The organism is Streptomyces cynarae (genome assembly GCF_025642135.1).
Taxonomy (GTDB): domain Bacteria; phylum Actinomycetota; class Actinomycetes; order Streptomycetales; family Streptomycetaceae; genus Streptomyces; species Streptomyces cynarae.
Genome location: NZ_CP106793.1, coordinates 1,362,769 through 1,477,007, shown reverse-complemented (window position 1 = coordinate 1,477,007; position 114,239 = coordinate 1,362,769). Strand labels below are relative to the sequence as shown.

Below are 114,239 nucleotides of genomic sequence, written 5' to 3'. Positions count from 1 at the left end.
CCGTCGAAGCCCGCGATCACCGTGCCGACCAGCCGGCCGTCCTCCTCCGCGAGGATCAGGGCCTCCGGGTCGCGATCGACGAGCCGCTGCACCCCGTCCCGGTCGTCGCTGATGCTCGTGCCCTCCGCGGCCACCTTCCAGAAGGCCAGCACGGCGTCCAGGTCCTCGAGCCCGGCGGCCCGTATCCGAAGATCACTCATGCGGTGATCCGATCATGCCGCCGACCAGCAGATCCGGGAATTCCGGCATGTGGACGGAAGGGGACAAGGGACAGCGGGCGCGGGCCGCCCCCGAACGGCTACGCGTCGCGCAGGGCCTCGATGACCGGCGCGAACGCCTCCATCGACGGCTCCAGGACGGTCAGGTACGTGAAGCCGTACCGTTCGCGCTGCGCCCGCACCTGCTCGACGATCTGCTCCAGTGTGCCGATCAGGAAGATGGGCAGTGCCAAGGCCTGTTCCGACGTCAGGTTCGGCAGGTGCTCCAGCAGGGGGCGCACGGCGGCCTCGCGGTCCTCGGTGACGACGACCCTCTGGATGAGCACGTTCAGCTCGGCGGGCTCGTCGCGGTCCGCCGCGAGCTTGCGGTACAGGCCCACACGCTCGTCGAGCTGCTCGGCCGTGATCGGCTCCAGCTGTCCCGTCGTGCTCCCCGGCACCGAGCGCGCCCCCGTGAAGGCGGCGATGTCGGCGTGTTCGGCGGTGAGCTTCAGCATCCGGTCGCCGTTGGCACCGATCAGCAGCGGCACCCGCGGTCGCTGTACGGGCCGCGGCCGGTGGTCCTCGGCACCCAGCAGCCGGTCCAACTCCTCCACCGTGCGTCGCAGATGGTCCACGCGCTCACGCGGCGAGCCGTACGGCAGTCCCGCCTGCTCGTGCTCCGCCCGGACGTAGCCGGTGCCGAGCCCCAACTCCAGCCGGCCACCGGTCAGCGCGTCCGTCGTCGCCACCTCGCGGGCCAGCAGCGCCGGGTTCCAGAAGCCGGCGTTGAGCACGAACGTGCCCACCCGGGGACGCTCGGTCGCCTCCGCCGCCGCGACCAGCGCCGGGAACGGAGCCGGCCAGCCGAGGTGGTCCGGGACGAGGATGACGTCGTAGCCGATTTCCTCCGCCCGCCGGCACTTGGCGCGCCACTCCGCGGCCGGTGCGGGTTCGAGCATGTTGACGCCGAAACGGAACGGACGCGGCATGAACTCTCCTCGTGTCGAGGCGACTTGAGTACCCACGCGATTCCATCACTCGTGCGCGATCGCCGCCAGCACATTCATGCGCGACGCACGCAACGCCGGCAGCAGCGCCGCCACCACGCCCACGACCGCCGAACCCACCATGACGGCGACGATGGTGCCCCACGGGATCGCCAGCGCCTTCATGCCCTGCAGCGCCAGGACCCGCTGTGTGCACAGACCCCACACGATCCCCAGTGCCAGCCCGAGGACGGCGCCGAACACCGCGATCACCACCGACTCCAGCCGGATCATGCGCCGCAACTGCCTCCGGGCCAGTCCGATCGCGCGCAGCAGGCCGATCTCCCGGGTGCGCTCGACGACGGACAGGGCCAGGGTGTTGACGACGCCGAGCACCGCGATGACGATCGCGAGGCCCAGCAGCGCGTAGACCAGATAGAGCAGCACCGCGATCTGGTTGTGCACCAGCTTCTTGTAGTCGGCCTGGTCGCGAGCCTGGACCTGCGGGTAGGGGGCGAGGGCCTTCTCCAGCCGGGCGCGCAACCGGTCCTTGGAGGTGCCGGGTGCCGCGTTCACGAAGAGCGCCGTGTCCTGCCCCTGCGGCACGTACCTCTGGAGCGTCCCCATGCCGAAGAACAGCCCGCCCCGCGTACTGAAGTTGTTCGAACCGGCCTGGTTGGTGAGCGCGCCCACCCTCAGATCGGTGCGGCGCTCGTCCGGGAACCGGACCGGGAGCGTGGAGCCGAGGCGGACGCCGTGGTCCTTGGCGAACGCCGCGTCCATGGCGAGCGCGCCGTCCGCGAGCGCGGTGGCCGAGCCGCCCCGGACGTAGGCGAGGTGGGCGACCTCGTCGAGCCGCGGGTCGAAGGCCGTGGCCGAGGTCTCGATCCGGGTGCCGTCCGGCAGCACGATCGCCACGGGCGTGTACCGCTGCCGTACGACGAGCCCGACACCCTCCGTGGCACGGACCCGGTCGGTGATCTCCTGTGGGAAGGGCTCAGGGGTTCCCGATCTGCTCTGCACGACGAAGTCCGCGCCCAGCGTCTTGTCGATCTGCTGGTCGAACGACTTGGACATGGACGTGCTCGCCACCGACATCCCGGCCACCAGCGCGAGCCCGACCATCAGCGCGGAGGCGGTGGCCCCGGTGCGGCGCGGATTGCGCAGGGCGTTGCGCTGGCTCATCCGGCCGATCGAGCCGAACAGGGCGGGGAACGCGGCCCCCAGCACCCGGATCAGCGGACGCACCAGCAGCGGGCCCGCGATCACGGTCGCGACGAGCGTGAGCACCACACCGATGCCGAGCAGCGTGGTGGCGGGCGCGGTCCTGGTCGCCCGGGCGCAGCCCGCCAGAGCGGCCAGGCCGAGTGCGCCGACGACGGCCCCCGCCACCGCGCGCAGCGTCAACGGCCGGCCCGCACCGGCGACCTCGGCGTCCACGAGAGCCGCCATGGGGGAGACGCGGGCCGCGCGCCGGGCCGGCAGGTAGGCGGCGACGAAGGTGACGCCGACCCCGACCGCGTAGGCGGCGACCGGAGTGACCCAGCCGATCACCATCTCGGTGGACCTGATGTTCATGCCGAACACGCTCATCAGCCGGATCAGCCCGGCCGCGAGCCCGATCCCCGCGGCCAGCCCCAGCGTCGAGCCGACCAGGCCCAGCAGCAGCGCCTCGGTCAGCACGGACCGGCGCACCTGCCGCCGCTCGGCGCCCAGGGCGCGCAGCAGCCCCAGCTCGCGGGTGCGCTGGGCGATCAGCATCGAGAACGTGTTGACGATGAGGAAGACGCCCACGAGCACGGCGATCCCGGCGAACCCCACCATCACGTACTTGATCACGTCGAGGAAGGCGCCGAGCCGGTCCGTGTCGGACTTGGCCTGTTCGGCCGCGGTCCTCAGGTCGTACGAGGTCGAGCCGATCGCGTCGGCGATCCGCTGCCTCAGCCGTGCGTCGCTCACACCCGGTGCCGCGTCGACGGAGATGCTCGTGGCCACGTCCGGGCGGCCCAGCAGCCTGGTCTGCGCCGTCGGGGTGTCCAGGAAGACCAGGGCCGCGCCCGGGTTGGTGGTGGTGAAGGTGGCGATCCCGGCCACACGCACCTTGAACGAGCCGGGACGGGCGACCACCGTCAGCGTGTCGCCGATCCGCACGTGCTTGTGCCGGGCGGTGTCCGCGTCCAGCAGCGCCTCGCCGGGCCCCCGCGGGGCGTGCCCGGACGTGAGCCGGACGGGGCTGTGTGCGGTGACGGACCAGTTCCTGGCGATGGTGGGCGCGCCGGTGGTCGGACCCACCGGATCGTTCCTGCGGTCGACGACCGTGATGTCCTGGACGGCGACGTCGGCATGCGCGGCGGCGACGCCGTCCACCCGGGCCACCCGGGCGGCCAGCGAGGCCGGAAGGGTCGGCGTCGCCCCGGACGGGATCCGGGACGGCAGGTCCTGGCGGGGGCTCACGGTCACGTCGGCCGCAGTGGAGGCGAAGAGCCGGTCGAAGGTCCGGGAGACCGTGTCCGAGAAGATCAGGCTGCCCGCGACGAACGCCACCGACAGGAGCACGGCCAGCGCGGAGAGCGCGAGCCGTCCCTTGTGCGCGAGGAAGCTGCGCAGCGTCGCCTTCAGCATGGTCGCACCGGTCCGACGTCCTCAGTTCTCGCGGCCGGACGCACCGTCGAAGACCGCCCTGACCGTGTCGAAACGCTTCATGCGCTCGAGCACGGCCTCGGCCGTCGGCCGCTCCATCTCGTCCACGATCCGCCCGTCCGCCAGGAACAGCACCAGATCGGAGTGGGCCGCCGCGCCCGGATCGTGGGTGACCATGACGACGGTCTGCCCCAGTTCGTCCACGGCCCTGCGCAGGAACCCCAGCACCTCGAGCCCCGACCGGGAGTCCAGGTTGCCCGTCGGCTCGTCCGCGAAGATCAGCTCTGGCCGGGAGGCGAGCGCCCGGGCGCAGGCGACGCGCTGCTGCTGCCCGCCGGACAGCTGGGAGGGCCGGTGCCCGAGCCGGTCCCGCAGTCCCAGCGTGTCGATCACCTGGTCGAGCCACTCCGGGTCGGGCTTCCTGCCCGCGATGTCCATGGGCAGCGTGATGTTCTCGGCGGCGTTCAGCGTCGGGATCAGATTGAACGACTGGAACATGAAACCGATCCGGTCCCGGCGCAGCCGGGTCAGCTCCCGGTCCTTCAGGCCCGTGATCTCGGTGTCGCCGAGCCACACCTGGCCCGCCGACACGGTGTCGAGGCCCGCCAGGCAGTGCATCAGCGTGGACTTCCCGGAGCCGGAGGGGCCCATCACCGCGGTGAAGCGGCCGCGCGCGATGTCCACGTCGACCGAGTCCAGGGCGAGCACCGCCGTCTCGCCCGAGCCGTACGCCTTGGTCAGACCCCGGGCGCGGGCGGCGGTCCCGTCCGCCTCCGCGTGGCCCGGGACGTGCTCCGCTGCAGCAGTGGACAAGACGGCCTCCCTCGTCGTGGACGTCCCGACGTTCTGGTCTTCCCCGACGTACTGGTCTTCCCCGTCCCGGCCGAGCGTAATGTGATGCACCGCACACCGGGTATCCCCCAGGCCGGGCCGGTCGCCCGGGTCGCCCTCTTGCCGGTGCTAGCGACCCGGCGCTAGCGTCGAGGTATGGCGAAGACCCAGCTGAACGTGAGGGTGGACGAGGACACCGCCCGAGCCGCCCGCGAACGTGCCCTGGAGCGCGGTATGAGCGTCAACCGGTACATCGAAGAGCTGGTGCGACAGGACACCGGGGAGGCCGGCCACACGTTCGTCGAGGCCGCCGCCGACTTCATGAAGCAGTACGAGTCCGTCTTCGCCGAGGAGTTCGGCTCCGGCGGCGAGGGCTCGACCCGGCACCCCGGCGAAGGTCGACGCTGACCGTTGAGCAACCTCAGAATCGACCTCGCCTGGCTGCTGATGGTCGCCGAACAGAAGACGCCCGGAGATCCCCAGGTCACGGACTGGGGCGCGCTCGTCGCCGCGGTCAGCCGACACGACGCGGAGATATTCGGCGTCGCCGTCTACGACACTCCGCACGCCCGCGCGGCCGCCCTGCTCCAGCTGCTGCTGCACGTTCCGGCGCTGGAACGCTCCAACGCGCTGTTCGCGTCCGCGGTCGCCTACGCCTATCTCGTCGCCAGCGGCGTCAAGGTCGTCACCTCACCGGAACAGGTGCGGGACCTCGCCCGGCTGGTCAAGAGCGGGGACGCCTCCGTGCACGACATCGCGCAGGAGCTGCGCCAGTGGAGCCTGTGAGGGCTACTCCGGGAGGCCGGGCCGCCAGGCGGTGCCCAGCACGCAGTAGGAGGTGGGCAGCGGCGGCCCCTTCTCCGGCATCAGCAGCCGCCGGTACGGGCCCAGTTCGAAACCGGCGGCGCGCAGGGCCGCCACCGGGTCCCGGGAGAGGTGGCAGCCGCCGCTGAGCGGTGGCCACACCGTGCGGTCCAGGGCACGCTGCGCGTACCGCATCACGGGTCCGCCGCCCGCGCCGTGCTCGTAGAACCGCAGGGTGCCGCCGGGCCGCAGCACCCTGCGCACCTCGCCGAGGGCCCGTGACACGTCCCGCACGCTGCACAGCACCAACGACAGGACCGCCGCGTCGAAGGCCTCGCTCTTGACCGGCAGCGCCTCCGCCGCGCCCGGCACCACGTCCACCGGGACGTCGGCTCGCAGGGCCGCCTCGACCGCCTTGTGCCGCAGCAGCCGCTCGGGTTCGATCGCGACGACCTCGGAGACGGTGCCCGGGTAGTGGGCGAAGTTCAGGCCGTTGCCGGCGCCGATCTCGATGACCCGGCCGGAGAGCCCGGCGAGCAACCGGTCCCGTACGGCCCCCATACCGAGGCGCGTCTCGGCGGCGACGCTGAGCCGGGCGTAGGAGCGGGCGAAGATCGGATGGTGCACGGAGTCCCGCGGCACCGCGCGGGAGCGGACGGACCGCAGCGGCATGGAGCACCTCCCGGACAGGACGGGCGTCAACCGCATTCTGCCCCGCGCACGTCCCGCGCATCCGCGCCGCACGGAGCCGCGTTCATGCCGGCCGGTCACGCACCGACGCCGACGCGAGTGCCTCCTCGCCACGCGGACCCCAGCCGGCCCGCCGGCCTCTACGGCTCGAACCTCGACGCGAAGTCCCCGGCGTCCCACGTCCCGCCCAGTCCTGGCGCCAGCCAGCCGGCGGCATCGGCCCGGAAGGCGGCGGGTGCGCGGGACCCGGCCCCCGCGGGCAGCGCGCCGAGCAGCGGGGCTCCGGTCACCACCGGAAGGTCCGCCAGGTTGCAGCGGGAGGCGAGGTCCGGGGACTTCGGCCAGCTGCCGACGACCACGCCCGCCGGCTCCAGCTGCCGGCGCCGCAGTTCACGTACCGTCAGCTCAGTCGCGTTCAGCGTGCCGAGGCCCGCCGACGCCACCACCAGCACCGGCGCCGCCAGCATTCCTGCCGCGTCCGCCAGGGTGCCGCCCTCGTCGTCGAACCGTACGAGCAGCCCGCCGGCCCCCTCGATAAGGACCAGGTCGTGCTCGGCGGCCAGTTTGGCGGCGGCCTCCGCCACCTCGTGCGGCCGCACGGGCGCCATCCCGGCCCGCCGGGCGGCCGTCGCGGGCGCCAACGGCTCGGGATAGCGGGCGAGTTCACGCGTCGTCACGGCCCCTGCGAGCCGGGCCACCTCGTCGGCGTCCCCGCGCTCGTCCGGCCGTACCCCCGTCTGCGCGGGCTTGAGCACCGCCACGGACCGCCCGGCGGCGACGGCCACCGCGGCGACGGCGGCCGTCGTGACCGTCTTGCCGATCTCCGTGCCGGTCCCCGTGATCACCAGTACCGTCATGTCACCCTTCCCGTGCCGCCGCGCACACCGCGCGCGCGATCCGTGCCACGTCCGCGTCCCCGGTCACATACGGCGGCATCGTGTAGACGAGGTCCCGGAACGGCCGCAGCCACACGCCCTCGCGCACCGCGGCCCGGGTCGCCGCCGCCATGTCCACCTCGTGGTCGAGCTGCACGACCCCGATGGCGCCGAGCACCCGCACATCCCGCACCCCCGGCAGGTCCGCCGCCCCGGCAAGTCCCTCCCTGAGGCCCGTCTCGATCCGCTTGACCTCCGACCGCCAGTCCTGGCCGAGCAGCAGGTCCACCGACGCGCACGCCACGGCGGCCGCCAGCGGATTGCCCATGAACGTGGGCCCGTGCGCGAGCACCGGCACCTCGCCCCGCGAGATCCCGTCGGCCACCCGAGCCGTGCACAGCGTCGCCGCCATCGTCAGGTAACCACCGGTCAGCGCCTTGCCCACGCACATCACGTCCGGCGTCACCGCCGCGTGCTCCGCCGCGAACAGCGCGCCCGTACGCCCGAACCCGGTGGCGATCTCGTCGAACACCAGCAGCACGTCGTGCGCGTCGCACACCTGCCGCAGCACCCGCAGATAGGCGGGGGAGTGGAACCGCATCCCGCCCGCTCCCTGCACCACCGGCTCCACGATCACCGCGGCCAGCTCGTCCGCGTGCCGTTCCACCAGGGCGCGCAGATGCTCCGCGTACGCCTCCTCGTACTCCGCCGGCGGCGCGTCGGCGAACACCTGCCGGGGCAGCACGCCCTGCCACAGCTCGTGCATCCCGCCCTCGGGGTCGCACACGGACATCGGCTGCCAGGTGTCGCCGTGGTAGCCGCCGCGCCAGGTCATCAGGCGCCGCTTGTCCGGGCGGCCGAGCGAGCGCCAGTACTGCAGGCACATCTTGACCGCGACCTCGACCGACACCGACCCGGAGTCCGCGAGGAACACATGCTCCAGACCCTCGGGCGCGATGTCGACCAGGAGCTTCGACAGCCGGACGGCGGGCTCGTGGGTGAGCCCGCCGAACATCACATGGCTCATCCGCGTCAGCTGCTCGCGCGCGGCCTCGTTGAGCACCGGGTGGTTGTAGCCGTGGATCGCCGACCACCAGGACGACATCCCGTCGACCAGCTCTCCCGAGCCGTCGGCGAGCCGCAGCCGCACCCCGCTCGCCGACTCCACGACGAGCGGCTCCTGCCGTCCCGGCATGGGACCGTACGGATGCCAGACGTGCTGCCGGTCCAGCGCCAGCAGCACGTCCACGGGCAGGTCAGGCATTGGGCGCGAGATCCGTTCCGGCACCGCGACGGCGAACGGCGACCAGGTCCGTGCGGGGCTCGTCGGCGGACGGCACCGCGGCGGAACCGCACACACCGCCACCCTCGTGGGAGCCGCATCCCGCGCTCTCGTGGGAGCCGCACCCGGCGCCGTCGTGGGAGCCGCACCCGGCGCTCTCCTGCGAGCCGCACCCGCCCGTCGCGGCGCGGTGCCCGGGCAGGGTCACCTGGTCCGTGCCCTCCACCTCGAACCCGGCGTCCGCGATCATCTCCAGGTCCGCCTTGCCCGCCTGGCCCTCGCTGGTGAGGTAGTCGCCCAGGAAGATGGAGTTGGCCAGATGCAGGGCGAGCGGCTGCAGCGTGCGGAGGTGGACCTCGCGGCCGCCCGCGATGCGCACCTCGACGTCCGGGCACACGAACCGCACCATCGCCAGGATCCGCAGACACCGCTGCGGCGTCAGGTTCCACTCCTTAGCGAGCGGAGTGCCCTCGAACGGGATCAGGAAGTTCACCGGAACGGAGTCCGGATCCAGCGCACGCAGCGCGAAGACCACGTCGACCAGGTCCTCGTCGCTCTCGCCCATGCCCGCGATGAGACCGGAGCAGGCCGACAGGCCGGCGGCGTGCGCCTTCTGCACCGTGTCCACCCGGTCGGCGTAGGTGTGCGTGGTCGTGATGTCCCCGTACGTCCCCTCCGAGGTGTTCAGGTTGTGGTTGTAGGCGTCGGCGCCCGCAGCGCGCAGCCGTTCGGCCTGACCGTCGGACAGCAGTCCGAGGCAGGCGCACACCTCGACGCCCTCGTTCTGCTCCTTGATCGTCTTGATGGTGTCGGAGACCCGCTCCACGTCCCGGTCGGTGGGCCCGCGACCGCTGGCGACGAGGCACACCCGCTTGGCGCCGCCCGCGACACCGGCCGCGGCGGCCTGGGAGGCCTCGTCCGGCTTCAGCCAGGTGTACTTGAGGATGTCCGCCTTCGAGCCGAGCCGCTGGGAGCAGTAGGAGCAGTCCTCGGGGCACAGGCCGGACTTGAGGTTGACGAGATAGTTGAGTTTCACCCGTCGGCCGAACCAGTGGCGGCGCACCTTGCCGGCCGCGGCCACCACATCGAGCACGTCGTCGTCGGAAGTGGCGAGAACGGCGAGAGCCTCCTCGCGGGTCGGCGTCTCGCGCCGCAACCCCTTGTCCACCAGCGTGTTCAGCAGGTCCATGAGAGCCGATCCTGTCCTACGGGACCGCCCCGGGCCAAGGAGAGTTTGCACAACAGAGACGGTTCGACGTGTGGGTATTGCCACATCCTGGGCGGCCGGTCGTCCCGTTAGGGTCTGTGCACTGCCTACAAAACCGCGGAGGAGCCATGGCGTTCGGCTGGATCGACGAGCAGGCACAGGCACGCCGCCGGGCCGGACTGGTCCGCACCCTGCGCCCCCGCGCCGCCGACTCCCCGCTCCTGGACCTCGCGAGCAACGACTACCTGGGCCTCGCCCGTCACCCGGAGGTCATCAAGGGCGCCACGGAGGCGGCCCGGCGGTGGGGCGGCGGTTCGACCGGCTCGCGGCTCGTCACCGGCACCACCGAGCTGCACGGCGAGCTGGAACGCGAACTGGCCGCTTTCTGCGGCTTCGAGGCGGCCCTCGTCTTCTCCTCCGGGTACGCGGCCAACCTCGCGGCCGTCACCGCGCTCGCCCCGCACGGCTCCCTGCTCGTCTCGGACGCGGGCAACCACGCCTCGCTCATCGACGGCTGCCGGCTGGCGCGCGGCACCACCCAGGTCGTCGCGCACGCCGACCACGAGGCCGTGCGCAAGGCGCTCGGCACCCATGAAGGGCCCGCGGTCGCGGTGTCCGACACGGTCTTCTCGGTGGACGGCGACGCGGCTCCGCTGGCCGAACTGGCGTCCGCCTGCCGCGCTCACGGCGCCGGGCTGGTCGTCGACGACGCGCACGGACTCGGCGTCCTGGGGTCCGGCGGCCGGGGCGCCCCGTACGCGGCCGGGCTCGCGGGCGCGCCGGACGTGGTGGCGACGGTGACGCTGTCGAAGTCGCTGGGCAGCCAGGGCGGCGCCGTACTCGGACCGGCGCATGTGATCGACCATCTGGTCAACGCGGCCCGGACGTTCATCTTCGACACCGGGCTCGCCCCGGCCGCGGTGGGCGCGGCACTCGCGGCGCTGCGTCTGCTGCGCCGCGAGCCGGAGCGCGCCGAGCGGGCCCGCACGGTGGCGGCGGACCTGCACGCCCGTCTCACGGCCGAGGGCCATGAGACGGTGCGTCCGGACGCCGCCGTGGTCTCCGTGCGGGCACCCTCCCCGGAGCAGGCCGTACGGTGGGCGGCCGACTGCCGGGCGGCCGGGGTCGTCGTCGGCTGCTTCCGCCCGCCGTCCGTGCCGGACGGCATCTCACGGCTGCGGCTGACCGCCCGTGCGGATCTCACCGACGGGCAGGTCGAGCACGCCGTACGGGCGATCGGCGAGACGCGACCGTGAGTCGGCGAGACGGCCGTGCATCGCGCGGCACGGGGACCTGACCCGTACGCCGTCGTACGGAGGCGGTCCCGCGGAAGTGCCCTTGGCGGGGTGACCCGGAATGTGGCTCGAAATCGGCTCACTCACCGCCGATTTCCGCCGATGGACGTGGTCAGTTCAGCCCTTTCAGGAACTCCTTCCACGCTTCGGGACTGAACGTCAGGGCCGGTCCGGTCACCTTCTTGGAGTCGCGTACGGCCACCCGTCCGGCCCAGGGACCGGGGCCCGGACGGGCGGTCTCGACGCAGTTGTTCATTCCCGTACTACGGCTGCTGCGCAACCACCGCACACCGTCGAGACAGGTGCTGGAAGGGATGTGGGGGGCTGACATGGTGCCTCCTTACGCGTCGCCGGCCAACGCGGCGATGTAATCCAACGATTCCTCGGGCGAAAGGGCGTGGATCTGAAGGGACGTGAAGGCCTCGCTGTAGGCCTGGAGGTCTTCTTTCCGCTCGAGATAGAGGCTACTCGTCAAGTGGTCGAGAACGACCACATCCAGATCGGATCTGCTCGGAAATGAGAAGATAACGAAAGGCCCGGTGATGCCGATGTGAGCCCCGGCGGTGAACGGCAGGACCTGAAGCCGTACTTGGGGCAGCCGGGCCGCCTCCAGCAGGCGCCTCAGCTGCCGCGCCATGACCCCCGGCCCGCCGATCTCCCGCCGCAGCACCGCCTCGTCCAGGACTGCGCTCAGTTCCAGCGGCGGATCCGCGCGCAGCACGTCCTGGCGGGCCAGCCGCACCTCCACCAGGGCGTCCAGCTTGGCGTCCTCCAGGGTGCCGACGGCGGCCCGCGTCACGGCCCGGGCGTACTCGGGCGTCTGCAGCAGGCCCGGCACCACGGACGTCTCCAGGGTGCGCATGCCGCTCGCCTGGGACTCCAGGCTGATGAAATCCCGGTAGGTCGGCGGCAGCACCCCGCGGTACGCGTGCCACCAGTTCTGCCGGCCGCCGCCGTCCTCCGAGCCCGCCAGCACCAGCAGCAGGTCCCGCAGCTCGGGATCCTGGACGTCGTACGCGTCCAGCAGCAGGCGTACGTCCGCCGGCTTGACCCCGCTGGACCCCGTCTCGATCCGGCTCACCTTCGACTGGTGCCAGCCGACGAGGCCGGCCGCCTCCCCGCTCGTGAGCCCCGCCCGGGCGCGCAGGGCGCGTAATTCGGCGCCGAGCTTGCGGCGGCGCACCGCTGGTCCGTACTGCATGGCCGACTCCTTCCGCACGGCGCGCGGTCTCACGGCGAGACGGTAGAGGATGAGTCCGGGGGCACCCCAAACTCGCTCGGTCGTCGCAGAGTTCACCGCTTCGAGCGACAGATATATGCATATCTCGGGGGATCGGGCCCGACAGGGACCAGGTGGTGGCAGGCTGGCGCGCAGCACCAAGTCCGGGACCGTTACTCGTACCAACCGCTCCGTGTCGGACTCCGGTCCCGTAGGAAAGGGACGACGTCGCCATGGCAGACCATCAGGAAGCATCCGTCACTCTGCCGAGCGATCCCGCCTCGGTCTCCGCCGCCCGAAAATACGTCTCGAGCGTCCTCGTCGAATGGGGGATGCCCGGCGACGCGGAAGTCGCCGACACCGTCCGCCTGATCGTCTCCGAACTCGCCACCAACGCCGTGCAGCACACCCTCGGGCAGTCGCCCACGTTCACGGTCGACATCGCGCTCGACCGGGACGAGTTACTGCGCATCGGGGTCACCGACAGCCACCCGCGCTTCCCCAAGCGCCTGCCGGCGGCCGTGCAGCAGGACAACGGGCGGGGCATGGTGATCATCCGGTGTCTGGCCGCAGAGTGCGGCGGGAAGCTGAGCGTGCGGCCCACGCGCGAGGGCGGCAAGACGGTCGCGATCGAACTGCCGTGGACGAAGCCGATGCAGCCGGTCGCGGCATCACCGGGACCGGGAGAAGCGTGAACGGTGCTCGCGCCGGGCCGCCGCGGTGCGTACCGCAGCGCAGGCCCCGGCGGTCACCGGTGCCCCTCGGGTGGCTCTCGCTTCTCCGGCGCTCCGGAAGTCCGCCGCTTTGCGACGATCGCCCGCCGCACCACCCAGGGCAGGACGCGCCACAGTGCCACGCACACCAGCAGCGTGCCGGCGCCTGCCGCGATCCCGGCCACGCGGCCGAGGGACACGTCCACCACGAGCAGGACCGATCCGGTGAACGCGAGCATCAGCACGCCCATCCCGATCGTGGCCAGACGGGAGGAGACCTTCACGATGGCGGGCTTGGCGTTCTGCTGGAACAGCGACCGGTGCAGTGCGGCGGGCGCCGTGAAGAGGGCCGCGGCCAGCATGGCGAGCAGGAGCGTCGTCACATAGGTGGCGCGCTGGACCGTGTCCAGGGTCGGGAAGCGCTGCGTGAAGGCCAGCGTCAGCAGGAACGCGAACAGGATCTGCACCCCTGTCTGGGTGACACGCAGCTCCTGCAGCAACTCGGCGAAGTTGCGGTCGGCACGCTCCAGGGGGGTCTCGCGTCGTGCCTGCTCGGGGGGTCGATCGGCCATGGTCAACGAGTATCCGCTTCCCACCGCCTCACGCCCGCCCCGGTGCGTCCGTCCTCACACGCCCGTGGGAGGACGCAGGCTCCCGACGGTCCCTCCTGGGGGTGACGGGCGCCGGCGTCCACGACACGTTCGCGCGCCACGCCTGCGGGGGCTCCATCGCCCTTGCGCCCCGTGTGCCATCTGTGCCCCGCGCGCCCTCTGCGTCAGGTGGGGTTGAGGGACCCGGTGGGCTTGACGGGCCTGAGCCGCCTCGGGGGGTGACGGCGGACAACCACCGTCACCCCGCCGTACGGCCTCAGCGGACGCGGCCGTACCAGACGCTCTTCGTCCAGATCTTCTCCAGCCTGACGACCGCCCCGCTCTTCGGGGAGTGCCAGATCTTGCCCTTCCCGGCGTAGATGCCGACGTGGTAGACGTTCCGGCCCGAGTGGAAGAACACCAGGTCCCCGGCCTGCCGCTGGGAGGCGGAGATGTGCCGCGTCTTGTTGTACTGCGCCGCCGCCGTCCGGGGCAGGGTCTTGCCCGCCTTCTTGAACGAGTACAGCGTCAGCCCGGAGCAGTCGAAGCGTCGCGGTCCCGCGGCGCCGTACTGGTAGGGGGATCCCTTCTTGGACGCCGCGACCTGCAGTGCCTTCGTCGCCGGGGTCACGGCGGACGCGTCGGAGGCGATGCCGGGCACCGCGATGCTGCCGCCGACGGCGGCGATGGTGAGGGCGGAGGCCGTTCCGGCCCGGCCCAGCAGCGACGGGACTCGATTGAGCGCAGTCATGCGCAACCCTTCGTCAGCCGCCTGTGAAGGATGACCTGTCGGATTCGGGCTGGCGAAGTAGCCCGGCCGCTGACGCGGCTTCACCCCAAGGACCGCCCGGATCTCTCCGGTGGCCCGCCTTGCTGGGTCCTCCACTCCTGCCGATCCACTCCTGTCGACCGGTCATCCGGGCGGCGGCAGGACTCGGCGTCCGCCCGGACCGCCCCGCCGCGGTGGCGGGGGCTTGTCGTCAGGAAGGGATCTTCACCTAAAGGCGTCGGAAAATCACAACGGAATCGGGGGTTTGTGGCAATACTCACCACTCGCCCGTTCGGGTGGACAACCTTTTGTTCGAGGGGGGTTGGGAGGGCGGGCGAGGCCCGGACCTGCGCCGGAGCAGATTGTTCCGTCCTGGCGCCACGCACGTTGTGCGACTGCTCCGGGCCTCCCGGAGGACAGAGAACTACCCGGGCGGCGGTACCCCGTTCGGCCCGCACGGCCAACCGCCCGCCGTACGCGGAGCGCTTACTCTCCGTCAGCCCGGGTCCGGCGGCACCGTGACGCGGGCCGCGCGGCGCTCGCCGTCGAGGACGCGGAGGGCCCGGGCGAGGGTGGGCCCGTGCAGCTCGTTCTCGCCGCGCTGGTGCATCAGCGTCAGGGCCTCGCGCAGCGCCGTCGCCTTGGTCACCAGGGCCTGGGCGGCGCGCAGACCACGGTAGGTGTCCCCGGAGTGTGCCGGGTTGATACGGCCGAGCAGGTCGACCACGTCGAGATAACGGTCGATCAACTCCGCTTCGGCCCGGGTCAGTGCGGGCAGCGGGGGCAGTTCCGGTGGCAGCATCCGCGGCTCACCTCGCGCCGGGTGTGGTGCGCGAGGCCCTGCGGCTCGGGATGACGCGGTCGATCAGGCCGTACTCCACCGCCGCCGGCGCGTCGAAGATGGTGTCCCGCTCGATGTCGGCGGCGATCCGCTCCGGACTCTGCCCGGTGTGCCGGACGAGCATCTCCTCCAGGCGGCCGCGGATCCGCATCAGCTCGTCGGCCTGGATGAACAGGTCAGTGGCCTGCCCCTGAACGGGCTCCGGCAGGGACGGCTGGTGGATGACCATACGGGCGCCGGGCAGTGCGAACCGCTTGCCGGGTGTGCCGCCGGCGAGCAGGACGGCCGCGGCGGACGCCGCCTGTCCGAGGCAGATCGTCTCCACGTCGCAGCCGACGTACTGCATCGTGTCGTAGATGGCGGCCATCGCGCTGAAGGAGCCGCCGGGGGAGTTGATGTACAGCGAGATGTCCCGGTCGGGGTCCAGGTACTCCAGGTGCATGAACTGCGCCATCACGTCGTTGGCCGACGTGTCGTCGACCGGTGTTCCGAGGAACACGATCCGCTCCTCGAGAAGCTTCGCGTACGGATCCAGGGTCCGGTGGCCGTAGCCGGTGCGTTCGGTGAACTCGGGCAGGACATGGCGGGCGGACGGTCGGTTCATGACATGCGCCTCCTCGGGCTGGCTCCGTAAAAAATGTACAGGACGTACGTTCTCCTTGGTGGGGAGCATGCTGTCAGCGAAAACGGCTGCGCGTCGCACGGAGTCCGCCCAAGGCCTCGCTTCCATCCCGGGAGGCGGGTGGAGCCCTCGGTCTAAGCTGGACGTCATGGCCTACGAGATTCCGGTGACGCAAGCCAGGGCTGAGCTCGCCGATCTGATCAACCGCGTGGTGTACGGCGGCGAGCGCGTCGTCGTGACGCGGCACGGAAAGCCTCTCGTCGCCCTGGTCTCCGCCGCCGACCTCGAGCGGCTCGCCGAGCTGGACGCCGCGGAGGAGCAGGTGATCAGCTCGGTCTCCAGCGTCCGCGAGGCCGGCTCCGCCCCCCGCGAACGCCACCGCTTCGGCATCGCTGCGGAACACCGGCGGCCGGGCGCTTCCTGACGGGGGCCGGCGGCCGGACGCCCCACGGGGGCCGGCGGCCGGACGCCCCACGGGGGCCGGCGGCCGGGCGCCTCCTGGCGGCGGGCGAAGGCACCTGTAGCACGGTCAAGCGGCGATGGACGGCGTGTCGCCGGAGTCGAACCCGGGCTCGGCGAGCGCTGCCGCGGATCGGCGCTTCGACGAGCGGCCCACCGGACTCGCGCCCGTCGCCGCCCCCGGCTCAGTGGCCGCAGGTTCCCGGTTAACGTGCTCGAAACCCGGTGCAATTAGCCTGCCCCTCCACGCCACCAGGGACTTTGGCCCGTGGCTGCGGCAACCGGGCCCCGCACGGTCCGGAGCGAGGACTGTGAGGTGGGACGTGCAACTGACCCCGCACGAGCAAGAGAGGCTGCTGATCCATGTGGCGGCCGACGTCGCCGAGAAGCGCCGGGCCCGGGGGCTGAAGCTCAACCACCCCGAGGCGGTCGCGCTCATCACGTCGCACATCCTCGAGGGCGCACGGGACGGACGTACCGTCGCCGAGCTCATGGCCTCCGGGCGCAAGCTGCTCACCCGGGACGACGTCATGGAGGGCGTCCCCGAGATGATCCACGACGTCCAGGTCGAGGCGACCTTCCCGGACGGCACCAAGCTCGTCACCGTCCACGACCCGATCGTCTGACAGGGGGAGGCCGCATGATTCCCGGAGAGATCCTGTTCGACGACGGACCGATCGTCTACAACGAGGGCCGCGAGGTCACCCGGCTCACCGTCCTCAACGCCGCCGACCGGCCCGTCCAGGTCGGCTCCCACTACCACTTCGCCGAGGCAAACCCCGGTCTGGACTTCGACCGGGCAGCCGCGCGCGGCAAGCGGCTGAACATCGCCGCCGGGACCGCCGTGCGCTTCGAGCCCGGCATCCCCGTGGACGTCGAACTCGTCCCGCTCGCCGGAGCCCGTGTCGTGCCCGGACTGCGCGGGGAGACCGGAGGTGCCCTCGATGCCTGAGATCTCGCGCGCCGCGTACGCCGACCTGTTCGGCCCGACCACCGGGGACCGCATCCGGCTCGCCGACACCGACCTCCTGATCGAGATCGAGGAGGATCGTTCCGGCGGTCCAGGGCTCGCCGGTGACGAGGCCGTGTTCGGCGGTGGCAAGGTCATCCGGGAATCCATGGGCCAGTCCCGCGCCACCCGCGCGGACGGCACTCCCGACACCGTCATCACCGGCGTCGTCATCATCGACCACTGGGGCATCGTCAAGGCGGACGTCGGCATCCGCGACGGCCGCATCACGGCCATCGGCAAGGCCGGCAACCCGGACACCATGGACGGGGTCCACCCCGACCTGGTGCTCGGCCCGGAGACGGAGATCATCGCCGGCAACGGCCGCATCCTCACCGCCGGCGCCATCGACGCGCACGTCCACTTCATCTGCCCCCAGATCGCCGACGAGGCCCTCGCCGCCGGTATCACCACGCTGGTCGGCGGCGGCACGGGACCCGCGGAGGGCTCCAAGGCGACCACCGTGACGCCCGGCCCCTGGCACCTCGCCCGGATGCTGGAGGCGATGGAGGGCCACCCGCTCAACATCGGCCTCCTCGGCAAGGGCAACACCGTCTCGCACGACGCGATGCTCTCCCAGATCCGCGGCGGCGCCCTCGGCCTGAAACTGCACGAGGACTGGGGCTCCACGCCCGCCGTCATCGACGCCGCCCTGACCGTCGCGGACCGCACCGGCATCCAGGTCGCCATCCACACGGACACGCTCAACGAGGCCGGGTTCGTCGGTGACACCCTCGCCGCGATCAACGGCCGCGGCATTCACGCCTACCACACCGAAGGCGCGGGCGGCGGGCACGCTCCGGACATCATGACCGTGGTGTCGGAGCCACACGTGCTGCCCAGCTCCACCAACCCCACCCGGCCGTTCACCGTCAACACCGCCGAGGAACACCTCGACATGCTGATGGTCTGCCACCACCTGAACCCCGCCGTCCCGGAGGACCTGGCCTTCGCGGAGTCACGGATCCGGCCGTCCACGATCGGGGCGGAGGACATCCTCCACGACCTGGGCGCCATCTCGATCATCTCGTCCGACTCCCAGGCCATGGGGCGCGTCGGCGAGGTCGTCCTGCGGACCTGGCAGACCGCCCATGTGATGAAGCGGCGGCGGGGCGCGCTGCCGGGCGACGGCCGCGCGGACAACCACCGGGTACGTCGCTATGTCGCCAAGTACACGATCAACCCGGCTCTCGCCCAGGGCCTCGCCCGCGAGATCGGTTCCGTCGAGACCGGCAAGCTCGCCGACCTCGTGCTGTGGGAGCCCGCGTTCTTCGGCGTCAAGCCACAGCTCGTGATCAAGGGCGGGCAGATCGCGTATGCCCAGATGGGCGACGCCAACGCGTCCATCCCGACCCCGCAGCCGATCCTGCCGCGCCCGATGTACGGGGCGATCGGGCGCGCGCCCGCGTCCAACTCGTTCAACTTCGTGGCGCCGCTCGCCATCGAGGACGGACTGCCGGAGCGGCTGGCACTGGGGAAGAGGTTCGTGGCCATCGAGTCGACGCGCGGCGTCACCAAGGCGGACATGCGCGAGAACGACGCGCGGCCGCGGGTCGAGGTCGACCCGGACAGCTTCGCCGTCCACATCGACGGCGAGCTGGTCGAGGCGACGCCCGCCGCCGAACTGCCCATGGCCCAGCGCTACTTCCTCTTCTGATGTCCCGGGCAGCGCTTCTCGTCCTGGCCGACGGCCGCTTCCCCGCCGGAGGGCACGCCCACTCCGGCGGGGCCGAGGCGGCCGTCCGCGCGGGACGGATCACCGGGGCCGCGAGCCTGGAGGACTTCTGCCGCGGGCGGCTGCACACGGCCGGGCTGGTGGCCGCTTCGCTGGCCGCGGCGGCCGCGCTCGGTGTCGACCCGGCCGCGCTGGACGCCGCGGCGGACGCCCGTACGCCGTCGGCCGCGCTGCGTGTCGCCGCGCGCAGACTGGGGCGGCAGCTGATGCGGGCCGCTCGGGCCGCGTGGCCTTCCGGGGAACTGGACGCGGTGGCGCGGGAGTTTCCCAAGGGGGCGCATCAGCCGGTCGTGCTGGGTGTCGCGGCTCGTGCGGCGGGGTTGGGGGCAGAGGACGCCGCGTACTGCTCCGCGTACGAGAGTGTGAGCGGGCCCGCCACGGCCGTGGTGCGGTTGCTGAGCCTGGATCCGTTCGACGCCACGGCGGTGCTCGCTCGGTTGGCGCCGGAGCTGGATCTCGTGGCGGGCCAGGCGAGCGGTGCCGCACGTCGCGTCGTCGACGAAGGGGTCGATGCGTTGCCTGCCGCGTCCGCGCCGCTGCTGGAGATCGGTGCCGAGGCGCATGCCGCTTGGCCTGTACGTCTGTTCGCGTCCTAGGAGGTTCGTCGCCCCCGCCGCCCTTGCCCGTTCCCACCCCCAGGGGCGCCGCCCCTCCGACCCCGCCAGGGGGCTCCGCCCCTTGACCCCCACCGGCCTGAACGGCCTCGTCCTCGAACGCCGGCTGATGGATGCTCCGCCCGGCTGAAAAGGGCACCGCGTATTGAGACATGTGGAGCCGCTTCCATGCACCTTGACCACACCCACCCCGGCCCCTCCGCCCTCAGCGCCGACGCGCACCGCCCCGACGGATCCCGCCGTGCCCTGCGTGTCGGGCTCGGCGGGCCCGTCGGGTCGGGGAAGACCGCCACCGTCGCCGCGCTCTGCCGGGCCCTGCGGGACGAGTTGTCGCTCGCCGTCGTGACCAACGACATCTATACCCGGGAGGACGCCGAGTTCCTGCTGCGGGAGGCCGTGCTGCCGCCCGAGCGGATCACCGCCGTCGAGACCGGCGCCTGTCCGCACACCGCCATCCGGGACGACATCTCCGCCAACCTCGAAGCCGTCGAGGACCTGGAGGACGCCGTCGGGCCGCTCGACCTCGTCCTCGTCGAGTCCGGCGGCGACAACCTCACCGCCACCTTCTCCAAGGGCCTCGTCGACGCGCAGATCTTCGTCATCGACGTCGCCGGCGGGGACGACATCCCGCGCAAGGGCGGTCCCGGTGTCACCACCGCCGATCTGCTCGTCGTCAACAAGACCGACCTGGCGCCGTACGTCGGTTCCGACCTCGCCCGGATGGCCGCCGACGCCAAGGCACAGCGGGGCGAGCTGCCCGTCGTCCTCCAGTCGTTGCGCAGTGAGGCCGGTGTCGGCGCCGTCGCCGACTGGGTGCGGCAGCGGCTCGTCGCATGGGCGGCGTGACCTGGGGGTACGGGCCACCGCGCGGATCGTGGCCCGGGACGACGGCCGGGGCGGTACGGCCCTGCCGGTGCTGGCCGGCGAGGGGCCACTCGCGCTGCGCCGGACGCGGGCGCGGGGCGATGAGGCGCGCGTGATGCTCGTCGGCGCGATGAGCGGGCCGCTCGGCGGGGACCACCTCACCGTCGAGGCCGAGGTGGGAGGCGGCGCCCTGCTGCACGTCGGATCGGCCGCCGCGACCATCGCGCTGCCCGGTCAGGCGAAGGGCGAGGCCCGCTACGACGTCCGGCTCGACGTGGCGGAAGGCGGTGAACTGCGCTGGCTGCCCGAACAGTTGATTTCGGCCAACGGAAGCGAGCTGTACGTCACCACGCGGATCGACCTCGCGCCGGGCGCCCGTCTCGTCTTCCGGGAGGAGCAGGTCCTCGGGCGCGCCGGTGAGGAGCCAGGGCGGCTGACCAGCCGTCTCACCGTACGGCTCGACGGACGGCCGCTGCTCGACCAGGAGGTGGCCTGCGGGCCGGGCGCCCCCGGCGGCTGGGACGGGCCCGCCGTGCTGGCGGGACATCGGGCGCTCGGGCAGCTGGTCCTCGTACGGCCCGAGTTCGAGCGAACGCCGGCGACGGCACGGCCGCTCGGGGAGTGTGCCGCGCTCACCCCGCTGGCTGGGCCGGGTGTGCTCGTCACCGCGGTCGCCCCCGACGCGCTGCGGCTGCGGCGGACGCTGGACGAGGCGTTGGGCGCACTTGGCTGAAACCCGACTCTCCGCTCAACGGACAGCGCTGTACCGGTTATCGGATTGGTAAAGAAAGTCAAATACCCCCTGTTCTCAGGGAGCGCACAGCCGAAAGGATCCCCCGTACCCATCGCAACGATGTACGGGGAGGTCCCACTTGAGGGGAATCAGACCGACGAGGCGAGCGGCCGCGCTCGGCTCAGCGGGGGCGCTCGTCACGGCGACGCTGATAGCCGGCGCCGTGGCGGCACCGTCGGCCACCGCCGACTCGCGCCACGGCCAGGACCGGGAGGCCCGGGGCGCCGCGATCGCCGCCGCACGGGCCGCCAAGGACGGGATCGACTGGCAGGACTGCCCGGCCGACTGGGGGCTGGAGAAGCCCATCCAGTGCGGCTGGGTGATCGTCCCGCTCGACTACGCCCACCCGGACGGCAAGCAGATCAAGCTCGCCGTCGACCGCATCGGGAACACGGGCACCAAGCAGGAGCGCCAGGGCGCCCTCGTCTACAACCCGGGCGGACCCGGCGGTTCCGGGCTGCGCTTCCCGCGCCGGGTCACCACCAAGAACCCCGTCTGGGCCAACGTGGCGAAGGCGTACGACTTCGTCGGCTTCGACCCGCGCGGCGTCGGCCACTCCGCGCCCATCTCCTGCGAGGACCCGCAGGAGTTCGTGAAGGCGCCCAAGGCGGACCCGGTTCCCGACTCCGAGGCGGACAAGCTCGCTCAGCGCAAGCTGGCGCGGGAGTACGCGGAGGGCTGCCTGGAGCGCACCGGCCGCGCGATGCTCCAGCAGATGACCACGCCCAACACCGCGCGCGACCTGGACGTCATCCGTGCCGCGCTGGGCGAGAAGAAGCTCAACTACCTGGGCGTGTCGTACGGCACCTACCTGGGCGCCGTCTACGGCACGCTCTTCCCGGGCCACCTCCGTCGCATGATCGTCGACAGCGTGGTCAACCCGTCGCGCGAGAAGATCTGGTACCAGGCCAACCTCGACCAGGACGTCGCCTTCGAGGGCCGCTGGAAGGACTGGGAGGACTGGGTCGCCGCGAACGACGCCTCCTTCCACCTGGGCACGACCCGCGCGGCGGTGCAGGAGAAGTGGCTGAAGCTGCGCGCCACGGCGAAGGAGAGCCCGATCGGCGGTGTCGTGGGCCCGGCCGAGCTGATCTCGTTCTTCCAGAGCGCCCCGTACTACGACTCCTCGTGGGTGCCGGTCGCCACCGTCTTCAGCAAGTACGTCGCCGGAGACACCAAGGCGCTCGTCGACGCGGCGGCGCCGGACCTGTCGGACACGGCGGGCAACATCGCCTCCGAGAACGGCAACGCCGTCTACACGGCCGTCGAGTGCACCGACGCCAAGTGGCCGAAGAGCTGGCGGAAGTGGGACCGGGACAACACCCGGCTCAACAAGGACTACCCGTTCATGACCTGGGCCAACGCATGGATGAACCTGCCGTGCGCCACCTGGCCCGTCAAGCAGCAGAACCCGGTCGACGTGGGGACCGGCAAGGGCCTGCCGACCGTCCTGATCGTGCAGTCCACGCGTGACGCCGCGACGCCCTTCGACGGCGCGGTCGAGCTCCACAAGCGCTTCAAGGGCTCCCGCCTGATCATCGAGAAGGACGCGGGCTCGCACGGAGTGACCGGTCTCGTCAACCCGTGCATCAACAACCGGGTCGACACCTACCTGCTCACCGGCAGGACGGACGGCGCCGACGTGACGTGCGCCCCGCACGCCACGCCGAAGCCGTAGTACGCGGCCCTCGCCACACGCACGCGCGAAGGGGCGGCCGATCCCGGCCGCCCCTTCGTCGTCCGCCGACGCGCCCTCAACTCAGCGGCAGCCGGGGAAGCTTGCGGGCCCTCTCAGCGTTCTTCGTCGCCTCCTCCGCCTTGGCGACCGCCGCGTACTGGTCGACGTACTCCTGCTCGGACAGGGAGAGGATGGCGTACATGATCTCGTCGGTGATGGCTCGCAGGACGGCCTTCTCGTTCTCCATGCCGGCGTAGCGGGAGAAGTCCAGGGGCTTGCCGAAGCGGATCACCACGGGGTGGATGCTCGGGATGACCTGGCCCGGGGGCTGTGCCTCGAAGGTGCCGATCATCGCGCAGGGGACGACAGGCACCTTCGCCCTGAGGGCCATCACCGCGACGCCCACCTTGCCCTTGTAGAGGCGGCCGTCGTGGGAGCGGGTGCCCTCCGGGTAGATGCCCAGCAGCTCGCCCTTGTCGAGGACGCCGAGGCCCTCGCGGATCGCGGCCTGCCCGGCCTCCTTGCCGGAGCGGTCCACCGGGATCTGACCGGCGCTGCGGAAGAACGCGGCGGTGAGTCGGCCCTTGATGCCGGGGCCGGTGAAGTACTCGGCCTTGGCGAGGAAGGTGATGCGCCGTTTGAGGATGGCGGGCATCAGGAAGTGGTCGGAGAAGGAGAGATGGTTGCCGGCGATGATGGCCGGCCCCTCAGCCGGAACGTGTTCGAGGCCCTCGATTCGCGGCCGGAAGACCAGTCTCAGCAGCGGTCCGAGAAAGACGTATTTGAGCAGGTAATAGAACACGGCTGGCCCCTCACTCTGCCAGGTCGGCTGCAAACCGGCGCTTTTCCCAGGTCGAGGCCAGCATCCCGAGGGTTGGCCCAGGTGCGACTGTAGTCATCTGTAACCGCCTTTGGCCGGACTCATGCCGCCCCTTTGCCGACTTTGCTGACACGTGGTCAGTTCCGTGATGCCGACGTGCGTCATGCGGGCATGGGCGCACAGTCGCACCTGGCTGGTTCCGCTGCTGGATCGTCCGGCATCAGCTTCTCACGGCCGTCCTCGTCCGAGTCGTCTCATGTTCGAACAACGCCGTTCGCCGTACGCGCACCGCCCTCGCCGACGGCCTCCCGCCCGCGCCCGCCGCCGGCCGTCGGCCGCCCCCGCTGGGTCGCGCGAGACCGTCGTGCCGAAGTTCGTGCGGACCCGGGCTCACCGCTTGCTGTCACCAGTCGCGAGCAGGTCGGTGACCTTCGAACGGCGCCGCAGGCAGGGGTATGCCCGCCGCTCCGCGCAGCGCAGTGCGTCACCCCTGTCGGCGCGATGCGGTCCGCGCGTGCGAGTGCGTCACCCCTGTCGGCGCGATGCGGTCCGCGCGTGCCCGGACCGACGTCCACAGCCTCCGTCGGATTGCATGACGGATCCTTGACCGCTGCTGCGCTCTCCACGATGCTGTGTTGCGAAATACGAGATGCGTGTCGTAATAGGCAACGTCTCGATCTTCTGTCAGTCGAGGAGTGGCCATGGCTCACCAGGTCCGTGCTGTCGTCGCCCGGGGCAAGGGCGCCCCCGTCAGCCTGGAAACGATCGTCGTGCCCGACCCCGGTCCGGGCGAGGCGCTGGTCAAGATAGAGGCCTGCGGCGTCTGCCACACGGATCTGCACTACCGCGAGGGCGGCATCAGTGCCGACTTCCCCTTCCTGCTGGGGCATGAGGCCGCGGGCGTGGTGGAAGCGGTGGGCGAGGGCGTCACGGACGTGGCGCCCGGTGACTTCGTCATCCTCAACTGGCGTGCGGTGTGCGGCCAGTGCCGCGCCTGTCTGCGCGGCCGGCCGTGGTACTGCTTCAACACGCACAACGCGAAGCAGAAGATGACCCTGACCGACGGCACGGAGCTGTCGCCCGCGCTGGGCATCGGTGCCTTTGCCGAGAAGACGCTGGTGGCGGCCGGGCAGTGCACCAAGGTGGACCCGGCGGCGTCGGCCGCCGCCGCCGGACTGCTGGGGTGCGGAGTGATGGCGGGCATCGGCGCGGCGATCAACACCGGGAACGTGGGACGCGGTGACAGCGTGGCCGTGATCGGCTGCGGCGGTGTCGGGGACGCGGCGGTCGTCGGATCGAACCTGGCGGGTGCGGCGAAGATCATCGCGGTGGACATCGACGACCGCAAGCTGGCCACCGCCAAGAAGCTGGGCGCGACCCACACGGTCAACTCGAGCCAGACCGATCCGGTGGCGGCGATCCGGGACCTGACCGGCGGGTTCGGCGCCGATGTCGTCATCGAGGCGGTGGGCCGTCCGGAGACCTACCGGCAGGCCTTCTACGCCCGCGATCTGGCCGGCACGGTCGTCCTTGTCGGCGTACCGACCCCGGAGATGCAGCTGGAGCTGCCGCTGCTGGACGTCTTCGGCCGGGGAGGTGCACTGAAGTCGTCCTGGTACGGCGACTGCCTGCCCTCCCGTGACTTCCCCATGCTCATCGACCTGTATCTGCAGGGTCGCCTGGACCTGGACGCCTTCGTCACCGAGACCATCGCACTGGACGAGGTCGAGAAGGCCTTCGAGCGCATGCACCACGGGGACGTGCTGCGCTCGGTGGTGGTGCTGTGATGGGCGCGCGCATCGAGCGGCTCGTCACCTCCGGGCAGTTCACACTCGACGGCGGCACCTGGGACGTCGACAACAACGTGTGGATCGTCGGCGACGACCAGGAGGTGATCGTCATCGACGCCGCTCACGACGCCGACGCCATCGCCGCCGCCGTCGGCGACCGGCGCCTGACGGCGATCGTGTGCACCCACGCCCACAACGACCACATCGACGCAGCCCCCGCCCTCGCCGACCGCGCCGGTGCGCCGGTCCTCCTGCACCCCGACGATCTGCCGCTGTGGAAACAGACCCATCCGGACCGGGCACCCGACGCGGAACTGACCGACCGGCAGACCCTGGCGGTCGCGGGTGCCGAGCTGACCGTGCTCCACACGCCCGGCCACGCCCCGGGCGCCGTCTGCCTGTACACCCCGGCTCTCGGCGCCCTCTTCAGCGGCGACACGCTCTTCGCCGGCGGTCCGGGGGCGACGGGGCGGTCGTACAGCGACTTCCCCACCATCATCGACTCGATCGGACGACGCCTCCTCGCGCTGCCCGGCGACACCGTCGTGCACACCGGTCACGGGGAGACGACCACCATCGGCGCCGAAGCGCCGCACCTTCAGGAGTGGATCGACCGCGGCTTCTGACCGCCGCCCCACGGCCTCGCCCCGGTGACGTCCGACGACGTCGCCGGCGGCGAGGCCGTCGCTGCCCTGCGCCACGCCTGTCGCGCCTGCTCACCTCCGCTTTCGGGGCCGCTTCGGCGTGCGCGGAGAACCGCCCGCGAACCCGGCTCGATGCGGGCCTTGGACGCCTTGACAACGGTTCAGGGCGGCCCGCAGACTGACGTTGCGCTAATCGCAATCCGTTTCGCTATACGCACCGAGGTGTCATGATGATTCCCGCGTGCCGTCTCGCGGATCTGCCGCGAGGCGAGGCCCACCGGCTCGACATCGACCCGCCGGTCTCGGTGTTCCACACCGATGACGGCGAGCTCTTCGCCATCGACGACACCTGCACCCACCAGGACGCCTCGCTCGCCGACGGCTGGCTGGAGGGCTGCGAGGTGGAATGCCCGCTGCACGCCTCCAAGTTCGACCTGAGGACCGGAGCGGTGGACGCCCCGCCGGCCAAGCTGCCGGTGCGGACCCACGAGGTCCTGGTCGAGGACGGCATGATCTACGTCCGGCTGTCGACCGAGGCCCCCAACCTGCCGCCCTGCATCGCCTCCCGCCTGGCCGGAGGCCCCGCGTGAGGACCGTCGCCGTGGTGGGCGCCTCGCTGGCCGGTCTGTCGGCCGCGCGCTCGCTGCGGAAACGGGGGTACGACGGTCGGCTGGTCGTCATCGGCGACGAGCCCCACCGCCCGTACGACAGGCCGCCGCTGTCCAAGGAGTTCCTCGCCGGCACCCTCGGCGAAGCGGATCTCGCGCTGGAGAGGGACGACGAGGACCTGCAGGCGGAATGGGTGCTCGGCACCCGCGCCACCGGGCTCGACCGCACCGAGCGGGCGATCCGGCTCGCCGACGGCCGGGAGATGCGTGCCGACGGTGTGGTCATCGCGACCGGTGCGGCCGCGCGCACGCTGCCCGGCACCGAGGGCCTCGCCGGCGTCCACGTGCTCCGTACCCTGGACGACGCCCGCGCCCTGCGCGACGACCTGGCCCGCGGCGGACGGCTGGTGGTGATCGGCGGCGGATTCATCGGCGCCGAGGTCGCCTCCACCGCCTACGCCCTCGGCCTCGACGTCACGGTCGTCGAGGCCGCGCCGACGCCGCTGGCGGGACCGCTCGGCGAGGTCATGGGCGGCATCGTCTCCGCCCTCCACACCGACCACGGCGTACGGCTCCTGTGCGGGGTGGGGGTCAAAGGGCTGAGCGGGGGCGAGCGGAGCGAGACGGGGGTCCCTCCGGACGGAGTCCGGGGGAGGGTGGACGCCGTGCTGCTCGAGGACGGCCGCAGCATCCCCGCCGACACCGTCGTCGTGGGTGTGGGCGCGCGTCCTTGCGTCGAGTGGCTCGAGGGCTCCGGCGTCGCGCTCGACAACGGCGTGAAGTGCGGGGCCGACGGCCGCACCAGCCTCGCCGGAGTCGTCGCCGTCGGCGACTGCGCCAACTGGTACGACCCGCACGCCGGAATCCACCGGCGAGTGGAGCACTGGACGGGCGCACTGGAGCGGCCCGACGCGGCGGTGGCCACGCTGCTCGCGTACGGCGCGACGCAGCCGGGCGTGCCGCGGCCGCCGTACTTCTGGTCCGACCAGTACGGCGTGAAGATCCAGTTCGTCGGCCATGCCGCCGGTGCCGACAGTGTGACGGTCGAGGAAGGCGCCCCCGACGAGCGGAGTTTCCTGGCCGTCTACCGCAGGGCCGGTACGCCGGTCGCCGTGCTCGGGATGAACCAGCCGAGGCTGTTCACCCGTTGGCGCAAGCAGTTCACCGCGGCCAGGCCTTGACACCGCTGATGCGGCCTCTCATGCTGCGTTGCATATGACACGCAGCGTTGCTTCATACACAACGCCGTCCGAAGTCGCTCTTCCCGGCGCGTGCCCGACCCTTCCACGACGTTTCCCGAGGAGTGCAGCGTGACCTCGACAAGCCTGCCGGACAGCCTGATCGCCACCCTCCCCGGCTCCTCCTACACGGACCCCGGCATCTTCGCCCAGGAACAGGAGCGCATCTTCGAGACGATGTGGTTCTGCGTCGCCCGGGCGTCCGAGCTGCCCAAGCCCGGCGCCTTCCGCACCGTCGACGTGGGCCGCGAGAGCATCCTCGTCACCCGGGCCCGGGACAACTCCATACGCGCCTACTTCAACGTCTGCCGGCACCGCGGCGCCAAGCTCTGCACGGAGGAGACCGGCGAGGTCAAGCGCGCCTTCCAGTGCCCGTACCACGCGTGGACCTACGACCTGAACGGCAAGCTCGTCGCGGCGCCCAACCTCACGAAGATGCCCGACGTCGGCCGCACCGAGTACGGCCTGGTGAGCGTGGCCGTCCGCGAATGGCTCGGCTACGTCTGGGTGTGCCTCGCGGAGAACCCGCCCTCCTTCGAGGAGGACGTCATCGGCGAGGTGATCACCCGCCTCGGCGACATCGCGTCGATCGAGCGCTACGACATCGACAACCTGGCGGTGGGCAAGCGGATCGTCTACGACGTCAAGGCGAACTGGAAGCTCATCATCGAGAACTTCATGGAGTGCTACCACTGCGCCACGATCCACCCCGAACTGACCGAGGTGCTCCCCGAGTTCGCGGACGGTTACGCGGCTCAGTACTACGTCGGGCACGGCGCCGAGTTCGGCGAGGAGATCCAGGGCTTCACGGTCGACGGCTCCGAGGGCCTGGACCGTATCCCCGGGGTCTCCGAGGAGCAGGACCGCCGCTACTACGCGATCACCGTCAAGCCGCAGGTCTTCATCAACCTGGTGCCCGACCATGTGATCTTCCACCGCATGTACCCGGTGGCGGTCGACCGCACGATCGTCGAGTGCGACTGGCTCTACCTGCCGGGCGTGGTGGAGAGCGGCAAGGACGTCAGCCGGTCCGTGGAGCTCTTCGATCGCGTCAACCGCCAGGACTTCGACGCCTGTGAGCGCACGCAGCCCGGTATGAGCTCCCGGCTGTACGCCAAGGGCGGCGTGCTCGTGCCGAGTGAGCACCACATCGGCGCCTTCCATGACTGGGTGCACGAGCGCCTCGGCACCCGGCAGCCGGAGTAGTCCCGGCGAGGCGGGGGGCCCGCGGCCGGCGCGCCCGCGCCGGCACGCTCAGCCGAGGTAACCCATGCGGTGGCTGATCTCCTCCGCGCCCTTGAGGAGCACCGGAGCGAGTTCTTGCATGCGCTCCTCGGTGAACCGGTACGAGGGCCCGGAGGCGCTGATCGACGCGATGACCTGGCCTTCGCGGTCGCGGATCGGCGCCGCCATCGCGTGCAGTCCGATCTCCAGCTCCTCCAACGTCCAGGCGTAGCCGCGCTCGCGGGCCTCCGCGAGGTGCTTCTCCAGCTTCGTCTTCGCGGTGATCGTGTGGGGGGTCACCTTCTTCAGTCCGGCCTCCGCCAGCAGTGCGGCGCGCTCCTTGGCGGGCAGGTGGGCCAGCAGGATCTTGCCGCTCGAGGTGGCGTGCAGCGGGGTCAGCTCCCCGACCCAGTTGTGCGCGGCGACGGCTGCGGGACCGCGCACCTGGTACAGGTTGATCGCGTAGTGCTCCTGCATGACGGCGATGTTGACCGTCTCGCCGATCTCCTCCGCGAGGCGCTCGCACACCGGACGGCCCTGCTGGGTGAGGTCGAGGCGCCCCGTGACCGCGCCCGCCAGGCGTACGATGCCGAAGCCGAGCCGATACTTGCCGCGCTCGCCCGACTGCTCCACCAGACCGCGCGCCTCGAGGGCGCCGAGCAGCCGGAACGCGGTGGACTTGTGGACATCGATCTCGGCGGCCACCTCGCTGACGCCCGCCTCGCCGCGTTGGGCCAGGATCTCGAGCACACTGATGGCGCGGTCGACGGACTGCACCCCGCCGGCCTGTGAACCGTTCGTTTCGGTATCCGGACTGAAGTTGCTCATGGTGAAACTATACGCGCAGTAAACAACGACCATGCAAGTAACCCCCGCGAAACGAAGACCTTGCAAGTTGCGCGTTCCGCAACCTAGTGCGTATAGCGATACCCGTACTAGCATGCCCCGCGTATCGACGGCGCGAGCGAGCGAGACGAGGCACCATGGCTCCCCTGCATTACGACTTCGTCATCGTCGGCGGTGGATCAGCCGGCAGCGCACTGGCGAACCGGCTCTCGGCCGACCCCGGAAACCGGGTGCTCGTGCTGGAGGCGGGCCGCTCCGACTACCCCTGGGACGTGTTCATCCACATGCCCGCGGCGCTGACCTACCCGATAGGCAGCCGCTTCTACGACTGGAAGTACGAGTCCGAGCCCGAACCCCACATGGGCGGCCGGCGCATCTACCACGCCCGCGGCAAGGTGCTGGGCGGCTCCAGCAGCATCAACGGCATGATCTTCCAGCGCGGCAACCCGATGGACTACGAGCGCTGGGCCGCCGACCCCGGCATGGAGACCTGGGACTACGCGCACTGCCTGCCGTACTTCCGGCGGATGGAGAACTGTCTCGCGGCCGACCCCGACGACGAGTTCCGCGGCCACGACGGCCCCCTCGTCCTCGAACGCGGACCGGCGACCAACCCGCTGTTCACCGCCTTCCTCAAGGCCACCCAGGAGGCGGGCTACGCCCCCACGGACGACGTCAACGGCTATCGGCAGGAGGGTTTCGCCAAGTTCGACCGCAATGTCCACCGCGGGCGTCGGCTGTCGGCCTCCAAGGCGTACCTCAAGCCCGCGATGAAGCGGCCGAACCTCACGGTGAGGACCCGCGCCTTCGTCACCCGTGTCCTCTTCGAGGGCGAGCGCGCCGTCGGCGTCGAGTACCGGCACGGCCGCGGCGCGCCCCAGCAGGTCAGGGCCGGTGAGGTCATCCTGTGCGGCGGCGCCATCAACTCCCCGCAGCTGCTCCAGCTCTCCGGCGTCGGCAACGCCGCCGAGCTGTCCGCCCTCGGCATCGACGTCGTCCACGACCTGCCGGGTGTCGGCGAGAACATGCAGGACCACCTGGAGGTGTACGTCCAGTACGCCTGCAAGCAGCCCGTCTCCATGCAGCCGTACATGGCGAAGTGGCGCGCCCCCTTCATCGGGCTGCAGTGGCTGTTCCGCAAGGGCCCGGCGGCCACCAACCACTTCGAGGCCGGCGGTTTCGCCCGCAGCAACGAGGACGTCGAGTACCCCAACCTGATGTTCCACTTCCTGCCCGTCGCGGTCCGCTACGACGGCTCCTCACCGGCCGGCGGCCACGGCTACCAGGTGCACGTCGGGCCCATGTACTCCGACGCCATCGGCTCCGTGAAGATCAAGAGCAAGGACCCGCGCGAGCACCCCGCCCTGCGCTTCAACTACCTGTCCACCGAGCAGGACCGCCGCGAGTGGGTCGAGGCCATCCGCGTCGCCCGCCAGATCCTCAACCAGTCCGCACTCGCCCCCTACAACGGCGGCGAGATCTCGCCCGGACCCTCCGTCGAGACCGACGAGGAGATCCTCGCCTGGGTCGCCAAGGAGGGCGAGACCGCCCTGCACCCCTCGTGCACCTGCAAGATGGGCACCGACGACATGTCCGTCGTCGACCCGCTGAGCATGAAGGTGCACGGCCTGGAGGGGCTGCGCGTGGTGGACGCCTCGGTGATGCCGTACGTCACCAACGGCAACATCTACGCCCCGGTGATGATGATCGCCGAGAAGGCGGCCGACCTCATCCTCGGCAGGGAGCCGCTGACGCCCTCCAAGGCCGCCTACTACCGGCACCGCGACGCCCAGAAGCAGGCCGGGTAGGCCTTGGGCGCCGAGGCCCTGCGGGCGCTGCTCGACCGCGTCCGCTACGAGGTGCTGCCGGCGAAGGCGACCGAGGAGAAGGTCCTCGCCCATGTCCCGCGCGACGTCGTGGTCACGGTTACGGCGTCGCCGGTCAAGGGCCTGGAGCCGACCCTCGCCCTCACCGAGCGGCTCACCGCGCACGGCTTCCGCGTCGTCCCGCACGTGCCCGCACGGCTGCTGCGGGACGACACGCACCTGAAGGACGTCGTCGAGCGGCTGCGTGCGGCGGGTGTCGACGACGTGTTCGTGCCGGCGGGGGACGCCGATCCGCCGGCCGGGCCGTACGACGGGGCCCTGCCGGTGCTGCGCAGGCTGGGCGAGCTGGGCAGACCCTTCGCGCACATGGGGATCACCGGCTATCCGGAGAGCCATCCGCTCATCGACGACGACATCACCATCCAGGCGATGTGGGACAAGCGCGCGCACGCCACGTACATCGTCAGCAACCTGTGCTTCGACCCGCGCCTGCTCGGCGACTGGATCGCCCGGATAAGACGCCGGGACGTCACGCTGCCCGTGTACGTGGGGGTCGCCGGGCCGGTGCAGCGGGCGAAGCTGCTGTCCATGGCGACGAAGATCGGGGTGGGGGAGTCGACGCGCTTCCTGAGCCGGCACCCGTCGTGGTTCCTGCGGTTCGCGACGCCGGGCGGGTACGCGCCGGAGAGACTGCTCACGCGCGCGGCGGAGACGCTCACGGAGCCCTCGGCGGGCGTGGCGGGCCTGCACCTGTTCACCTTCAACCAGATCGCGGAGACCGAGCGCTGGCGCCGCGCACTGCTCGAAAGGCTCGGCTGAGCCCGGACAGCCGTATACATCGGACAGCCGAATACACCGGACAGCCGAATACACCGGACAGCCGTGCACAACAGCCGTGTACGAACATCGGGCGGGGCCGGAACCCCGGTGGTTCCGGCCCCGCCCGATCGGCAGGGGTGCCTCAGCGGAAGACCACGGTGCGGCTGCCGTCCACCATCACGCGGCTCTCGGTGTGCCACTTCACCGCGCGGGCCAGGACCTGGGCCTCCACGTCGCGGCCGACCGTGACGAGTTCGTCGGGGTCGAGGGAGTGGTCCACCCGGACCACGTCCTGCTCGATGATCTGGCCCTCGTCCAGGTCCGGCGTCACATAGTGGGCCGTCGCGCCGACCAGCTTCACGCCGCGCTCGTACGCCTGCTGGTAGGGCTTCGCGCCCTTGAAGCTCGGCAGGAAGGAGTGGTGGATGTTGATGGCACGGCCCTCCAGCTCCTTGCACAGGTCGTCGGAGAGCACCTGCATGTAGCGGGCCAGGACCACGAGGTCGACGTCCAGCTCCCGCACCAGCTCCAGCAGGCGCGCCTCGGCCTCGGGCTTGGTCTCCTTGGTCACCGGGACGTGGTGGAAGGGGATGCCGTAGGTCTCCGCCAGGGCCTCGAAGTCCCGGTGGTTGGAGACGATGGCCGGGATCTCGATGTTGAGGGCGCCGGTGCGGCGGCGGAAGAGCAGGTCGTTGAGGCAGTGACCGAACTTCGAGACCATGATCAGCGTCCGCGTCGGCGTCGCGGCGTCCTGGAGGCTCCAGGAGATGCCGTGGGCCTCGGCGACGGGGCCGAAGCGGTAACGCAGATGTTCCAGGGTGATGTCCGGATCGGACACATTGAAGTGGACCCTCATGAAGAAACGGTCCTGAAGGCGGTCGTCGAACTGCTGGCTCTGGAGGATGTTGCCCGAGTTCCTGACCAGGAAGCCACTCACGGCATGGACCAGTCCGGCCCTGTCCGGGCAGGAGAAGGTGAGGACGTACTCGTCGCCGGGTTGCGGTCGAGGGGACATGCGCAGGCCTCCGTCTGATGCGTAATGCACAACGCGATGAGCAATACGCAACATAGTTGGGGCGAAGGCGGTCGGCGGTCAAGACGGGGGACGTTCCGCTCTTGTGAAAACGACGGGACCTCTTGACGTACGTCGGCCCTTCGGTCAGGGTTCCCCCACAAGCAATTCGATGCGCGATGCGCAACGAAACGGTCGAAGGGCTCCGCGCGTGGCAGACCTGTATGTGGACGGAGAATGGCGCGAGGCGGTGGCCGGAGGTCACCGGGAGATCCGCTGTCCCGCCGACGGCACGCCGGTCGCGACCGTGTCCGAGGGGACACGCGCCGACACCGAGGCCGCGATCGCCGCGGCCCGGCGCGCCTTCGACGAAGGCCCTGGCCGCGCACCCCCGAGCGCGAGCGCGGCGCCCTGCTGCTGCGCACCGCCGACATCCTCGAGCGCGACGCCAAGGAGTTCGCCCGTGCCGAGTCGCTCGACACCGGCAAGCGCCTGGTCGAGAGCGAGTACGACATCGCCGACGTCGTCTCCTGCTTCCGCTACTACGGCGGCATCGCCGGCACCAGCGCCGGCCGGGTGGTCGACACCGGCCGCGACGACGCCCTCAGCCGGGTCACCTACGAACCCGTCGGCGTCTGCGGACTGATCACCCCCTGGAACTACCCGCTGCTCCAGGCGTCCTGGAAGGTCGCCCCGGCACTCCTCGCGGGCAACACCATCGTGCTCAAGCCCAGCGAGCTCACGCCCTCCACCTCGATCCTGCTGATGAAGGCGCTCGAGGAGGCCGGGCTCCCGGCCGGCGCGGCCAACCTCGTCCTGGGTGCCGGAGCGGAGGCCGGGGCGCCCCTGTCGGAGCACCCGGACGTCGACATGGTGTCCTTCACCGGGGGCCTTGAGACCGGGCGCCGCATCATGGCCACCGCCGCCGCGACGGTGAAGAAGGTCGCCCTGGAACTCGGTGGCAAGAACCCCAACGTGGTCTTCGCCGACGCCGACTTCGACACGGCGGTCGACTTCGCGCTCACCGCCGTCTTCCTGCACTCCGGCCAGGTCTGCTCGGCCGGCGCCCGCCTGATCGTCGAGGACTCCCTGCACGACGCCTTCGTCGACGAGATCGTGCGCCGCGCCCGGCTCATCCGGCTCGGCGGCCCGTTCGACCCAGAGGCCGAGACCGGGGCGCTGATCTCGGCACAGCACCTGGAGAAGGTCGAGGCGTATGTCGCCGCAGGGCTCGCCGAGGGTGCCGTACTGCGCTGCGGCGGCGAGCGCCCCGACGACCCCGCGCTGGCGGGCGGCTTCTACTATCCGCCCACCGTCCTCGACGAGTGCCGGCAGGACATGCGCGTCGTGCACGAGGAGTCCTTCGGCCCCGTGCTCACCGTCGAGCGCTTCCGTGACGAGGACGACGCCGTCCGCATCGCCAACGACACGGAGTACGGACTCGCGGGCGCCGTCTGGACGCAGGACGCGGGCAAGGCCCAGCGGGTCGCTCGCCGGCTGCGCCACGGCACGGTCTGGATCAACGACTACCACCCCTATGTGCCGCAAGCGGAATGGGGTGGCTTCGGGCACTCGGGCGTCGGCCGGGAGCTGGGACCGACCGGACTCGACGAATACCGAGAGCCAAAGCACGTCTGGCAGAACATCCAACCCCGGCCGCAGCACTGGTTCCGCGGCTGAACGCCGAAAAGAGGTCGATCGTGACCCCCACACAGACCGAGGTGTCGCAGCGGCGCGGCACGTCCCAGGACCCCCAGGACCGGACCCCGGTCATCTCCGTGCGCCGGCTGTGGAAGGTGTTCGGGCCGAAGGCCGACCAGGTGCCGGACTCCGAGGAACTGTGCGGGCTGACCCGCCGCGAGCTCATGGACCGCACCGGGTGCACCGCCGCCGTCCGCGACGTGAACTTCGACGTGTCACCCGGCGAGGTCTTCGTCGTCATGGGCCTGTCCGGCTCCGGAAAGTCCACCCTGGTGCGATGTCTGACCCGGCTGATCGAACCCACCGCCGGGGAGGTGGTCTTCGAGGGCGAGGACATCCGCGGCGCCGACGCCAAGCGGCTGCGGGACATGCGGCGCAGCAAGTTCTCCATGGTCTTCCAGCACTTCGGCCTGCTGCCGCACCGCAGGGTCGTCGACAACGTGGCGTTCGGCCTGGAGATCCGGGGCATGGGCAAGGCCGAGCGGACCAGGCGCGCTCTGGAGGTCGTGGAGCTGGTGGGCCTGGCCGGATACGAGAACTCCTATCCAGACCAGCTCTCCGGCGGCATGCAGCAGCGCGTAGGCCTCGCCCGTGCCCTCGCGGGCGACCCCGACGTCCTCTTCTTCGACGAGCCGTTCTCCGCCCTCGACCCGCTGATCCGCCGCGACATGCAGAGCGAGGTCATCCGCCTGCACCACGAGGTCGGCAAGACCATGGTGTTCATCACCCACGACCTCTCCGAGGCCCTGAAGCTGGGCGACCGCATCCTGATCATGCGCGACGGCAAGATGGTCCAGTGCGGCACCGGCGACGAACTCGTCGGCGCCCCCGCCGACGACTACGTACGGGACTTCGTCAAGGACGTGCCGCGCGGCGACGTCCTCACCCTGCGCTGGATCATGCGCCCCGCTCAGCCCGACGACGCACTAGACGGCCCCGAGCTGGGCCCGGACGTCGTGGTGCGCGAAGCAACCCGGGCGGTGCTGGCGGCCGAGAAGCCGGTCAAGGTGGTCGAGGGCGGCAAGCTGCTCGGCATCGTCGGCGACGAGGAGATCCTCTCCGTCGTCGCCGGGCAGGAAGGCGGTGTGTGATGGCCGTCGCCGCCGACGCGGCCGCGCCGGTCGCGACCGTACGCAGAAGGGTCAGCCGTCCCACGGTGGTGGCGGGGATCCTGATCGTCTGGGTGGTGCTGTTCGCCGTGCTGCGCGGCCGGCAGACGCTGTCCCTCGCCGCGGCCGATCTCACCGCTCTGCACCGCTGGTTGAACGACGTCAACGACAGCATCGGGGCCAACCGCAACTCCAACCCGCTCTTCCTGTACTTCTTCAACGAGATCCGCCTGGTCATCGACAACCTGGTGACCTTCGTCCAGTCCCTGATCTCGCAGCCGACCGGCGGCCGCCCGGTCCCGCAGATCGGCTGGCTCGGCGTCGTCGGCCTCACCGGCTACGTCTCCTGGGCCGTGGGCAACTGGCGGGTCGCCCTGCTGGCCGTGGCCGGTTTCACGTTCTTCGGGCTGCAGGGGCTGTGGCAGGAGAGCATGGACACGCTGGCGCTGACCCTGTCGGCGGTCGTCGTGGCGCTGGTCATCGGCATCCCCCTCGGCGTGTGGGCCGGTCTCTCCGACCGGTTCAACCGGATCATGACGCCCTTCCTGGACTTCATGCAGACGATGCCGACCTTCGTCTACCTCGCCCCGCTGACCCTGATCTTCCTCATCGGCGGGGCGTCCGCCGTGATCACCACGGTGATCTACGCGGCACCGCCCGCCATCCGCATCACCGCGCACGCCATCCGCTCCGTGCCCGAGACCACCGTCGAGGCGGCGGACTCGCTCGGCACGACGCGGTCGCAGCAACTGCTCAAAGTGCTGCTGCCGATGTCCAAGCGCACCGTGGTCATGGGCGTCAACCAGACGATCATGGCCGCTCTGGCCATGGTGACCATCGCCGCCCTGATCGACGCGCCCGGGCTCGGCAAGACGGTCGTCCAGGCCCTGCAGTCGCTCGACGTCGGGACCGCCTTCAACGCCGGCCTCGCCATCGTCGTCATGGCCATCGTCCTCGACCGGGTCACCACGGCCGCTGCCGCACGCACCGAGGCGGCCCGCCGCACGGGCGGCCGGTTCCTCAAGTGGCGCCGGCCGCTGCTGGTGGCCGGCGGGATCACGGCCGCGGTCCTGGTCTATCTGTCCCACACCTACGTCTGGGCGGCCGAGTTCCCCGGCAACGGCAGCACCGGCAGTCACATCGCGAGCGCGGCCGACACCACGACCACCTGGCTGCAGGACCATCTCTCGGGCCTGACCAACGCACTTCGGGACATCATCACCAATGGCCTGCTCAATCCCTTCCAGACGCTGCTCACCGACTCCCCGTGGTGGCTCGTCGGCGTCACCCTGGTCGCGCTCGGCGCGGTGCTCGGCGGCTGGCGCGCCGGGGTGACGGCCGCCGTGTGCGTCGGGCTGCTCGTCGGCACGGGCCTGTGGTCGGACAGCATGACGACCCTCGCCTCGACCGCCGTGGCCACGGTGCTGGTCATGCTGCTCGGTGTCGTCTTCGGCGTGTGGATGGGACGCAGCCTGCTCGTGGACCGGCTGGTGCGGCCCACCCTGGACGCCGCACAGGTGATGCCGCCGTTCGTCTATCTCGTGCCGTTCCTGGCCCTCTTCGGTGCCACCCGCTTCACCGCGATCGTCGCGGCCGTCGTGTACGCGGCGCCCGTCGCCATCAAGATCATCGCGGACGGTGTGCGGAACGTGTCCGAGTCCACGGTGGAGGCGGCCACCTCGGCCGGGTGCAACACCTGGCAGATCATCACCAAGGTTCAGCTGCCGATGGCACGCAGCGCCCTGACTCTCGCGACCAACCAGGGGCTGATCTACGTGCTGTCGATGGTTGTGGTGGGCGGCCTGGTAGGGGCCGGCGCCCTCGGCTACGACGTCGTGGCCGGATTCTCGCAGGGAGAGCTGTACGGCAAGGGGCTGGCGGCGGGGCTCGCCATCGTACTGCTCGGAGTCATGTTCGACCGGATCACTCAGGCTGCGGCACGACGCACCAGGGCATAAGGAGCACGACACCATGGCAAGACACTGGCGAGCCGGCGCGGCCGGCCTGGCCGTCCTCGGCCTCACCCTCACGGCGTGCGCAGGGGCGAAGGTCGGCGACAGCTCCTCCGCGGGCTCGAAGTCCTCCGGCGGCAAGTGCGGCACGTTCAACCTGGCCGTCAACCCGTGGGTGGGCTACGAGGCGGACGCGGCGGTCGTCGCGTACGTCGCTCAGCACGACCTCGGCTGTACGGTCAACAAGAAGGACCTGAAGGAGGAGATCGCCTGGCAGGGCTTCGGGACCGGCGAGGTCGACGCCGTCCTGGAGAACTGGGGCCACGACGATCTGAAGAAGAAGTACATCACCGAGCAGAAGACCGCCGTCGAGGCCGGGCAGACGGGCAACAAGGGCATCATCGGCTGGTTCGTGCCGCCGTGGCTGGCCAAGGCCCACCCGGACATCACCGACTGGAAGAACCTCGACAAGTACGCCGACAAGTTCAAGACCTCCGAGTCGGGCGGCAAGGGACAGCTGCTCGACGGCGACCCGTCCTACGTCACCAACGACGCGGCGCTGGTGAAGAACCTCAAGCTGAACTTCAAGGTGGTGTACGCGGGCAGTGAGACCGCGCTCATCCAGGCGTTCCGGACCGCCGAGAAGAACAAGCAGTGGATGATCGGCTACTTCTACGAGCCGCAGTGGTTCATGTCCGAGGTGCCGCTGGTCAAGGTCAACCTGCCGGCGTACAAGACGGGCTGTGACGCCGACGCGGCGAAGGTGGCGTGCGACTACCCGGTCTACAACCTGGACAAGATCGTCAGCGCGAGCTTCGCGAAGTCCGCCGGCCCCGCGTACAACCTGGTGAAGAACTTCAACTGGACGAACGACGACCAGAACACCGTGGCCAAGTACATCGCGGTGGACAAGATGTCGGACGACGCGGCGGCCAAGAAGTGGGTCGACGCCAACCGCGACAAGGTCGAGGCCTGGCTGAAGTAGCCGAGCCCGGACGAGCAGGTCGAACACGCCCGGCGGGCGGTGCGTTCAGGTGCGCACCGCCCGCCGGGCGTTGCCGTGTTTCGGGCTGTTTTCCGACGTCACGCACCCCTTGACACCCCTCCTCGACGGCAGGCACATTGAGTTGCGCAGCCTGAATCGAGTTGCGCAGACAGCAACTGAACCGGTTTCAAGTTCGGAGGTTGGGCGATGGCGGGACCCCGAGTGGTCATCATCGGAGCGGGCGTCGTGGGAGCGGCCCTCGCCGACGAGATCTCCGCACGCGGCTGGACCGAGGTGACCGTGGTCGACCAGGGCCCCCTCCCGGCCACCGGGGGATCCTCCTCGCACGCCCCGGGCCTCGTCTTCCAGACGAACCCCTCCAAGACCATGACGGAGCTGGCCCGCTACACGGTCGAGAAGTTCTGCTCCCTGGACGTCGACGGCAAGCCCTGCTTCCTCCAGGTCGGCGGCCTGGAAGTGGCGACGACGCCCGAGCGCCTCGCCGAACTCCACCGCCGCCACGGCTGGATCACCTCCTGGGGAATCGAGGCGCGCCTGCTGACCGCCGACGAGTGCGTGGAGCAGCACCCGCTGGTCGACCGCGACAAGATCCTCGGAGGGCTCCTGGTCCCCACCGACGGCCTCGCCAAGGCCGTCCTCGCCGTCGAGGCGCAGATCCGCCGGGCCACCGGGCGCGGCGTCCGCTTCCTCGCCCGACACGAAGTCCTCGACGTGCGGCAGAGCGAGGGCCGGGTGACCGGCGTGCTGACCGACCAGGGTGAGATCCCCGCCGACGTCGTCGTGTGCTGCGCCGGCATCTGGGGCCCGAAGATCGCCCGCATGGTCGGGATGAACCTGCCGCTCACCCCGCTCGCCCACCAGCTCGCCTGGACCGGCCCGATTCCCGCCCTCGCCGGCCAGACCGAGGAAGCGGTCCGCCCGATCCTGCGCCACCAGGACGCCGACCTCTACTACCGCGACCGATTCGACGGCATCGGCATCGGTTACTACGGCCACCGCCCCATGCCCGTCTCCGCCGACGACATCCTCTCCGTGGACGAGGCCGAGGAGATGCCCTCGGTCCTGAAGTTCACCGAGGAGGACTTCGAGGACGCCTGGACCGAGACCCGGTCCCTGCTCCCCGCGACCCGCGAGGCCAAGGTCGAGGAGGGCATCAACGGCCTGTTCTCCTTCACCACCGACGGCTACCCGCTCCTCGGCGAGTCCCAGGACGTCAAGGGCTTCTGGGTGGCCGAGGCCGTGTGGGTCACCCACTCCGCGGGCGTCGGGCGGGCCGTCGCCGAGTGGCTGGTCGACGGTTACTGCTCCTCCTTCGACCTGCACGAGTGCGACGTCAACCGCTTCGAGCCGCACCAGCTCTCCCCGGAGTACGTCCTGGCCCGGGACTGCCGGAACTTCGTCGAGGTCTACGACATCCTCCACCCCCTCCAGCCCTCGGGTGAGCCGCGCCCGATCCGCACCAGCCCCTTCTACGCCCGCCAGCAGGAACACGGCGCGTTCTTCCTGGAGGCGAACGGCTGGGAGCGCCCCCAGTGGTACGAGTCCAACGCGCATCTGGTCGAAGGCCGCTCCATCCCGACGCCCAACGACTGGGCCGCGCAGTACTGGTCGCCCATCGTCGGCGCCGAGGCCCAGGTCACCCGGGAGACGGTCGCCCTGTACGACATGACGGCCCTCAAGCGCCTGGAGGTGAGCGGCCCGGGCGCCGCCGACTTCCTGGAGGGCCTCGTCACCGGCAAGGTCGCCAAGTCCGTCGGCTCGGTGACGTACACCCTGCTGTTGGACCACGACGGCGGCATCCGCAGCGACATCACCGTCGCCCGCCTGGCCCGCGACCTCTTCCAGGTCGGCGCCAACGGCAACCTGGACCTCGACTGGTTCACCCGCCATCTCCCCGCCGACGGCACGGTCCAGGTCCGCGACATCACCGCCGGCACCTGCTGCATCGGCCTGTGGGGCCCGCTGGCGCGCAAGGTGCTCCAGCCCCTCACCGACGAGGACTTCTCGGGCGACGGCCTGAAGTACTTCCGCGCCAAGCGCGCCCACATCGGCTCCGTCCCCGTCACCGCGATGCGCCTGAGTTACGTCGGCGAGCTGGGCTGGGAGCTGTACACCACCGCCGACCTGGGCCAGAAGCTGTGGGACACCCTGTGGGCGGCGGCGGAACCCCTGGGCGGCATCGTCGCCGGCCGCGGCGCCTTCAACAGCCTGCGCCTGGAGAAGGGCTACCGCTCCTTCGGCACCGACATGACCTACGAGCACGATCCCTACGAGGCCGGCGTCGGCTTCGCCGTCAAGCTCGACAAGGGCGACTTCATCGGCAAGGCCGCGCTGGAGCGCCGCAAGGCGGACGTACGGCGGAAGCTGACCTGTCTCACCATCGACGACCCGCACTCGGTCGTCATGGGCAAGGAGCCGGTGTACGACGGCGACCACGCCGTCGGCTACGTCACCAGCGCGGCCTACGGCTACACGATCGGCAAGGGCATCGCCTACGCCTGGCTGCCTGCCGAGCTCGCCACCCCCGGCACCACGGTCCACATCGGCTACTTCGACCAGCGCGTCGAGGCGGTCGTCGCCGAGGAGCCCCTGTTCGACCCGACCATGTCCCGACTTCGTGGCTGACCGTGGGGAAGAGGTATCGCCGGTGACCGCACAACTGCTCGACGGCAAGGCGACCGCAGCCGCCATCCGTCGCGAACTCGCCGAACGAGTGGCCAAGTCGACCGCCGCGACCGGCCGCCCGCCCGGTCTCGGCACCGTCCTGGTCGGCGACGACCCGGGCAGCCACGCCTATGTCGCCGGGAAGCACCGCGACTGCGCGCAGATCGGAGTCGCCTCCCTCCGCCGCGAGCTGCCTGCCGACGCGACCCAGCAGCAGGTCGAGGACGTCATCGACGAACTCAACGCCGACCCCGCCTGCACCGGCTACATCGTCCAACTCCCGCTCCCGCGCCACCTGGACTCGGGCGCCGTACTGGAGCGCATGGACCCCGCCAAGGACGCCGACGGACTGCACCCCGTCAACCTCGGCCGGCTCGTCCTCGGCGTCGACGCCCCTCTGCCCTGCACCCCGCGCGGCATCGTCGAGCTGCTCCGCCGGTACGAGGTCCCGCTCGCCGGAGCGCGCGTGTGCGTGATCGGCCGGGGCATCACGGTCGGACGGCCGATCGGGCTCCTGCTCACCCGAAGGTCCGAGAACGCCACCGTGACCCTGTGCCACACCGGAACCAAGGGCCTGGCCTGGCACGTGCGCGAGGCGGACATCGTCGTCGCCGCGGCCGGCTCGCCCGGACTGATCACCAAGGACATGCTGCGCCCCGGCGCGGCCGTCCTGGACGTCGGCATCACCCGCACCGAGCACGGGCTCGTCGGCGACGTCCACCCGGAGGCCGCCCAGGTCGCCGGATGGCTCGCGCCGATGCCCGGGGGAGTGGGCCCCATGACCCGGGCGATGCTGCTCGCCAACGTCGTCGAGGCCGCCGAGAGGAACGCGAACACCGTATGAACGCGCTGAACACCCCCCTGGCGGAGCTGGACCCCGAGGTCCACGCCGCCCTCGCCGCCGAGCTGCACCGGCAGCAGTCCACCCTCGAGATGATCGCCTCCGAGAACTTCGCGCCTTCCGCCGTCATGGAGGCCCAGGGCTCGGTCGCGACCAACAAGTACGCGGAGGGCTACCCCGGCCGCCGCTACTACGGCGGCTGCGAACACGTCGACGTCACCGAACGCCTGGCCATCGAGCGCGTCAAGTCCCTGTTCGGCGCGGGCTTCGCCAACGTCCAGCCCCACTCGGGCGCACAGGCGAACACGGCGGTCTTCTTCGCCCTGCTCCAGCCGGGCGACACCATCCTCGGTCTCGACCTCGCACACGGCGGTCACCTCACCCACGGCATGCGCATCAACTACAGCGGCAAGATGCTCAATGTCGTGCCGTACCACGTCTCCGAGGCGGACAACCTCGTCGACATGGACGAGGTGGAGCGGCTCGCCAAGGAACACCGACCCAAGATGATCATCGCGGGCTGGTCGGCGTACCCCAGGCAGCTGGACTTCACGGCCTTCCGCCGCATCGCCGACGAGGTCGGTGCCCTCCTCATGGTCGACATGGCGCACTTCGCGGGCCTGGTCGCCGCCGGACTGCACCCCAGCCCCGTCCCGCACGCGCACGTGGTCACCACCACCACGCACAAGACGCTCGGCGGTCCCCGCGGCGGAGTGATCCTGACCAACGACGCCGACCTCGCCAAGAAGATCAACTCGGCGGTGTTCCCCGGCATGCAGGGCGGCCCCCTGGAGCACGTCATCGCCGCGAAGGCGGTCTCCTTCAAGGTCGCCGCCTCGCCCGAGTTCGCCGAGCGCCAGGCCCGCACACTGGCCGGCGCCCGCATCCTCGCCGAGCGCCTCACCCGGCCCGACGCGGCCGCCGCCGGAGTGAAGGTGCTGACGGGCGGCACGGACGTCCACCTCGTCCTCGTCGACCTGCGTGAGTCCGAACTCGACGGCAGGCGCGCCGAGGACCTGCTGCACGAGATCGGCATCACCGTCAACCGCAACGCCGTCCCCTTCGACCCGCGCCCGCCCATGGTCACCTCCGGCCTGCGCATCGGCACTCCGGCGCTCGCCACCCGCGGCTTCACCGAGGAGGACTTCACGGAGGTCGCCGACGTCATCGCGCTCGCCCTCCAGTCCGAGCCGGACGTGGCCGCGCTGCGCGCCCGCACAGCGGCCCTGGCCGCCAAACACCCGCTCTACCCGCACCTTTCCGGTCCTTCAGGAGACGTCCGATGAGCCCCCGCACCCCCGGCGCCGACCTCCCCGACCACCCCGACTGGCTGTGGCGCACCCCCGAGCCCAGGCGGTCGTACGACGTGGTGATCGTGGGCGGCGGCGGACACGGTCTGGCCACCGCCCACTACCTGGCGAAGAACCACGGCATCACCAACGTCGCGGTCCTGGAGAAGGGCTGGCTCGCGGGCGGCAACATGGCCCGCAACACCACGATCATCCGCTCCAACTACCTGTGGGACGAGAGCGCCGGCATCTACGAGCACGCCCTCAAACTCTGGGAAGGACTGGAGGAGGAGCTCGACTACCCGATCCTCTTCTCCCAGCGCGGCGTGCTGAACCTCGCGCACAGCCTGCAGGACGTCCGCGACAGCGTGCGCCGCGTCGAGGCCAACCGGCTCAACGGCGTCGACGCCGAGTGGCTCGACGCGCAGGCGGTGAAAGAGGTCTGCCCGATCGTCAACACCTCACCCGACGTGCGCTACCCCGTCCTCGGCGGCACCTACCAGCCGCGCGCCGGCATCGCCAAGCACGACTACGTGGCCTGGGGCTTCGCCCGTTCCGCGGACGCGGCCGGCATCGACATCATCCAGAACTGCGAGGTCACCGGCCTCGACGTGGTCGGCGGCCGGGTGGTCGGCGTGCAGACCACGCTCGGCCCGATCGCGGCGGGCAAGGTGGCCCTGTGCTCCGCCGGTCACACCTCGGTCCTCGCCGCCATGGCCGGCATCGAACTCCCGCTCCAGAGCCACCCGTTGCAGGCCCTGGTCTCCGAACTCCTGGAACCGGTCCACCCCACGGTGGTCATGTCCAACGCCGTCCACGTGTACGTCAGCCAGGCCCACAAGGGCGAGCTGGTGATGGGCGCCGGCATCGACGCGTACAACTCCTACACCCAGCGCGGCGCGTTCCACATCATCGAGGAGCAGATGTCCGCCGCCCTGGAACTCTTCCCGGTCTTCGCCCGGGCCCACGTGCTGCGCACCTGGGGCGGCATCGTCGACGTCAGCCCGGACGCCTCGCCCATCGTCGGCCTCACCCCGGTCGACAACCTCTACCTCAACTGCGGCTGGGGAACGGGCGGCTTCAAGGCCACCCCGGGCGTCGGCTGGGTCTACGCCCACACCATCGCCCACGACACGCCCCACCCCCTGAACGCCCCCTTCTCGCTCGACCGTTTCACCACCGGCGCGCTCGTCGACGAGCACGGCGCGGCCGCGGTGGCCCACTAGGGAGCCGAACCATGCTGCTCATTTCCTGCCCGTGGTGCGGGCCCCGCGACGAGGCCGAGTTCCACTACGGTGGCCAGGCCCATGTGCCCTACCCCGAGGACCCCGCGGCCCTCACCGACGAGGAGTGGGCGCGCTACCTGTTCTTCCGCGCCAACCCGAAGGGCCCGTTCGCCGAACGGTGGAGCCATGCGGCGGGGTGCCGCAGGTGGTTCAACGCGGTACGGGACACGGCGACGAACGAGATCCTGGCCGTTTACAAGGTGGGCGAGTCGCGTCCGGCAACTCCTGAGCCAAGGCGGGCCGTTTCAGTGGCTGCGGTCACTTCTGAGTCACGTCCGGCATCACCAGCCCGTCCGGGAGAACTTGAGGACGAGCCCGAAGGGCGATCCGGGGGGCCGGGTGCGGATCCCCTGCCACGCGGCGGCAGCCGCACATCGGATACAGCGGGAAGGGGCGGGGCGGGGGAGAACAACCAGCCGTTCCGCCTCCCTACCCGCGGCCGGATCCACCGCGACGAGCCCCTCACCTTCACCTTCGACGGCACCGAATACCAGGGCCACCGCGGCGACACCCTCGCCTCCGCCCTCCTCGCCAACGGCGTGATCGCGGCAGCGACCAGCATCAAACTCGGCCGCCCCCGCGGCATCTTCTCGGCCGGCGTCGAAGAACCCAACGCGGTCGTCCAGATCGAGGCCCCCTTCCCCGAGCCCATGCTTCCCGCCACGACCGTCGAGCTCTACGACGGCCTCGTCGCGAGCAGCCTCCCCGGCCAGGGCCGCCTCGCCACCGAACCCGACCCGGCCCGCTACGACGCCGTACACGCCCACTGCGACCTGCTGGTCGTCGGCGCGGGCCCCGCCGGCCTCGCCGCCGCCGCTGTGGCGGCGAACAGCGGCGCCCGCGTCATCCTCGCCGACGACCAGCCCGAACTCGGCGGCAGCCTGCTCGGCACCGGTGAACACCTCGACTGGGTGCGGGCGACGCGCACTCGACTCGAGGCCGCTCCCGAGGTGCGCGTCCTGCGCCGCACCACCGTCTTCGGCCACTACGACGACAACCACCTCCTCGCCGTCGAGCGCCGCACGAACCACCTCGGCGCCGAGGCCCCGGACCACGTCTCCCGCGAGCGCGTCTGGCGCATCCGCGCCCGCCGGGTGGTGCTCGCGACCGGCGCCCACGAGCGTTCGCTGGCGTTCGGCGACAACGACCGCCCCGGCGTGATGCTGGCCGCCTCGGCCCGGACGTACCTCCACAAGTACGCTGTTCTGCCCGGCCGTCACGCGGTCGTGTTCACCACCAACGACAGCGCCTACGCCGCCGCGCTCGACCTGGCGGCGGCCGGAGTGGGCATCGCGGCGATCGTCGACACCCGGCCCGAGCCGGGGGAATGGGCCGAGCGTGCCCGCTCCGCCGGGATCGAGGTGCTGGCCGGACACGCCGTCACGGGCACGGAGGGCGGGGCCCGCCTCACCGCCGTGACGGTCGCCCCGTACGGGGAGTCCGCCGGACAAAGGGAGTTCGCCGTCGACCTGCTCCTGGTCTCCGGCGGCTGGAACCCGGTCGCGCACCTGTTCAGCCAGGCGGGCGGCAAGCTCCGCCACGACGAGGCACTCGGCACGTTCGTCCCCGACAGCTGCCGTCAGGCGGTGGAGGTCGCGGGCAGCGCGAACGGGGCCTTCGACCTCGCCACGGCACTCGCGCAGGGCGCGGCGGCCGGCACCCGCGCGGTCGAGGCGGAGGGCTACCCCGCCGAGGCGCCGGCCCTCCCGGCCGTGGCCGCCCAGCCGCACACCCCGCCCATGCAGGTCTTCACCATCCCCACCTCCACCGGCGCCCCCCGTTTCGTCGACCTCCAACGCGACGTGACCGTCGATGACCTGGCGCGCGCCACGGGTGCGGGCCTGCGCTCGGTGGAGCACACCAAGCGCTACACCACGGCCGGCACCGGGGGCGACCAGGGCAGGACGGCCGGGGTCCTGGCGAGCGGCGTCGTCGCCGAACTCCTCGGTGTGGACATCTCGGCGCTCGGCCTGCCCACGTTCCGGCCGCCGTTCACCCCCGTCTCCTTCGCCACCCTCGCCGGCCGCGACCGCGGTCCGCTGCACGACCCGATCCGCACCACCGCCCTGCACGCCTGGCATGTGGAGCACGGCGCGCTCTTCGAGAACGTCGGCCAGTGGAAGCGGCCCTGGTACTACCCGCAGGACGGCGAGGACATGGAGACCGCCGTACTGCGCGAGTGCCGCGCCGCCCGCGAGGGCGTCGCCTTCATGGACGCCTCCACCCTCGGCAAGATCGACGTACAGGGCCCGGACGCCGCGCTCTTCCTCGACCGGCTCTACACCAACATGATGAGCACGCTGAAGGTCGGCATGATCCGCTACGGCGTGATGTGCCGCCTGGACGGCATGGTCTTCGACGACGGCACGGTCATCCGGCTCGCGCAGGACCGCTTCCTGGTCACCACGACCACCGGCAACGCGGCCGCCGTCCTGGACTGGATGGAGGAGTGGCTCCAGACCGAGTGGCCCGAACTGCGCGTCCACTGCACCTCGGTCACCGAGCAGTGGGCGACCGTGGCCCTCGTCGGCCCCCGCTCCCGTGAGGTCCTGGGTTCGCTCGCGCCCCGACTGGCGGTGGGCAACGACGACTTCCCGTTCATGGCGTGGCGTGGGACGACCGTCGCCGGCATCGACGCCCGCGTGTGCCGGATCAGCTTCTCCGGCGAACTCGCCTACGAGATCAACGTGTCGCCCTGGGACGCCCTCGCCCTGTGGGAGGCGCTGTACGAGGCCGGCGCCGCGTACGGCATCACCCCGTACGGCACCGAGACCATGCACGTTCTGCGCGCCGAGAAGGGCTACCCGATCATCGGCCAGGACACCGACGGGACGGTCACCCCGCAGGACCTCGGCATGAGCTGGGCTGTGTCGAAGAAGAAGCCGGACTTCATCGGCAAGCGCTCCTACGCTCGCGCCGACACCGTCCGCCCCGACCGCAAGCACCTCGTCGGCCTCCTCCCCGAGGATCCGGCCGCCTTCCTCCCCGAGGGCACCCACCTGGTCGCCGACAGCGAACTGCCCGCCCCGCCCGTCCCGATGCTCGGTCACGTCACCTCCAGCTACCGCAGCGCGGCGCTCGGGCGGACCTTCGCACTCGCCCTGATCAAGGGCGGCCGCGACCGCATCGGGGAACGCCTCTACGCGCCGGTCGGCGACCGACTGGTCCCGGTGACCGTCGCCAACCCCGTCCTCTACGACCCCGAGGGAGCCCGCCGCGATGGCTGACACCGCCCTGACCGCACGGCAGCGCAGCCCCTGGCGCACGCCGCCGACCGCCTGGCCGCCGCGACGCGCTCCTCCGGGGGCGCGGTCCGCCTGGCCGAACTCCCCTTCCTGGCCCAGGTGAACGTCCGCCTCGACGCCAAGAGCCCGGCGGCGGACGCCGTGGGTCTCGCCCTGGGGTTCCAGCTGCCCCTGGAGCCGAACACCGTGGTACGGGCCGGCGACCTGACCGCGGTGTGGCTCGGTCCCGACGAATGGCTGCTGGTGGCCCCGCCCGGAACGCAGCGGGAGCTGGAGGGCCGGATCCGTGCGGCGGCCGGGGACGAACCCGTCTCCGTCGCCGACGTCTCCGCCCAGCGCACCACCCTCCTGATCGCCGGACCCCGCGCCCGCGACCTGCTGTCCCACGGCTGCGCGCTGGACCTGCACCCGCGCGCCTTCGGCCCCGGTCGCTGTGCCCAGACGACGCTGGCGCGCACGCAGGTCGTCCTGGTCGCCCGCGACGAAGCCAGGGCCGGCTTCTGGGTACTGGTGCGCTCCTCCTTCGCCGGCTACCTGACGGACTGGCTGCTGGACGCGGCCGTGGAATACGGCTGAGCGGCGCGGCAGGGCCGTGAGGGTGACCTGGCGGTGCCAGGCCGTCAGGAGCGGGCGGCCCGGCACCGCCGCGGCATGCGTTCGCACCGGCACCCGCTCCACCCAGGCCTGTAACCGACAACCTCCCGCACGGCGCGCCAGTGACATGCTCGGCACGCCTCTCCCACCCCACGGAGTACGGCGTGGCAATCAGCGTCTTCGACCTGTTCTCCATCGGCATCGGCCCGTCCAGCTCGCACACCGTCGGCCCGATGCGCGCGGCCGGGATGTTCGCCGCCCGGCTGAAGAAGGACGGCCTGCTCGCCCAGACCGCCGCGGTGCGGGCGGAGCTGTTCGGCTCGCTCGGTGCCACCGGGCACGGCCACGGCACTCCCAAGGCCGTGCTGCTCGGCCTGGAGGGCAACGAGCCGCACACGGTCGACGTCGCCCAGGCCGAACTGGACGTCGAGCGGATCCGCGCCACCGGGCGCATTCGCCTCCTCGGTGCCGAGATCGGCGCCGCCCACGAGATCGACTTCGACGTCTCGAACCAACTGGTCCTGCACCGTCGGCGCGCGCTGCCGTACCACGCCAACGGCATGATCCTCTTCGCCTACGACGCCGACGGACTGCCGCTGCTGGAGAAGACGTACTACTCGGTCGGCGGTGGCTTCGTGGTCGACGAGGACGCCGTCGGGGCGGACCGGATCAAGCTCGACGAGACGGCGCTGCCCCACCCGTTCCGCACGGGGGACGAGCTGCTGCGGCTCTCCCGGGAGACCGGCCTGTCGATCTCCGCGCTGATGCTGGAGAACGAGAAGGCCTGGCGCACTGAGGAGGAGATCCGTGCGGGTCTGCTGGACATCTGGCGCGTCATGGAGGGCTGTGTCTCCCGCGGCCTGTCCCGCGAGGGCATCCTCCCCGGTGGCCTCAAGGTCCGCCGGCGGGCCGCGGCGGCGGCCCGGGCGCTGCGCAGCGAGGGCGACCCCGCGGCCCGCGCGATGGAGTGGGTGACCCTGTACGCCATGGCGGTGAACGAGGAGAACGCCGCAGGCGGCCGGGTCGTCACCGCCCCGACCAACGGCGCGGCGGGCATCATCCCCGCCGTGCTGCACTACTACCTCACCTTCGTGCCGGGCGCCGACGAGGACGGGATCGTCCGCTTCCTGCTCGCGGCGGGCGCCATCGGCCTGCTCTTCAAGGAGAACGCGTCGATCTCCGGCGCCGAGGTCGGCTGCCAGGGCGAGGTCGGCTCGGCCTGCTCGATGGCCGCCGGCGGCCTCGCCGAGGTACTGGGCGGCAGCCCGGAGCAGGTGGAGAACGCCGCCGAGATCGGCATGGAGCACAACCTCGGCCTGACCTGCGACCCGGTCGGCGGCCTGGTCCAGATCCCCTGCATCGAGCGCAACGGCATGGCGGCGGTCAAGGCCGTGACAGCCGCCCGGATGGCCCTGCGCGGCGACGGCCGGCACCACGTCTCCCTCGACAAGGTCATCAAGACGATGAAGGAGACCGGAGCCGACATGAAGGTCAAGTACAAGGAGACCGCCCGTGGCGGCCTCGCGGTCAACGTCATCGAGTGCTGAGGAAGCGGTCGGAGCGGGAAAGGGGCCGCAGCCAGGGTCACACCCCGGGAACGGCCCTCACAGATAGTCGTCGTCTCCCTGGTCGAAGAGCTCCGGGTAGGTGGACTCGTCGTCCGCCCGACGGCCGCTCTGCTGCTCGAGCCGGTGCTGACGCTCCTGGCGTGCCTGTTCCTGGGCGCCGAGGGTTTCCTCGGTCATGTCCCTGAGGTGGCCGGAGCCGTCCGCGTACCGGCCATGCTCTCGGTCGGTCATATCGGCTCACTCCCGTCATATCGGTGAATGCCATTTTATGTCTCTTCCTCCATGCGGATCGACTCCTTGAGCTCCCTCAGGGCACGGCTGTCCCTGTCCTCGTTCATGTCCAGCAGGGCGCGTGCGATGGCGTCGAGCTTGCGCTGGATGGCGTGCTCCGCCCGCATCTCCGAGTTCTTGAGCAGGGCGAGGAGCAGAAGGGTGACCGCGGTCATCGACTCCCCGGCGAGCAGGAGCAGCTCCAGGGGCAGGTGTGCGGCGTGCGCGGCGACGAAGAAGCCGACGAAGGCCAGGCAGATCAGGAAGAAGAGCGGGGAGCTCGTCAAGTTGGAGGCTCTCTCCGCCAGTTCCTCGAACATCCCGCGCTTGGGGCCGCCGCGGTGGGCGGGACTCTTGAAGGTCATGGTGGAAGGCTTACCCTGCTGCTGTTCCGGAGGCGGTGCGCGTACCGCCGACGGGTGGTGGCACCCCGGGGCGTGCACCCGGGCGGGTGAACCGCAACACCTCGAACTGCACCCCACCGCGCGGTGGAGCTCAGTCCGCGGGACGCGCGCCCGAGGGCTCCTTGACCGCGGCGACCGCGGCCGCCAGCATCTCGCGCAGGGGGCCGGGCGGGGCGTCGCCGTTGACGGCCGCCACCAGGTCCTCGGCGACGTTGTGCAGCTTCGTGTTGGTCTTCTGGGAGACGGTGACCAGGACGTCCCAGGCGTCCTGCGGGGTCAGCGCGAAGGACGCCATCAGCACCCCCCGGGCCAGGTCGATCACCGGCCGCGTCTGCATGGCCCGCCTGAGCTGCACCAGCTCGATGTGCAGGTCCCGCTCGCTCGCCGGGTCCAGGTCCCGGTCGGGGGCCAGGTCCGGGGCGATGTGCGGGTTCCGGTCGGTGTCCTCGGGTCGCTCCTCCCGCCGCGGAGGACCGTGCAGCTGCGGGATCCGCCCGCCCTGGCCGTCTCCCGCGGCCGTACCGGCGGTGGAGGAGCTGTCGAACAGGGCCCGGGTGCCGGTCAGCGACAGGAGCCTGTCCACGGAGGGGCCGGTCGGGCCGAGCGTGAGCGTCTTGGCGTCCGCCAGGGCCTGGCGGCGGGCGCTCAGCAGCACGTTGAGGCCGGAGCAGTCGCAGAAGTCCACACCACCGAGATCCACGTCGACACCTCTCACCGAGCGCCGCACGGCCTCCCGCAGGGCGTCCTGCAGAGCCTGCTCGGTGTCGATGTCCAGCTCACCGGACACCACCACGGCCACCCGGTCCCCGTCCTGCTGGGTCTCGACCCGCAGGCAGGGAGGCAGGAGGTGCTGCGGCGGGTGTGCCCAGGTCACCCGGACGCCGCCGTCCGGGCTGGCGGGCTCGGGAAGTACGCACTCGTCCATGGCAGCCTCCCGAGCTCGCCCAAACCGCGTCCCCCGACCCAGGGGGTGCCCGGCGCGAACTGCCGGGCACCCCCTAGCCAGGCTCTGCCCGCCCCAGGTCATGTGTCAAGAGATACACGAATTCGAATTCACCTTTTTGTATTCGTGAATCGCGGGGCCTACTCTCTATGCATGGGTGGACCGCGGGAGCCGCATACTGGATGGACGTTCCTGACCAACCACGCGCGCGTGCTGGCGGCCATCGCCGACGACCAGAGTGTCCGCATCCGTGACATCGCGGCCCACTGCCGACTGACGGAGCGCGCCGTTCAGAAGATCATCGCCGATCTCGAGCAGGACGGCTATCTCACGCACACCCGTGAGGGGCGCAGCAACACGTACCGCATCCAGCCGGGCACGCCGCTGCGCCACCCCGCGGAGGCCAGCCTGACCGTCGCCGAGCTGCTCGCCCTCCTCGTCCGGCAGGACGCCGAACACGGCAGGCAGCGCCAGCAGCAGTAACGCCCCTCACCGTGGGTACTCGCAGGTACCGGTCACCGGTCACCGAGAGGAGCCCGACGTGAGCACCGAAGCAGGTAGGAAGATCGTGGTCACGGGTGCCACCGGCAATGTGGGCACCAGCCTCGTGCGGCTGCTCGCCGAGGATCCGGCCGTCGCGAGCGTACGGGGCATGGCGCGCCGCATCCCCGACCTCGGCCCGGACCGCGTGGAGTGGTCGAAGGTCGACCTCGCGGCGAAGGACGTCGACCTCGTACGGGAGTTCCGGGGCGCCGACGCGGTGGTGCACCTGGCGTGGGCGTTCCAGCCCACGCACGATCCGGTCGCGACCTGGCGGACCAACGTGCTCGGCAGCATCCGGGTCTTCGAGGCCGTCGCCGCTACCGCCACGGTGCCCACACTGGTGCACGCCTCCTCCGTGGGGGCCTACTCTCCGGGGCCCAAGAACCGCTCCGTGGACGAGTCGTGGCCCACGCACGGCTGGCCCGACGCCGCCTACACCCGGGAGAAGGCCTATCTGGAGAGGTATCTCGACACCTTCGAGTTCCGGCACCCCGGGATCCGCGTCGTACGGATGCGGCCCGCGTTCCTGTTCAAACGCGAATCGGCGAGCGAACAGCGCCGCATCTTCGGCGGGAAGTTCCTGCCCGGACCGCTGGCCCGCCCGGAACTGCTGCCCTTCCTGCCGGACATCCAGGGCCTCCGCGTGCAGGCCCTGCACACCGACGACGCGGCCCGCGCCTACCAGCTCGCCGTCCACACCCAGGTCCGGGGCGCCTTCAACCTGGCCGCGGATCCGCCCCTCGACGCGGAGATCCTGGGCGAGCTGCTCGGATCCCGCCCCGTCCGGCTGCCGCGCACGGCCGCACGGTCCGCGATCGCCGCGGCCTGGGGGCTGCGGCTGCTGCCCGCCTCGCCCCACCTGTTCGACGCCGTCCTGAGGCTGCCGCTCATGGACTGCAGCCGCGCGCGCACCGTTCTCGGCTGGCAGCCGCGGCGGACGGCGACCGAGGTGCTGGAGGAGTTCCTGCACGGGCTGCACGAGGGCGCCGGCGCTCCGACGGCACCGATGCAGGGCCGCAAGGTCGGCTGACACCCCCGGTGGGCCACCAGGGCTCACAGATCGCCCATGTGCGCTCGTTTGGGCGGCACGGATCGCGAAACTCCCTTGCATAGTCCAACGGTGCAGGAAAGGCGGTCTCGATCCATGGCCCTGACATCCCGCAACGACACGATCCCGGCCCTCGGCCGGGCGGGAACGGCGCTCGACGTGGCCGGGCTGGAGGCGGCGCTGCACAGCGCCGTGGACGGGGAGATCCGGTTCGACGCGGGCACCAGGGGCGCGTACTCGACCGACGGCTCCAACTACCGCCAGGTCCCCATCGGCGTCGTCGTCCCGCGCGGCGTGGAGGCGGGCGCCCGGGCGGTCGAGGTGTGCGCGCGGTTCGGCGCGCCCGTCCTGTCCCGGGGCGGCGGCACCAGCCTGGCCGGCCAGACGACCAACACGGCCGTCGTCATCGACTGGACCAAGTACTGCGACGCCCTGGTGTCGGTCGACCCCGACGCCCGCACCTGCGTCGTGGAGCCCGGACTGGTCCTTGACGAGCTCAACCGCAAACTCGCCGACCACCGCCTCCAGTTCGGGCCCAAACCGTCCACGCACAGCCACTGCGCGCTCGGCGGCATGATCGGCAACAACTCGTGCGGGGCGTCGGCGCAGGCGTACGGCAAGACCGTGGACAACGTGCGCCGCCTGGAAGTCCTCACGTACGACGGAACCCGCATGTGGGTGGGGCCGACCTCCAAGGCCGAGCGGGCGCAGATCGCCGCCGAGGGCGGACGCCGAGCCGAGATCTACGACGGCCTCGACCGCATCGTCACCGAATACCTCGCGGACATCCGCCAGGGCTACCCCAAGATCCCGCGCCGTGTCTCCGGATACAACCTGGACTCCCTACTCCCGGAGAACGGCTTCGACGTCGCCAAGGCCCTGGTCGGCAGCGAGGGAACCCTGGTGACCGTACTGCGCGCCGAACTCGACCTGGTCCCCGTGCCCCGCTACCAGTCGCTGCTCGTCCTCGGGTACGAGGACATCTGCGCCGCCGCCGACGACGTACCCCACCTCCTCGAGCACTGCTCACCCAGCCAGCTCGAGGCCCTGGACGGGCGGATGGCACAGCTGATGCGCGAGGAGCACGCCTACCTGGAGTCCCTCAACTCCCTCCCGGAGGGCGACAGCTGGCTGCTGCTGCAGTTCAGCGGCGACAGCCAGGAGGAGGTCGACGAGAAGGCGCACGCGCTGCTGCGTGCGGTCGGCCGGAGCGAGAAGGAGTCCACCGTCGCGTTCTCCGACGACCCCGAGCGCGAGCAGCGGATGCTCAAGGCCCGGGAGGCCGGACTCGGGGTCACCGCGCGGCCCCCGGACGACCGCGAGACCTGGGAGGGCTGGGAGGACTCCGCCGTCCCGCCCGACCGCCTCGGCGACTACCTGCGCGACCTCAAGGGGCTGTTCGAGGAGTTCGACTACGACCACCCCTCGCTGTACGGGCACTTCGGGCAGGGCTGTGTGCACACCCGCATCCCGTTCGGGCTGAAGACCGCCGAGGGCGTGGCCGACTTCCGCCGCTTCCTGGAGCGCGCCGCCGACCTCGTGGCCTCCTACGGCGGCTCCCTGTCGGGCGAGCACGGGGACGGCCAGTCCCGTGGCGAGCTGCTCACCCGCATGTTCGGCGAGCGGCTCGTGGCCGCGTTCGGGGAACTCAAGGCGCTCTTCGACCCCCACAACCGGATGAACCCCGGCAAGGTCGTCGACCCCAACCCCGTCGACAGCCGGCTGCGGCTCGGCTCCGCCTGGCGGCCCGCCACCCTGGACACCCACTTCGGCTACCCGGAGGACGAACACTCCTTCACCCGCGCCGTGCTGCGCTGCGTCGGCATCGGCAACTGCCGCAGCCACCACGGCGGGGTGATGTGCCCGTCCTACCGGGCCACCCAGGAGGAGGAGCACTCCACGCGAGGCCGGGCGCGGCTGCTGTTCGAGATGCTCGACGGCCACGCGGACTCCGCCGTGACCGACGGCTGGCGCTCCACCGAGGTCCGCGACGCCCTGGACCTGTGCCTGGCGTGCAAGGGCTGCAAGTCCGACTGCCCCACCGGCGTCGACATGGCCACCTACAAGGCCGAGTTCCTCGCCCACCACTACGCGGGCAGGCCGCGCCCGGCCGCCCACTACTCCATGGGCTGGCTGCCGGTGTGGGCCCGGCTCTCCCGCCTCGCCCCGCCGGTCGTCAACAGCCTGCTGCACGCGCCCGGACTGGCCGCCGCCGGCAAACGACTGGCCGGCATCGACGGCGCGCGCCAGGCCCCCGTGTTCGCGGAGGAGTCCTTCCTGCAGTGGTGGCGGGCGCGCGGCAGCGAGGAACCGGAGCCCGGCGACGAGCGGGCGGTGGTGCTGTGGCCCGACACCTTCAGCACCTACTTCCACCCCTCGATCGCGAAGTCCGCGGTGCGGGTCCTCGAGGACGCCGGCTTCCGGGTCGCCGTACCCACCAGGCCCGTCTGCTGCGGACTGACCTGGATCTCCACCGGTCAGCTCGCGGTGGCGAAGAAGGTCCTGCGGCACTCGCTCGACGTCCTGCGCCCGTGGATCGAGGCCGGCACCCCCGTCATCGGCCTCGAACCGTCCTGCACCGCCGTGTTCCGGGCCGACGCGCCCGAACTCATGCCCGCCGACCAGGACGTGCAGCGCCTGGCCGGACAGTTCCGCACCTTCGCCGAGCACCTCGTCCACCACGCCCCGGACGACTGGCGGCCGCCCACCCTGGCCCGGCAGGCGACCGTGCAGACCCACTGCCACCAGCACGCGATCATGAAGTTCGACGCCGACCAGGAGCTGATGCGGCGCGCCCACGTCGACGCCGAGGTCCTCGACGAGGGCTGCTGCGGGCTCGCCGGCAACTTCGGGTTCGAGCGGGGCCACCACGAGGTCTCCATGACCGTCGCGGAACAGGGCGTCCTGCCCTCCGTGCGCGGGGCGGCCCCGTCCGCTCTGGTCCTCGCGGACGGCTTCAGCTGCCGCACCCAGATCGAGCAGGGCGGCACGGGCCGCCGGGCCCTGCACCTGGCCGAGGCGCTGGCGCTGGGCCTGGACGGACCCCTGCCCGCGGAGCTGCCCGAGCGTCTGGCGCAGCGCCCCGCGCCGCCCTCACGCGTCGGCGCCTGGGCGACCACGGCCGTCGCCGGCGCCCTGGCGGCGGCCCCCGCGGCGGCCCTCGCCCGCCGGCTGATGCGGCGCACCTGACCGCGGCCATGGCGGTCCAGGTGGCGGTGTGCGGGCCCGCGCAGTGCGGGGAGAGCGAGCGGGCCCTCGCGTACGAGGTGGGCCGACTGCTGGCGGAGCGCGGGGCCGTGGTGATCTGCGGCGGGCACGGTGGGGTGATGGCCGCGGTCGCGGCGGGCGCCCGGTCGCGCGACGGCGTCGTCGTCGGGGTGCTGCCCGGGGCCGACCGTAGCGGCGCCGGCCCGGATCTGAGCGTCGCGATCGCCACCGGCCTCGGGCAGGCACGCAACAGCGTCATCGTGCACAGCGGGGACGCCGTCATCGTGATCGGCGGCTCCTGGGGCACGCTCTCGGAACTGGCCCTGGCGATGCGCCGCGGCGGCGTGCCCGTGGTCCAGCTGGGTGACGGTTGGCGCCTCGTGGACGCCGACGGGCGGGAGGTGCGGGGCATACGGTACGCGCGGACGCCGGCGGAGGCGCTGGAGGTGACGGGCCTCTGGCCCTGACCGGCACGGCCGCCCGTACCCTTCCCGTCCCCGGAGGCTGCGCCCCCGGACCCCCGCTGTCGGCCTTGCGGCCTCGTCCTGAAAAGCCGGACGGGCTGGAATTCAGCCCCTCCGGCGTTTGAGGAGCGGGGGTCCGCGGGCGGAGCCCCCGGCGGGGTCGAAGGGGCGGAGCCCCTGGGGACGGGAAGGATAGCGGCGGCGGGGGCGAATCAACCCCAGTGCGGCACGGTGCTCAAGCCGCCAGCACCTTCTCCAGCGCCCCGAGCGCCGAGCGCAGCTCCTCCTCCGTGATCGTCAGCGGCGGCGCCAGGCGGATCGTCGAGCCGTGGGTGTCCTTGACCAGGATCCCCTCCGCCATCAGGCGTTCGCTGATCTCGCGTCCCGTGCCGATCACCGGGTCGACGTCCACGCCCGCCCACAGCCCGCGCGAGCGGAAGCCCACGACGCCCTTGCCGACGAGCGCGGTGAGGCCGTCCCGCAGCACCACACCCAACTCGGCGGCCCGCAGCTGGAAGTCACCCGTCTTCAGCAGGCCGACGACCGCCGAACCGACCGCCGCGGCCAGCGGGTTCCCGCCGAACGTCGATCCGTGCTCACCGGGCCGCAGCACCCCGAGCACCTCCCGGCGCGCCACCACCGCCGACACCGGCACGATCCCGCCGCCGAGCGCCTTGCCGAGCAGCAGCACGTCCGGCAGGACGCCCTCATGCTCCACGGCCAGCGTGCGACCGGTACGCCCGAGACCCGACTGGATCTCGTCCGCGATGAACAGGCACCCCGCACGGCGGGTCAGCTCACGGACCCCGGTGAGGTAGCCCTCGTCGGGGATGACGACACCCGCCTCGCCCTGGATCGGCTCGATCAGCACGGCCGCCGTCGTCTCGTCGACGGCCGCCTGAAGCGCCGCCAGGTCGTTGTACGGGACGATCCGGAAACCCGGCGTGAACGGCCCGAATCCCGCCCGCGCCGTCTCGTCCGTGGAGAAGCTGACGATCGTCGTCGTACGGCCGTGGAAGTTCCCGGCCGCGACCACGATCGTCGCCCGGCCGGCCGGCACGCCCTTGACCTCGTACGCCCATTTCCGGGCCACCTTCACCGCACTCTCCACCGCCTCCGCGCCCGTGTTCATCGGCAGCACCATGTCCAGGCCCGTCAGCTCCGCCAGCGACTCCGCGAACTCGGCCAGCTGGTCGTTGTGGAAGGCCCGCGAGGTGAGCGTGAGCCGGTCCAGCTGACGGTGCGCCGCCTCGATCAGCACCGGGTTGCGGTGACCGAAGTTGAGGGCGGAGTACCCGGCGAGCATGTCGAGGTAGCGGCGCCCCTCCACGTCCTCCACCCAGGTGCCCTCGGCACGGGAGACGACCACGGGCAGCGGGTGGTAGTTGTGCGCGAGGACGGGCTCCTCGGCCTGGATCAGCTCGGCTGACGAACGCGTACGGGCGGGTGCGGTCATGAAAGGATCTCCCGGATCTCCTGGGTGCAGCACTTGATGCCCCCGCCGGCCTTGTGGAACTCGGACAGGTCGACGGGGACGGGGTCGTAACCCTGGTCGGCGAGGCGTGAGGCCAGCGCCTCGGCCTTCGGCGCGATGAAGACGTGGCGTCCGTCGGAGACGGAGTTCAGGCCGAACGCCATCGCGTCCTCGTGCGTCGCGAGCACCGCGTCAGGGAACAGCCGCGCCAGCACCTCCCGACTGCCCGGCGAGAACGCCTCCGGGTAGTACACGACGTTGTCGTCGTCGAGGACGAACAGCGCGGTGTCCAGGTGGTAGAAGTACGGGTTCACCAACGTAAGGCTGATCACCGGGTGGCCGAAGAACTCCTGTGCCTCGCGGTGCGCCTCCCGGGTCGTACGGAACCCGGTGCCGGCCAGCAGGTACCGGCCCGTCCACACCAGGTCGCCCTCGCCCTCGCAGACGGACTCGGGGCGTTGGACGTCGTAACCGGCCGCCTTGAACCACGTCTCGTAGTGGAGGGACTCGGGGCGCCGCTCGGGCGCGTGGAAGAGGGAGCCGAAGACCCGGCCGTCGACGACGACCGCCGAGTTCGCGGCGAACACCATGTCCGGCAGCCCGGGGACCGGGTCCACGGCGTCGACGGCGTGGCCGTGGGCGCGGTAGGCGCGGATCAGCCCCTGCCACTGCTCATGGGCCAGATCCACGTCGACCGCGGTGTCGGGATGCATCCAGGGGTTGATCGCGTACTGCACGGCGAAGTGTCTGGGTTCGCAGACGAGGAAGCGCCGTCGGCGCGGCACACGGCTGTCAGGCACAGAGGGGTCCCTCCGTTTCCTGGAGTGTCGACTGAGGGTTGACACCAAGGTAGGAAGCGGGAGATACGGACGACAAGCAACGAGAGCTGCGTGTTCGCGCAGCAATGCTGCGTCTTCGGGTCGCTCAGCGCACGTCTGCTGCGTCGTCCGCGGCGATGTCGGGCGCGGCCTGGGTCGCGCCCGCCTCAGGGCTGTCCGGGAGCAGGTGGGACAGCACCATGACGCTGATCGTCTTACGGATGAACGGCTCCGCACGGATGCGCTCCAGCACCTCCTCGAAGTGCTCGACGTCCCTCGCCCGCACGTGCAGCAGCGCGTCCGCGCCGCCGGTCACCGTCATCGCCGCCGTGATCTCCGGATGGTTGCGCACCACCTCCGCCAGGCGCCGGGGCGGCGCCGCCCCCTCGCAGTAGACCTCGACGTACGCCTCCGTGCGCCATCCCAGCGCCGACGGCTTCACCGTGGCCGTGAACCCGGTGATCACACCCGTCTCGCGCAGCCGGTCCACCCGGCGCTTGACCGCCGTGGACGACAGGCCGATGGCGGCGCCGATCTCGGCGAAACTTGTCCTGGCGTTCGCCATCAGAGCGGTGATGATCTTCCGGTCGAGTTCGTCGAACGATGCCGGCCTGCTGTTCACCTGGAAACCTCCGAGGAAACCCCCGTTCTCAAGCGGGGAAGAAGTGGGCTTGTGCTGGAGTGAGCAGCCACCGCCGCAGAGGCGCGGATTTCACAATTGGACGTGCTAGTTTGTGAAGCATGATCACGCACGTGAAGCGGGCGTTCAAGTACCGCTTCCACCCGACCGACGCGCAGGCCGCCGAGCTGTCGCGGACGTTCGGGTGTGTGCGCAAGGTCTACAACATGGCGCTCCAGGCGCGCACGGAGGCGTGGACGCTGCGGGGAGAGCGGATCAACTACAACGCGACGTCGGCGATGCTGACGGCGTGGAAGAAGACCGAGGAACTCGCCTATCTGGGCGACGTCTCCTCCGTTCCTCTCCAGCAGGCCTTGCGGCACTTGCAGGCGGCCTTCACGGCGTTCTTCGGCCGGCAGGCCAAATATCCGCGGTTCAAGTCGAAGAAAAAGTCCCGCAGATCCGCCGAGTACACGACCAGCGCGTTCCGGTTCCGCGATGGCAAGCTGACCCTGGCGAAGATGAGCGAGCCGCTCGACATCGTCTGGTCCCGTCCACTGCCCGAGGGGACACAGCCGTCCACGGTGACCGTCTCTCAGGATCCGGCCGGGCGTTGGTACGTGTCCCTCCTCGTCGAAGACCCCAACGTCAAGCCGCTCCCCGCCAATGACACGGCCGTCGGTGTGGACGCGGGGCTCAACAACCTGCTGACCCTCTCCACCGGGGAGAAGATCACCAACCCCCGGCACGAGCGGCGAGACCGCACCCGATTGGCCAGGGCCCAGCGGGAGCTGTCCCGAAAGGCCGAGGGGTCGGCGAACCGGGAGAAGGCCCGCCGGAAGGCCGCCCGCATCCACGCGCGCATCGCCGACCGGCGGCGCGACCACCTGCACAAACTCACCACTCGACTCGTTCGTGAAAACCAAACGATCGTGATCGAGGACCTCACCGTTCGCAACCTGCTGAAGAACGGCCGTCTCGCCCGCGCCATCTCCGACGCGGCGTGGAGCGAGTTCCGCAGCATGCTGGAGTACAAAGCCCAGTGGTACGGCCGCGAGGTGATCGCGGTCGACCGCTGGTTCCCCTCCTCCAAGCTGTGCTCGGGCTGCGGGGGGCGCAATGCCGCTACACGTCCGCACCTGGACGTGTGACTGCGGCGTCACCCATGACCGCGACGGGAACGCGGCGAAGAACCTTTTGGCCGCCGGGCTGGCGGTGTCGGCCTGTGGAGCCGGTGTAAGACCTCAACGGAGCACTCCGGGCGGGCAGTCGGCGACGAAGCAGGAAACCCCGCGGCGCGAGCCGTAGGAGTCCTCCTCCTTCAGCAGGGGGAAGAAGCCAAGCGGGCACTGTAACCAGACCCGGACCACCGCCGTGTCCGGCGCCGCGCCGCCACCGCGTCCAGCGCGAACGTCCACGCTCCGCACATGCCCACGGCTGCGGATTGCTCCTAGACTCCACCTTCATGCTGCGCGCCCTCGCCGTCGACGACGAACGCCCCTCGCTCGAGGAACTGCTCTACCTGCTCCGCGCGGACCCCAGGATCGGCAGCGTGGAGGGCGCGGGCGACGCCACCGGGGCACTGCGCCGCATCAACCGCGCCCTGGAGTCCGGGCCCGACGGCCCCGACGCGATCGACGTCGTCTTCCTCGACATCCACATGCCCGGCCTCGACGGCCTGGAGATGGCCCGGCTGCTCACCGGGTTCGCGAAGCCCCCGCTGGTCGTGTTCGTGACCGCCCACGAAGGCTTCGCCGTGCAGGCGTTCGACCTCAAGGCCGTCGACTACGTCCTCAAGCCGGTACGCCGTGAGCGGCTCGCGGAGGCGGTGCGCCGCGCCGAACAGCTCAGGGAGACCACGCCGCTGATCCCGGTGCACGAGCCGGATCCCGACCACGTCCTGGTGGAACTCGGCGGCGTGACACGGTTCGTGCCCGTGGAGGACATCACCCATGTCGAGGCGCAGGGCGACTACGCCCGCCTGCACACCGCCCAGGGCAGCCATCTCGTGCGGATCCCGCTGTCCACCCTGGAGGAACGGTGGCGCTCGCGCGGTTTCGTCCGCATCCACCGCCGCCACCTCGTCGCCCTGCGGCACATCGAGGAACTCCGTCTGGACGCCGGCACCGTGAGCGTCCTCGTCGACTCCGTCGAACTCCAGGTCAGCCGCCGGCACGCCCGCGAACTGCGGGAGATGCTGATACGCCGGACCGCGGGCTAGGGGGGCGACGTGCCGCAGGACCCCACCGAACGCCGCGTCGTCGTCACCGGGCCGCCCCGGAGCGGACGCCGCCGCGCCCTGGGCTACTACCGCCCGCGCACCGAGATCGACGAGCAGACCACCCTCGGCCACACCTACGTCCGCTCACTGATGCGCAGCCAACTCCGCGCCGCCCTGGCCGTGTTCACGGTGCTGGTGCTCCTGATCGGGCCCCTTCCCCTGTTCTTCGCCGCCACCCGCACGGGCGGTCTGGAATGGGCGGTGCTCGGGTTCGGCCTCTACCCGCCGCTGATCCTGCTCGCCCGCTGGTACGTACGCCGTGCCGAACGCAACGAGAAGGACTTCGTCCGGCTCGTCGAGGACCGCTGAGGCCGGGGCAGTGAACCAGAACTACGCCGTCCCCGCGGTCGCCCTCGTCGTCCTCGCGACCGTCCTCGTCGGCGCCTTCGGCCTGCGCGTCTCCCGCACCACCTCGGACTTCTACGTCGCCTCCCGCGCCGTCGGCCCCCGCCTGAACGCGGCCGCGATCAGCGGCGAGTACCTGTCCGCGGCCTCCTTCCTCGGCATCGCAGGACTCGTCCTCGTCCAGGGCCCGGACATGCTCTGGTACCCGGTCGGCTACACCGCCGGCTACCTCGTCCTGCTGCTGTTCGTCGCCGCGCCGCTGCGCCGCTCCGGCGCCTACACCCTGCCCGACTTCGCCGAGGCCCGGCTCGCCTCCCAGCCGGTGCGGCGGCTCGCCGGGGCGTTCGTCGTCGGTGTCGGCTGGCTGTACCTGCTGCCCCAGCTCCAGGGCGCCGGACTCACCCTGTCCGTGCTGACCCGGGCTCCCCAGCAGCTCGGCGGGATCATCGTCGCCGTCGTGGTGGTGGCGACCGTCGCCGCTGGCGGCATGCGCAGCATCACCTTCGTCCAGGCTTTCCAGTACTGGCTGAAACTCACCGCCCTGCTCGTCCCCGCCCTGTTCCTGGTGCTGGCCTGGCAGGGCGACGGCGCACCCCGCGGGGCGTTCGCCGAACCGGCGACCTTCCGCGAGCACCGCGTCGTACGGATCGACGACACCCTCGATCTGACGCTGTCCCGCCCGCTCGCCGTCACCGCCTCGGGCACCGTCGACGGCCGCCGGTACGACGGACGGCGCGCGGACCTCGCTGCCGGCACCCACCGCATCGAGCGCGGCACCCGGTTGACCTTCACCCCGGGCGACCCCGTCCCCGTCGCCGAGCACGGCAGCAACGGCGGCATGTCGACCTCGCTCGTCTCCGGCCGCGCGGAACGCCCGCTGTACGCCACGTACGGGCTGATCCTCGCCACCTTCCTCGGCACCATGGGCCTGCCCCACGTCGTCGTCCGCTTCTACACCAGCCCGCACGGGGTCGCCGCCCGTCGCACCACCGTCGCCGTACTCGCCCTGATCGGTGCCTTCTACCTCCTGCCGCCCGTCTACGGCGCCCTCGGCCGGCTCTACGCCCCCGAACTCACCCTCACCGGCGACGCCGACGCCGCCGTCCTCCTACTGCCCGACCGGATGATCGGCGGACTCGGCGGGGACCTGCTGGGCGCACTGCTCGCGGGCGGAGCCTTCGCCGCGTTCCTGTCCACCGCCTCCGGGCTGACCATGGCGGTGGCCGGTGTGCTCGCCCAGGACGTCCTGCCGACGCGGGGCGTACGGCACTTCCGGCTCGGCACGCTGCTGGCGATGGCGGTGCCGCTGGCGGCGAGCGTGCTGGTCGGCGGACTCCCGGTGGCCGACGCGGTGGGCCTCGCCTTCGCGGTGTCCGCATCGTCGTTCTGCCCGCTGCTCGTGCTCGGCATCTGGTGGCGCCGGCTCACCCCGCCGGGCGCCGCGGCCGGGATGCTGGCGGGTGGCGGTGCGGCGTTCCTCGCGGTGACGGCGACGATGGCGGGCTATCCCGGCAGCGGAACCCTGCACGCCCTGCTCGCCTGGCCCGCGCTGTGGTCGGTGCCGCTCGGGTTCCTGACCATGGTGCTGGTGTCCCTGGCCACGCCCGGACGGGTGCCGGCCGGGACGGCGGCGATCCTGGCCCGGTTCCACCTGCCCGAGGAGCTGCGGGCGGAGGTGACGGCGTGAGCGGCTTCCTCGCCGGGCTGTGCGTGGCCGTCCTGCCCCTGCTGGCCGCCGGGTTCTGGCTCGGCCGGCGCACCGCCCGCCCCGAGCGCCTCGGCGGGCTCGGCACGCCCGTCGAGCACGCCACCTTCCAGACCCTGCACACCGCCTCCCTGGCCGCGCCCCCGCTGCGCGCCGGGCTCACCGAGGAGACCGCCCGCAAGGCCGCACGACGGCTGCGTTCCCTCCTCGGCACCGACGCGCTCTGCCTCACCGACCGGGAGACCGTGCTGGCCTGGGACGGCGCGGGGGAGCACCACCGCGAGGAGGTGTTTCAGCGGCTCGCGGGCCCCTTGGAGACCGGCCGCGGCGAGGCCTTCCGGCTGACCTGCGACGCGCCCGACTGCCCGCTGCGCTGGGCCGTGGTCGCACCGCTCACCGTCGACGACCGCGTCCACGGCGCGCTGGTCGCCTGCGCCCCCCGCGAGTCCGCGGTCCTCGTCCGCGCCGCGGGGGAGGTGGCCCGCTGGGTCTCCGTACAACTGGAGCTCGCGGATCTCGACCGGTCCCGTACGAGGCTCATCGAGGCCGAGATCAAGGCGCTGCGCGCCCAGATCTCGCCGCACTTCATCTTCAACTCGCTCGCCGTCATCGCCTCGTTCGTGCGCACCGACCCCGAGCGCGCCCGCGAACTCCTGCTGGAGTTCGCGGACTTCACCCGCTACTCGTTCCGCCGGCACGGCGACTTCACCACGCTCGCCGACGAACTCCATGCCATCGACCACTACTTGGCGCTGGTCAGGGCCCGCTTCGGCGACCGGCTCACCGTCACCCTGCAGATCGCGCCGGAGGTACTGCCGGTCGCCCTGCCCTTCCTCTGCCTCCAGCCGCTCGTCGAGAACGCCGTCAAGCACGGCCTGGAGGGCACCACCGACCAACGGCACATCGGCATCACCGCGCAGGACGCGGGCGCCGAGGCCCTGGTCGTCATCGAGGACGACGGCGCGGGAATGGACCCCGAGCTACTGCGCCGCATCCTCGCCGGGGAGATCAGCCCGTCCGGCGGCATCGGACTGTCCAACGTCGACGACCGGCTGCGCCAGGTCTACGGCGACGACCACGGGCTCGTCATCGAGACCGCACCGGGAGCGGGCATGAAGATCACGATCCGGTTGCCGAAGTACCAGCCGGGGGTGCATTCGGCCGGGCGGCTGCCGCGCCCGTGAGATCCTGAGTCAGGGGTTGCGGGTGGTGACGACCATGCCGAGTGTGATCAGGCCGAGGACGACCCAGCCGAACCACAGCCAGCCGCTGCTGCCGAGCGCCACCGTGTAGGCCGTCACCACGACGAGCGCACCGACGGTGAGCACCCCCATCGCCTTCGTGGAACCGGGCATGGCAACACCCTCCTCATGGTTCGTCCTTACCCATGGTGCCCCCGTTCTGCTTGCGCACGGTGCAGACGACCAGATGAGTTCCGGACAACCAGGCGCTCGTGCCCGTCCAGGACGCGGCTTCGTAGCGGGACGGGTCGAAGCCGTAGTCCTTCGGCGGCACGTCCCTCGCGCACGCGGCGTCGGACAGACTCTTGGCCTCGGCCAGGGTGGTGTCCGGGCCGAGCCGGGTGAAGCCGAGCACCTGCTGGTCGTGTGTGCCCGTGCAGGAGACCAGGCGGGCGACCCGCAGGGAGGGCGCGTCCAGACAGTCCCGTTTCTGCATGTCGGCGGTGTCAACGAACGGCATCCCCGGCTTGCGGTGGCCCCCGAGCGGCCCGTACACCGGCCCGTGCGCGCCCAGCACCAGACACGCGGTGCGCCGACCGGCCGCCTCGAACCCGGCCCGGGTCGGGACGATGGCGTAACCGCGCACGTCGGCGAGCTTCTCACGGACCTCCTGTGTGCGCTGCTCGCACGCGTCGGGCCCCTGCTGACGGGCCTCGTCCGCGGACGGGCTGGTGGCGAGCGCCATGACCTGCCCGTCCGGCGTCCTCTCGGAGCAGGTCGGGTCCACGGTCAGCCGCGGAGGGCCGCCCTGGAAAGGGCTCCCGGGCCAGTCGGCGACCACACAGTCACCGTCCTTCAGGGGCCGCGCGAGGCCGACGGCGTCCCCGTACGGCTTGGCCGCCCCACCGCCCGACGGGTGCACAACGGCGTACCAGACCCCGCCCAGGGCGAGCACCAGGCTCAGGGCGCAGGCGAGGAGGGCACGCAGGAGGTGCGCGCGTTCGCGGTGGTGTGCCTGCCCCTTCGGCGGGGAGGGCACGGCCGGGGGCGCCGTCAGGCCGCCTGTCGTCGGGTTGTGCGAGGTCTCGGTCGGCGCGTGCGGACGCGCCCACCGCGTCCGCGAGCCCGGGACCGGGACCGGGCGGCTCGGAGCCGCGATCGCCGTCAGTGCGGCTGCCGTGTCCGCCGCCGTGATCCGCAGGGCCGGGTCCTTGACCAGTACGGCGGACAGCAGCGGCCCCAGAGCCCCGGCCCGCACCGGAGGCCGGGGCTCTTCCAGGACCACCGCGGTGATCTCGGCGAGCTGGCTGTCCCGCTCGAAGGGCCCGCACCCCTCGACCGTGAAGTACAGGGTGCAGCCCAGCGAGAACAGGTCGGCCGCCGCGGTGGGCGGCCCGCCGGTCGCACGCTCGGGCGCCAGATAGCCGGGCGTTCCGACCAGCGCGGACGTCAGTGTGTACCGGGGCTCGCCCGCGTCCGGCTGCACCGAGATGCCGTAGTCGGTGAGCAGGACCCGGGCGTACGGGGCCCCGCCGCGGTCGGGCGCCAGCAGGATGTTCGCCGGCTTCACGTCCCGGTGCATGACGCCCCGCTCGTGCCCGGCGGTCAGGGCGTCCAGCACGGCGAGGCCGATGCGGGCGCACTCCACGGGGGCCAGAGGGCCACGACGGTGGACCAGTTCCCGCAGGTCGAGCGCGCCCGGGACGTATTCCATGACGATCCACGGCAGGCCCTCGTGCTCCAGTACGTCGTGCACGGTCACCACGTGCGGATGCCCGCGCAGCCCGGCCGCGTGCCGGGCCTCGGCCCGGGCACGGGCGACCCGGGCGGCCCGCTCCTCGATCGCCTCCACCGGGTTGCGGAACACGACCTCCTTGAGCGCGACCTCGCAGTCCAGCCGCTGGTCATGGGCGCGCCACACATGGCCCATGGCACCGCTGCCCAACCGGTTCAGCAGGAGGTAACGACCGGCGATGGTCCGGCCCACTCCCGACTGCGGTGTTCCTGATGGCATCGCGTCGCTCCCCGGTGTGATGCGGCGGTCTGGTGCGGGACGTCCGTGGGCCGACCGGTCACGGGCTGGGCGTGACCTCTCGCGCGCTGGTGGCCGGTGCGCCGGTGGCGGGCTTGCTCGTGGCCGGTCTCCCGGTCGGCGGCGCGGCGGTCGACGGCCTGCCGGTCTCGGGCGCCGAGGTGACGGGCCTCGATGGCTTGGACGGGGAGGGCTTGGACGGGTCGGGTGGCTCGGACGGGTCGAGCGACTTCGAGGGGCCGGGCGACTTCGAGGGGCCGGGCGACTTGGACGAGCCGGGCGACTTGGACGAGCCGGACGTCTTGGAGGGGCCGGGCGCCGACGTCGCGGGCGCGCTGCTCGAGCCCGGTTTGCCGGTGGTCGGTGAACCGGTCGCCCCGGGCGCCGTACCGGACGGAGCCGCGCTGCCCGACGTGGGCGGCTGGGTGGTCCTGGACGGTGAGGAGCCGCCCGAGGTGCTCGCGCCGCTCCCCGACGGCGAGGAGGAGCCCCCCGACGCCGGGGGCGAGGACGAGCCGCCCGACCCCGGCGGGGAGGAGACCTTCCCGCTGTCGGCCGGCGTCGAGGGAGAGGTGCCGCCGCCCTTCCCCGGTGCCGTCGTCCCGCCCGACGACGGGGGAGTGGACGTTGCCCTCGTGCCGCCCCCGGGTCCGTCCGTGGTGGCGGCGGCCACCGACAGAGTGACGTACTGCCCGAACGCCAGCTCGGTGCCCGGCGCGGGATCCGATCCCGTGACCAGGGCCTCGTCGGGCGGCACCCCCTTCCCGGCGTAGGCGACCGCGAGTCCCAGGTCCGTCAGCCGCCGGCCGGCCTCGGCGAACGGCATCCCCGTCACCCGGGGCACCCGGTGCCGCACCCGGGCGTCGAAGGGGGAGTCGTGACCACCCGCCGTCCCGACGGGGCGGTTGATCCCGCGGCCCGGGTCGTCGACGTCGACGAGCACCAGCCGGGTCAGCGGCTGCGGCGCGGGCCTGACCGCCACCACCGAGGAACGGTCATAACCGGCCCATTTCCTGTTGCCGTCCTCGAACGTGACCGAAATCCGTGTGGTGTCGCCCTGGAACGGGCGCAGCGGGTTTCCACAGGAGCATTTCACCGTGGGCTGCCCCTCGTCGTTCACTAATACGGCGATTCCGGCCTGGAGCAGCGAGTTGAAAGGGGTGGCCCTGCCCTTCTTGTAGTCGTGGTTCTGGACGAGAGTGTCGTGACGCAGCAGGACCGGTGTGAGCCGGTCGAGATAGCCGGGGATCTGTGCCTGGGTAATTCCGAGGACCTGCGCCCAGACCTTCGCCTTGCGGTCGTTCCCGGGATCGGTGAGGAATTCCTTCAGCCGCTCGACGTCACAGATCGTGGGCTGCCGGGAACCGCCGTAGAGCCCGGGCGTGTTCCCGGCCTGCAGGCCTCCGGGCAGCTCCCGGATGCGGACCGTGGTGTCGTGCCCGAGACCGCTGCGCTCGTCGAAGAAGGGATTCAGCGACGGAATCCCGGCGGCGACGGCCTTCACCACGAACGTCTGTGCGCTTTTTCCGCAGCCGACGACGACCAGTACTGCGGCCAGCAGAACGCCGATCCTGCGGGCCAGGGATTTCCCCACCCTGTGCAGAGACGCACGCATTGTCATCACCGCTCCCCCCTGCGGTCCCCCCGCGCCCTGCAGAGCGGCGGCAGGGCGTCACCGCACCAGGCTACCGAATGGAGCGGTACTTCAGGCAGCCTGAAAAGAAAGGGAATTCAGCGGTGTGACGGAACTCAGCGGCCGCGTGCGTTGAGTGAGGCGAGATAGGCGTTGTACGCCTCGAGTTCCTTGTCGCCGTCGCGGTCCGCGGCCCGGTCCGTCCGCTTGGCCTGCCGCTGCTCCGACCTGTACCACTGGAACAGCAGCGCGAGCAGCACCAGCACGGACGGGACCTCGCTGAACGCCCAGGCGATGCCGCCCGCCGACGTCTGGTCCGCCAGGGCGTCGATGCCGAGCGAGGCGGGCGGGTTCCGGTAGGCGTCGACCATCGGTGTGGACGCCATCATCAGGGCGATACCGAAGAACGCGTGGAACGGCATGCCCGCGAACAGCTCCAGCATCCGCATCAGATGCCCGGGCCGGTGCGGGCCCGGGTCGATGCCCATGATGGGCCAGAAGAACACCAGGCCGACGGCGAGGAAGTGCACCATCATCGCGATGTGCCCGGCCTTGGACTCCATCAGGAAGTCGAAGAGCGGGGTGAAGTACAGCCCGTACAGGCTCGCGATGAACAGCGGGATGGTGAACGCCGGGTGCGTGATGATCCGCAGGTAGCGGCTGTGCAGCAGCATCAGCAGCAGCTCACGAGGCCCCTTGCGGCCGCGGCCCGCGGTCGGCAGGGCGCGCAGTGCCAGGGTGATCGGCGCACCGAGCAGGATCAGGATCGGCGCCAGCATGCTGATCAGCATGTGCTGCACCATGTGCACGCTGAACATGACCATGCCGTAGTCGTTCAGCCTGGTGCACATGGTGAGCAGCACGATCAGTACTCCGACGACGTACGCGAGGGTCCGGCCGGCCGGCCACTTGTCCCCGCGGCGCACGAGCCGGACGACGCCCCACCCGTACAGCCCGAGCCCGACCAGGCAGGCGACGAGGAAGAACGGGTCCGTCGACCAGACGAGCCCCCGCCCCAGCGTGAACGGCGGCAGATCCATGGTCATGCCGTGCCCGCTGTGATCCATCCGCCGGCTCCTGTTTCGTGGGGGTTGTGCGCTGTCTGTCCACAGCTGTCTGTCCGCACCCAGAGTAGAACCGCCCCCGGCCGCGGCTGCGACCGGGGGCGGCTGAAGCCTGCCGATGCGTTACAGAACACACTCCGCCTCGGCGTAGCGCTCCATCGGCACCGTCTTGAGCGTCTCCACCGCCTCTGCCAGCGACACCATCACGATCTTCGTGCCGTGCAGCGCGGTCATCATGCCGAACTCGCCCCGGTGCACGGCCTCGACCGCATGCCACCCGAACCGCGTCGCCAGCACCCGGTCGTACGCCGTGGGCGTACCACCACGCTGCACATGGCCGAGGATCACCGGACGGGCCTCCTTGCCGAGCCGCTCCTCCAGCTCCAGCGAGAGCTGCCGGGCGATCCCGGCGAACCGCTCGTGCCCGTAGATGTCCTTGCCGCCCTCGTCGAACTCCATCGTGCCGCGCTTCGGCTTGGCCCCCTCCGCGGCGACGACGATCGCGAACCGCTTGCCCGCGGCGAACCGTTCGCCGACCCGGGCGGTCAACTCCTCGATGTCGAAGGGGCGCTCCGGCACGACGATCGCATGTGCGCCGGCCGCCATGCCGGAGTGCAGCGCGATCCAGCCGGTGTGGCGGCCCATGACCTCCACGATCAGCACCCGCTGGTGCGACTCCGCGGTGGTCTTCAGCCGGTCCAGCGCCTCGGTGGCCACACCGACGGCCGTGTCGAAGCCGAAGGTGACGTCCGTGACGGCGATGTCGTTGTCGATGGTCTTCGGCACGCCGACGATCGGCAGACCGTTGTCGGACAGCAGCCGGGCCGCCTTGAGCGTGCCCTCACCGCCGATCGGGATGATCGCGTCGAGACCCAGTTCCTCGACATGGCCCCGGGCCCGCTCCACGCCGTCCCGAAGGTGCTCGGGACGTACCCGGGAAGAGCCGAGGATGGTGCCGCCGCGGGCCAGGATGCCGCTGACCGCGTCCAGGTCGAGCTTGAGGTAGTCGCACTCCAGGAGACCCTTCCAGCCGTCCCGGAAGCCGATGACCTCGTCGCCGTGGTCGGCGACGGCGCGGTGTACGACGGACCGGATGACGGCGTTCAGACCGGGGCAGTCACCACCGGACGTGAGGACACCAATGCGCATAGCCCGAACAACCTTCTCAACGTGGGCACGGGACCGGACCGCGCTGTCCGGCTCGATCCCCGCCACCCTACCGGCGGAGGGGGGCGGGGCCGCACCGTGCGTCCGCCTGCTGGACGCCCCCGCTCAGCTGTGCGGACGCACTGTCAGACGGGCCGGTTGCCGCAGGCCGGCCGAGGGGGCTACCGACCTGGGCTCTGCCTACGCAGGCTGCTGCGCGGCCGCGATGCGCTCGTTGCGCAGCGCCTCGTACCAGCGGTCGTCGACCGGCGGCAGCGCGTTGACGTCCAGCGCCAGCTTCAGCAGCAGGTCCGCGATCTGCGGGTTGCGCGCCAGTACGGGACCGTGCATGTACGTGCCGAAGACCGTGTCGTTGTACGCGCCCTCCGTGCCGTCGCCCGTGCCGTTGCCCTTGCCGAGCTTCACCTGTGCGAACGGGCGGGCGGTCGGGCCGAGGTGGGTGACGCCCTGGTGGTTCTCGAAGCCGGTCAGCGGGGGCAGGCCGAGCCGCGGGTCGATGTCCGCGAGGACGTCGCCGACGCACCGCTCGCCCTCACCGCGCACCGACACCACGTCGAGCAGACCGAGGCCCGGCTCGCGCTGCCCGAGGTCGTTGATGAACTCGTGGCCCAGGATCTGGTAGCCGGCGCACACGGAGAACACGATCGCGCCGTTCTGCACCGCCTGGTACAGGTGCCCGTCCCGGCGCAGCCGCTCGGCCGCGAGCCGCTGCGGACGGTCCTCGCCGCCGCCGATCAGGTAGATGTCGCCGGAGGTCGGGATCGGCTGGTCGCTGCGCACGTCGAGGCGGGCCACGTCGAGGCCACGCTGGCGGGCCCGGCGCTCCACGACGAGCGCGTTGCCCTGGTCGCCGTAGGTGCTCAGCAGGTCCGGGTAGATCCACACCAGACGCAACTGGTTGTCACTCATCGATGATCGTCCTTCGTGATCAGTTGCCGACGCGGCGGCGCAGGTCCTGGAACGCGGTGTAGTTGGCGATGACCTCGATCCGGCCCGGCGGCGCCAGCTGCACGGCCTGGTCGAGGTTCTCGCAGACCTGGAAGGACTGGTTCGCGACCTCCAGGCGCACGGCGAGGTCCAGCTTGCGGTCGCCGATGACGAAGATCGGGTGGCCGGTCAGCCGGGTGTAGTCGACGTCCCACAGCCAGGAGGTGTCGGTGCCGTCGGCCGAGCGCGCGTTCACGGAGAGGATCACCGGGGTCGGCGGCGGGTCGATCAGCGAGAACGTCTCCAGCCAGCCGGCCGGGTTCTTCGCCAGCAGCAGGCGCAGGTCGCGGTTCTGGAACTGGACCACGTCGTAGCGCCCGGCCACCGCCTGCACCTGGTACATGCGCTCGAGCGCGACCTGCGGGGGCACGCCGAAGACGGCGGCGACGGCGGCCGAGCTGGCGGCGTTCGCCTTGTTGGCGCGGCCCGGCAGCTGGAGGTGGATGGGCCAGGCGGAGCCGTGCGGGTCGAGGACGTGGTCCCCGGACAGCGCCCAGCTCGGGGTCGGCCGGCGGAACCCGCACTCGCCGCAGTACCAGTCGTCGCCGGGGCGCTGCATCACACCGCCGCAGGACGGGCAGGACCAGGCGTCGTCCTTCCACATCTGGCCGGCGGCGACCCAGATCACATTGGGCGAGGAGGACGCGGCCCACACGACCAGCGGGTCGTCGGCGTTCGCGACGACGACGGACTTGGACCCGGCCAGGCCCTCACGCCAGTTCTCCGCGAGCATGCGGGTCTCGGCGGCGCGGTCGAGCTGGTCGCGGGAGAGGTTCAGCAGCGCGATGCACTTCGGGTCGGTGTCGCGGGCGACACCGGCGAGGTACTTCTCGTCGACCTCGATCACAGCGAACTTGGCGTCCGAACCGCCCGCCAGCGCCGAGGTGATGCCGGCGGGCATGTTGGCGCCGAGCGCGTTGGAGACGACCGGGCCCGCCGCGCGCAGCGCCTCCGCGATCAGCCGGGTGGTCGTGGTCTTGCCGTTGGTCGCCGAGACCAGGACGACGTCCAGGTTCTGGGCGAGCCGGGCAAGGAGGTCGGGGTCGAGCTTCAGCGCCACTCGGCCGCCGATCACCGAACCGCTGCCGCGCCCCGCGGCGCGCGATGCCGCAGCGACCGCCTTGCCCGCGGTCACGGCCAGCTTGGCCCGCGGCGTCAGCGGGTCCGAGTTGCCTGCCATCAGTTCTCGATCCTCCTTGCGTACAACGCCGCGCCCTGTTCCGGCAACGTGTGGGCCTCAGCCTATCGAGATCCCCGCACGCCCCCGAACCGCGGCACCACCCCGGCGCCCGCGCGGCCCTGCCGACCGTACCCTTGCCGGCATGCCACATCGCACCATCCCGGGCGCCCGAGGGCGCGTCCGGCCCATCACCGTGCTCGGCGACCGCGTACTTCGCGAGCCGTGCAGGGACGTCACCGAGTTCGGACCCGAACTCGCCCGGCTCGTCGAGGACATGTTCGCGACGATGTACGCCGCGCGGGGGGTCGGCCTGGCCGCGAATCAGGTCGGCGAGCCGTTGCGGGTGTTCGTGTACGACTGTCCGGACGACGAGGACGTGCGTCACCTGGGGCATGTGGTGAACCCACGGCTCTTGGAGGCGGACGGTGTGGTGATCCGGGGGCCGGAAGGGTGCCTGTCCCTGCCGGGGCTGGAGGCGGGGACGGAGCGGTTCGACCGGGCGGTAGTCGAGGGGTTCACGGTGAGTGGAGAGCCGGTGCGGGTGGAGGGCACCGGGTGGTTCGCCCGGTGCCTGCAGCACGAGTGCGATCACCTGGCCGGTGGTCTGTACGTGGATCGGCTCAGTGGCCGGCGCCACCGTCGCGTGATGCGACAGGTGGCGCGAGCGCCGTGGGGGTGATGAACGTCGGCGACTGCGGGGGCGTTGTGGTTGCTCGCGCAGTTCCCCGCGCCCCTCAGGGGCGCTCCTCAGAACCCTGGGCCCCCCAAACGGTCCCCTGCTGCAGCCAGGCGACCCCACAACAGGTCCGCCAGGCTCCGTACCAACTCCGCCCGCGAGCACGGCCGTTCCCCCAGCCACCAGTCGCCGGCCGCGTGCATCATGCCGACGATGCCGTGGCCCCACACCCGGGCGAGCTGGTGGGTGTCCGGGCCGAGGTCCAGGCGTTCCTCGATGACCTGGGCCAGTTCCTCACCCATGCGGCGCAGCAGCGGGATCGAGTGGCGGCCGGTGTCGAAGCCCTGGTCGTTCTGCGAGCCGCCCTCCGCCGGATGCATCAGGAAGCGGTACACCTGCGGTCGTGCCTCGATCGCCGCCAGGTACGTGTCCAGCGTGGACTCCACCCGCTCGCGCCGGTCCGCCGGGGCGTCCAGCGCCGCCCGCAGCGAGTCGAGCAGCGCGTCCGTGTGGCGTTTGGCGAGCGCCGCGTACAGCCCGCCCTTGTCGCCGAAGTGGCGGTAGAGGATCGGCTTGGTGATGCCGGCCTCGGCGGCGATGGCGTTCATCGAGGCCCCGGGGCCGTCGCGCAGCACCACTCGGTCGGCGGCCTCCAGCAACTCTCGCCGTCGGCGGTCGGCGGACCGCTCCTGATCGGTCCGCTGCGTGGTGTCCATCATCTCTCCCCACCCGTCCTGATTCGGTGACGCCTGCGCAAAGTAACACTGAAAGGCGGGTCGGTATCGAACGAGCTGCCGACTTGCCAAGGGGACGGCCCGGCCGGCCCGGGAGTTGACTTCTCCTACTGGTGAGTAACAGACTGCTGTTACCGCAAGTAACACGTTAGCGCAGTGCTGGAGGGGACATGGCCGAGTTCACCATGGAGCTCAACGACGAACAGAAGGAGGTCCGCGACTGGCTGCACGGCTTCGCCGCCGATGTCATCCGCCCCGCGGCCGCCGAATGGGACGAGCGTGAGGAGACTCCCTGGCCGGTCATCCAGGAGGCCGCGAAGGTCGGCATCTACTCCCTCGACTTCTACGCCCAGCAGTACTTCGACTCCACGGGTCTCGGCATCCCCATGACGATGGAGGAGCTGTTCTGGGGCGACGCGGGCATCGCCCTGTCGATCGTCGGCACCGGACTCGCCGCCGTCGGCGTCCTCGCCAACGGCACCGAGGAGCAGATCGGCACCTGGATCCCCCAGATGTACGGCGACGCCAACGACGTCAAGGTGGCCGCCTTCTGCTCCTCCGAGCCCGACGCCGGCTCCGACGTCGCCTCCATGCGCACACGCGCCGTGTACGACGAGGCCAAGGACGAGTGGGTGATCAACGGCACCAAGACCTGGGCGACCAACGGCGGCATCGCGGGCGTCCACGTCGTGGTCGCGGTCGTCGACCCCGAGCTGGGCTCCAAGGGTCACGCATCCTTCATCATCCCGCCGAACACGCCGGGCCTCGCCCAGGGCCAGAAGTTCAAGAAGCACGGCATCCGCGCCTCGCACACCGCCGAGGTGATCCTCGACAACGTCCGCGTCCCCGGCTCCTGCCTGCTCGGCGGCAAGCAGAAGCTGGACGAGCGGCTCGCCCGCGCCCGGGAGAACGCCAGGAAGGGCGGGGAGCGCGTGAAGAACGCGGCGATGGCCACGTTCGAGGCGAGCCGTCCCGCGGTGGGAGCCATGGCGGTGGGCACCGCTCGCGCCGCCTACGAGGTGGCCCTCGACTACGCCATGACGCGCGAGCAGTTCGGGCGGCCGATCATCGACAACCAGGGCGTCGCCTTCCAGCTCGCGGACATGCGGACGCAGATCGACGCCGCGCGGCTGCTGGTGTGGCGGGCCTCGTGGATGGCGATCAACGGCAAGCCGTTCACCGCTGCCGAGGGGTCGATGTCGAAGCTGTTCGCGAGCGAGACGGCGAAGAAGGTCACCGCCCAGGCGATACAGATCCTCGGGGGCAACGGGTACACCCGGGAGTACCCCGTGGAGCGCATGCACCGGGACGCGGCCATCTATACGATCTTCGAGGGCACGAGCGAGATCCAGCGGCTGGTGATCGCCCGGACCCTTTCCGGCATGCCCATTCGCTGAGGGCCCCTCACCAGGCTCTAACGGTGCTTGAGCGGCGTGATCTGCTCGATGTCGTACCGCCTGCGCAGTGCCTCGATCGCCTCGTGGTCCGGCGGGCCCCCGTCGGCGAGGATCTCCAGGAGTTCCTCGAAGTAGCGTTCGTGGTCCGGGGGCGGGGACGCCTGGAAGAACATCTTCGCCGGGGTCTCCGTCGGGTTCGCGAAGGCGTGGGGGCAGCCGGGTGGCACGACGATGACGGTGCCAGGGGTGGCGCGGAGCACCCGGCGGCCCGAGCTCGACTCCCACTTCTGCCAGTTGTCGGGGGTCCGTACGCGTGGCTCGAAGGCGAGCACGTCCAGCTCGCCCTCGAGCACGTAGAAGAGCTCCTCGCTGCGCGTGTGCACATGGGCGCCGACGTCGAAGCCCGGAGGCACGATCACCTCGAACGTGGACGCCATGCGCGAGTGCGAGCCGGTCACCTTGAACGTCACGTGCTGGGCCGGTGTCTGGACCACGCGTCCCTGACCCGGCGGCACGAACAGGCCCTCGGTGGCCACTGGTCTGTCAGTCGTCGTCATGAGCCGCTCACCACGTCACGGGAAGGGCATCGGGCCCGCGGGTCAGCGCGCCCTCGCGGAAGGGGACCTCATCGGGCGGCACCGCGAGCCGCAGCCCCGGCACCCGGTCCAGGAGGGCGTCCAGCAGCATCTCGGACGCCAGCCTGGCCGGCATGCCGCCCGGGCAGCGCTGCGGGCCGGAGCCGAACGCCACATGGGGGTTCGGGTAGCGCGCGAAGTCGATCGTCTCAGGGTCCGGGAAGACGCCGGGGTCGCGGTTCGCCGCCGCGTACGAGACGTACACCGCCTCACCCGCCCGGATCCGTACGCCCCCGACCTCCACGTCCTGCGTCGCCACCCGGGGTGGTCCCACGGCGTTGCGGTGCGGGATGTAGCGCAGCAGTTCGTCGACGGCCTGGGGGCGGATCGCCGGCTCGGCCCGCAGACGTTCGGTCAGGTCCGGGCGGGTCAGCAGGAGGTGGAACATCCGGCCGGTGTGGCCGGTGACCGCCTCCGCGCCGATCTGCAGCAGCACCGCGAGGCCGGCCGCCTCGTCGAGTGCGGCCTCACCCAGGCCCACGGCGGCCCCGAGCAGCGAGACGACGTCCTCGCCGGTGCCGCCCTCACGGGCGCCGATCAGGCCGGTGAAGTACGCGTTCATCTCGTCCCTGGCCCGCTCACCGGCCTTCGTGCCGTGCCCGGGGGAGAGGATGAGCCTTGACCAGGTGTGCACCTCGTGCCGGTCGGCGGCCGGGACCCCCATCAGCTCGCAGATCACGGCGCCGGGGAAGGGGCCGAGGACCGCCGCGATGAGGTCGGCGGGAGGCCCGTCCTGGAGCAGCTCGTCGACCAGTTCGTCGAGCATGCGCCGCGTCGCCTCGCGCACCCGCTCGACGCCGCGCGCCGTGAAGGCCGCGGCGACCGAGCGGCGCGGCCGGGCGGGCTCGGAGGAGTCCGGGAAGGTGACCGCGTCCCGCTGCGGGACGACGTGCGGGGCGAGCCGGGCCGGACGACCGTCCATGACCGGCTCACGGCCGAACCGGGGGTCGTTCGTGACCGTGCGCACATCGTCGTAGCGGGTCACGAGCCAGGCCCAGCCCTCGCCGTCGGGCCGCCCGACCCGGCTGACCGGGCCTTCGCGCATCAGCTCGGCCAGGTCCGGGTCGAAGTCCACGCCGGGCGGTCGGGAGGCGGGCCAGGGGCGGACCGGCGGCAGGACCCCGCTGCTCGTCCCCTCGGCCGCGGCGCGCCGCCTGTCGTCCGTGTCGGTGGTCATCTCATTTCTTCCCGTTCCCGGAGATGTGCCAGCGGCCCAGCGCCATCTCCGCCGTGATGCCCGGTCCGAAACCGGCCAGCAGCCCGCGCGCCGCGTGTTCGGCACCGCCCGACTCGAACAGCCGGCGCAGCGCGTCAAGGACGACGGCGCTCGCGATGTTGCCGTACTCGGTGAGCGTGGCCCGGCTGAACCGGAACGCCTCCGCCGGCACGTGCAGGAACTTGCTCAGGTCGTCCAGGATGCGCGGGCCGCCCGCGTGGACGATGTAGAAGTCCAGCTCGGAGGCGTCCCAGCCATGCTGCCTCGCCAGTCCGTCGAGTGCCGGGGCGAGCGGTTCCATCGTGGTGGGCACCCGCTTGTCCAGCAGGAAGTGGAAACCGGTGGCCCGGACGTCGTACGCGATCCACTCCTCGGTCTTCGGGATCAGGTACGAGCCGTTGCGCTCCAGCTTCACGCCGGTGCCGCCCTTGCCGCGCACGACCGCCGCCGCGATGCCGTCGCCGAACAGGCCGTTGGACAGCAGTGAGCCGACGCCCAGGTCGGTGGGCTGGTAGCACAGCGAGCAGAATTCGCAGGCCACGATGAGGGCGTTGGCGTCGGGGTAGGCCGTGCAGAAGTCGTGCGCCCGGTTGATGGCCGCGCCGCCCGCGGCGCAGCCCAACTGGGCTATGGGTATCTGCCGGGTGTCGGTGCTGAAGCCCATCGAGTTGATCAGCCACGCGGTCAGCGAGGGCATCATGAACCCGGTGCACGACACGTAGATGATCACGTCGATGTCGGTGGTGAGCAGTTCGGCGTCGTCCAGCGCCCGCTGCACCACCGCGGGCACGCGGGCCTTCGCCTCGGCCTCGTAGAGGTTGTTGCGCTCCTCGAAGCCCGGGTGTTTCAGGGTCTCCTCGATGGGCTGCACGATGTGCCGGGTCTTGACCCCGGTGTTCGCGATGAGCCGCAGCGCGAGAGGGAGTTGGGGGTGGTCCGGGTGGCGGGAGCGCGCCAGGTCCAGCGTCTCCTCCATCGTGATCACGTGTTCCGGGACAGAAACCGCGGGCTTGCACAGAGTCGCCATGGAGCGCGCCTTCTTTCGCCTTGGCGGAGGACTCTTCGTCCCCCGGCGGAAGGGGGTTCGTCACCCGCACGCGGGTGGTCCACCCACGATCACCCGGCGCAGCGGGGATATCTCGCGGTGCTACTCCGATCCGGTGGTGGACGTACAGTGACGACACGTGTGCGCAAAGTCGCAGAGCGTAGTACGAGGAGGAGCGCCGATGACACGTACGGCCAGGGAACTGCTGGAGACGGCCGCCGAGAGGCTCGCCCCCGATCCGCACGCCAACCGGCTGCTTCCGCTGATCGCCCGCGGGGCGGCCCGGCCCGCCACCCTCGCCGCCCTCGCCGCCGAAGAGCGGGACGTGATCGCCTCCGACCGGCGCGCCTTCCGGCACCTCGCCGAGCGCTGCCGGGACCAGCCGGCGTGCGCGGACTTCTTCACCGCGCTCGCCGAGGCCGAGGCCGTGGCCCAGGACCGCCTGGGCGCGTACGCCGCCGCCTGCCAGGAGGCGAAGCCGGCCGGGTACGAGCCGATGGCGGAGTGCCAGGGGTATGCCGCCTACGTGGCCTGGCTGGCCCTGAACGGGGAACCGGCCGACGTCGCCCTGGCGCTGAGCGTCAACTTCGCGACCTGGGGCGACTACTGCGCGAGGATCGCGCTGGCACTACGCCACTGCTACGGCTTCAGCGACGAGGCCTGCGCCTTCTTCGACCTGTTCGCGGAGCCGTCCCCGGACCTGGACCGGAAGGCGGGCGCGGCGATCCAGGAGGCCCTGGACGCGGACCGCCTGAACGAGGAGCGCGCCCACCGCTACGGCCGCCTGCTCCAGAGCCACGAGACCGGTTTCTGGCACGCGCTGTGGGAACTGGACGGCAAGGGCTGACGGCAGCGGCCCCCGGCCGCCCTACGAACCACTGCTGTGCGCGATGCACGCGACGTCGATGCGGTCCGCGAGCTTCGCCAGCTCGATGGCCAACGCGGCCACCGTGTCCTCGTCCAGCCCCTGGTCCCCCTCCTCCACAAGCCGCACCCATCGACCGCCCAGCCTGCGCAGCAACTTGCTCACATCGGCGGCAGCCACCTGCAAGGTCCCGCGGTCGTCCACGATCAGAGGAAGGGTCACTTCGCGGTTCACAGAGGCGATCGTAACCGTCGAACGCTCACGCCCCGTGCCACACCGTGGTGATGTTGCAGAACTCGCGGATTCCGTGCTCGGCCAGCTCGCGCCCGTAACCGGAGCGCTTGGCCCCGCCGAACGGGAACGCCGGGTGGGATGCCGTCATCCCGTTGACGTACACCCCGCCGGCCTCCAGATCCTGCACGAAACGGTCCACTTCGGTCCCGTTGCGCGTCCAGACGTTCGAACTCAGTCCGAACGGTGAGTCGTTCGCGATCGCCACCGCCTCGTCGAGGTCCGTGGCCCGGTACAGCGTGGCCACCGGGCCGAACGCCTCCTCGTGGTGGATCCGCATCTCGGGGGTGATGTCGGCGAGGACGGTCGGCGGGTAGTACCAGCCCGGCCGGTCGGGCCGCTCGCCGCCGCACAGCACCGTCGCGCCCGCCTCCACCGCGTCCTCGACGAGCTCCTCGAGGTCGGCCCGGCCCCGCTCGCTGTACAGCGGCCCGACCTCGGTCTCCTCGTCCATCGGGTCGCCGACCTTGAGCGCCTTCATCCCGGCTGTGAACCGCTCGGCGAACGCGTCGAACACGTCCGCGTGCACGATGAACCGCTTGGCGGCGATGCAGGACTGCCCGGTGTTCTGCACCCGCGCCGTCACCGCGACCTGCGCGGCCCGGTCCAGGTCCGCGGACGGCATGACGATGAAGGGGTCGCTGCCGCCCAGTTCCAGCACCGTCTTCTTGATCTCGTCCCCGGCGACCGAGGCGACGGACCGGCCCGCCGGCTCGCTGCCGGTGAGCGTGGCCGCCTTGACCCGCGGGTCGCGCAGGACCTTCTCGACCTCTCCGGAGCCGATCAGCAGGGTCTGGAAGCAGCCTTCGGAAAAGCCCGCCCGGCGGAACAGGTCCTCCAGGTAGAGGGCGGTCTGCGGGACGTTGGAGGCGTGCTTGAGCAGGCCCACGTTGCCCGCCATCAGCGCGGGCGCGGCGAACCGGATCACCTGCCACAACGGGAAGTTCCACGGCATCACGGCGAGCACCGGGCCGAGCGGCCGGTAGCGCACGATCACCCGGGAGGCGCCCGAGTCCTTCACGTCGACGTCGGCGGGCTCCTCGTCGGCGAGCAGCTCCTCGGCACGGTCGGCGTACCAGCGCATCGCCTTGGCGCACTTGGCGGCCTCGGCGCGGGCCTGCTTGACCGGCTTGCCCATCTCGGTGGTGATCACCCTGGCGATGTCCTGCTGTTCCTCCTCGAGCAGGTCGGCCGCCCTGCGCATGAGCAGCGCCCGCTCGGCGAACGTCGTGGTGCGATGGGTGCGGAACGCGGCCTCGGCGGCGGCGAGCCTGCGCTCGATCTCCTCCGCGCCCAGGGCGTCGTACGTCTTGAGCGTCTCGCCGGTCGCCGGGTTCACGGTGGCGATGGGCATGGCTGACCTCCTGGAAAGGCTTGCTTCGACCTTCCCGCGCGGCGGTGGCGGCCGCAACGCGGGCGGCGTTGTCCCGGTGTCATCGGACACCGCCGTCGCTCGAGTGCTCCGCGAGCCGGTCGAGAAACGCCCTCTGTGCGCTCACGATCACCTCCCGGGCCCGGTCGAGGCCGAACCACGCCACCCGGTCCACCTCCGGGAACTCCTCCAGGCGCCCCGACTTCGGCGGCCACTCCATCGTGAAGGTGCCCGGCTCGATCGCCGCCGGGTCGAGGTCGGCCTCGACCGCCCAGGCCGTGACGGTCTTGCCGCCGCTCTGCCGCACCTCGCCGAGCGGGACGGCCTCCCCGTCGGGCGGCGCCAGCCCCAGTTCCTCCCGGAACTCGCGGCGGGCGGCGTCCCAGGACGGCTCGTCGGGGTCGTACTCGCCCTTGGGCACGGTCCACGCGCCGGCCTCACGGCGGGCGAAGAACGGGCCGCCCATGTGGGCCAGCAGGACCTCCGGACCGTGGCCGGTGCGCCGGAACAGCAGCAGACCCGCGCTGCGTCTGCTCCGCCCGTTCACGGCGCCACCTCGGGATGGGCGGCCAGCAGCGTCTCCACGGTGTCGGCCTCCTCGGGGCGCTTGTCCTCCCGATGGCGCACCACTCGGGCGAAGCGCAGCGTGACGCCGGCCGGGTAGCGGGTGGAGCGCTGCAGCCCGTCGTAGGCGATCTCGACCACGAGTTCGGGCCGTACCTTCACCACCCAGCCGTTGTCCTCGACGGCCAGTTCCTTCAGCCGCTCGGTCTGCCAGGCGAGCATCGCGTCCGTCATGCCCTTGAACGTCTTGCCGAGCATCGTGAAGGAGCCGTCGGGGTTGCGGGCGCCGAGGTGGAGGTTGGACAGCCTGCCGGTGCGGCGACCGTGGCCCCACTCGGCGGCCAGCACAACCAGGTCGAGGGTGTGCACCGGTTTCACCTTGAGCCAGGACGCGCCGCGCCGTCCCGCGCTGTAGGGGGCGTCGAGCGCCTTGACCACCACGCCCTCGTGTCCGCGCTTCAGCGTCTCGGTGAGGAAGGTCTCCGCGGCGGCGATGTCCCCCGGGCCGCCCGGGTCGTGCACGAGCGTGCGCCGCACCCGCATGGGTTCGGGGACCAGCCGGGCGAGCTCGGCGTGGCGGTCCGTGAACGGCAGGTCCAGCAGGTCGCGGCCGTCCACGGACAGCGCGTCGAAGAAGACGGGGGAGACGGGGACGGTCGCGGCGGCCGTCGCCACGTCCACCCGGGAGCCGACACGCCCCGAGGTCTCCTGGAAGGAGCGCGGCCTGCCGCCCTCGTCCAGGGCGATGACCTCGCCGTCCAGGATGAACCGCTCGCCCCGCAATTCGAGGGCGGCCGAGGTGATCTCCGGCAGGCGGTCGGTGATGTCGTCCAGGGTCCGGGTGTGGATGTGTACCTCGTCGCCGTCCCGGTGGACCTGGACGCGGATGCCGTCGAGCTTCTCCTCGACGGCGCACGGACCCAGTTTCCGGACGGCCTCCGCAACCGAGGACGCGGTCTGCGCCAGCATCGGCAGCACCGGCCGGCCGACCGTGAGCCGGAAGGCCTCCAGGGCCGCCGGGCCGTCGGCGAGCAGGGCCCGCGCCACGGTCTGCAGCGACCCGGCGAGCATGACGGCCCGCCGTACGTCCGCCGGGTCGGCGCCCGTCGCCCCGGCCAGCCCCTCCACGGCGTGGGCGTCCAGCGCCCCCTGCCGCACCTCCCCGGTGAGCAGGCCGAACAGGAACCGCTGCTCCTCGGCGGTGGCCGCCGCCAGCAGCGCGCCGACCAGCCTCCTGCGTTCCGCCTGCGAGCCGGTGCCGGTGACCGAGCCGATCCGGGTCAGCCGGGCGTCCACGTCCCGCACGGTGAGCGTGGCCTCCTCGGCCGGCGGTACTCCCTGGTCCAGGAGCTTCCAGCCGATGCCGAGCCGCCCCTGGGGCAGGCGTCCGGCCAGATACGGGATGACGATCGGCACGTCGTCCGCGTCGGCGGCCCGGAACAGCTCGGCGAGCAGCGCGATCTTCCGGGACCGCGCCGAGGTGGCGGCGACCTCCTGGGACACGTGGGCGAGCCGGCTCAGCAGCATGAAGTCATGGTGCACCTCGGGTGGCCCGCCTACACCTTCGTCTGTCCCGGTCGGCGGGGAAGTCGTCGAGACGCTGCGGCATTGACAAACACGTTTGCCGAAACTGCAATGCAGCCATGAGTACCGACGACGTTCTCGCGGGCGTGGGCCCGAGGCTGCGACGGATCCGCAAGGAGCGGGAGGTGACGCTCGCGGCGCTGTCGGAGGCCACCGGCATCTCCGTCAGCACCCTCTCCCGGCTGGAGTCGGGCCTGCGCAGGCCCAGCCTCGAACTGCTGCTGCCGATCGCGCAGGCCCACCAGGTACCGCTGGACGAACTGGTGGGTGCGCCGCCGGTGGGGGACCCGCGGGTGCGCGCCAAGCCGATCGTCCGGGGCGGCCGCACCCACTGGCCGCTGACCCGGCAGCCCGGCGGCCTCCAGGCCTTCAAGGTCCTCGAACCGCAGCGCAAGCCGGCACCCGATCCGCGGACGCACGAGGGCTACGAGTGGCTGTACGTGCTGTCCGGAAAGCTGCGGCTGGTGCTGGGGGAGCACGACGTGGTGCTGACCGCGGGGGAGGCGGCGGAGTTCGACACCCGGGTGCCGCACTGGTTCGGGTCGACGGGGGAGGGGCCGGTGGAGTTCCTCAGCCTGTTCGGCCCGCAAGGGGAGCGGATGCACGTACGGGCACGGCCCGCTCGTTCGTGACGCATCCGACTGTTCCCTGATGGGCAAGCGACCGCTTAGTATGCGACGAGCCCGGTCGGACAGACAGTCGGTGGAGGCCCCGCATGCAGGCATGGCAAGTGCACGAGAACGGTGAGCCGAGTGAGGTGATGCGCCTCGCGGAGGTGGAGCGGCCCACGCCCGGTGACGGCCAGGTCCTTCTGAAGGTACTGGCCGCCAACGTCAACTTCCCGGACGCGCTGCTGTGCCGCGGGCAGTACCAGGTCCGGCCGCCGCTGCCGTTCACGCCGGGCGTGGAGATCTGCGGCCGGACCGAGGACGGGCGCCGCGTGATCGCCAACCCGGCGCTGCCGTACGGCGGCTTCGCCGAGTACGCGATCGCGGACGCCGCGGCCCTGCTGCCCGCCCCGGACTCCCTCGACGACGCCGAGGCCGCCGCCCTGCACATCGGCTACCAGACGGGCTGGTTCGGTCTGCACCGCCGGGCCGGTCTGGAAGCCGGCGAGACGCTGCTCGTCCACGCTGCCGCAGGAGGGGTCGGCAGCGCGGCCGTGCAGCTCGGCAGGGCGGCCGGTGCGAGGGTCATCGGCGTCGTCGGGGGCGCGGACAAGGCGGCCGTCGCCCGGGAGCTGGGCTGTGACGTGGTGATCGACCGGCACGCCGAGGACGTCGTCGCCGCGGTGAAGGAGGCCACCGGCGGCCGGGGCGCCGACGTGATCTACGACCCGGTGGGCGGTCAGGCCTACGCACAGTCCGCGAAGGTCGTCGCCTTCGAGGGCCGGATCGTCGTCGTGGGCTTCGCCAGCGGGTCCATCCCCAGCCCGGCGCTCAACCACGCCCTGGTCAAGAACTACTCGATCGTCGGCCTGCACTGGGGCCTGTACAACACCAAGAACCCGAAGCTGGTCCAGCACTGCCACGAACAGCTCACGGAACTGGCCGCCCGCGGCGCCATCAAGCCGCTGGTGAGCGAGCGTGTCCCGCTGAGCGGTGCCGCGACCGCCGTGCAGCGCGTTGCCGACGGCGTGACGACCGGCCGGGTCGCCGTCGTCCTGGAGAACGGAGCCGCCGCATGACCGACGCCGCCGAACTGCGCCGCCGCACCCAGGAGTTGCTCGCTGCCCACCCGCCGGCGACCACCGACCGCCTCGACTTCCTCAGGGCCCGCTTCGACGCCGGACTCGCCTGGGTGCACTACCCGGAGGGCCTCGGCGGGCTGGGTGCGCCCCGCCACCTCCAGGCCGTCGTGGACGCCGAGCTGGAGGCCGCGGGCGCGCCCGACAATGACGCGCGCCGCAACGGCATCGGGCTCGGCATGGCCGCGCCGACCATCCTGAAGTACGGCACCGAGGAGCAGAAGCAGCGCTATCTGCGGCCGCTGTGGACGGGGGAGGAGGTCTGGTGCCAGCTGTTCAGCGAGCCCGGCGCCGGCTCCGACCTCGCCGCGCTCGGCACCCGGGCCGTCCCGGACGGCGACGACTGGGTGGTCAACGGGCAGAAGGTCTGGACGTCCGGCGCCCACAACGCCCGCTGGGCCATCCTCATCGCCCGCACCGACCCGAGCGTGCCCAAGCACGCCGGCATCACCTACTTCCTCTGTGACATGACCGACCCCGGCGTCGACGTCCGGCCGCTGCGCCAGATCACCGGCGAGGCCGAGTTCAACGAGGTCTTCCTCAGCGACGTCCGCATCCCCGACTCCTGCCGGCTCGGCGAGGTCGGCAACGGCTGGCGGGTCGCCCAGACCACGCTGAACAACGAGCGCGTGGCCATCGGCGGCATGCGGCTCCCGCGCGAGGGCGGAATGATCGGCCCCGTCGCGAAGACCTGGCGTGAGCGCCCGGAGCTGCGCACCCACGACCTGCACCAGCGGCTGCTGAAGCTGTGGGTCGAGTCCGAGGTCTCCCGGCTCACCGCCGAACGCCTGCGTCAGCAGCTCGTCGCCGGGCAGCCCGGTTATGAGGGCTCCGGCATGAAGCTCGCCTTCGCCCGCCTCAACCAGGAGATCAGTGGCCTGGAGGTCGAACTGCGGGGCCAGGAGGGCTTGTTGTACGACGACTGGACCCTTCGCCGGCCCGAACTCGTCGACTTCACCGGCCGTGACGCCGGCTACCGCTATCTCCGCTCCAAGGGCAACAGCATCGAGGGCGGGACCAGCGAGGTCCTGCTGAACATCGTCGCCGAGCGCGTCCTGGGCCTGCCCGCCGAGCCGCGCACCGACAAGGACGTCGCATGGAAGGACCTGGCCCGATGACGGATCTTCTCTACTCCGAGGAGGAAGAGGCGCTGCGCGCCGCCGTGCGGGACCTGCTCGCCGACCACTGCGACGCGCCCGGCGTCATCGCGCGCACCGAGTCAGGCGCCCCGCACGACCTCGCGGCCTGGAAGGCGCTGGCCGACGGAATGGGTCTGGCCGGCCTGCTGGTGCCCGAGGAACTGGGCGGTCAGGGCGCCTCGCACCGCGAAGTCGCCGTGGTGCTGGAGGAACTGGGCCGGGCCGTCGCCCCGGTGCCGTACCTCACCAGCGCGGTCGTGGCCACCGAGGCCCTGCTGGTCTGCGGTGACGAGGAGCTCCTGGGCCGGCTGGCCTCAGGCCGCGCGATCGGCGCCCTGGCGGTCGGCCTGCACACCGCTCCAGGTGCCGTGGCGAAGACCGCGAGGCTGGAAAACGGCACCCTGCACGGTGAGTTGACCGGCATCGCGGACGCCGCCGTCGCCGACGTCCTGCTGGTCCCGGCCGACGACGGTGGCCTGTACGCCGTGACCGCCGACGCCGTGACCGTCACGCCGCAGGTCTCCCTGGACCTGACCCGCCCGCTCGCCACCGTCACCCTCGACGGTGTGCCCGGCCGCCGTATCGGCGACGCCGAACCCGCCGTGCGGCGGGCCCTGCGCACCGCCGCCGGACTGCTCGCTTCCGAGCAACTGGGTGTGGCCGACTGGGCGTTGACCGAGACGGTCCGCTATCTGAAGGAGCGCAAGCAGTTCAACCGGCCGGTCGGCGGCTTCCAGGCGCTCAAGCACCGGCTCGCCCAGCTCTGGCTGGAGGTCGCGGGCCTCCGGGCCGCCGCACGGGCGGCCGCCGATGCGCTCGCCACAGGCGAGGACACCGACGTCACGGTGGCCGTCGCACAGGCCTACTCCTCGCCGGTCGCCGTACGCGCCACCGAGGAGGCCCTGCAACTGCACGGCGGGATCGGCATGACCTGGGAGCACCCGGTCCACCTGTATCTGAAGCGGGCCAAGGCCGATTCGATCGCCTGCGGTACGGCGGGAGCGCACCGGGCGGTACTTGCCGAACTGGTCGACCTCCAGTCGCCCTGATCCACCGTGCACGAGCCCGCCCCGCCCGGGGCGGGCTCGTGCACGCGCGTGTTGACGACCTGCCGCGGCCCGAGGCGCTCCTCCACGCCCACGAGAGGGTGGAGAACCACACGTTCGGCGGACACGTCAGCCGCCCGGACGAACCCTCCGCTACGCCACACTTGCGGCCGAAAGCCGCGAAGTGGGCGTGGCGGAGGAGGGTGATGATGGCCGTTTCCATCTCGGTGGTGCTGCTGCTCCTGATCATTGCGGTGATCTTCGTGCGCAACAACGCCATGAAGATCTCGCATGCTCTGGTCTGCGTCCTGCTCGGCTTCTTCCTGGCCAGTACGAGCATGGCCCCGACCATCCACCAGGGGCTTGCGGCGACCGCGGATATCGTCAGCAGCCTGCACCCCTGACGTTCACGAGCTGAACACCCCGATGCCGTCCGGGACGGGGCGTTCGGATCCTTGGCTGGGGTGGTTGCGCACGCTCACCCTGCCCGTGCCCGACGACCGGGTGACCAGGGTCGTGGAGCCGCCGCCGTCGAGGTTGAAGCCGTCCGTGGCGCCCAGCCACCGCAGGGTCCGGGCGACTTCCTCGACGGTGAGGCCGCTGCGATAGGCGGCGGAGCCGTCCACGGCGAGCAGCAGCAGGCGGCGGCCGCCGTCCTCGATGCCAACCGCGGTGCGCACGGCGGATGTCGTGGCGTCGAGGCCGGGCAGGGGCGTGCCGTGCCGCAGCACCGGGAAGCCGCCGACGGCGAAGCGGTACGGAACCCCGGACGCGGCCGCCACCAGCCGGTGCCGCACCTGGACCTTCTCGCCCTTGAAGAGCTTGCGCAGCTGTCGCGCCCCCGCTTCACGGCCCACCAGGACCGTGCTGCCCGCCGCGATGGGGCCGCTGCCCGGATGATCGGCCGCGGCGGTGACCCGGCCGCCCCGGATGGTCACCTCGTAAGAGTCCGTGCTGCACGGCCCGCCCCGGTCGGTGTCGGTCCCGCAGACGGCACGCAGCCGCGAGACACTGCCCCAGTCCGACGTGTACGCCCCGATCGACCCCTCGGGCAGCGCGTACTGGTTGAGACCGCGCAGCGGCAGCCGCTCACCCGGCGTGGTCACGGAACCGTCGAGGGTCAGCCGGTCGAGGCGCGCGGTACGGTCCGTGCCCACGCCGAGCACGTCCTCGGTGCTCGTACCGGACGGCAGGGCCGGCCCGAAGCGCTGCCCGCGCGGCACGGCGGCCTTGAGCGCGTGCCCGCTCGCGACGGCCGGGCCGACGGCCGAGCCGGTCGCCGGGACCCAAGGATGCTGGGTCTCGGTGATGTTGAAGAAGTCGCCGTTGATCCCCGCCACCGCGCGCTGCGCGCCGACGAGTTGCGAGACGGTGGCGCGGGCGGCCACGGCACGCGGATGCAGCAGGTCGACCCGTACCCGCGGATCGCGCAGGTCCACGGTGACGAGGTGCGCGCGCGTCACCCCGTGGGCCGCGGAGATGTCGAACTCGCTGTACTGGACACCCGGCGCGACCCTCCGGGCGTCCGGCGCGGCACCGGCCGGTGCGGCCCCCGCGAGGGCGGCACCGGCCAGTGCGCTCCATGCGAGCAAAGCCGTCAGTACGACTCTCAACCGTCTGTCGCGACGCTTCACAGCTCCCCCTATGCCTCGTCAACTTCCGCAGGACTCGGGGGAAGTGCACCAGACGGTGGTGTCCCGCGCGGTGCTCAGGCGTCGACGACGCGGGAACGGATGAGAAAACGCACTCCTTCGGGTGCTTCGAGGGAGAAGCCGCTGCCACGGCCCGGTACGATGTCCACGATCAACCGGGTGTGGCTCCACGCCTCGTACTGGCTCCTGGACATCCAGAAGCCGACCGGTTCGCCGACCCCGTCGACCTCCAGTTCCGCGAGCAGCACGTCCGAGCCGCCGGTGCGGAACTCGCCCTCCGGGTAGCACATGGGCGCGCTGCCGTCGCAGCAGCCGCCGGACTGGTGGAACATCAGCGGTCCGTGGACCTCCCGCAGCCGCCGCACCAGCTCGGCGGCCGCGGGGGTCAGCTCCACGCGCGGAATCATGTCCATGGTCACGCCACGATCCCAGCACGGGACACGTTGCAACGACGTTGCGGTCAGCCCCGGTACCCGCGCAGCTTGCGGTAGAGCGTCGCGCGGCCGATGCCGAGCGCCGCCGCCGTACGCGCCTTGTTGCCGCCGTGGCGGTGCAGCGCCTCCAGGATCGTGGTGCGCTCGGCGTGCTCCATCGGGCTGAGCGGGCGGACGGCGGGTCCGTCGCGCACGGGATCCGGCAGCTCGGCCCGGCGAACCGGCCCGGACGCCCGGCGGTGCTCCGCCAGCGCCCGTACGACATGCGCGAGTTCGGTCACGTTTCCGGGCCACGGATGCCGCTCCAGGGCGCGCAGGGCGTCCAGTGCCCAGGTCAACGGCGGGCTGCCCGGTGCGGGCCGCGGGGCCAGCGCCGACAGCAACTCCCTTATGTCCTCGGGGCGTTCGCGCAGCGCGGGCAGGGTGACCGAGCGGGCGGCCAGGGTGTCGAGGAGCCGCTGGAGACACGGGCCGGGCGGCGTGCCGGGCGTGTGGGTGACCAGCAGCGGTGCCTCGGGGTGCGCGTCGAGCAGGGTGTTCAGGGCGGCCACTCCGGACTGGGCGAGCCGTTCGGCGTGGCGGAGCAGGAGAGGGCGGCCCCGGGCCAGCTCGGCGAGGGCGCGGTCGAGGTCCCCGTCCTCCGCCGCGTCGACCACCCGTGCGGCGCGCCCGCCGAGCAGCTCCCGGGCGAGCGCGGTCTTCCCCGTCCCGCGCTCACCGGTCAGCAGCAGCGGCTCCCGGGAGCGGGCCAGTTCGGCGGCGCGTCCGACGGCATGGCGCCAGGGGACCGAGCAGCCGACCAGGGCGACGGCCGGGCGCGGCATCGGCGGCGGGGGATCGGCCAGCGGCTCCAGTACGGCCACGATGCCGACGACCGCGCCGTCCCGGCACACGGGAGTGATCCGGGCTGTGCACCCCGCGCCCTCGGGCAGGACGGCCTCGGCGGGCACGTCCTCCTGGTGCCGTACCGCCACCGCCGTACGCTCCAGGGCCTGAAGGGACTCCGGTGCCAGCATGCGCTCCGCCGCCGCGCTGACCAGGCGGCTGAGGCCGTCCAGCGCGGCCACCGCGGCGTCCGGCCCGCGCGCCGCCCGCAGATAGGCGTCCAGCAGGACCCGCTCGGGCGGCCGTGCCCGGGCGAGCAGTTCGGCCTCCACCGCCGCGGCGGCCGCCTCCGCGAGCGCCGCGCCCGGATGCGGCGGACAACCGGCGCACAGCTGTGACGCCACGGTCACCGTGCCGAGCGTCTGCCCGGTCCACGGGGCCGACACCGGCACGCTGACCGCCGACACGTCCTGCCACCGGTCGAGGAAGTGTTCCGGCCCGTGCACCTCGGCCCGACGCCGGGTGTGCAGGGCGAGCGCCGCGCTGTTGTGGCCGACCGTGCGTTCCGACAGATCCGGCCAGAGGGCGAGCCCGGCCACGCTCCCGGCCGTCCACAGCACCCGTAGCCGCTCGTCGGTGAGGACGAGGGCCGACCGTCCCCGGCCCAGTGCGGGGGTGATCCGTTCGAGCACCGGCCGGGCCGCCCCCAGCAGCGCCGACTCGCCCGGACGTACCGGATCGGCGGGCGGCTCCTCCAAGTCGTGCGGCACGCCGAAGAACCGCGCACGCCGCCACGCGGCCACGACCTCCTCCGGCACGCCGTCGGGCAGCGGACGCCCCGACAGGAACCGCTCGCGTGCCAGACGCAACGGGGCGAGCGCGGGGCCGGCGGGGGAGTGCTCTGTCGTGGTCACAACGCCCCCACCGTAGCGGGTTCTGTTGAATGGACAACAACTGCCCCTGTTGCGTGCACCGGACGGCCGCAATGTCTCGTAATGAGACACCCGCACGCCCCCGCACGGGTCCACGATCATGAACGCTTGGTGTCCGTTCCCCCCATCAGGAGCGCCCGTGTCCACCGTCGTCGAGACCGACGTTCTGATCGTAGGCAGCGGCCCGGCCGGCGCCTCGGCCGCGCTCGCCCTGAGCAGCTACGGCGTGCCCAACCTCGTCGTGACCCGCTACGCGAGCCTCGCCGACACGCCCCGCGCGCACATCACCAACCAGCGCACGATGGAGGTGCTGCGCGACCTCGGCGTCGAACAGGACGTCATCCAACAGGCCACCCCGCAGCACCTCATGGGCAACACCACCTTCTGTACCAGCCTCGCCGGGGAGGAACTGGGCCGGGTGCGCTCCTGGGGCAACGACCCGCTGGTCCAGGCCGCGCACGAACTCGCCAGCCCCACCCGTATGTGCGACATGCCGCAGCACCTCATGGAGCCGGTCCTCGTGAACGCGGCCGTCGCCCGCGGCACCCGGCTGCGCTTCCAGACCGAGTACCTCTCCCACACCCAGGACGCCGACGGCGTCACGGCCACCGTCCGCGACCGGCTGCGCGGGGACACCTACGAGATCCGCGCCAAGTACCTGATCGGCGCGGACGGCGGCCGCTCGAAGGTCGCCGAGGACGCGGGCCTGGCGATGGGTGGTCAGATGGGCGTCGCCGGCAGCATCAACATCGTCTTCGACGCCGACCTGACGAAGTACACGGCCCACCGCCCCTCCACCCTCTACTGGGTCCTCGCACCCGGAGCGACGGTCGGCGGCATCGGCGCGGGACTGGTGCGCTGCGTGCGGCCCTGGACCGAGTGGCTCATCGTCTGGGGCTACGACGTCGAGGCGGGCGCCCCCGACCTGACCATCGAGTACGCCGAGTCCGTCATCCGCAAGCTGGTCGGCGACGACGAGATACCGGTGACCGTCAAGTCGTCCTCGGCGTGGACCGTCAACGAGATGTACGCGGAGACCTACGCGAGTGGCCGCGTCTTCTGCGCCGGGGACGCCGTGCACCGCCACCCGCCGTCCAACGGCCTGGGCTCCAACACCTCCATCCAGGACTCCTACAACCTGGCCTGGAAGCTCAAGCTGGTCCTCGACGGCACGGCGAGCCCCGCGCTGCTGGAGTCCTACACCGCCGAGCGTGCCCCCGTCGGCAAGCAGATCGTCACCCGCGCCAACCAGTCCATCGGCGAGACCGCGCCCGTCTTCGAGGCGCTCGACGGGCTGTCCCCGCAGACCCCCGAGCAGCTGTGGGCCAACATCGCCGCGCGCAAGGAGGCCACCGAGGCCGCCGAGAAACAGCGCGCGAAGCTGCGCGAGGCGATCGCCTTCAAGGTGTACGAGTTCAACGCGCACGGCGTCGACCTCAACCAGCGCTACGTCTCCGACGCGATCGTCCCGGACGGCACCCCCGACCCGGGCTTCACCCGCGACCCCGAGCTGTACCACCAGCCCTCCTCCCGCCCCGGCGCCAGGCTCCCGCACGCCTGGATCACCTCCGGCAGCCGCACCCTGTCCACCCTCGACACGGTCGGCAAGGGCCGCTTCACCCTGCTCACCGGTATCGGCGGCGAGGGCTGGGTGCGGGCCGCGAAGGCGCAGGAGACCGAGATCGCCACCGTCGTGATCGGCCCGGGCCAGGAGTACGAGGACCCCTACGGCGACTGGGCGCGGCTGCGCGAGATCTCCGACGCGGGCGCCCTGCTGGTGCGGCCCGACGGCTTCGTCGCGTTCCGGCACATGTCCGCCGCCCCGGACGCCCGGGAACTGCTGTCCGAGGCGTTGTGGCGCATCCTCGGACACGCCTGAACGCGGGATCATGGAGGAAGCGACGTCGTGGACGACGAGGAGCACGGCATGACCATCGACAGCACCGCCGGACAGGACACGGTCACCGAGGAGGCCGTCGCCAGTATCGGCGCGACCGCCGACCCCCGGCTCCGCGAGCTGCTCACGGGCCTGATCCGCCATGTGCACGCCTTCGTGCGCGAGACGCGACTCACCCAGGAGGAGTGGGAGAAGGCCGTCGGCTTCCTGACGGCGACCGGGCAGACCTGCACGGACACCCGCCAGGAGTTCATCCTGCTGTCGGACGTGCTCGGCGTCTCCATGCTCGTCGAGACCCTGAACGGCCACCGCGCACCGGGCGCCACCGAGTCGACCGTCCTCGGCCCCTTCCACATGACCGAGTCGCCGGCGCGCCAACTGGGCGACGACATAGACCTGGTGGGCAGCGGCGAGCCGTGCGTGGTCAGCGGCCGGGTGCTCTCCGAGGACGGCACACCCCTGCCGGGCGCCGTCCTCGACGTGTGGCAGGCCGACGCCGACGGCCACTACGACGTGCAGCAGCCGGACCTCCAGCCCGCGGGCAACGGACGCGGTCTGTTCACGGCCGACAGCGAGGGCCGCTTCTGGTTCCGCACCTGCGTACCGGCCCCGTATCCCATCCCCACCGACGGCCCGGTCGGCGCACTGCTACGGGCCACCGGCCGGCACCCGTACCGCCCCGCGCACATCCACTTCATCGCCACCGCCGACGGACACGCCCCCGTCACCACGCACATCTTCGTGGCCGGCAGCGACTACCTGGACTCCGATGCCGTGTTCGCGGTGAAGAAGAGCCTGGTGCAGGACTTCACCGTCACCGACGACCCGTTCCAGGCAATGGAGTTCGGGGTACCCAACCCGTTCCGGCAGGCCCGCTTCGACCTCGTCCTGGAGCGTGCGACATGACCTTCACCACCGACTTCACCTACGAGACGCGGCCCGTGCGGGTCGTCTTCCGGCCCGGCGCCGCCGTCACCGCGACCCCGGACGAGGCCGCGCGCCTCGGCCTGCGGCGGCTGCTCGTGATCTCCGGCAGCCGCGGCGAGCCCACCGCACGGATGGTCGCCGACGCCCTCGGCGACGCCTGCGCGGGACTGCACGCCGAGGCCCGTATGCACGTACCGGCCGACGTCGTCGACCGGGGCGTCGAGGCGGCGCGGGCAGCCGGCGCCGACGGGTGCGTCGCGGTCGGCGGCGGCTCCGCGATCGGGCTGGGCAAGGCGATCGCGCTGCGCACCGGGCTGCCGCTGATCGCCGTGCCGTCGACCTACTCCGGTTCCGAGATGACCCCCGTGTGGGGGCTGACCGAACACGGGGCCAAACGCACCGGCCGCGACCCGCAGGTCCAGCCCCGCAGTGTCGTCTACGACCCCGAACTGACCCTCTCCCTGCCCGTACCGCTCACCGTGACCAGCGGCATCAACGCGCTCGCCCACGCCGTCGAGGCGCTGTACGCCCCCGACACCTCCCCGCTGGTCCAACTGATGGCGGAGGACGGCACCCGTGCGATGGCCGAGGCGCTGCCGCTGCTCGTCGCGGACCCGGGCGACCTCGAGGCGCGCAGCCGCGCACTGTACGGGGCGTGGTTGTGCGGGGCCTGCCTCGGCTCGACCACGATGGGGCTGCACCACAAGCTGTGCCATGTGCTGGGCGGCACCTTCGGGCTGCCGCACGCGGAGACGCACACGGTGGTGCTGCCGTACGTCCTCGCCCACAACGCGCCCGCGGCCCCCGAGGCGGTGACCGCGCTGCGGCGGGCGCTCGGCGCCGAGGACGTGGCGCACGCCCTGTGGGAGCTGGGCGGGCGCCTCGGCGCGCCGCGCTCCCTCGCCGAACTCGGCCTGGCGGAGCCCGACGTGACGGCGGCCGCCGCCCAGGTGACGGCCCAGCCGTACGCCAACCCGCGCCCGATGACGGCGGACGGGGTGCGGGGCGTGCTGAGGGCGGCGTACGAGGGGCGAGAACCGGAGACCGCTACCGCATAGCGACCTTCACGACGGCGCTCTCGACCCTGTCGCGAGAACTGTCTCGTAATGAGACACCCGCGGCAGCGCGGTCCGATCCAAGATCGAGAAGGGGGGACCACATGCAGGCGCGGCCGCTTCGGCGTGCCCCGAGCCGCCGCTCGCACGGCTGCGCCACCGTGAAGAAAGGTGAACATCATGGCCCTCGCACTCCTCCGGCGTCGGCGGCCCCGGGGCGCCTCAGCCGAGGCGGCGGGCCTCTCGCTCCCCTCCCGCCCGGCGCGGGCGCCGTCGCACGCGAGATCGTCGACCCGGTGGGCTCGCCGATGGCGTCCGCGGACGTCACCGTCACCGCCCTGGACACGCACCGCGTCGCGGCCCGTGGCACGACCGACCCGTACGGCTTCTTCCTCGCCGCGCTGCCGCCCGGCCACTACAGCCTGCTGGTCGCGGCGGAGGGCCTGAGGCCGCACCGCGAGACCGTCGAGATCGGGGCGGGCACGGCGGCGCGCACCGAGCGGATCTGGTTGCAGCCGGCCGAGGCCCAGCAGCTGCCGATGCCGGGCGCCTGGCTCTTCGACCCGCCGCACACGGCGATCCGCTTCATCGCCAAGCACGTCGGCATGGCCAACGTCCACGGCCGCTTCGAACGCTTCGACGGCGGCATCCAGATCGCCCAGGACATGACGCAGTCCCGCGTCCACGTCCGGATCGACGCCTCCAGCATCAACACCGGCAACACCACCCGTGACAACCATCTGCGGTCCGCCGACTTCCTGGACGTCGAGCGCTTCCCGTACATCGACTTCACCAGCACACGCTTCGCATACCGGGGCGGCAGCAAGTGGACCCTGCAGGGTTCCCTCACGATGCACGGCGTGAGCCGCTCGGTCGCGCTGGACACGACGTACCTCGGCATGGTGAACGGCGGCTACGGGGAGGAGCTGCGCTGCGCGGCCCTGGCCAAGGCGGAGCTGCACCGCGAGGACTTCACGCTCAACTGGCGCTCCATGCTGGCCCGCGGCATCGCGGTGGTGGGCCCGACGGTGCAACTGGAGCTGGACGTCCAGGCGATGTACCGCACGCACGACACGCCGACGCCGCCGGAGTAGGGGCCGCGGACGGCGGCCGGCAGCCGACGCGGGCGGCCGGATGAGGGCCCCTCAGACCAGTGCGGTAGGGTTTACCTGCGCGCACCCGCCCAACACGCGGGAGCGCGACGGGACGTGGCGCAGCTTGGTAGCGCACTTGACTGGGGGTCAAGGGGTCGCAGGTTCAAATCCTGTCGTCCCGACAGTGACGTCGGATGTTTCCGCAGGCCAGGGGCTCTCTTCGGAGGGCCCCTGGTGCGTGCCGGGGAACGGCCCGACGGCCCCGGGCCGACTCGGGCGTCCTGGGCGGCGATAGGCTCCTCCCACAGTGCGGCGAGCAGCACACCTCGGGGTGCGGTGAGGCGGCGGCTCGCCCCTCAGCGTCGCGCCGTTGGGAGGATCTCGTGACGGACCCCGAGGGGGACGACGGCCTGTTCGACCACTGTCCATGGCTCTTCCAGGAGCAGGCGTCCCCCGCACAGCGCGCGGCGCAGGAGGAGCGGCAGAAGCAGCTGCTCCAGGCAGGGGACGTCGAGTTCGGCGAGGGGTGCTTCGTCGCGGGGAACGCGGCGGTGTACCCGGAGCGCCTGCGGCTGGGCGACCGCTCGTACCTCGCCGCCCACACCTATGTCACCGGGAACGTGGGGACGGGTGCCGACTGCTCGGTCAATCCCTACGCCGTGGTCCGCGGCACCGTCACGCTCGGCAGCGGGGTGCGCATCGGGGCGCACAGCTCCCTGCTCGGTTTCAACCACGGGGCCGCGCCCGATCTGCCGGTGCACCAGCAGCCGGTGACCAGTGCCGGGATCGTGGTCGGCGACGACGTGTGGATCGGCTCGCATGTCGTCGTGGTGGACGGCGTCACCATCGGCGACCACTGCGTCATCGGAGCCGGCGCGGTGGTCACCAAGGACCTGCCCGCCTGGACGGTCGCGGCCGGCAACCCGGCGCGCCGGATCCGCGACCGCCGTGACGCGCGCGGCGCGGCCCGCGCGCGCGGCAAGGGGCTCGCCGGGCAGGTGTCGGCGTTCGCCGAGGCGGCTCGTGCGCAGGCGGCCGATCTGCTGGGCCGCTGCCGGCTGCCGGAGGACGGCCGGTACGTCGACCGGCCCGGCGCCCGGCCCACGGTGCGGGCGGTCTGTGACGCGGTGGAGATCGCCGATCTCCTCCTCGGCGAGGCTCCGCCGCAACTGCCCGCCGCAGAGCACGTGGCACGGCTGCGGGCCCTTCAGGATGCCGCCACCGGCCTGGTCCCCGAGTACGGGCAGGCGCCGCCGTCGGCCGGGCCGGCCGGACTTCCGGACGACGGGGCCGCCGTCTACCACGTGCTGTGCGTCGGCTACGCACTCGACCTGCTCGGCAGCTCGTTCGCCCACCCGGTGCACACCGTGCGGGGAGTCACCGCGGACCGTCTTGTCGAGCGTCTGGCGGCACTGCCCTGGCGCGACCGCGCCTGGCACGCGGGAGCGTGGGTCGACGCCTGGGCCACCGCGGCACACTGGAATCTGCGGCTGGGCACGGAACCCGCCGCGCCCGGGGCGGTGGAGGCGCTCTTCGGCTGGCTGCACACCCACGTCGATGCGTGGACCGGCATGTGGGGCTCGCCCACCCCGGACAGCGGGCGCCTGCAGATGGTCAACGGCTACTACCGGCTCACCCGCGGCTCCTTCGCCCAGTTCGGCCTGCCGGTGCCGTACGCCGAGCGGGTCGTCGACACCGTCCTCGACCACGCCCGCGACCGGCGGTTCTTCGCCCCAGGCCGGGAGAACGCCTGCAACGTCCTGGACGTCGTCCACCCCCTGTGGCTCTGCGGCCGGCAGACCGACCACCGCGGCGAGGAGACGCGTGCCTGGGCGGCGACGCAGCTGGCCGCCGCACTCACGCGCTGGCAGCCAGGGCAGGGCTTCGGTTTCGGCCCCACGCCCGACGGCAGCGGCCCCGGCCGGGACCCGGGGCTCCAGGGCACCGAGATGTGGCTCGCCATCGTCTGGCTGCTCGCCGATCTGCTCGGCCTCGCTGACCTCCTCGGCTACCGCCCGCGCGGCATCCACCGCCCCGAACCGGCCCTGACCGGTCCCACCGGCGAGCGGGATCCGGGGCGCTGACACCGCCCTGGGCGCAGTGCCCTCTGCTCACCCGGCGACTCGCTCGTGCGGGAGCCGGCGGTGCCCCTCCGCTTCGACGGTGCACGAACGGTCCCTCAGCGAATCGCGGTGGCCGGCGGCCGCTCGCGTACGGCGCCGTAGGCGAGGAAGTACGCCGGCACCCGATTCAGCCACCGTGAGGTGGTGAGCAGGTCGGCCATGCGCTGTGCTTGCCCGGGGTTGCCGAAAGGCGGGCGGCCCGCGAGCAGCGGTTCGATGGCCCGGGCATGGGCGGTCCGCTGCAGCGCCTGGGTCGCGGCCGTGGTGGGCCGTCGGCGGCGCTGCACGGCGCGTACGTCACGCAGGCCGACCGTGCCCGCGCGCAGCGGCTCGACGAGGTGCCGTGCGGCGGCCACGGCGTCCTCCACGGCCAGGTTGATTCCGATACCGAAAACCGGGGACATCGCGTGCGCCGCGTCGCCGATGCACAGCAGACCCGGGCGGTGCCAGCGCCTGAGGTGGTCCAGGCGTACGTCGAGCAGCTTCACCTGGTCCCATGACCGCAGCGTGTGCACGCGGTCGGCGAGCCAGGGGACGGCGGCCGTGAAGTCGGCCGTGAACCGCTCCAGGCCGGCCGCACGGCGCCGGCCGTCGGATCCCTTGGGGATCAGCACGGCGCACTGCCAGTAGTCCCCACGGTCGATCATGGCCGCGAGGAACCGGTCGCCGACGCCTCCCACGAGCCCGTGCGGGTCGTCCTGCCGCCGCGGCAGCCGGAACCACCACGCGTCCATGGGGCAGGGGAACTGCCGCAGCCGCAGTTCGGGCAGTGCCCTGGCCAGCGAGCTCCGGCCGTCGCAGGCGACGGTGAGGGTGGCCCGCAGTTCACCGGTACGGCCGTCGGACGTGCGGTACCGCACCCCCGTGACCCTTCCGCGCTCCACCAGGAAGGACGTCGCCTCGGTGTTCAGCCGCAGGGAGAAGGACGGCTCCCGTCGGGCCTCGTCCGCCAGGAGGTCGAGCAGGTCCCACTGGGGCACCATGGCGATGTAGTTGTACGGGCCCCTCAGCGCGCCGATGTCTCCGACGGTGACCAGTGAACGGTCCCGGCCGATCGGCAGCTGCACGGTCGTCACCCGCCGTTGCGGCAGCCGGGCGAACCGCTCGGCGAGGCCCAGCTCGTCCAGCAGGGCAAGGGTCGAGGGATGCACCGTGTCGCCGCGGAAGTCGCGCAGGAAGTCGCCGTGCTTCTCCAGGACGGTGACGTCCACGCCGGACCGGGCCAGCAGCAGGGCCAGGACCATTCCGGCGGGGCCGCCACCCACCACACAGCATGTGGTCCGCTCCATCGGGTCCTCCCCGTCGGCGTGCACGGCAGCCCCACCATACTGGGACATATATCTTCAAAGCCTGCTGAATCCGCCACACAGTCCGTGGCCACCCCAGACGTTCTGTGAAGCACTTCGACGCACTCAGGGAGACCACGATGAGCGAGCAGCCGATCCTCCTTCCCTATGCCGACCCGGCCTTCGTGGCAAACCCGTTCCCGCTCTACCGGCAGCTGCGCGAGGAGGGCCCGGTGCGGCGCGCGGTCATCGCCGGCGGCCTGGAGGCCTGGCTGGTGACGCGCTACGAGGACGGCCTCGCCGCGCTGTCCGACCCGCGCCTGAGCAGCGACGTCCGCGACGCTACGGATCCCCGGCTCCAGCAACAGCTGCCCGCGACGGAGCGCGAGTCCATGCTGCGCAACATGCTCCGAGCGGACCCGCCCGACCACACCCGCCTGCGCCGGCTGGTCTCGAAGGCGTTCACCGCGCGCCGGGTGGCCGAGCTGCGGCCCCGAGTCCAGGCCGTCACCGACGGGCTGCTCGACGCGATCGTGCAGCAAGGCCACGCGGACCTCGTCGCGGACTTCGCGCTGCCGCTTCCGGTCACCGTGATCAGCGAGCTGCTCGGAGTGCCCACGACGGACCGGTACGACTTCCAGCGGTGGACCGACGACATGATCCTCCGGGGACCCGAGCCGCCGGACCCTGCCGTGGTCGACGCTGCCTGGCAGCAGATGCGCGCGTACCTGACCAAGCTTCTGGGGGCCAAGCGGGCCGACGCCGGGGACGACCTGCTCAGCGCTCTGATCACCGCTCGTGACGAGGAGCAGCGGCTCGACGAGGACGAGCTGATCGCCATGACGTTCCTGCTGCTGGTGGCCGGATACATCACCACGGTCAACCTGATCGGCGGCGGCATCGCCGCACTGCTCGCCCACCCGGACCAGCTCCAGCTGCTGCGGGACGATCCGGCGCTGCTGCCGGACGCGATCGAGGAGTTCCTGCGCTACGACGGACCGGTCAACCCCGGCATCGCCCGTTTCGCCCGGGAGGACGTCGAGATCGCGGGCGTGACGATCCCCCGCGGCGCCACCGTGCTGGTGGCCTCCGCCATCGCCGACCGCGATCCGGCGCGGTTCCCGGACCCCGATCGCCTGGACGTCACCCGTCGCGACAACGCCCACCTCGCATTCGGGCACGGCATCCACTACTGCCTGGGCGCGCCGCTCGCCCGGTTGGAGGGCCAGGTCGCCATCGGAACCGCCCTGCGCCGCCTTCCCGGTCTCGCCCTGGCCGTGCCGCCGGGCGAGCTGCGGTGGAGGCCGGGCGGCCTGCGCGGCCCCGAGCGCCTGCCCGTCACGTTCACGCCCGGTTCCACCGGCGCCCGATGATCACGTAGGCGCATCGGGGGGACCCGTTCAGTGCTCCGCCGTGGCCCCGGGACGGATGAACCGATCGGCCGGGGCGATGCCGAGGAGAGCCACGTAGTGGGAGAGCTGGACGGCAGCGTCGAGCATGGAGACCCCCCGGACGGTGAGTCTGCGCCGCCAGTCGTCGAGAGCGGCGGACAGCGCCTGTGTGCCGCCGGCCGTACGGATCTGCTGGACGACAGTGGAGATGTGCTCCAGCGGGTAGCCGCCTCGTCTGAGGAGGTGGGCCAGCTCTGCGTCGCGGATGTCAGGGGCGCCGTAGATGCGGTGTCCGGTGACCGGCTCGCGGTCGGGGGCGAGGATGCCCGCCGTCTCCCAGTTGCGCAGGGTCGCCGCGGTGACGCCCAGGCGGTGCGCCAGTCCGCCGATGCTGAGGGTCTCTGTGGTGGCCGGCGCAGGGCCGGTGGTGTCCGGGCCGGTCGGGTCCGGGCCGGCGGTGTCCGGGCCGGAGGTCAGGTGCTCGACGGCCTGTCCGACGGCGTCCAGTGTCCGCCGGTCGCGCAGCAGTTGGGCGTGACTGCGGTCGACGGCCGTCAGCGCGGTGTCGAGTTCCCCCGTGTTGAGGGACTTCATGATCTGCCCGCTCACGGAGTGACCGTGCGCCGGGACGAGCGCCATATAGGCGCGCAGGGCCGCCGCGTGCACCTCGGTGTAGGTCCGGTACCCGCTCGCGGTGCGTTCGGCGAGCGGGATGAACCCGTCCCGCTCGTAGTTGCGGACCGCCTGGGTCGAGATGCCGTGCTCCCGGGCGAGGTCATGGGGACGCAGATACTCCACGGTTTGAGACTTTAGTGCACCTCTCCTGCGGGTTTTCAGGCCAAGTCTCAACCGGCATTGCAGGGATAGCCTTGATGCCATGGGCAGGGAAGTCCAGGAGTTCGTCGTCACCTCGCATGCCGATGGCGTGCCGCGTACAACACATGGGGGGAACCGGATGACCGTCGGCACGAGCACGGACACACCACAGCCGCCTGCGCCGCATGTCGCCGACAGCCACGACATGATCCGTGTGCACGGTGCGCGTGAGAACAACCTCAAGAACGTCCATGTGGAGATCCCGAAGCGCCGGCTGACGGTTTTCACCGGAGTCTCCGGCTCGGGCAAGAGTTCACTGGTCTTCGACACGATCGCCGCGGAGTCGCAGCGGCTGATCAACGAGACCTACAGCGCCTTCGTCCAGGGCTTCATGCCGACACTGGCACGGCCCGAGGTCGACGTCCTCGACGGGCTGACGACCGCGATCATCGTCGACCAGCAGCCGATGGGCACCAGTCCCCGCTCCACGGTCGGCACCGCCACCGACGCGGGCGCCTTGGTGCGCATCCTGTTCAGCCGGCTCGCCGAGCCGTACATCGGCTCTCAGAAGGCGTACGCCTTCAACGTCGCCACGGCTGACGCGTCCGGCACGCTCGTGGTGAACGGGAAGACGATCCAGAAGGGCTTCAGCGTCGTCGGCGGCATGTGTCCGTGCTGCGAGGGCCTGGGCACGGTCACCGACATCGATCCGGCCCGGCTCTACGACGAATCCAAGTCGCTCGCCGACGGGGCGATCACCGTCCCCGGCTGGAAACCCGGCGGCTGGGTGGTGCAGTCGTTCACCGAGTCCGGCTTCCTCGACCCGTGCAAGCCGGTCCGCGAGTACACCGACCAGGAGATGAACGACTTCCTGTACCGGGATCCGGTCAAGGTCAAGGTGAGGGGGATCAACACCACCTACGAGGGTCTGCTGGCACGGGTCCGGAAGGCGTTCCTGTCCAAGGACAAGGAGACGCTCCAGCCGCACATCCGTGCTTTCGTGGACCGGGCGGTGACCTTCACCCTCTGCCCCGAGTGCCAGGGCACCCGGCTCAGCGAACTCGCCCGTTCCTCGAAGATCGAGGGCATCAGCATCGCCGACGCCAACGCGATGCAGATCAGCGACCTGGCCGCGTGGATCCGCGACCTCGACGAGCCGTCGGTCACCACGCTGCTGACGGTGCTCGGCCAGACCCTCGACTCGTTCGTCTCGATCGGCTTGGGCTATCTCTCGCTCGAGCGGTCGACGGGCACGCTCTCCGGTGGTGAGGCCCAGCGCGTGAAGATGGTGCGCCATCTCGGCTCCGCGCTCACCGACGTCACCTATGTCTTCGACGAGCCCACCGTGGGCCTGCATCCCCACGACATCCAGCGCATGAACGACCTGCTGCTGCAACTGCGGGACAAGGGCAACACCGTGCTGGTCGTGGAGCACAAGCCGGAGACGATCCGGTACGCCGACCATGTGGTCGACCTCGGGCCGATGGCCGGCACGGCCGGCGGCGAGCTGGTCTTCGAGGGCACGGTGGAGGGACTGCGGGCAAGCGGCACGCTCACCGGACGGCACCTGGACGACCGGGCCTCGGTGAAGCCGTCGGTGCGCCGGGCGTCCGGCGTACTGGAGGTGCGTGGCGCGGACACCCACAACCTGCGGGACGTCGATGTGGACATCCCGCTCGGCGTGCTCACCGTGGTGACCGGGGTCGCCGGCTCGGGCAAGAGTTCCCTGATCCACGGCTCGGTGGCCGGACGCGACGGCGTGGTGACGGTGGACCAGTCTCCCATCAAGGGTTCCCGGCGCAGCAACCCGGCGACGTACACGGGCCTGCTCGACCCGATCCGCAAGGCGTTCGCGAAGGCCAACGGCGTCAAGCCGGCGCTGTTCAGCCCGAACTCCCAGGGGGCCTGCCCCGACTGCAACGGCGCCGGCGTCGTCTACACCGACCTGGCGATCATGGCCGGTGTCGCCATCACCTGCGAAGCGTGCGAGGGGAAGCGGTTCCAGGCGTCGGTGCTGAACCACCGCCTCGGCGGGCGCGACATCAGCGAGGTGTTCGCGATGCCGGTGGCCGAGGCCGAGGAGTTCTTCGCCAGTGGTGAGGCGCGCACGCCGGCCGCGCACGCCATCCTGCGCCGGCTCGCCGATGTGGGGTTGGGCTACCTCTCCGTCGGCCAGCCGCTCACCACGCTGTCCGGCGGTGAGCGGCAGCGGCTCAAGCTGGCCACCCACATGGCCGGTCCGGGCAGCGTCTACATCCTGGACGAGCCGACCAGCGGCCTGCACCTCGCCGACGTCGAGCAGTTGCTCGGGCTGCTCGACCGGCTCGTCGACTCCGGCAAGTCGGTCATCGTCGTCGAGCACCACCAGGCCGTCATGGCGCACGCCGACTGGATCATCGACCTCGGCCCCGGCGCCGGCCACGACGGGGGCCGCGTCGTCTTCGAGGGCACCCCCGCCGACCTGGTCGCCGCCCGCTCCACCCTCACCGGCGAGCACCTCGCGGACTACGTGGGCAGCTGAGGCGAGGGAGGCACCGGGCCCGGCGAGAGAGGTCCCGTCCCCTCGCTGAACCCGCCCAGCCCCGTCCCGGCAGGACCGGGACGGGGTTGCGGCTGACGGCCGGCGCGGTGCCCCTGGGGCGAACTCCCGCGCCGGCGATGGTCCGCGACATCCCACCGGCTCAAAGCGTCCAGCCGTGACCGCCGCTGTTGTGGGACAGGGTCAGGAACGCGGTGGTCACGACGAGGTACCGGGTGAGGCGCCCTTGGCGGAACAAGGCCGCCGATGCCCAGGCGACAGCCGTGTACCAAGGCATCGTCCACGGTGCTGTGAGCACCCAGGCGAAGGTGAGCGCGAACGGTACGGCGACGACGGCGGGAGCGTCCACCGGGACGCGGCGGTGCAGTGCCCAGGCCAGCACGAGCATCACGACGGGCCACAGGACACCGGTGGCGGTCGCGGCCCCACGCGGGCCCAGGAACCAGGCGCCGAACTTCTCGAACACCGCCCACAACGACGGTGTGGAGACCAGTTGTGAGGCGGCGGAGAGGGGGGCCAGGGCGTGCACGCCGTACGCGCTGTAGAGGACGGCGAGCGTCAACGTGGCCGCGAACGTCAGCCGGACAGCCCGTCGCCAGGAGCCTGCCCGCAGCAACGGCCAGGCCAGTCCGACGCCGAGCAGGGCGGCACTTATCTTGACGCCGCAGGCCAGGCCGACCAGCCCTCCGACGATCAGGTCGTGGTGCCATCGGGCGGCCCTGCGGACGAAGTGGATCGCGCAGACGGTCAGACACGCGATGATGGTGTCCAGGTGCCCGCCCGCCACCAGCACGCCGATCAGGAGCGGGTTGGCGATCCACAGCAGTCCGGCCCGGACCGGATCGTCGGCCGTGCGGATCAGCAGGTAGCCGGTGCCCAGGAACGCGGCCGCGTTGGCGAGCATAAGCGCCCATATGGTCAGCCACGGCCGATCACCGCCGACGTACGCGCCGGCGGCCTGCCACCACGTTGCCACCGGTCCGTACACGGACGGGGTGTACCGCCATCCCTCGCTCACCAGATGGGCGTAGGCGCCTCCCAATTGGGCCGGGGTCGTCACGTACGGATCGGCGCCGAGCGCGGCGATACGGCCGTACGCCGCGTAACTGGCCATGTCGGAGGAGCCGACCGGGGTGAGGTTGGCGACGACGAGCACGGCGAGTGCGCCCGCTCTGAACAGGAGCCGTGGGTGCGGCCTCCAGCCCCGCCCGTGCGCGCGGAGCAGGCCGAGCGTCCCGAGACACGACAGCACGATGGCCGCGTAAGTGACCGTCGCGGACACGGCGCCGGGCATGGCGGGCAACCGGAGCCAGGTGATCGGCGCCCTGAGTGTGTTGTGGTTCGGCGCGCTCGCACCGACCAGCGCGAACAGTGCGATGCCCGCCACGGCCGTCCATACGGCCGCGCGCGGCCGGAACTGCCCGACGACCGTCAGTCCCGGCGAGGGAGTTGTCCGCATCCGGCCCGCGGAGCGCGGAGTCAACTCGTCGTTGTCGGTCGTCACGGTCACTCGCTGAGTCGCTGTCGGGTCCTGTTCGTCCGGGGCCTGAGGCGGTCGAGGGAACCGCGGGCGAGAGCCGCACGGTCACCGAGATCCACATCCGGCCCGGCTTGGGAGCCTGGCAGCGGTACGCGAAGGAATCAAGCCCGAGCGTCGGCGCGGTCGCCTTCTGTGCCCGGGTTGGTCGCTGCCCGGGCTTGCAGTGCGTCACCTTGATGACACGCTGAGGGTCCGGACGCCCGGCGAGCGGCGGGGGAGTCGTCCCCGAACCGGGCGGAGCGCCGCGCGAGGGGCGCAGGCACGGTTCACCGGAGGGGCGCCGCGGGCCGCAGCACGGGAATCGATGCGGTGATCGGGCGCGTGCCCAACGCGGCTCGATGTCCGCTTCGCCCCGATAGGATGCATTTTGTGATCAGATCAGGACGGCTCCGGCGCCGCCGCCCTCCGTACGGTGGCCGGCGGGACACCGTACTGCTGTCGCCGGTGATCCTCACCGTCCTCGTCGCGAGTCTGGCGTTCGCCACTCCGAGGCAGATCGCGTTCAGCCGACTCCTGCCCGCGGCGCCCGCGCTCGCCGCCGCGATGTGGCCCGTGCTCGCGACGGTCCTGCTGGGGGCGTTCTGCCTGCTGGTGATGATCGGGCTCAGCTTCGTCTACTCCGACCTGGGGACGCCGTACACGGCTGCCGCGATCGTCGCGGTCACGTTGGCGGCCGCGTATGCGAGCCACCTCAGACTTCAGCGGGAAGAGGCACTCTTCCAGATCCGGCTCGTCGCCGACGCGGCCCAGAAGGTGCTGCTGCGCCCGCTGCCGCACTCCATTCAGCACGTCGAAATCGAGTCGCTGTATCTGGCAGCCCAGGAGCAGGCCCGGATCGGAGGTGACTTCTACGAGGCGGTCGACACGCCGTACGGGGTCCGGCTGCTGATCGGCGATGTGCGGGGCAAGGGGCTGTCCGCCGTGGGGGCGGCCTCTGCGGTGATCAACTGCTTCCGGGAGAACGCGTACGACCAGCCCGACCTCATGGGCATCATCCATCGCCTGGAGATCAGTCTGGCCCGCTACAGCGCCGGGACACCAGCCCAGGACCGTCCGGAGCACTTCGCCACCGCCCTCATCGCCGAGATCGGTCACGACAGCGGGCACGCCAGAATCCTCAACTGCGGGCACCCGCCACCGGTTCTGGTGCGGCAGGGGGAGGTCCAGATCCTCGAACCCAGCCTTCCCTCGCCACCCCTCAACCTCGCGACGCTCCTCGGGAACCACTACTACGTCGACACCGTCGACTTCGCCTCGGGCGACCAGATGCTGCTCTACACCGACGGCGTCACGGAGACCCGGGATCGCACTGGCACGTTCTTCCCACTGCCGGAGTGGATGCGGCAGCACGGCCCGACGCCGCCCCGCGAGCTGCTGGACCGGCTCCATCAGGACCTGCTCCACTACAGCGGCGGAAGGCTCGACGACGACATCGCGGCCCTCGCTGTGCGCTGCCGGCGCACCCCGGCTCGGGAGCGCTCCGCGTAAGGGCGAGTGGGGTCAGGCCGTGGTGGGCGCGCCCGGCTCAGGCGCCTTCGCAAAGTGGCCGGTGATGGCGGTGAGCAGCGAATCGTCGCCGACCGAGAAGCTGTCCGCGGCCCAGCACACGTAGCCGTCGGGGCGGATGAGCAGGGTGGCGGCGCCCAGGTCGTCGGTGCAGGTGGCGCGGACGAGGTCGACCCGTGGTGGAAGCGCGAAGTCGGCCGGGACGGCTCCGGCCAGATCGAGGAGGACGGCGTGCCCCGAGCCGAACAGCGCCGACAGCCGGGTGGAGCCGGCCTCGGTGACCAGGTCGGCGTCCGGCATCCGCTGTCCGGTGAGCGGATGCTTGCCGGGCAGCTCGTAGCGCAGGGAGAGGCCGGACATCATTCCCGCGAGGTGGCGGTTGGCATCGGGCAGGCGCAGCAGGTCGATGAAGATGTCACGCAGCGCGGCCACGTCCTCGCTCGGGTTCGGATCAGCCAGCACCCGCTGCGCCGACGTGTGGTGCAGGACCTGGGCCCCGACCGGATGCCGTTCGGCGTGGTAGCTGTCCAGGAGGCCGCTCGGCGCCCGGTCCTGGACGGCCGCGGCCAGTTTCCAACCGAGGTTGAACGCGTCCTGTATGCCGAGGTTGAGGCCCTGGCCGCCGAGCGGCGGGTGGATGTGGGCGGCGTCGCCCGCGAACAGGACCCGGCCCGCGCGGTAGTGCTCCAGTTGCCGAGTGGCGTCGGTGAACCGGGACGCGTTGTCCACGGCACCGAGGGTGGTCTCCGGGCCGTACACGGCGTGCAGCGCGGCGGTGATCTCCTCGTGGGCGACGGGGAGGTCGCGGGTGGTGTCCGCCTGGTCTGCGCGCCCGAAGGTGAGCCGGTACCGGTCGTCGCCGAGAGGGACCAGCATGGTCCAGTAGCCGCCCGCGTGACGGGCCAGGGCGCTTATATGGCCCATCTGCTGCGGCACCAGCGACGACACGGCGGACAGGCGGATGTCGGCCACCACCGCCTGATGCGTCCCGGGCCTGCCGGGAAACGGCAGTCCGAGCAGTTTGCGCACCGTGCTGTGGGCGCCGTCGCACGCCGCCAGGTAGCGGGCCCGCACCGTGAGACCGTTCGCCGTCACGACCACGCCGTCGTCGTCCGACTCGATCCCTGAGACGGCGGTGCCGCGCACGACCCGCGCGCCGACGGCTGCCGCCCGCTTCTCGAGCACTTCCTCGATCTCCCACTGAGGGATCGCGATCGGGAAAGGGTGCCTGGTCTGCCAGGGGGTGCAGTCCAGGGGCACGGGCAGGGCCGCGAAGTGCCCGCCCACCGGCTCACGCGGTGTGGCCCGCCGCAGCAGCGGCTCCAGCAGCCCGCGCGACTGAAGCAGTTCGGCGGTCCGGGGCTGGATCCCTCCGCCCTTCACCTGCTGGATGCGCTGGCGCAGCTTCTCCAGCACCAGGGTCTCGACCCCGGCAAGAGCCAGTTCGTACGCCAGCATCAGCCCGGTCGGGCCGGCGCCCGCGATGACGACCTCGGTCGTGCGCTCCGTCAACACCGTCACTCCCCCTCGTTCTTTCGCCTCGGGCTATATGTATACCAGGTGCAGAAATCCTCTGGGTGTAGAATTCTGCTACCGTGGGCGTCGTGGACGACAAGCCAGGACTCCGGGAACGAAAGAAGCAGCGGACCCGCGCGGCGATCTCCGAAGCGGCGATCACGCTCTTCCTCGAACACGGCTTCAAACAGGTCTCGGTGGCCCAGGTGGCCGAGGCCGCCGAGGTGTCCAAACGCACGCTCTTCGCCTACTTCCCGGCGAAGGAGGACCTCGTGGTGCACCGTCTCGCCGACCACGAGACCGAGATCGCGCGCGTCGTGCGGGCCCGCCGGCCCGGCACCGCGCCGCTGACCGCAGTGCGCGAGAACTTCCTCAGGGGGCTGCGCGAGCGGGACCCGTTCACCGGGCTCAGCGACCATCCCGAGGTGCGCAGACTCCTCCGGATGATCCTGGACGCGCCCTCGCTGGTGGCCCGGATGGAACGGTTCAAGACCGGCGCCGAACGCGCACTCGCTGAGGCGTTGCGGGAGACGGCGGAGACTCCGGAACTCACCGCGCGGCTGGCTGCCGTCCAGATCGTCGCGGTCCACTGGGCGCTGGCCCAGGACAACGCCGAACGCCTGGCGTACGGGGAGCCGGCCGACGAGCGCTATGCGGGTGCGGTGGCCGACGCTGAACACGCGTTCGCGCTGCTGGAGAACGGATTGCGGCACCTGACCCCGCAGCGGTGATGACCCCGCAGCAGTGAATCTCAGCGGGGCAGCCCGTACACGCGGCAGGCGTTGTCGCGGCCCGTCCACGCGGCGATCCGCCGCGCGTCGGGCAGGCTGAGTTCGTCGGCGTCCACCCGGTCCTGGAGCAACTCTGCCAGGCCCCGCCGGAAGGCCAGCGCGCCGAGCTGGTAGAACTCCGGGATCCCGTAGGCGTCGGAGCTGTAGAGGAGCTTGCGGAACGGGGTGATCTCAAGGGCCTCCTCAAGGATCGCCCGGGCGCGGACGGGGCCGACGTGGTGCAGGGTGAGCCCCACGTCGAGGTACACCTGCTCGAACACCGTGGCCAGGTAGGCGGCCTGACGCTGATAGGGCCAGCAGTGCAGGAGCAGCACGGCGATCGTGCCGGAGGTGCGGTGCAGCCAGTCGGTCAGATGGGTGGGGTCGACCCGATGCATCCTGATGTCGTTGTCCCCGAAGCCCGTGTGCAGTTGAAGGGGCAGCCCGAGGTCCACCGCCGTCCAGAGCAGGTGCCGTACGAGGACGGGATCGTTCAGGCGGGGAGGGGTACCGGTCTCCTCCTCGGCTCCGTCAGCCTTGCCGCCGGTTCCTGCCGGGGCCAGCCAGCGCCGTGCCGCCTCGGTGACGTCCGCGTCCGAAGGCCGGCTGGGGTCCAGGTCGAATCCGGTGCGATAGGCGGCGACGGACTTCACCGCCACCGCGCGCCGCTCGTCCACGGCGTCCCGCGTGGCGGCGACGAACGCCGAGGCGTACTCGTCCGGTTCCACTCCCTCGCCTGCCACTCCCTCGGCGATGGTCTCCAGGCGTACGACTTCATATGCGGCTGCCGCCGGACGACCCGAGGCGCCGGCGAGCTCCGCGGGTGTCGTGAGGCGGTGCGGCGTGTAGCCGGTGTCGACGCAGAACACGTCCGTCCCCGCAGCGGCGATGAACCTGCGGTTCACCTCGCGCCAGCCCAACTCGGCGCGCCGTGCCAGGTACTCCGTGGCGGTAGCGTGCCGCGGCAGGTCCAGCAGCGGGGCGCAGTGGCGGCGGAGGGCCACGCCGACGGGACTGTCGAAAGGGGAGATGCCGCTCCCGGGCCACACGTCGCCTTCGGTGATCAACGAGTGGAACGTCTCCGGACTCGGATCGGCGGCGAGGACGCCATGACAGTGGTGATCGACGAGGGGCAGACCGGCGACGGCCTCGTGGATCGGCCCGGTGGCGGGTGCGGATGAGCTGCTCACGGCTGGGCGGCCTCCTGGGGTGGTCGGCGGGGATCCGCTGTCGCGCCTCTGTTCAGTAGGTCGGTGGTGGATCAGTCGTTCAGTAGGTCAGTCGATTCGGTGGTTCCCAGTGGTCCTCAGTACTTCCACCGGTAAGCCGCTGCCACGAGCTCGTCGTCGAGCCCGGCCACCGCTGCGATCTCCCCGAGGCGCACGGCGATCACGGCGTCCGCCAGGACCGGCCCCAATGCGGTGCGAAGCAGTTCGTCCTCGCGGAAGTTCCGGACGGACTCCTCCAGTGACGTCGGCAGCCGGCGCACGCCCCGGGCCACCGCTTCCTCGGCGGTGAACCGTGCGGGATCTCCGGTGATCTCCTCGGGCAGCGGCGAGGACGACTCCAGGCCGTCGAGGCCTGCGGCGATGAGGCATCCGAGCGCCAGATACGGGTTGGCGGCCAGGTCGACCGGTTTCACCTCCAGGTTCGCCGCCCGGCTGCGCATGCCCGCCGTGCCGGTGATGACGCGCACCGCGGATTCGCGGGTCTCGTGACCCCATGCGGTGAAGACGCCGGCCCACTGCGAGGGTTTGAGGCGCAGATAGCTCGCCGGGCTGGGGGCGGTCACCGCCGTGAGGGCCGGCAAGTGGGCGAGCAGGCCCGCGGCGAACGACTCCGCCGCGGAGGTCATGCCGTAGCGGCGCTCGCCATGTGCGTGCAGATTCGCCCCGTCACGCCAGGCGGAGAGATGGACGTGCCCGCCGTTGCCGACGCCTTCCGCCGAGACCGCCGGTGAGAAGGAGACCTTCAGTCCATGACGCTGGGACACCGCGCGGATGGTCTGCCGTACCAGCACGCTCCGGTCGGCTGCGGCCACCGGGTCGAGCGCGCCGACCGAGATCTCGAACTGCCCGGGCGCGTACTCGGGGTGGATCTGGTCGACCTCCACGCCCTGCGCCGCGAACGCCGCGAGCAACTCGACGGCGTAGTCGCTCAGTTCGACCTGCCGGGTGGCGCCGTAGGCAGGACCGGATGTCGCGGGGACGAACGCGTCCCCTGGTGCGGCCCCCTGCCCGACGGCCCATTCGACCTCGATGGCCGCCTTGAACGTGATGCCGTGGTCCCGAGCCGCGTCCGTGACGATACGGCGCAGGAAGCTGCGGCTGCACGCCGGGTGCCGTTCACCCTCCTGGGTGATCCGGTCGACCGGGGCCCAGGCCCAGCCCGGCTGTCCGGACAGCACCACCAGGTGGTCCAGGTCGGGATACAGGCGAAGATCGCCGTCCGGGGAGCCCAGCACGTCGGTGGAGACGATGGCGTCGTTCGCCAGGAAGGTGTCGAACACCGGGGACATTCCCACCCCCCAGGCGGTCGCCCACGAGAGCCGGGCCGTCGGGACGGTCTTCACCCGGCCGATGCCCGCGGTGTCGACGTACGCCAGGACGACGCCGTGCACCCCCCGCGCCGACAATTCCACCTCCAGCGCGGTGGCCCGCTCGACGTCACCCGGGCGCCCGCCGGGGACGGGGTCGGCAAGGGTGGTCATGCGTCCTCCTCGGCGAGTCGCGGCCCAGCGCTCGTGCACCACTGGCCGTGTGGGCGGTGCGCCCGGCCCAGGATTGCGCACAACGGCGGTGCGGAGCCGGTCGGCCGCGCTGTGCCAGGTGTGTCGCACCTGCACGGAAGAGCGGAGGGCGCCCGTGCACTACGGGCGGGTCGCCGTGGTGTTGCGCGCAGTCTTGACACGTTCTGTTCGACTGCGTAGATATGACACCGCAGTCATGACAGCGCAGTCATACAGCCGATCGGGTGTATGCGAAAGCTCCGACTGTGCTGGGATCCGAGCTGCCGGGGAAATCGGAGACGTCATGACGCGAGTGGGAGGGCGGGGTGCGGGTCCTGTCGCGCCGCGGAGTGTGGATGTGGCGCGTTTGGCGGGTGTGTCGCAGAAGACGGTGTCCCGGGTCTTCAATGGTGAGCGGTATGTCTCGGCCGAGGTGCGTCGGCGGGTGCTCGAGGCTGCCGAGGGGCTCGGTTACCGGGTGAACGGTGCGGCCCGGGCGCTGGCCTCCGGGCGGACCCGGTCCATCGGTGTGGTCGCGTTGGGTACGGCCTTGTACGGTCCTGCCTCGCTGCTCATCGGTATCGAGCGTGCCGCGCGGGATGCGGGCTATGCGCTTCGGGTGGTGAACACGCTGGAGGGTGAGGCTGGGGGAGTCGCGGGGGCGGTGGAGTCGCTGCTCGAGCAGGGTGTGGACGGCATCGTGGTTTCCGAGCCCATCGACGAGGGTGAGGTCTC

The 114,239-nt window shown here is 71.5% G+C and carries 99 protein-coding genes, 1 tRNA gene, 5 pseudogenes and 1 riboswitch (2 of these 106 only partly in view); of the genes and pseudogenes, 58 read left to right on the top strand and 47 right to left on the bottom strand.

All coding sequences use genetic code 11. The features are described 5' to 3' along the window. The 4 genes from N8I84_RS06970 to N8I84_RS06955 form a co-directional block, all read right to left on the bottom strand. A protein-coding gene (locus N8I84_RS06970) for a GNAT family N-acetyltransferase (protein ID WP_263228733.1) crosses the window boundary here: on the bottom strand, positions 1–200 show its 5' end (the start). Its footprint begins 226 nt before the window's first position; only the first 200 of its 426 coding nucleotides appear in the window; the start codon lies at positions 198–200; its stop codon lies off the left edge, out of view. Positions 201–298: 98 nt separating this feature from the next. Continuing rightward, positions 299–1,189 (bottom strand): LLM class F420-dependent oxidoreductase, encoded by an 891-nt coding sequence (locus tag N8I84_RS06965; protein WP_263228732.1) that lies wholly within the window; start codon positions 1,187–1,189, stop codon positions 299–301. 45 nt (positions 1,190–1,234) lie between these two features. Then, on the bottom strand, positions 1,235–3,808 hold the full coding sequence (locus tag N8I84_RS06960) for an ABC transporter permease (RefSeq protein ID WP_263228731.1): 2,574 nt from the start codon (positions 3,806–3,808) through the stop codon (positions 1,235–1,237). Positions 3,809–3,829: 21 nt separating this feature from the next. Continuing rightward, complete coding sequence (locus N8I84_RS06955; RefSeq protein WP_263228730.1) at positions 3,830–4,639, bottom strand: ABC transporter ATP-binding protein; 810 nt, start codon at positions 4,637–4,639, stop codon at positions 3,830–3,832. 174 nt (positions 4,640–4,813) lie between these two features. On the opposite strand from N8I84_RS06955, the gene N8I84_RS06950 reads away from it, so the two are divergent. Together N8I84_RS06950 and N8I84_RS06945 are read left to right on the top strand one after the other, a co-directional pair. Continuing rightward, complete coding sequence (locus N8I84_RS06950; RefSeq protein ID WP_263228729.1) at positions 4,814–5,065, top strand: toxin-antitoxin system HicB family antitoxin; 252 nt, start codon at positions 4,814–4,816, stop codon at positions 5,063–5,065. 3 nt (positions 5,066–5,068) lie between these two features. After that, complete coding sequence (locus N8I84_RS06945; RefSeq protein WP_263228728.1) at positions 5,069–5,443, top strand: fic family toxin-antitoxin system, toxin component; 375 nt, start codon at positions 5,069–5,071, stop codon at positions 5,441–5,443. A gap of 3 nt (positions 5,444–5,446) precedes the next feature. Here N8I84_RS06945 and N8I84_RS06940 read toward each other — a convergent pair whose 3' ends face one another. The 4 genes from N8I84_RS06940 to bioB all read right to left on the bottom strand — a co-directional run bounded on the left by N8I84_RS06940 (position 5,447) and on the right by bioB (position 9,497). Further along, a complete protein-coding gene (locus N8I84_RS06940; RefSeq protein WP_263228727.1) occupies positions 5,447–6,133 on the bottom strand; it encodes a class I SAM-dependent methyltransferase in 687 nt (228 codons plus the stop codon). 158 nt (positions 6,134–6,291) lie between these two features. Next, positions 6,292–7,008: a dethiobiotin synthase gene (bioD, locus tag N8I84_RS06935; RefSeq protein ID WP_263228726.1), complete on the bottom strand. Its 717-nt coding sequence runs from the start codon at positions 7,006–7,008 to the stop codon at positions 6,292–6,294. A gap of 1 nt (position 7,009) precedes the next feature. Beyond that, positions 7,010–8,290, bottom strand: coding sequence for an adenosylmethionine--8-amino-7-oxononanoate transaminase (locus N8I84_RS06930; RefSeq protein WP_263228725.1), 1,281 nt, complete (start codon positions 8,288–8,290; stop codon positions 7,010–7,012). Then, on the bottom strand, positions 8,283–9,497 hold the full coding sequence (gene bioB, locus N8I84_RS06925; RefSeq protein ID WP_263228724.1) for a biotin synthase BioB: 1,215 nt from the start codon (positions 9,495–9,497) through the stop codon (positions 8,283–8,285). Before bioB ends, N8I84_RS06930 begins: the two co-directional genes overlap by 8 nt. Before the next feature lie 146 nt (positions 9,498–9,643). Here bioB and N8I84_RS06920 point away from each other — a divergent pair, with 146 nt between their 5' ends. Further along, the gene (locus N8I84_RS06920) at positions 9,644–10,771 is read left to right on the top strand and encodes an 8-amino-7-oxononanoate synthase (RefSeq protein ID WP_263228723.1); all 1,128 of its coding nucleotides are present in this window, start codon (positions 9,644–9,646) and stop codon (positions 10,769–10,771) included. 151 nt (positions 10,772–10,922) lie between these two features. On the opposite strand, the gene N8I84_RS06915 is transcribed toward N8I84_RS06920, so the two are convergent. Together N8I84_RS06915 and N8I84_RS06910 are read right to left on the bottom strand one after the other, a co-directional pair. Then, the gene (locus tag N8I84_RS06915) at positions 10,923–11,141 is read right to left on the bottom strand and encodes a DUF397 domain-containing protein (RefSeq protein WP_200422102.1); all 219 of its coding nucleotides are present in this window, start codon (positions 11,139–11,141) and stop codon (positions 10,923–10,925) included. A gap of 9 nt (positions 11,142–11,150) precedes the next feature. Next, the gene (locus tag N8I84_RS06910) at positions 11,151–12,011 is read right to left on the bottom strand and encodes a helix-turn-helix domain-containing protein (protein ID WP_200422101.1); all 861 of its coding nucleotides are present in this window, start codon (positions 12,009–12,011) and stop codon (positions 11,151–11,153) included. Between the two features lie 251 nt (positions 12,012–12,262). Here N8I84_RS06910 and N8I84_RS06905 point away from each other — a divergent pair, with 251 nt between their 5' ends. After that, positions 12,263–12,724: an ATP-binding protein gene (locus N8I84_RS06905; RefSeq protein ID WP_200422100.1), complete on the top strand. Its 462-nt coding sequence runs from the start codon at positions 12,263–12,265 to the stop codon at positions 12,722–12,724. Positions 12,725–12,777: 53 nt separating this feature from the next. Here the strand turns inward: N8I84_RS06905 and N8I84_RS06900 are convergent, their stop codons facing one another. From N8I84_RS06900 to N8I84_RS06885, 4 genes are all read right to left on the bottom strand, one after another. After that, positions 12,778–13,314: a DUF6328 family protein gene (locus tag N8I84_RS06900; RefSeq protein ID WP_263228722.1), complete on the bottom strand. Its 537-nt coding sequence runs from the start codon at positions 13,312–13,314 to the stop codon at positions 12,778–12,780. Between the two features lie 295 nt (positions 13,315–13,609). Beyond that, positions 13,610–14,083: a C40 family peptidase gene (locus N8I84_RS06895; protein ID WP_263228721.1), complete on the bottom strand. Its 474-nt coding sequence runs from the start codon at positions 14,081–14,083 to the stop codon at positions 13,610–13,612. A gap of 3 nt (positions 14,084–14,086) precedes the next feature. Next, a riboswitch (cyclic di-AMP (ydaO/yuaA leader) is annotated at positions 14,087–14,269 on the bottom strand. A gap of 328 nt (positions 14,270–14,597) precedes the next feature. Further along, entirely contained in the window at positions 14,598–14,903 is a 306-nt protein-coding gene (locus N8I84_RS06890) for a hypothetical protein (RefSeq protein WP_263228720.1), read from the bottom strand. Between the two features lie 7 nt (positions 14,904–14,910). Beyond that, positions 14,911–15,546 carry an ATP-dependent Clp protease proteolytic subunit gene (locus N8I84_RS06885; protein ID WP_200422096.1) on the bottom strand — a complete coding sequence of 212 codons (636 nt, stop codon included), beginning with the start codon at positions 15,544–15,546 and terminating at the stop codon, positions 14,911–14,913. A gap of 166 nt (positions 15,547–15,712) precedes the next feature. Between N8I84_RS06885 and N8I84_RS06880 the strand changes: the two genes are divergently transcribed. The 8 genes from N8I84_RS06880 (at position 15,713) to N8I84_RS06845 (ending at position 22,716) form a co-directional block, all read left to right on the top strand. Continuing rightward, the gene (locus N8I84_RS06880; protein ID WP_263228719.1) at positions 15,713–15,988 is read left to right on the top strand and encodes a type II toxin-antitoxin system Phd/YefM family antitoxin; all 276 of its coding nucleotides are present in this window, start codon (positions 15,713–15,715) and stop codon (positions 15,986–15,988) included. Between the two features lie 358 nt (positions 15,989–16,346). Continuing rightward, positions 16,347–16,649, top strand: coding sequence for an urease subunit gamma (locus tag N8I84_RS06875; RefSeq protein WP_103838990.1), 303 nt, complete (start codon positions 16,347–16,349; stop codon positions 16,647–16,649). Between the two features lie 14 nt (positions 16,650–16,663). After that, the gene (locus N8I84_RS06870; RefSeq protein WP_200422093.1) at positions 16,664–16,975 is read left to right on the top strand and encodes an urease subunit beta; all 312 of its coding nucleotides are present in this window, start codon (positions 16,664–16,666) and stop codon (positions 16,973–16,975) included. Then, positions 16,968–18,689 carry an urease subunit alpha gene (locus N8I84_RS06865; protein ID WP_263228718.1) on the top strand — a complete coding sequence of 574 codons (1,722 nt, stop codon included), beginning with the start codon at positions 16,968–16,970 and terminating at the stop codon, positions 18,687–18,689. The genes N8I84_RS06870 and N8I84_RS06865 overlap by 8 nt, the downstream gene beginning before the upstream one ends. Then, positions 18,689–19,363: an urease accessory protein UreF gene (locus N8I84_RS06860; protein ID WP_263228717.1), complete on the top strand. Its 675-nt coding sequence runs from the start codon at positions 18,689–18,691 to the stop codon at positions 19,361–19,363. Before N8I84_RS06865 ends, N8I84_RS06860 begins: the two co-directional genes overlap by 1 nt. 186 nt (positions 19,364–19,549) lie before the next feature. Next, entirely contained in the window at positions 19,550–20,227 is a 678-nt protein-coding gene (ureG, locus tag N8I84_RS06855; protein ID WP_263228716.1) for an urease accessory protein UreG, read from the top strand. Beyond that, positions 20,172–20,978 carry an urease accessory protein UreD gene (locus tag N8I84_RS06850; RefSeq protein ID WP_390898862.1) on the top strand — a complete coding sequence of 269 codons (807 nt, stop codon included), beginning with the start codon at positions 20,172–20,174 and terminating at the stop codon, positions 20,976–20,978. Before ureG ends, N8I84_RS06850 begins: the two co-directional genes overlap by 56 nt. A 139-nt stretch (positions 20,979–21,117) precedes the next feature. Then, complete coding sequence (locus N8I84_RS06845) at positions 21,118–22,716, top strand: alpha/beta hydrolase (protein ID WP_263228715.1); 1,599 nt, start codon at positions 21,118–21,120, stop codon at positions 22,714–22,716. A 76-nt stretch (positions 22,717–22,792) separates the two neighbouring features. Here the strand turns inward: N8I84_RS06845 and N8I84_RS06840 are convergent, their stop codons facing one another. Next, positions 22,793–23,518, bottom strand: a complete 726-nt coding sequence (locus N8I84_RS06840; RefSeq protein WP_263228714.1) for a lysophospholipid acyltransferase family protein — start codon at positions 23,516–23,518, stop codon at positions 22,793–22,795. A gap of 719 nt (positions 23,519–24,237) precedes the next feature. On the opposite strand from N8I84_RS06840, the gene N8I84_RS06835 reads away from it, so the two are divergent. From N8I84_RS06835 to N8I84_RS06815, 5 genes are all read left to right on the top strand, one after another. Next, complete coding sequence (locus tag N8I84_RS06835; RefSeq protein ID WP_263228713.1) at positions 24,238–25,323, top strand: S-(hydroxymethyl)mycothiol dehydrogenase; 1,086 nt, start codon at positions 24,238–24,240, stop codon at positions 25,321–25,323. Further along, a complete protein-coding gene (locus N8I84_RS06830; protein WP_263228712.1) occupies positions 25,323–25,952 on the top strand; it encodes an MBL fold metallo-hydrolase in 630 nt (209 codons plus the stop codon). Before N8I84_RS06835 ends, N8I84_RS06830 begins: the two co-directional genes overlap by 1 nt. A gap of 245 nt (positions 25,953–26,197) precedes the next feature. Next, complete coding sequence (locus tag N8I84_RS06825) at positions 26,198–26,560, top strand: bifunctional 3-phenylpropionate/cinnamic acid dioxygenase ferredoxin subunit (protein WP_263228711.1); 363 nt, start codon at positions 26,198–26,200, stop codon at positions 26,558–26,560. Then, the gene (locus tag N8I84_RS06820; protein ID WP_263228710.1) at positions 26,557–27,759 is read left to right on the top strand and encodes an NAD(P)/FAD-dependent oxidoreductase; all 1,203 of its coding nucleotides are present in this window, start codon (positions 26,557–26,559) and stop codon (positions 27,757–27,759) included. Before N8I84_RS06825 ends, N8I84_RS06820 begins: the two co-directional genes overlap by 4 nt. Positions 27,760–27,888: 129 nt before the next feature. After that, positions 27,889–29,022 carry an aromatic ring-hydroxylating oxygenase subunit alpha gene (locus tag N8I84_RS06815; RefSeq protein WP_263228709.1) on the top strand — a complete coding sequence of 378 codons (1,134 nt, stop codon included), beginning with the start codon at positions 27,889–27,891 and terminating at the stop codon, positions 29,020–29,022. 48 nt (positions 29,023–29,070) lie between these two features. Here the strand turns inward: N8I84_RS06815 and N8I84_RS06810 are convergent, their stop codons facing one another. Further along, positions 29,071–29,868: an IclR family transcriptional regulator gene (locus N8I84_RS06810; protein WP_263228708.1), complete on the bottom strand. Its 798-nt coding sequence runs from the start codon at positions 29,866–29,868 to the stop codon at positions 29,071–29,073. 155 nt (positions 29,869–30,023) lie between these two features. On the opposite strand from N8I84_RS06810, the gene betA reads away from it, so the two are divergent. Together betA and N8I84_RS06800 are read left to right on the top strand one after the other, a co-directional pair. Next, positions 30,024–31,694 (top strand): choline dehydrogenase, encoded by a 1,671-nt coding sequence (betA, locus tag N8I84_RS06805; protein ID WP_263228707.1) that lies wholly within the window; start codon positions 30,024–30,026, stop codon positions 31,692–31,694. A 3-nt stretch (positions 31,695–31,697) separates the two neighbouring features. After that, the gene (locus N8I84_RS06800; protein WP_263228706.1) at positions 31,698–32,531 is read left to right on the top strand and encodes a methylenetetrahydrofolate reductase; all 834 of its coding nucleotides are present in this window, start codon (positions 31,698–31,700) and stop codon (positions 32,529–32,531) included. A gap of 142 nt (positions 32,532–32,673) precedes the next feature. Here N8I84_RS06800 and purU read toward each other — a convergent pair whose 3' ends face one another. Next, on the bottom strand, positions 32,674–33,546 hold the full coding sequence (purU, locus tag N8I84_RS06795; RefSeq protein ID WP_263228705.1) for a formyltetrahydrofolate deformylase: 873 nt from the start codon (positions 33,544–33,546) through the stop codon (positions 32,674–32,676). A 208-nt stretch (positions 33,547–33,754) separates the two neighbouring features. Here purU and N8I84_RS06790 point away from each other — a divergent pair. The 11 genes and pseudogenes from N8I84_RS06790 (at position 33,755) to N8I84_RS06740 (ending at position 50,777) form a co-directional block, all read left to right on the top strand. After that, positions 33,755–35,223, top strand: a pseudogene (locus tag N8I84_RS06790) (aldehyde dehydrogenase family protein). A 20-nt stretch (positions 35,224–35,243) separates the two neighbouring features. Continuing rightward, complete coding sequence (locus tag N8I84_RS06785) at positions 35,244–36,335, top strand: quaternary amine ABC transporter ATP-binding protein (protein WP_263228704.1); 1,092 nt, start codon at positions 35,244–35,246, stop codon at positions 36,333–36,335. Continuing rightward, the gene (locus N8I84_RS06780) at positions 36,335–38,311 is read left to right on the top strand and encodes an ABC transporter permease (RefSeq protein WP_263228703.1); all 1,977 of its coding nucleotides are present in this window, start codon (positions 36,335–36,337) and stop codon (positions 38,309–38,311) included. The genes N8I84_RS06785 and N8I84_RS06780 overlap by 1 nt, the downstream gene beginning before the upstream one ends. Before the next feature lie 13 nt (positions 38,312–38,324). Then, on the top strand, positions 38,325–39,290 hold the full coding sequence (locus N8I84_RS06775; protein WP_263228702.1) for an ABC transporter substrate-binding protein: 966 nt from the start codon (positions 38,325–38,327) through the stop codon (positions 39,288–39,290). Positions 39,291–39,497: 207 nt separating this feature from the next. Further along, on the top strand, positions 39,498–41,936 hold the full coding sequence (locus N8I84_RS06770) for a GcvT family protein (RefSeq protein ID WP_263228701.1): 2,439 nt from the start codon (positions 39,498–39,500) through the stop codon (positions 41,934–41,936). 22 nt (positions 41,937–41,958) lie between these two features. Beyond that, the gene (locus tag N8I84_RS06765; protein ID WP_263228700.1) at positions 41,959–42,819 is read left to right on the top strand and encodes a bifunctional methylenetetrahydrofolate dehydrogenase/methenyltetrahydrofolate cyclohydrolase; all 861 of its coding nucleotides are present in this window, start codon (positions 41,959–41,961) and stop codon (positions 42,817–42,819) included. Next, entirely contained in the window at positions 42,816–44,102 is a 1,287-nt protein-coding gene (gene glyA, locus N8I84_RS06760) for a serine hydroxymethyltransferase (protein ID WP_263228699.1), read from the top strand. Before N8I84_RS06765 ends, glyA begins: the two co-directional genes overlap by 4 nt. Continuing rightward, on the top strand, positions 44,099–45,331 hold the full coding sequence (locus N8I84_RS06755) for a sarcosine oxidase subunit beta family protein (RefSeq protein ID WP_263228698.1): 1,233 nt from the start codon (positions 44,099–44,101) through the stop codon (positions 45,329–45,331). The genes glyA and N8I84_RS06755 overlap by 4 nt, the downstream gene beginning before the upstream one ends. 11 nt (positions 45,332–45,342) lie before the next feature. After that, entirely contained in the window at positions 45,343–48,618 is a 3,276-nt protein-coding gene (locus N8I84_RS06750) for a sarcosine oxidase subunit delta family protein (RefSeq protein ID WP_263228697.1), read from the top strand. Next, positions 48,611–49,212, top strand: a pseudogene (locus N8I84_RS06745) (sarcosine oxidase subunit gamma). Before N8I84_RS06750 ends, N8I84_RS06745 begins: the two are co-directional and overlap by 8 nt. Before the next feature lie 182 nt (positions 49,213–49,394). Next, on the top strand, positions 49,395–50,777 hold the full coding sequence (locus tag N8I84_RS06740) for an L-serine ammonia-lyase (RefSeq protein WP_263228696.1): 1,383 nt from the start codon (positions 49,395–49,397) through the stop codon (positions 50,775–50,777). A 57-nt stretch (positions 50,778–50,834) separates the two neighbouring features. Here the strand turns inward: N8I84_RS06740 and N8I84_RS06735 are convergent, their stop codons facing one another. The 3 genes from N8I84_RS06735 to N8I84_RS06725 all read right to left on the bottom strand — a co-directional run bounded on the left by N8I84_RS06735 (position 50,835) and on the right by N8I84_RS06725 (position 52,397). Then, a complete protein-coding gene (locus tag N8I84_RS06735; protein WP_200422067.1) occupies positions 50,835–51,029 on the bottom strand; it encodes a hypothetical protein in 195 nt (64 codons plus the stop codon). A gap of 35 nt (positions 51,030–51,064) precedes the next feature. Continuing rightward, positions 51,065–51,433, bottom strand: coding sequence for a hypothetical protein (locus tag N8I84_RS06730; protein ID WP_263228695.1), 369 nt, complete (start codon positions 51,431–51,433; stop codon positions 51,065–51,067). Positions 51,434–51,563: 130 nt separating this feature from the next. Continuing rightward, a complete protein-coding gene (locus N8I84_RS06725; RefSeq protein ID WP_263228694.1) occupies positions 51,564–52,397 on the bottom strand; it encodes an anti-sigma factor antagonist in 834 nt (277 codons plus the stop codon). Between the two features lie 171 nt (positions 52,398–52,568). Here N8I84_RS06725 and N8I84_RS06720 point away from each other — a divergent pair, with 171 nt between their 5' ends. The 4 genes from N8I84_RS06720 (at position 52,569) to N8I84_RS06705 (ending at position 57,680) form a co-directional block, all read left to right on the top strand. Further along, positions 52,569–52,898, top strand: a complete 330-nt coding sequence (locus tag N8I84_RS06720) for a helix-turn-helix transcriptional regulator (RefSeq protein ID WP_263228693.1) — start codon at positions 52,569–52,571, stop codon at positions 52,896–52,898. Between the two features lie 58 nt (positions 52,899–52,956). Then, the gene (locus tag N8I84_RS06715; protein ID WP_263228692.1) at positions 52,957–53,988 is read left to right on the top strand and encodes an SDR family oxidoreductase; all 1,032 of its coding nucleotides are present in this window, start codon (positions 52,957–52,959) and stop codon (positions 53,986–53,988) included. 114 nt (positions 53,989–54,102) lie between these two features. Further along, positions 54,103–57,195, top strand: coding sequence for an FAD-binding and (Fe-S)-binding domain-containing protein (locus N8I84_RS06710; RefSeq protein WP_263228691.1), 3,093 nt, complete (start codon positions 54,103–54,105; stop codon positions 57,193–57,195). Positions 57,196–57,203: 8 nt separating this feature from the next. Next, positions 57,204–57,680 carry a TIGR00725 family protein gene (locus N8I84_RS06705; protein ID WP_263228690.1) on the top strand — a complete coding sequence of 159 codons (477 nt, stop codon included), beginning with the start codon at positions 57,204–57,206 and terminating at the stop codon, positions 57,678–57,680. 232 nt (positions 57,681–57,912) lie between these two features. Here the strand turns inward: N8I84_RS06705 and rocD are convergent, their stop codons facing one another. From rocD to N8I84_RS06690, 3 genes are all read right to left on the bottom strand, one after another. After that, positions 57,913–59,133, bottom strand: a complete 1,221-nt coding sequence (gene rocD, locus N8I84_RS06700; RefSeq protein ID WP_263228689.1) for an ornithine--oxo-acid transaminase — start codon at positions 59,131–59,133, stop codon at positions 57,913–57,915. Next, a complete protein-coding gene (gene ddaH / locus N8I84_RS06695) occupies positions 59,130–59,951 on the bottom strand; it encodes a dimethylargininase (protein WP_263228688.1) in 822 nt (273 codons plus the stop codon). Before ddaH ends, rocD begins: the two co-directional genes overlap by 4 nt. Before the next feature lie 124 nt (positions 59,952–60,075). After that, on the bottom strand, positions 60,076–60,591 hold the full coding sequence (locus N8I84_RS06690; protein ID WP_263228687.1) for an Lrp/AsnC family transcriptional regulator: 516 nt from the start codon (positions 60,589–60,591) through the stop codon (positions 60,076–60,078). A 119-nt stretch (positions 60,592–60,710) separates the two neighbouring features. Between N8I84_RS06690 and N8I84_RS06685 the strand changes: the two are divergent. From N8I84_RS06685 to N8I84_RS06665, 5 genes and pseudogenes are all read left to right on the top strand, one after another. Continuing rightward, a pseudogene (locus tag N8I84_RS06685) lies at positions 60,711–61,896 on the top strand (RNA-guided endonuclease InsQ/TnpB family protein). Between the two features lie 157 nt (positions 61,897–62,053). Further along, a complete protein-coding gene (locus tag N8I84_RS06680) occupies positions 62,054–62,809 on the top strand; it encodes a LytR/AlgR family response regulator transcription factor (RefSeq protein ID WP_263228686.1) in 756 nt (251 codons plus the stop codon). 9 nt (positions 62,810–62,818) lie between these two features. Then, the gene (locus tag N8I84_RS06675) at positions 62,819–63,178 is read left to right on the top strand and encodes a hypothetical protein (RefSeq protein ID WP_263228685.1); all 360 of its coding nucleotides are present in this window, start codon (positions 62,819–62,821) and stop codon (positions 63,176–63,178) included. Between the two features lie 10 nt (positions 63,179–63,188). Then, positions 63,189–64,901: a sodium/solute symporter gene (locus N8I84_RS06670; protein WP_263228684.1), complete on the top strand. Its 1,713-nt coding sequence runs from the start codon at positions 63,189–63,191 to the stop codon at positions 64,899–64,901. Then, positions 64,898–66,103 (top strand): sensor histidine kinase, encoded by a 1,206-nt coding sequence (locus N8I84_RS06665; protein ID WP_263228683.1) that lies wholly within the window; start codon positions 64,898–64,900, stop codon positions 66,101–66,103. Before N8I84_RS06670 ends, N8I84_RS06665 begins: the two co-directional genes overlap by 4 nt. Positions 66,104–66,112: 9 nt before the next feature. Here the strand turns inward: N8I84_RS06665 and N8I84_RS06660 are convergent, their stop codons facing one another. The 7 genes from N8I84_RS06660 to N8I84_RS06630 all read right to left on the bottom strand — a co-directional run bounded on the left by N8I84_RS06660 (position 66,113) and on the right by N8I84_RS06630 (position 74,163). After that, on the bottom strand, positions 66,113–66,274 hold the full coding sequence (locus tag N8I84_RS06660) for a hypothetical protein (protein WP_200422051.1): 162 nt from the start codon (positions 66,272–66,274) through the stop codon (positions 66,113–66,115). Positions 66,275–66,287: 13 nt separating this feature from the next. Continuing rightward, entirely contained in the window at positions 66,288–68,114 is a 1,827-nt protein-coding gene (locus N8I84_RS06655; protein WP_263228682.1) for a serine/threonine-protein kinase, read from the bottom strand. Positions 68,115–68,172: 58 nt separating this feature from the next. Beyond that, a complete protein-coding gene (locus tag N8I84_RS06650) occupies positions 68,173–69,753 on the bottom strand; it encodes a DUF6777 domain-containing protein (protein WP_263228681.1) in 1,581 nt (526 codons plus the stop codon). Positions 69,754–69,881: 128 nt separating this feature from the next. After that, a complete protein-coding gene (locus tag N8I84_RS06645) occupies positions 69,882–70,832 on the bottom strand; it encodes a cytochrome c oxidase assembly protein (protein ID WP_263228680.1) in 951 nt (316 codons plus the stop codon). Between the two features lie 120 nt (positions 70,833–70,952). Beyond that, positions 70,953–71,978 (bottom strand): 6-phosphofructokinase, encoded by a 1,026-nt coding sequence (locus tag N8I84_RS06640; protein WP_263228679.1) that lies wholly within the window; start codon positions 71,976–71,978, stop codon positions 70,953–70,955. A gap of 198 nt (positions 71,979–72,176) precedes the next feature. Next, a complete protein-coding gene (locus N8I84_RS06635; protein WP_263228678.1) occupies positions 72,177–72,905 on the bottom strand; it encodes a type 1 glutamine amidotransferase in 729 nt (242 codons plus the stop codon). A gap of 19 nt (positions 72,906–72,924) precedes the next feature. Then, a complete protein-coding gene (locus N8I84_RS06630; RefSeq protein ID WP_263228677.1) occupies positions 72,925–74,163 on the bottom strand; it encodes a MurT ligase domain-containing protein in 1,239 nt (412 codons plus the stop codon). 142 nt (positions 74,164–74,305) lie between these two features. On the opposite strand from N8I84_RS06630, the gene def reads away from it, so the two are divergent. Next, positions 74,306–74,842 carry a peptide deformylase gene (gene def, locus N8I84_RS06625; RefSeq protein WP_263228676.1) on the top strand — a complete coding sequence of 179 codons (537 nt, stop codon included), beginning with the start codon at positions 74,306–74,308 and terminating at the stop codon, positions 74,840–74,842. A 68-nt stretch (positions 74,843–74,910) separates the two neighbouring features. On the opposite strand, the gene N8I84_RS06620 is transcribed toward def, so the two are convergent. After that, the gene (locus tag N8I84_RS06620) at positions 74,911–75,555 is read right to left on the bottom strand and encodes a TetR/AcrR family transcriptional regulator (RefSeq protein ID WP_263234684.1); all 645 of its coding nucleotides are present in this window, start codon (positions 75,553–75,555) and stop codon (positions 74,911–74,913) included. Positions 75,556–75,743: 188 nt separating this feature from the next. On the opposite strand from N8I84_RS06620, the gene N8I84_RS06615 reads away from it, so the two are divergent. Continuing rightward, on the top strand, positions 75,744–76,970 hold the full coding sequence (locus tag N8I84_RS06615) for an acyl-CoA dehydrogenase family protein (RefSeq protein ID WP_263228675.1): 1,227 nt from the start codon (positions 75,744–75,746) through the stop codon (positions 76,968–76,970). Positions 76,971–76,987: 17 nt separating this feature from the next. On the opposite strand, the gene N8I84_RS06610 is transcribed toward N8I84_RS06615, so the two are convergent. From N8I84_RS06610 to N8I84_RS06600, 3 genes and pseudogenes are all read right to left on the bottom strand, one after another. Continuing rightward, a complete protein-coding gene (locus N8I84_RS06610) occupies positions 76,988–77,527 on the bottom strand; it encodes a cupin domain-containing protein (protein ID WP_200422042.1) in 540 nt (179 codons plus the stop codon). Between the two features lie 7 nt (positions 77,528–77,534). Continuing rightward, a complete protein-coding gene (locus N8I84_RS06605; protein ID WP_263228674.1) occupies positions 77,535–78,782 on the bottom strand; it encodes a cytochrome P450 in 1,248 nt (415 codons plus the stop codon). Position 78,783: 1 nt separating this feature from the next. Further along, positions 78,784–79,857: pseudogene (locus N8I84_RS06600) on the bottom strand (type III polyketide synthase); the annotation flags it as partial. Between the two features lie 190 nt (positions 79,858–80,047). Here N8I84_RS06600 and N8I84_RS06595 point away from each other — a divergent pair. Next, positions 80,048–80,713: a transcriptional regulator gene (locus tag N8I84_RS06595; protein ID WP_263228673.1), complete on the top strand. Its 666-nt coding sequence runs from the start codon at positions 80,048–80,050 to the stop codon at positions 80,711–80,713. A 21-nt stretch (positions 80,714–80,734) separates the two neighbouring features. On the opposite strand, the gene N8I84_RS06590 is transcribed toward N8I84_RS06595, so the two are convergent. The 4 genes from N8I84_RS06590 to N8I84_RS06575 all read right to left on the bottom strand — a co-directional run bounded on the left by N8I84_RS06590 (position 80,735) and on the right by N8I84_RS06575 (position 84,485). Beyond that, complete coding sequence (locus N8I84_RS06590; protein WP_103839044.1) at positions 80,735–80,965, bottom strand: DUF6213 family protein; 231 nt, start codon at positions 80,963–80,965, stop codon at positions 80,735–80,737. A gap of 25 nt (positions 80,966–80,990) precedes the next feature. Further along, positions 80,991–82,376 (bottom strand): NADP-dependent succinic semialdehyde dehydrogenase, encoded by a 1,386-nt coding sequence (locus tag N8I84_RS06585; protein ID WP_263228672.1) that lies wholly within the window; start codon positions 82,374–82,376, stop codon positions 80,991–80,993. A gap of 79 nt (positions 82,377–82,455) precedes the next feature. Further along, positions 82,456–82,941 carry an NUDIX domain-containing protein gene (locus tag N8I84_RS06580; RefSeq protein WP_263228671.1) on the bottom strand — a complete coding sequence of 162 codons (486 nt, stop codon included), beginning with the start codon at positions 82,939–82,941 and terminating at the stop codon, positions 82,456–82,458. Continuing rightward, the gene (locus N8I84_RS06575) at positions 82,938–84,485 is read right to left on the bottom strand and encodes an ATP-dependent DNA ligase (RefSeq protein WP_263228670.1); all 1,548 of its coding nucleotides are present in this window, start codon (positions 84,483–84,485) and stop codon (positions 82,938–82,940) included. Before N8I84_RS06575 ends, N8I84_RS06580 begins: the two co-directional genes overlap by 4 nt. A gap of 116 nt (positions 84,486–84,601) precedes the next feature. Between N8I84_RS06575 and N8I84_RS06570 the strand changes: the two genes are divergently transcribed. From N8I84_RS06570 to N8I84_RS06550, 5 genes are all read left to right on the top strand, one after another. Further along, positions 84,602–85,174: a helix-turn-helix domain-containing protein gene (locus tag N8I84_RS06570; protein WP_263228669.1), complete on the top strand. Its 573-nt coding sequence runs from the start codon at positions 84,602–84,604 to the stop codon at positions 85,172–85,174. Positions 85,175–85,257: 83 nt separating this feature from the next. Continuing rightward, entirely contained in the window at positions 85,258–86,229 is a 972-nt protein-coding gene (locus tag N8I84_RS06565) for an NADPH:quinone oxidoreductase family protein (protein ID WP_263228668.1), read from the top strand. After that, on the top strand, positions 86,226–87,407 hold the full coding sequence (locus N8I84_RS06560) for an acyl-CoA dehydrogenase family protein (RefSeq protein ID WP_263228667.1): 1,182 nt from the start codon (positions 86,226–86,228) through the stop codon (positions 87,405–87,407). Before N8I84_RS06565 ends, N8I84_RS06560 begins: the two co-directional genes overlap by 4 nt. Further along, positions 87,404–88,477, top strand: coding sequence for an acyl-CoA dehydrogenase family protein (locus N8I84_RS06555; RefSeq protein WP_263228666.1), 1,074 nt, complete (start codon positions 87,404–87,406; stop codon positions 88,475–88,477). Before N8I84_RS06560 ends, N8I84_RS06555 begins: the two co-directional genes overlap by 4 nt. A 206-nt stretch (positions 88,478–88,683) precedes the next feature. Next, the gene (locus tag N8I84_RS06550; protein ID WP_263228665.1) at positions 88,684–88,878 is read left to right on the top strand and encodes a hypothetical protein; all 195 of its coding nucleotides are present in this window, start codon (positions 88,684–88,686) and stop codon (positions 88,876–88,878) included. A gap of 3 nt (positions 88,879–88,881) precedes the next feature. Here the strand turns inward: N8I84_RS06550 and N8I84_RS06545 are convergent, their stop codons facing one another. The 3 genes from N8I84_RS06545 to N8I84_RS06535 form a co-directional block, all read right to left on the bottom strand. Continuing rightward, entirely contained in the window at positions 88,882–90,066 is a 1,185-nt protein-coding gene (locus tag N8I84_RS06545) for a phosphodiester glycosidase family protein (RefSeq protein ID WP_263228664.1), read from the bottom strand. 116 nt (positions 90,067–90,182) lie between these two features. Beyond that, positions 90,183–90,539 carry a DUF779 domain-containing protein gene (locus N8I84_RS06540; RefSeq protein WP_263234683.1) on the bottom strand — a complete coding sequence of 119 codons (357 nt, stop codon included), beginning with the start codon at positions 90,537–90,539 and terminating at the stop codon, positions 90,183–90,185. Between the two features lie 47 nt (positions 90,540–90,586). After that, on the bottom strand, positions 90,587–92,299 hold the full coding sequence (locus N8I84_RS06535) for a helix-turn-helix domain-containing protein (RefSeq protein ID WP_263228663.1): 1,713 nt from the start codon (positions 92,297–92,299) through the stop codon (positions 90,587–90,589). Between the two features lie 118 nt (positions 92,300–92,417). Between N8I84_RS06535 and N8I84_RS06530 the strand changes: the two genes are divergently transcribed. The 6 genes and pseudogenes from N8I84_RS06530 to N8I84_RS06505 all read left to right on the top strand — a co-directional run bounded on the left by N8I84_RS06530 (position 92,418) and on the right by N8I84_RS06505 (position 99,374). Continuing rightward, positions 92,418–94,196, top strand: coding sequence for an FAD-dependent oxidoreductase (locus tag N8I84_RS06530; protein WP_263228662.1), 1,779 nt, complete (start codon positions 92,418–92,420; stop codon positions 94,194–94,196). Between the two features lie 48 nt (positions 94,197–94,244). Beyond that, complete coding sequence (locus tag N8I84_RS06525; protein WP_263228661.1) at positions 94,245–95,120, top strand: intradiol ring-cleavage dioxygenase; 876 nt, start codon at positions 94,245–94,247, stop codon at positions 95,118–95,120. Beyond that, the gene (locus N8I84_RS06520; RefSeq protein ID WP_263228660.1) at positions 95,117–96,199 is read left to right on the top strand and encodes a maleylacetate reductase; all 1,083 of its coding nucleotides are present in this window, start codon (positions 95,117–95,119) and stop codon (positions 96,197–96,199) included. Before N8I84_RS06525 ends, N8I84_RS06520 begins: the two co-directional genes overlap by 4 nt. 177 nt (positions 96,200–96,376) lie before the next feature. Continuing rightward, a pseudogene (locus N8I84_RS06515) lies at positions 96,377–97,290 on the top strand (YceI family protein). A 108-nt stretch (positions 97,291–97,398) separates the two neighbouring features. Then, a tRNA-Pro gene (locus N8I84_RS06510) sits at positions 97,399–97,472 on the top strand. Positions 97,473–97,673: 201 nt separating this feature from the next. Then, the gene (locus N8I84_RS06505; RefSeq protein WP_263228659.1) at positions 97,674–99,374 is read left to right on the top strand and encodes an acyltransferase; all 1,701 of its coding nucleotides are present in this window, start codon (positions 97,674–97,676) and stop codon (positions 99,372–99,374) included. 95 nt (positions 99,375–99,469) lie between these two features. On the opposite strand, the gene N8I84_RS06500 is transcribed toward N8I84_RS06505, so the two are convergent. Then, positions 99,470–100,702 (bottom strand): FAD-dependent oxidoreductase, encoded by a 1,233-nt coding sequence (locus N8I84_RS06500; RefSeq protein ID WP_263228658.1) that lies wholly within the window; start codon positions 100,700–100,702, stop codon positions 99,470–99,472. 137 nt (positions 100,703–100,839) lie between these two features. On the opposite strand from N8I84_RS06500, the gene N8I84_RS06495 reads away from it, so the two are divergent. Then, positions 100,840–102,072: a cytochrome P450 family protein gene (locus N8I84_RS06495; protein WP_263228657.1), complete on the top strand. Its 1,233-nt coding sequence runs from the start codon at positions 100,840–100,842 to the stop codon at positions 102,070–102,072. Between the two features lie 27 nt (positions 102,073–102,099). Here N8I84_RS06495 and N8I84_RS06490 read toward each other — a convergent pair whose 3' ends face one another. Continuing rightward, positions 102,100–102,888, bottom strand: a complete 789-nt coding sequence (locus N8I84_RS06490; protein WP_263228656.1) for a TioE family transcriptional regulator — start codon at positions 102,886–102,888, stop codon at positions 102,100–102,102. Positions 102,889–103,045: 157 nt separating this feature from the next. On the opposite strand from N8I84_RS06490, the gene N8I84_RS06485 reads away from it, so the two are divergent. After that, on the top strand, positions 103,046–105,427 hold the full coding sequence (locus N8I84_RS06485) for an excinuclease ABC subunit UvrA (RefSeq protein WP_263228655.1): 2,382 nt from the start codon (positions 103,046–103,048) through the stop codon (positions 105,425–105,427). Positions 105,428–105,587: 160 nt separating this feature from the next. Here the strand turns inward: N8I84_RS06485 and N8I84_RS06480 are convergent, their stop codons facing one another. Then, positions 105,588–106,949 carry a putative hexosyltransferase gene (locus N8I84_RS06480; protein ID WP_263228654.1) on the bottom strand — a complete coding sequence of 454 codons (1,362 nt, stop codon included), beginning with the start codon at positions 106,947–106,949 and terminating at the stop codon, positions 105,588–105,590. 405 nt (positions 106,950–107,354) lie between these two features. Between N8I84_RS06480 and N8I84_RS06475 the strand changes: the two genes are divergently transcribed. Continuing rightward, positions 107,355–108,473 carry a PP2C family protein-serine/threonine phosphatase gene (locus N8I84_RS06475; protein WP_263228653.1) on the top strand — a complete coding sequence of 373 codons (1,119 nt, stop codon included), beginning with the start codon at positions 107,355–107,357 and terminating at the stop codon, positions 108,471–108,473. 12 nt (positions 108,474–108,485) lie between these two features. Here the strand turns inward: N8I84_RS06475 and N8I84_RS06470 are convergent, their stop codons facing one another. Continuing rightward, the gene (locus N8I84_RS06470) at positions 108,486–110,012 is read right to left on the bottom strand and encodes an FAD-dependent monooxygenase (protein ID WP_263228652.1); all 1,527 of its coding nucleotides are present in this window, start codon (positions 110,010–110,012) and stop codon (positions 108,486–108,488) included. Positions 110,013–110,095: 83 nt separating this feature from the next. On the opposite strand from N8I84_RS06470, the gene N8I84_RS06465 reads away from it, so the two are divergent. Then, positions 110,096–110,737 carry a TetR/AcrR family transcriptional regulator gene (locus N8I84_RS06465; RefSeq protein ID WP_313884243.1) on the top strand — a complete coding sequence of 214 codons (642 nt, stop codon included), beginning with the start codon at positions 110,096–110,098 and terminating at the stop codon, positions 110,735–110,737. A 20-nt stretch (positions 110,738–110,757) separates the two neighbouring features. On the opposite strand, the gene N8I84_RS06460 is transcribed toward N8I84_RS06465, so the two are convergent. Together N8I84_RS06460 and N8I84_RS06455 are read right to left on the bottom strand one after the other, a co-directional pair. Then, the gene (locus N8I84_RS06460) at positions 110,758–111,966 is read right to left on the bottom strand and encodes an amidohydrolase (RefSeq protein WP_263228650.1); all 1,209 of its coding nucleotides are present in this window, start codon (positions 111,964–111,966) and stop codon (positions 110,758–110,760) included. Positions 111,967–112,082: 116 nt separating this feature from the next. Beyond that, entirely contained in the window at positions 112,083–113,486 is a 1,404-nt protein-coding gene (locus N8I84_RS06455; RefSeq protein WP_263228649.1) for a type I glutamate--ammonia ligase, read from the bottom strand. Between the two features lie 370 nt (positions 113,487–113,856). Here N8I84_RS06455 and N8I84_RS06450 point away from each other — a divergent pair, with 370 nt between their 5' ends. Further along, on the top strand, positions 113,857–114,239 hold the beginning of the coding sequence (locus N8I84_RS06450; RefSeq protein WP_263234682.1) for a LacI family DNA-binding transcriptional regulator. It continues 697 nt past the right edge of the window; the window shows 383 of its 1,080 coding nt (coding positions 1–383); it begins with the start codon at positions 113,857–113,859; its stop codon lies beyond the right edge, outside the window.

What these genes read in the sequence shown, in the direction of transcription:
- bioD (WP_263228726.1), bottom strand. Translation starts at nt 7,008, where the DNA reads ATGACGGTACTGGTGATCACGGGGACCGGCACGGAGATCGGCAAGACG.
- N8I84_RS06835 (WP_263228713.1), top strand. Translation starts at nt 24,238, where the DNA reads ATGGCTCACCAGGTCCGTGCTGTCGTCGCCCGGGGCAAGGGCGCCCCC.
- N8I84_RS06635 (WP_263228678.1), bottom strand. Translation starts at nt 72,905, where the DNA reads ATGAGTGACAACCAGTTGCGTCTGGTGTGGATCTACCCGGACCTGCTG.
- N8I84_RS06540 (WP_263234683.1), bottom strand. Translation starts at nt 90,539, where the DNA reads ATGGACATGATTCCGCGCGTGGAGCTGACCCCCGCGGCCGCCGAGCTG.
- N8I84_RS06585 (WP_263228672.1), bottom strand. Translation starts at nt 82,376, where the DNA reads ATGCCCATCGCCACCGTGAACCCGGCGACCGGCGAGACGCTCAAGACG.
- N8I84_RS06810 (WP_263228708.1), bottom strand. Translation starts at nt 29,868, where the DNA reads ATGAGCAACTTCAGTCCGGATACCGAAACGAACGGTTCACAGGCCGGC.
- N8I84_RS06890 (WP_263228720.1), bottom strand. Translation starts at nt 14,903, where the DNA reads ATGCTGCCACCGGAACTGCCCCCGCTGCCCGCACTGACCCGGGCCGAA.
- N8I84_RS06770 (WP_263228701.1), top strand. Translation starts at nt 39,498, where the DNA reads ATGGCGGGACCCCGAGTGGTCATCATCGGAGCGGGCGTCGTGGGAGCG.
- N8I84_RS06755 (WP_263228698.1), top strand. Translation starts at nt 44,099, where the DNA reads ATGAGCCCCCGCACCCCCGGCGCCGACCTCCCCGACCACCCCGACTGG.
- N8I84_RS06650 (WP_263228681.1), bottom strand. Translation starts at nt 69,753, where the DNA reads ATGACAATGCGTGCGTCTCTGCACAGGGTGGGGAAATCCCTGGCCCGC.
- N8I84_RS06595 (WP_263228673.1), top strand. Translation starts at nt 80,048, where the DNA reads ATGACACGTACGGCCAGGGAACTGCTGGAGACGGCCGCCGAGAGGCTC.
- N8I84_RS06880 (WP_263228719.1), top strand. Translation starts at nt 15,713, where the DNA reads ATGGCCTACGAGATTCCGGTGACGCAAGCCAGGGCTGAGCTCGCCGAT.
- N8I84_RS06605 (WP_263228674.1), bottom strand. Translation starts at nt 78,782, where the DNA reads ATGACCACCGACACGGACGACAGGCGGCGCGCCGCGGCCGAGGGGACG.
- N8I84_RS06555 (WP_263228666.1), top strand. Translation starts at nt 87,404, where the DNA reads ATGACGGATCTTCTCTACTCCGAGGAGGAAGAGGCGCTGCGCGCCGCC.
- N8I84_RS06530 (WP_263228662.1), top strand. Translation starts at nt 92,418, where the DNA reads ATGAACGCTTGGTGTCCGTTCCCCCCATCAGGAGCGCCCGTGTCCACC.
- bioB (WP_263228724.1), bottom strand. Translation starts at nt 9,497, where the DNA reads ATGGACCTGCTGAACACGCTGGTGGACAAGGGGTTGCGGCGCGAGACG.
- N8I84_RS06655 (WP_263228682.1), bottom strand. Translation starts at nt 68,114, where the DNA reads ATGCCATCAGGAACACCGCAGTCGGGAGTGGGCCGGACCATCGCCGGT.
- N8I84_RS06830 (WP_263228712.1), top strand. Translation starts at nt 25,323, where the DNA reads ATGGGCGCGCGCATCGAGCGGCTCGTCACCTCCGGGCAGTTCACACTC.
- N8I84_RS06495 (WP_263228657.1), top strand. Translation starts at nt 100,840, where the DNA reads ATGAGCGAGCAGCCGATCCTCCTTCCCTATGCCGACCCGGCCTTCGTG.
- N8I84_RS06615 (WP_263228675.1), top strand. Translation starts at nt 75,744, where the DNA reads ATGGCCGAGTTCACCATGGAGCTCAACGACGAACAGAAGGAGGTCCGC.
- N8I84_RS06610 (WP_200422042.1), bottom strand. Translation starts at nt 77,527, where the DNA reads ATGACGACGACTGACAGACCAGTGGCCACCGAGGGCCTGTTCGTGCCG.
- N8I84_RS06725 (WP_263228694.1), bottom strand. Translation starts at nt 52,397, where the DNA reads ATGGACGAGTGCGTACTTCCCGAGCCCGCCAGCCCGGACGGCGGCGTC.
- N8I84_RS06565 (WP_263228668.1), top strand. Translation starts at nt 85,258, where the DNA reads ATGCAGGCATGGCAAGTGCACGAGAACGGTGAGCCGAGTGAGGTGATG.
- N8I84_RS06915 (WP_200422102.1), bottom strand. Translation starts at nt 11,141, where the DNA reads ATGTCAGCCCCCCACATCCCTTCCAGCACCTGTCTCGACGGTGTGCGG.
- def (WP_263228676.1), top strand. Translation starts at nt 74,306, where the DNA reads ATGCCACATCGCACCATCCCGGGCGCCCGAGGGCGCGTCCGGCCCATC.
- N8I84_RS06485 (WP_263228655.1), top strand. Translation starts at nt 103,046, where the DNA reads ATGACCGTCGGCACGAGCACGGACACACCACAGCCGCCTGCGCCGCAT.
- N8I84_RS06455 (WP_263228649.1), bottom strand. Translation starts at nt 113,486, where the DNA reads ATGACCACCCTTGCCGACCCCGTCCCCGGCGGGCGCCCGGGTGACGTC.
- N8I84_RS06860 (WP_263228717.1), top strand. Translation starts at nt 18,689, where the DNA reads ATGTCCCGGGCAGCGCTTCTCGTCCTGGCCGACGGCCGCTTCCCCGCC.
- N8I84_RS06520 (WP_263228660.1), top strand. Translation starts at nt 95,117, where the DNA reads ATGACCTTCACCACCGACTTCACCTACGAGACGCGGCCCGTGCGGGTC.
- N8I84_RS06575 (WP_263228670.1), bottom strand. Translation starts at nt 84,485, where the DNA reads ATGCTGCTGAGCCGGCTCGCCCACGTGTCCCAGGAGGTCGCCGCCACC.
- N8I84_RS06825 (WP_263228711.1), top strand. Translation starts at nt 26,198, where the DNA reads ATGATGATTCCCGCGTGCCGTCTCGCGGATCTGCCGCGAGGCGAGGCC.
- N8I84_RS06940 (WP_263228727.1), bottom strand. Translation starts at nt 6,133, where the DNA reads ATGCCGCTGCGGTCCGTCCGCTCCCGCGCGGTGCCGCGGGACTCCGTG.
- N8I84_RS06560 (WP_263228667.1), top strand. Translation starts at nt 86,226, where the DNA reads ATGACCGACGCCGCCGAACTGCGCCGCCGCACCCAGGAGTTGCTCGCT.
- N8I84_RS06570 (WP_263228669.1), top strand. Translation starts at nt 84,602, where the DNA reads ATGAGTACCGACGACGTTCTCGCGGGCGTGGGCCCGAGGCTGCGACGG.
- N8I84_RS06620 (WP_263234684.1), bottom strand. Translation starts at nt 75,555, where the DNA reads ATGGACACCACGCAGCGGACCGATCAGGAGCGGTCCGCCGACCGCCGA.
- N8I84_RS06950 (WP_263228729.1), top strand. Translation starts at nt 4,814, where the DNA reads ATGGCGAAGACCCAGCTGAACGTGAGGGTGGACGAGGACACCGCCCGA.
- N8I84_RS06680 (WP_263228686.1), top strand. Translation starts at nt 62,054, where the DNA reads ATGCTGCGCGCCCTCGCCGTCGACGACGAACGCCCCTCGCTCGAGGAA.
- rocD (WP_263228689.1), bottom strand. Translation starts at nt 59,133, where the DNA reads ATGACCGCACCCGCCCGTACGCGTTCGTCAGCCGAGCTGATCCAGGCC.
- ureG (WP_263228716.1), top strand. Translation starts at nt 19,550, where the DNA reads ATGCACCTTGACCACACCCACCCCGGCCCCTCCGCCCTCAGCGCCGAC.
- N8I84_RS06865 (WP_263228718.1), top strand. Translation starts at nt 16,968, where the DNA reads ATGCCTGAGATCTCGCGCGCCGCGTACGCCGACCTGTTCGGCCCGACC.
- betA (WP_263228707.1), top strand. Translation starts at nt 30,024, where the DNA reads ATGGCTCCCCTGCATTACGACTTCGTCATCGTCGGCGGTGGATCAGCC.
- N8I84_RS06710 (WP_263228691.1), top strand. Translation starts at nt 54,103, where the DNA reads ATGGCCCTGACATCCCGCAACGACACGATCCCGGCCCTCGGCCGGGCG.
- N8I84_RS06775 (WP_263228702.1), top strand. Translation starts at nt 38,325, where the DNA reads ATGGCAAGACACTGGCGAGCCGGCGCGGCCGGCCTGGCCGTCCTCGGC.
- N8I84_RS06645 (WP_263228680.1), bottom strand. Translation starts at nt 70,832, where the DNA reads ATGGATCACAGCGGGCACGGCATGACCATGGATCTGCCGCCGTTCACG.
- N8I84_RS06525 (WP_263228661.1), top strand. Translation starts at nt 94,245, where the DNA reads ATGACCATCGACAGCACCGCCGGACAGGACACGGTCACCGAGGAGGCC.
- N8I84_RS06705 (WP_263228690.1), top strand. Translation starts at nt 57,204, where the DNA reads ATGGCGGTCCAGGTGGCGGTGTGCGGGCCCGCGCAGTGCGGGGAGAGC.
- N8I84_RS06730 (WP_263228695.1), bottom strand. Translation starts at nt 51,433, where the DNA reads ATGACCTTCAAGAGTCCCGCCCACCGCGGCGGCCCCAAGCGCGGGATG.
- N8I84_RS06720 (WP_263228693.1), top strand. Translation starts at nt 52,569, where the DNA reads ATGGGTGGACCGCGGGAGCCGCATACTGGATGGACGTTCCTGACCAAC.
- N8I84_RS06735 (WP_200422067.1), bottom strand. Translation starts at nt 51,029, where the DNA reads ATGACCGACCGAGAGCATGGCCGGTACGCGGACGGCTCCGGCCACCTC.
- N8I84_RS06895 (WP_263228721.1), bottom strand. Translation starts at nt 14,083, where the DNA reads ATGACTGCGCTCAATCGAGTCCCGTCGCTGCTGGGCCGGGCCGGAACG.
- N8I84_RS06660 (WP_200422051.1), bottom strand. Translation starts at nt 66,274, where the DNA reads ATGCCCGGTTCCACGAAGGCGATGGGGGTGCTCACCGTCGGTGCGCTC.
- N8I84_RS06920 (WP_263228723.1), top strand. Translation starts at nt 9,644, where the DNA reads ATGGCGTTCGGCTGGATCGACGAGCAGGCACAGGCACGCCGCCGGGCC.
- N8I84_RS06885 (WP_200422096.1), bottom strand. Translation starts at nt 15,546, where the DNA reads ATGAACCGACCGTCCGCCCGCCATGTCCTGCCCGAGTTCACCGAACGC.
- N8I84_RS06500 (WP_263228658.1), bottom strand. Translation starts at nt 100,702, where the DNA reads ATGGAGCGGACCACATGCTGTGTGGTGGGTGGCGGCCCCGCCGGAATG.
- N8I84_RS06900 (WP_263228722.1), bottom strand. Translation starts at nt 13,314, where the DNA reads ATGGCCGATCGACCCCCCGAGCAGGCACGACGCGAGACCCCCCTGGAG.
- N8I84_RS06905 (WP_200422100.1), top strand. Translation starts at nt 12,263, where the DNA reads ATGGCAGACCATCAGGAAGCATCCGTCACTCTGCCGAGCGATCCCGCC.
- N8I84_RS06870 (WP_200422093.1), top strand. Translation starts at nt 16,664, where the DNA reads ATGATTCCCGGAGAGATCCTGTTCGACGACGGACCGATCGTCTACAAC.
- glyA (WP_263228699.1), top strand. Translation starts at nt 42,816, where the DNA reads ATGAACGCGCTGAACACCCCCCTGGCGGAGCTGGACCCCGAGGTCCAC.
- N8I84_RS06930 (WP_263228725.1), bottom strand. Translation starts at nt 8,290, where the DNA reads ATGCCTGACCTGCCCGTGGACGTGCTGCTGGCGCTGGACCGGCAGCAC.
- N8I84_RS06965 (WP_263228732.1), bottom strand. Translation starts at nt 1,189, where the DNA reads ATGCCGCGTCCGTTCCGTTTCGGCGTCAACATGCTCGAACCCGCACCG.
- N8I84_RS06630 (WP_263228677.1), bottom strand. Translation starts at nt 74,163, where the DNA reads ATGGCAGGCAACTCGGACCCGCTGACGCCGCGGGCCAAGCTGGCCGTG.
- N8I84_RS06640 (WP_263228679.1), bottom strand. Translation starts at nt 71,978, where the DNA reads ATGCGCATTGGTGTCCTCACGTCCGGTGGTGACTGCCCCGGTCTGAAC.
- N8I84_RS06550 (WP_263228665.1), top strand. Translation starts at nt 88,684, where the DNA reads ATGGCCGTTTCCATCTCGGTGGTGCTGCTGCTCCTGATCATTGCGGTG.
- N8I84_RS06910 (WP_200422101.1), bottom strand. Translation starts at nt 12,011, where the DNA reads ATGCAGTACGGACCAGCGGTGCGCCGCCGCAAGCTCGGCGCCGAATTA.
- N8I84_RS06780 (WP_263228703.1), top strand. Translation starts at nt 36,335, where the DNA reads ATGGCCGTCGCCGCCGACGCGGCCGCGCCGGTCGCGACCGTACGCAGA.
- N8I84_RS06960 (WP_263228731.1), bottom strand. Translation starts at nt 3,808, where the DNA reads ATGCTGAAGGCGACGCTGCGCAGCTTCCTCGCGCACAAGGGACGGCTC.
- purU (WP_263228705.1), bottom strand. Translation starts at nt 33,546, where the DNA reads ATGTCCCCTCGACCGCAACCCGGCGACGAGTACGTCCTCACCTTCTCC.
- N8I84_RS06750 (WP_263228697.1), top strand. Translation starts at nt 45,343, where the DNA reads ATGCTGCTCATTTCCTGCCCGTGGTGCGGGCCCCGCGACGAGGCCGAG.